The 113,874-nt window shown below is 64.6% G+C and carries 100 protein-coding genes (1 of these 100 only partly in view); 55 read left to right on the plus strand and 45 right to left on the minus strand.

Features of this window, described 5'->3' with window-relative positions; genetic code table 11:
• Positions 1-63 precede the first annotated feature (63 nt).
• From gcvP to ACODS9_RS14180, 3 genes are all read right to left on the minus strand, one after another.
• Positions 64-2,919 carry an aminomethyl-transferring glycine dehydrogenase gene (gcvP, locus tag ACODS9_RS14170; protein ID WP_401106835.1) on the minus strand — a complete coding sequence of 952 codons (2,856 nt, stop codon included), beginning with the start codon at positions 2,917-2,919 and terminating at the stop codon, positions 64-66.
• A gap of 9 nt (positions 2,920-2,928) precedes the next feature.
• Positions 2,929-3,312, minus strand: a complete 384-nt coding sequence (gene gcvH, locus ACODS9_RS14175; RefSeq protein ID WP_217868505.1) for a glycine cleavage system protein GcvH — start codon at positions 3,310-3,312, stop codon at positions 2,929-2,931.
• Between the two features lie 446 nt (positions 3,313-3,758).
• Positions 3,759-4,637, minus strand: a complete 879-nt coding sequence (locus ACODS9_RS14180) for a hypothetical protein (RefSeq protein WP_401106838.1) — start codon at positions 4,635-4,637, stop codon at positions 3,759-3,761.
• A 147-nt stretch (positions 4,638-4,784) separates the two neighbouring features.
• On the opposite strand from ACODS9_RS14180, the gene ACODS9_RS14185 reads away from it, so the two are divergent.
• The gene (locus tag ACODS9_RS14185) at positions 4,785-5,564 is read left to right on the plus strand and encodes a hypothetical protein (RefSeq protein ID WP_401106841.1); all 780 of its coding nucleotides are present in this window, start codon (positions 4,785-4,787) and stop codon (positions 5,562-5,564) included.
• 112 nt (positions 5,565-5,676) lie between these two features.
• Here ACODS9_RS14185 and ACODS9_RS14190 read toward each other — a convergent pair whose 3' ends face one another.
• The 6 genes from ACODS9_RS14190 to arcD (ACODS9_RS14215) form a co-directional block, all read right to left on the minus strand.
• On the minus strand, positions 5,677-7,185 hold the full coding sequence (locus ACODS9_RS14190; protein WP_401106844.1) for a sigma-54-dependent transcriptional regulator: 1,509 nt from the start codon (positions 7,183-7,185) through the stop codon (positions 5,677-5,679).
• A gap of 105 nt (positions 7,186-7,290) precedes the next feature.
• A complete protein-coding gene (locus ACODS9_RS14195; protein ID WP_031315061.1) occupies positions 7,291-7,659 on the minus strand; it encodes a DUF5064 family protein in 369 nt (122 codons plus the stop codon).
• A 56-nt stretch (positions 7,660-7,715) separates the two neighbouring features.
• Positions 7,716-8,645: a carbamate kinase gene (gene arcC / locus ACODS9_RS14200; protein ID WP_046854306.1), complete on the minus strand. Its 930-nt coding sequence runs from the start codon at positions 8,643-8,645 to the stop codon at positions 7,716-7,718.
• Between the two features lie 82 nt (positions 8,646-8,727).
• Positions 8,728-9,738 carry an ornithine carbamoyltransferase gene (locus ACODS9_RS14205; RefSeq protein ID WP_046854307.1) on the minus strand — a complete coding sequence of 337 codons (1,011 nt, stop codon included), beginning with the start codon at positions 9,736-9,738 and terminating at the stop codon, positions 8,728-8,730.
• A 68-nt stretch (positions 9,739-9,806) separates the two neighbouring features.
• Positions 9,807-11,063 (minus strand): arginine deiminase, encoded by a 1,257-nt coding sequence (gene arcA / locus ACODS9_RS14210; protein WP_046854308.1) that lies wholly within the window; start codon positions 11,061-11,063, stop codon positions 9,807-9,809.
• A gap of 32 nt (positions 11,064-11,095) precedes the next feature.
• On the minus strand, positions 11,096-12,523 hold the full coding sequence (gene arcD / locus ACODS9_RS14215) for an arginine-ornithine antiporter (protein ID WP_046854309.1): 1,428 nt from the start codon (positions 12,521-12,523) through the stop codon (positions 11,096-11,098).
• A 425-nt stretch (positions 12,524-12,948) separates the two neighbouring features.
• Here arcD (ACODS9_RS14215) and arcD (ACODS9_RS14220) point away from each other — a divergent pair, with 425 nt between their 5' ends.
• Positions 12,949-14,376 carry an arginine-ornithine antiporter gene (arcD, locus tag ACODS9_RS14220; protein ID WP_401106850.1) on the plus strand — a complete coding sequence of 476 codons (1,428 nt, stop codon included), beginning with the start codon at positions 12,949-12,951 and terminating at the stop codon, positions 14,374-14,376.
• A gap of 24 nt (positions 14,377-14,400) precedes the next feature.
• Here the strand turns inward: arcD (ACODS9_RS14220) and ACODS9_RS14225 are convergent, their stop codons facing one another.
• From ACODS9_RS14225 to gap, 6 genes are all read right to left on the minus strand, one after another.
• Positions 14,401-14,814 (minus strand): YbaN family protein, encoded by a 414-nt coding sequence (locus ACODS9_RS14225; RefSeq protein ID WP_401106852.1) that lies wholly within the window; start codon positions 14,812-14,814, stop codon positions 14,401-14,403.
• Between the two features lie 49 nt (positions 14,815-14,863).
• The gene (locus ACODS9_RS14230) at positions 14,864-15,469 is read right to left on the minus strand and encodes a biliverdin-producing heme oxygenase (RefSeq protein WP_038706745.1); all 606 of its coding nucleotides are present in this window, start codon (positions 15,467-15,469) and stop codon (positions 14,864-14,866) included.
• Between the two features lie 181 nt (positions 15,470-15,650).
• The gene (locus tag ACODS9_RS14235) at positions 15,651-18,239 is read right to left on the minus strand and encodes a TonB-dependent receptor (protein ID WP_401106855.1); all 2,589 of its coding nucleotides are present in this window, start codon (positions 18,237-18,239) and stop codon (positions 15,651-15,653) included.
• A 125-nt stretch (positions 18,240-18,364) separates the two neighbouring features.
• Positions 18,365-19,327, minus strand: a complete 963-nt coding sequence (locus ACODS9_RS14240) for a FecR family protein (protein WP_401106857.1) — start codon at positions 19,325-19,327, stop codon at positions 18,365-18,367.
• Positions 19,328-19,420: 93 nt separating this feature from the next.
• Positions 19,421-19,933, minus strand: a complete 513-nt coding sequence (locus tag ACODS9_RS14245) for an RNA polymerase sigma factor (protein ID WP_023632569.1) — start codon at positions 19,931-19,933, stop codon at positions 19,421-19,423.
• A gap of 190 nt (positions 19,934-20,123) precedes the next feature.
• Positions 20,124-21,125, minus strand: a complete 1,002-nt coding sequence (gene gap, locus ACODS9_RS14250; protein WP_489094102.1) for a type I glyceraldehyde-3-phosphate dehydrogenase — start codon at positions 21,123-21,125, stop codon at positions 20,124-20,126.
• Between the two features lie 265 nt (positions 21,126-21,390).
• On the opposite strand from gap, the gene edd reads away from it, so the two are divergent.
• The 16 genes from edd (at position 21,391) to ACODS9_RS14330 (ending at position 38,788) form a co-directional block, all read left to right on the plus strand.
• Positions 21,391-23,217, plus strand: a complete 1,827-nt coding sequence (edd, locus tag ACODS9_RS14255; protein ID WP_489094103.1) for a phosphogluconate dehydratase — start codon at positions 21,391-21,393, stop codon at positions 23,215-23,217.
• Positions 23,214-24,170, plus strand: coding sequence for a glucokinase (locus ACODS9_RS14260; protein ID WP_367238678.1), 957 nt, complete (start codon positions 23,214-23,216; stop codon positions 24,168-24,170). Before edd ends, ACODS9_RS14260 begins: the two co-directional genes overlap by 4 nt.
• A 95-nt stretch (positions 24,171-24,265) precedes the next feature.
• Entirely contained in the window at positions 24,266-24,961 is a 696-nt protein-coding gene (locus ACODS9_RS14265) for a response regulator (RefSeq protein ID WP_401107002.1), read from the plus strand.
• Positions 24,945-26,399 (plus strand): ATP-binding protein, encoded by a 1,455-nt coding sequence (locus ACODS9_RS14270; protein WP_489094104.1) that lies wholly within the window; start codon positions 24,945-24,947, stop codon positions 26,397-26,399. Before ACODS9_RS14265 ends, ACODS9_RS14270 begins: the two co-directional genes overlap by 17 nt.
• A gap of 255 nt (positions 26,400-26,654) precedes the next feature.
• Positions 26,655-26,906 carry a DUF4123 domain-containing protein gene (locus tag ACODS9_RS14275; RefSeq protein WP_489094134.1) on the plus strand — a complete coding sequence of 84 codons (252 nt, stop codon included), beginning with the start codon at positions 26,655-26,657 and terminating at the stop codon, positions 26,904-26,906.
• On the plus strand, positions 26,906-27,220 hold the full coding sequence (locus ACODS9_RS14280) for a hypothetical protein (protein ID WP_489094105.1): 315 nt from the start codon (positions 26,906-26,908) through the stop codon (positions 27,218-27,220). Before ACODS9_RS14275 ends, ACODS9_RS14280 begins: the two co-directional genes overlap by 1 nt.
• Positions 27,221-27,242: 22 nt before the next feature.
• Positions 27,243-27,776, plus strand: a complete 534-nt coding sequence (tli1a, locus tag ACODS9_RS14285; protein ID WP_489094135.1) for a Tli1a family immunity protein — start codon at positions 27,243-27,245, stop codon at positions 27,774-27,776.
• Positions 27,764-30,091 (plus strand): T6SS phospholipase effector Tle1-like catalytic domain-containing protein, encoded by a 2,328-nt coding sequence (locus ACODS9_RS14290; protein ID WP_489094106.1) that lies wholly within the window; start codon positions 27,764-27,766, stop codon positions 30,089-30,091. Before tli1a (ACODS9_RS14285) ends, ACODS9_RS14290 begins: the two co-directional genes overlap by 13 nt.
• A complete protein-coding gene (gene tli1a, locus ACODS9_RS14295) occupies positions 30,084-30,650 on the plus strand; it encodes a Tli1a family immunity protein (RefSeq protein ID WP_489094107.1) in 567 nt (188 codons plus the stop codon). Before ACODS9_RS14290 ends, tli1a (ACODS9_RS14295) begins: the two co-directional genes overlap by 8 nt.
• A 121-nt stretch (positions 30,651-30,771) precedes the next feature.
• Complete coding sequence (locus tag ACODS9_RS14300) at positions 30,772-31,989, plus strand: D-mannose isomerase (RefSeq protein ID WP_489094108.1); 1,218 nt, start codon at positions 30,772-30,774, stop codon at positions 31,987-31,989.
• 115 nt (positions 31,990-32,104) lie between these two features.
• On the plus strand, positions 32,105-33,391 hold the full coding sequence (locus ACODS9_RS14305) for an ABC transporter substrate-binding protein (RefSeq protein ID WP_489094109.1): 1,287 nt from the start codon (positions 32,105-32,107) through the stop codon (positions 33,389-33,391).
• A gap of 132 nt (positions 33,392-33,523) precedes the next feature.
• Positions 33,524-34,432: a carbohydrate ABC transporter permease gene (locus ACODS9_RS14310; protein ID WP_023630395.1), complete on the plus strand. Its 909-nt coding sequence runs from the start codon at positions 33,524-33,526 to the stop codon at positions 34,430-34,432.
• Positions 34,425-35,270 carry a carbohydrate ABC transporter permease gene (locus ACODS9_RS14315; RefSeq protein WP_023630394.1) on the plus strand — a complete coding sequence of 282 codons (846 nt, stop codon included), beginning with the start codon at positions 34,425-34,427 and terminating at the stop codon, positions 35,268-35,270. Before ACODS9_RS14310 ends, ACODS9_RS14315 begins: the two co-directional genes overlap by 8 nt.
• A 3-nt stretch (positions 35,271-35,273) precedes the next feature.
• Positions 35,274-36,428, plus strand: a complete 1,155-nt coding sequence (locus tag ACODS9_RS14320) for an ABC transporter ATP-binding protein (protein WP_038706737.1) — start codon at positions 35,274-35,276, stop codon at positions 36,426-36,428.
• A 13-nt stretch (positions 36,429-36,441) separates the two neighbouring features.
• A complete protein-coding gene (locus ACODS9_RS14325) occupies positions 36,442-37,815 on the plus strand; it encodes a carbohydrate porin (protein ID WP_489094110.1) in 1,374 nt (457 codons plus the stop codon).
• A 118-nt stretch (positions 37,816-37,933) separates the two neighbouring features.
• Positions 37,934-38,788 (plus strand): D-hexose-6-phosphate mutarotase, encoded by an 855-nt coding sequence (locus ACODS9_RS14330; RefSeq protein WP_046854323.1) that lies wholly within the window; start codon positions 37,934-37,936, stop codon positions 38,786-38,788.
• Here the strand turns inward: ACODS9_RS14330 and hexR are convergent.
• Positions 38,781-39,644, minus strand: a complete 864-nt coding sequence (gene hexR / locus ACODS9_RS14335; RefSeq protein ID WP_172670918.1) for a DNA-binding transcriptional regulator HexR — start codon at positions 39,642-39,644, stop codon at positions 38,781-38,783. The genes ACODS9_RS14330 and hexR overlap by 8 nt on opposite strands.
• A gap of 191 nt (positions 39,645-39,835) precedes the next feature.
• On the opposite strand from hexR, the gene zwf reads away from it, so the two are divergent.
• Genes zwf through ACODS9_RS14350 form a run of 3 tightly spaced genes read left to right on the plus strand, consistent with a single transcriptional unit; the run spans position 39,836 to position 42,697 of the window.
• Complete coding sequence (gene zwf / locus ACODS9_RS14340; RefSeq protein WP_046854324.1) at positions 39,836-41,305, plus strand: glucose-6-phosphate dehydrogenase; 1,470 nt, start codon at positions 39,836-39,838, stop codon at positions 41,303-41,305.
• Positions 41,292-42,005 (plus strand): 6-phosphogluconolactonase, encoded by a 714-nt coding sequence (pgl, locus tag ACODS9_RS14345; protein ID WP_489094111.1) that lies wholly within the window; start codon positions 41,292-41,294, stop codon positions 42,003-42,005. The genes zwf and pgl overlap by 14 nt, the downstream gene beginning before the upstream one ends.
• Before the next feature lie 17 nt (positions 42,006-42,022).
• Positions 42,023-42,697 (plus strand): bifunctional 4-hydroxy-2-oxoglutarate aldolase/2-dehydro-3-deoxy-phosphogluconate aldolase, encoded by a 675-nt coding sequence (locus ACODS9_RS14350; RefSeq protein WP_046854326.1) that lies wholly within the window; start codon positions 42,023-42,025, stop codon positions 42,695-42,697.
• Positions 42,698-42,781: 84 nt separating this feature from the next.
• Here ACODS9_RS14350 and ACODS9_RS14355 read toward each other — a convergent pair whose 3' ends face one another.
• The 10 genes from ACODS9_RS14355 to ACODS9_RS14400 all read right to left on the minus strand — a co-directional run bounded on the left by ACODS9_RS14355 (position 42,782) and on the right by ACODS9_RS14400 (position 54,581).
• On the minus strand, positions 42,782-44,014 hold the full coding sequence (locus ACODS9_RS14355; protein WP_401106879.1) for a coiled-coil domain-containing protein: 1,233 nt from the start codon (positions 44,012-44,014) through the stop codon (positions 42,782-42,784).
• 7 nt (positions 44,015-44,021) lie between these two features.
• Positions 44,022-44,372 (minus strand): DUF6384 family protein, encoded by a 351-nt coding sequence (locus ACODS9_RS14360; RefSeq protein ID WP_401106882.1) that lies wholly within the window; start codon positions 44,370-44,372, stop codon positions 44,022-44,024.
• A 10-nt stretch (positions 44,373-44,382) separates the two neighbouring features.
• Positions 44,383-45,417, minus strand: coding sequence for a DUF6384 family protein (locus ACODS9_RS14365; protein WP_401106885.1), 1,035 nt, complete (start codon positions 45,415-45,417; stop codon positions 44,383-44,385).
• A complete protein-coding gene (locus ACODS9_RS14370; protein WP_401106887.1) occupies positions 45,414-46,556 on the minus strand; it encodes a merozoite surface protein 3b in 1,143 nt (380 codons plus the stop codon). The genes ACODS9_RS14365 and ACODS9_RS14370 overlap by 4 nt, the downstream gene beginning before the upstream one ends.
• A 44-nt stretch (positions 46,557-46,600) precedes the next feature.
• Positions 46,601-47,953 (minus strand): coiled-coil domain-containing protein, encoded by a 1,353-nt coding sequence (locus tag ACODS9_RS14375; protein WP_401106890.1) that lies wholly within the window; start codon positions 47,951-47,953, stop codon positions 46,601-46,603.
• A gap of 4 nt (positions 47,954-47,957) precedes the next feature.
• Positions 47,958-49,178, minus strand: a complete 1,221-nt coding sequence (locus tag ACODS9_RS14380; RefSeq protein ID WP_401106892.1) for a DUF6384 family protein — start codon at positions 49,176-49,178, stop codon at positions 47,958-47,960.
• Positions 49,179-49,391: 213 nt separating this feature from the next.
• A complete protein-coding gene (gene leuA, locus ACODS9_RS14385; protein ID WP_046854327.1) occupies positions 49,392-51,065 on the minus strand; it encodes a 2-isopropylmalate synthase in 1,674 nt (557 codons plus the stop codon).
• A 350-nt stretch (positions 51,066-51,415) separates the two neighbouring features.
• On the minus strand, positions 51,416-52,243 hold the full coding sequence (locus tag ACODS9_RS14390; protein ID WP_046854328.1) for a M23 family metallopeptidase: 828 nt from the start codon (positions 52,241-52,243) through the stop codon (positions 51,416-51,418).
• A 3-nt stretch (positions 52,244-52,246) separates the two neighbouring features.
• Positions 52,247-53,626 (minus strand): exodeoxyribonuclease VII large subunit, encoded by a 1,380-nt coding sequence (xseA, locus tag ACODS9_RS14395; RefSeq protein WP_401106896.1) that lies wholly within the window; start codon positions 53,624-53,626, stop codon positions 52,247-52,249.
• 76 nt (positions 53,627-53,702) lie between these two features.
• Positions 53,703-54,581: a LysR family transcriptional regulator gene (locus ACODS9_RS14400; RefSeq protein ID WP_489094112.1), complete on the minus strand. Its 879-nt coding sequence runs from the start codon at positions 54,579-54,581 to the stop codon at positions 53,703-53,705.
• A 97-nt stretch (positions 54,582-54,678) separates the two neighbouring features.
• On the opposite strand from ACODS9_RS14400, the gene ACODS9_RS14405 reads away from it, so the two are divergent.
• The 4 genes from ACODS9_RS14405 to guaA all read left to right on the plus strand — a co-directional run bounded on the left by ACODS9_RS14405 (position 54,679) and on the right by guaA (position 59,253).
• The gene (locus ACODS9_RS14405) at positions 54,679-55,434 is read left to right on the plus strand and encodes a sulfite exporter TauE/SafE family protein (protein ID WP_367858029.1); all 756 of its coding nucleotides are present in this window, start codon (positions 54,679-54,681) and stop codon (positions 55,432-55,434) included.
• A 50-nt stretch (positions 55,435-55,484) separates the two neighbouring features.
• Positions 55,485-56,042: a sugar ABC transporter ATPase gene (locus tag ACODS9_RS14410; RefSeq protein ID WP_401106901.1), complete on the plus strand. Its 558-nt coding sequence runs from the start codon at positions 55,485-55,487 to the stop codon at positions 56,040-56,042.
• 86 nt (positions 56,043-56,128) lie between these two features.
• Positions 56,129-57,598 (plus strand): IMP dehydrogenase, encoded by a 1,470-nt coding sequence (guaB, locus tag ACODS9_RS14415; RefSeq protein WP_023628475.1) that lies wholly within the window; start codon positions 56,129-56,131, stop codon positions 57,596-57,598.
• A 77-nt stretch (positions 57,599-57,675) separates the two neighbouring features.
• Complete coding sequence (guaA, locus tag ACODS9_RS14420; protein ID WP_011535447.1) at positions 57,676-59,253, plus strand: glutamine-hydrolyzing GMP synthase; 1,578 nt, start codon at positions 57,676-57,678, stop codon at positions 59,251-59,253.
• A 180-nt stretch (positions 59,254-59,433) separates the two neighbouring features.
• Here the strand turns inward: guaA and ACODS9_RS14425 are convergent, their stop codons facing one another.
• From ACODS9_RS14425 to ACODS9_RS14435, 3 genes are all read right to left on the minus strand, one after another.
• Positions 59,434-61,725 (minus strand): autotransporter family protein, encoded by a 2,292-nt coding sequence (locus ACODS9_RS14425; RefSeq protein WP_401107005.1) that lies wholly within the window; start codon positions 61,723-61,725, stop codon positions 59,434-59,436.
• Positions 61,726-61,938: 213 nt separating this feature from the next.
• The gene (locus tag ACODS9_RS14430) at positions 61,939-62,727 is read right to left on the minus strand and encodes an alpha/beta hydrolase (RefSeq protein ID WP_401106904.1); all 789 of its coding nucleotides are present in this window, start codon (positions 62,725-62,727) and stop codon (positions 61,939-61,941) included.
• Between the two features lie 253 nt (positions 62,728-62,980).
• Positions 62,981-63,454 carry an OsmC family protein gene (locus tag ACODS9_RS14435; RefSeq protein WP_401106907.1) on the minus strand — a complete coding sequence of 158 codons (474 nt, stop codon included), beginning with the start codon at positions 63,452-63,454 and terminating at the stop codon, positions 62,981-62,983.
• 283 nt (positions 63,455-63,737) lie between these two features.
• On the opposite strand from ACODS9_RS14435, the gene ACODS9_RS14440 reads away from it, so the two are divergent.
• Complete coding sequence (locus ACODS9_RS14440) at positions 63,738-65,120, plus strand: multicopper oxidase family protein (RefSeq protein ID WP_367858033.1); 1,383 nt, start codon at positions 63,738-63,740, stop codon at positions 65,118-65,120.
• Positions 65,120-65,599 carry a tRNA adenosine(34) deaminase TadA gene (tadA, locus tag ACODS9_RS14445; protein ID WP_046854335.1) on the plus strand — a complete coding sequence of 160 codons (480 nt, stop codon included), beginning with the start codon at positions 65,120-65,122 and terminating at the stop codon, positions 65,597-65,599. The genes ACODS9_RS14440 and tadA overlap by 1 nt, the downstream gene beginning before the upstream one ends.
• A gap of 57 nt (positions 65,600-65,656) precedes the next feature.
• On the opposite strand, the gene mltF is transcribed toward tadA, so the two are convergent.
• Entirely contained in the window at positions 65,657-67,114 is a 1,458-nt protein-coding gene (gene mltF / locus ACODS9_RS14450) for a membrane-bound lytic murein transglycosylase MltF (protein WP_489094113.1), read from the minus strand.
• 222 nt (positions 67,115-67,336) lie between these two features.
• Here mltF and purL point away from each other — a divergent pair, with 222 nt between their 5' ends.
• Entirely contained in the window at positions 67,337-71,236 is a 3,900-nt protein-coding gene (gene purL, locus ACODS9_RS14455) for a phosphoribosylformylglycinamidine synthase (protein ID WP_489094114.1), read from the plus strand.
• Positions 71,237-71,239: 3 nt separating this feature from the next.
• Positions 71,240-71,551, plus strand: a complete 312-nt coding sequence (locus ACODS9_RS14460; protein WP_023632229.1) for a YqfO family protein — start codon at positions 71,240-71,242, stop codon at positions 71,549-71,551.
• 110 nt (positions 71,552-71,661) lie between these two features.
• Here ACODS9_RS14460 and nagE read toward each other — a convergent pair whose 3' ends face one another.
• From nagE to tatA, 8 genes are all read right to left on the minus strand, one after another.
• Positions 71,662-73,323, minus strand: coding sequence for an N-acetylglucosamine-specific PTS transporter subunit IIBC (nagE, locus tag ACODS9_RS14465; RefSeq protein WP_489094115.1), 1,662 nt, complete (start codon positions 73,321-73,323; stop codon positions 71,662-71,664).
• 12 nt (positions 73,324-73,335) lie between these two features.
• Positions 73,336-75,879, minus strand: coding sequence for a phosphoenolpyruvate--protein phosphotransferase (gene ptsP, locus ACODS9_RS14470; protein WP_489094116.1), 2,544 nt, complete (start codon positions 75,877-75,879; stop codon positions 73,336-73,338).
• 18 nt (positions 75,880-75,897) lie between these two features.
• Positions 75,898-76,920, minus strand: coding sequence for an SIS domain-containing protein (locus ACODS9_RS14475; protein WP_401106917.1), 1,023 nt, complete (start codon positions 76,918-76,920; stop codon positions 75,898-75,900).
• Positions 76,917-78,005, minus strand: a complete 1,089-nt coding sequence (gene nagA / locus ACODS9_RS14480) for an N-acetylglucosamine-6-phosphate deacetylase (RefSeq protein WP_401106919.1) — start codon at positions 78,003-78,005, stop codon at positions 76,917-76,919. Before nagA ends, ACODS9_RS14475 begins: the two co-directional genes overlap by 4 nt.
• 11 nt (positions 78,006-78,016) lie before the next feature.
• Entirely contained in the window at positions 78,017-78,748 is a 732-nt protein-coding gene (locus ACODS9_RS14485) for a GntR family transcriptional regulator (RefSeq protein WP_038706720.1), read from the minus strand.
• A gap of 333 nt (positions 78,749-79,081) precedes the next feature.
• A complete protein-coding gene (tatC, locus tag ACODS9_RS14490) occupies positions 79,082-79,816 on the minus strand; it encodes a twin-arginine translocase subunit TatC (RefSeq protein WP_489094117.1) in 735 nt (244 codons plus the stop codon).
• Complete coding sequence (tatB, locus tag ACODS9_RS14495) at positions 79,816-80,103, minus strand: Sec-independent protein translocase protein TatB (RefSeq protein WP_401106922.1); 288 nt, start codon at positions 80,101-80,103, stop codon at positions 79,816-79,818. Before tatB ends, tatC begins: the two co-directional genes overlap by 1 nt.
• The gene (gene tatA / locus ACODS9_RS14500; protein ID WP_046854345.1) at positions 80,103-80,321 is read right to left on the minus strand and encodes a twin-arginine translocase TatA/TatE family subunit; all 219 of its coding nucleotides are present in this window, start codon (positions 80,319-80,321) and stop codon (positions 80,103-80,105) included. Before tatA ends, tatB begins: the two co-directional genes overlap by 1 nt.
• Before the next feature lie 136 nt (positions 80,322-80,457).
• On the opposite strand from tatA, the gene gspK reads away from it, so the two are divergent.
• Positions 80,458-81,423, plus strand: coding sequence for a type II secretion system minor pseudopilin GspK (gene gspK / locus ACODS9_RS14505; RefSeq protein ID WP_401106924.1), 966 nt, complete (start codon positions 80,458-80,460; stop codon positions 81,421-81,423).
• 73 nt (positions 81,424-81,496) lie between these two features.
• Here gspK and ACODS9_RS14510 read toward each other — a convergent pair whose 3' ends face one another.
• Positions 81,497-83,542: a PhoX family protein gene (locus tag ACODS9_RS14510; RefSeq protein WP_367858043.1), complete on the minus strand. Its 2,046-nt coding sequence runs from the start codon at positions 83,540-83,542 to the stop codon at positions 81,497-81,499.
• A 207-nt stretch (positions 83,543-83,749) separates the two neighbouring features.
• Here ACODS9_RS14510 and ACODS9_RS14515 point away from each other — a divergent pair, with 207 nt between their 5' ends.
• The 12 genes from ACODS9_RS14515 to ACODS9_RS14570 are packed head-to-tail and all read left to right on the plus strand — an operon-like array spanning position 83,750 to position 94,367.
• Positions 83,750-85,396 (plus strand): bifunctional UDP-sugar hydrolase/5'-nucleotidase, encoded by a 1,647-nt coding sequence (locus ACODS9_RS14515; RefSeq protein WP_489094118.1) that lies wholly within the window; start codon positions 83,750-83,752, stop codon positions 85,394-85,396.
• A complete protein-coding gene (locus ACODS9_RS14520) occupies positions 85,393-85,812 on the plus strand; it encodes a pilus assembly protein PilZ (protein WP_401106928.1) in 420 nt (139 codons plus the stop codon). The genes ACODS9_RS14515 and ACODS9_RS14520 overlap by 4 nt, the downstream gene beginning before the upstream one ends.
• A gap of 3 nt (positions 85,813-85,815) precedes the next feature.
• Entirely contained in the window at positions 85,816-87,765 is a 1,950-nt protein-coding gene (gene gspD, locus ACODS9_RS14525; protein WP_489094119.1) for a type II secretion system secretin GspD, read from the plus strand.
• On the plus strand, positions 87,765-89,213 hold the full coding sequence (locus ACODS9_RS14530; protein WP_489094136.1) for a GspE/PulE family protein: 1,449 nt from the start codon (positions 87,765-87,767) through the stop codon (positions 89,211-89,213). The genes gspD and ACODS9_RS14530 overlap by 1 nt, the downstream gene beginning before the upstream one ends.
• 2 nt (positions 89,214-89,215) lie before the next feature.
• Positions 89,216-90,412: a type II secretion system inner membrane protein GspF gene (gene gspF / locus ACODS9_RS14535; protein WP_489094120.1), complete on the plus strand. Its 1,197-nt coding sequence runs from the start codon at positions 89,216-89,218 to the stop codon at positions 90,410-90,412.
• A 14-nt stretch (positions 90,413-90,426) separates the two neighbouring features.
• Complete coding sequence (gspG, locus tag ACODS9_RS14540) at positions 90,427-90,861, plus strand: type II secretion system major pseudopilin GspG (protein ID WP_217868549.1); 435 nt, start codon at positions 90,427-90,429, stop codon at positions 90,859-90,861.
• Positions 90,862-90,874: 13 nt separating this feature from the next.
• Positions 90,875-91,318 (plus strand): type II secretion system minor pseudopilin GspH, encoded by a 444-nt coding sequence (gspH, locus tag ACODS9_RS14545; RefSeq protein WP_401106934.1) that lies wholly within the window; start codon positions 90,875-90,877, stop codon positions 91,316-91,318.
• Positions 91,315-91,683, plus strand: coding sequence for a type II secretion system protein (locus ACODS9_RS14550; RefSeq protein WP_489094121.1), 369 nt, complete (start codon positions 91,315-91,317; stop codon positions 91,681-91,683). Before gspH ends, ACODS9_RS14550 begins: the two co-directional genes overlap by 4 nt.
• Complete coding sequence (locus tag ACODS9_RS14555) at positions 91,680-92,270, plus strand: prepilin-type N-terminal cleavage/methylation domain-containing protein (protein WP_489094122.1); 591 nt, start codon at positions 91,680-91,682, stop codon at positions 92,268-92,270. Before ACODS9_RS14550 ends, ACODS9_RS14555 begins: the two co-directional genes overlap by 4 nt.
• Entirely contained in the window at positions 92,267-93,328 is a 1,062-nt protein-coding gene (gspL, locus tag ACODS9_RS14560; RefSeq protein WP_401106937.1) for a type II secretion system protein GspL, read from the plus strand. Before ACODS9_RS14555 ends, gspL begins: the two co-directional genes overlap by 4 nt.
• Positions 93,325-93,711, plus strand: a complete 387-nt coding sequence (gspM, locus tag ACODS9_RS14565) for a type II secretion system protein GspM (RefSeq protein WP_401106940.1) — start codon at positions 93,325-93,327, stop codon at positions 93,709-93,711. The genes gspL and gspM overlap by 4 nt, the downstream gene beginning before the upstream one ends.
• Positions 93,708-94,367, plus strand: coding sequence for a hypothetical protein (locus ACODS9_RS14570; protein ID WP_489094123.1), 660 nt, complete (start codon positions 93,708-93,710; stop codon positions 94,365-94,367). Before gspM ends, ACODS9_RS14570 begins: the two co-directional genes overlap by 4 nt.
• Before the next feature lie 161 nt (positions 94,368-94,528).
• Here the strand turns inward: ACODS9_RS14570 and ACODS9_RS14575 are convergent, their stop codons facing one another.
• Positions 94,529-95,092, minus strand: a complete 564-nt coding sequence (locus ACODS9_RS14575; protein ID WP_046854361.1) for a L,D-transpeptidase family protein — start codon at positions 95,090-95,092, stop codon at positions 94,529-94,531.
• A 19-nt stretch (positions 95,093-95,111) separates the two neighbouring features.
• Positions 95,112-95,666, minus strand: a complete 555-nt coding sequence (locus tag ACODS9_RS14580) for an NUDIX hydrolase (RefSeq protein WP_046854362.1) — start codon at positions 95,664-95,666, stop codon at positions 95,112-95,114.
• 137 nt (positions 95,667-95,803) lie between these two features.
• Between ACODS9_RS14580 and ACODS9_RS14585 the strand changes: the two genes are divergently transcribed.
• From ACODS9_RS14585 to purT, 5 genes are all read left to right on the plus strand, one after another.
• The gene (locus ACODS9_RS14585; protein WP_217868560.1) at positions 95,804-96,403 is read left to right on the plus strand and encodes a CoA pyrophosphatase; all 600 of its coding nucleotides are present in this window, start codon (positions 95,804-95,806) and stop codon (positions 96,401-96,403) included.
• Positions 96,404-96,448: 45 nt separating this feature from the next.
• Positions 96,449-96,973, plus strand: coding sequence for a gamma carbonic anhydrase family protein (locus ACODS9_RS14590; protein WP_367858054.1), 525 nt, complete (start codon positions 96,449-96,451; stop codon positions 96,971-96,973).
• The gene (locus ACODS9_RS14595) at positions 96,966-97,160 is read left to right on the plus strand and encodes a DUF1289 domain-containing protein (protein WP_046854365.1); all 195 of its coding nucleotides are present in this window, start codon (positions 96,966-96,968) and stop codon (positions 97,158-97,160) included. Before ACODS9_RS14590 ends, ACODS9_RS14595 begins: the two co-directional genes overlap by 8 nt.
• Before the next feature lie 80 nt (positions 97,161-97,240).
• Positions 97,241-97,708 carry a 7-cyano-7-deazaguanine/7-aminomethyl-7-deazaguanine transporter gene (locus tag ACODS9_RS14600; RefSeq protein ID WP_023629807.1) on the plus strand — a complete coding sequence of 156 codons (468 nt, stop codon included), beginning with the start codon at positions 97,241-97,243 and terminating at the stop codon, positions 97,706-97,708.
• A 74-nt stretch (positions 97,709-97,782) separates the two neighbouring features.
• Positions 97,783-98,964: a formate-dependent phosphoribosylglycinamide formyltransferase gene (purT, locus tag ACODS9_RS14605; RefSeq protein WP_023629808.1), complete on the plus strand. Its 1,182-nt coding sequence runs from the start codon at positions 97,783-97,785 to the stop codon at positions 98,962-98,964.
• 78 nt (positions 98,965-99,042) lie between these two features.
• On the opposite strand, the gene ACODS9_RS14610 is transcribed toward purT, so the two are convergent.
• The 3 genes from ACODS9_RS14610 to ACODS9_RS14620 form a co-directional block, all read right to left on the minus strand.
• Positions 99,043-100,347 carry an MFS transporter gene (locus tag ACODS9_RS14610; protein WP_489094124.1) on the minus strand — a complete coding sequence of 435 codons (1,305 nt, stop codon included), beginning with the start codon at positions 100,345-100,347 and terminating at the stop codon, positions 99,043-99,045.
• A gap of 240 nt (positions 100,348-100,587) precedes the next feature.
• Positions 100,588-101,775 carry a transporter associated domain-containing protein gene (locus ACODS9_RS14615; RefSeq protein WP_489094125.1) on the minus strand — a complete coding sequence of 396 codons (1,188 nt, stop codon included), beginning with the start codon at positions 101,773-101,775 and terminating at the stop codon, positions 100,588-100,590.
• A gap of 9 nt (positions 101,776-101,784) precedes the next feature.
• Positions 101,785-102,594, minus strand: coding sequence for a cytochrome C assembly family protein (locus tag ACODS9_RS14620; protein WP_046854368.1), 810 nt, complete (start codon positions 102,592-102,594; stop codon positions 101,785-101,787).
• A 259-nt stretch (positions 102,595-102,853) separates the two neighbouring features.
• Here ACODS9_RS14620 and ffh point away from each other — a divergent pair, with 259 nt between their 5' ends.
• From ffh to ACODS9_RS14650, 6 genes are all read left to right on the plus strand, one after another.
• The gene (ffh, locus tag ACODS9_RS14625; RefSeq protein WP_023629809.1) at positions 102,854-104,230 is read left to right on the plus strand and encodes a signal recognition particle protein; all 1,377 of its coding nucleotides are present in this window, start codon (positions 102,854-102,856) and stop codon (positions 104,228-104,230) included.
• 232 nt (positions 104,231-104,462) lie between these two features.
• A complete protein-coding gene (gene rpsP, locus ACODS9_RS14630) occupies positions 104,463-104,714 on the plus strand; it encodes a 30S ribosomal protein S16 (RefSeq protein ID WP_011535318.1) in 252 nt (83 codons plus the stop codon).
• 5 nt (positions 104,715-104,719) lie between these two features.
• Positions 104,720-105,256 (plus strand): ribosome maturation factor RimM, encoded by a 537-nt coding sequence (rimM, locus tag ACODS9_RS14635; RefSeq protein ID WP_023629810.1) that lies wholly within the window; start codon positions 104,720-104,722, stop codon positions 105,254-105,256.
• 3 nt (positions 105,257-105,259) lie between these two features.
• Positions 105,260-106,012 carry a tRNA (guanosine(37)-N1)-methyltransferase TrmD gene (gene trmD, locus ACODS9_RS14640; RefSeq protein ID WP_401106958.1) on the plus strand — a complete coding sequence of 251 codons (753 nt, stop codon included), beginning with the start codon at positions 105,260-105,262 and terminating at the stop codon, positions 106,010-106,012.
• A 43-nt stretch (positions 106,013-106,055) separates the two neighbouring features.
• Positions 106,056-106,406: a 50S ribosomal protein L19 gene (rplS, locus tag ACODS9_RS14645; protein ID WP_023629812.1), complete on the plus strand. Its 351-nt coding sequence runs from the start codon at positions 106,056-106,058 to the stop codon at positions 106,404-106,406.
• 99 nt (positions 106,407-106,505) lie between these two features.
• Positions 106,506-106,913 (plus strand): acyl-CoA thioesterase, encoded by a 408-nt coding sequence (locus ACODS9_RS14650; RefSeq protein WP_023629813.1) that lies wholly within the window; start codon positions 106,506-106,508, stop codon positions 106,911-106,913.
• Positions 106,914-106,931: 18 nt separating this feature from the next.
• Here the strand turns inward: ACODS9_RS14650 and ACODS9_RS14655 are convergent, their stop codons facing one another.
• Positions 106,932-108,752: a cation:proton antiporter gene (locus tag ACODS9_RS14655; protein ID WP_401106961.1), complete on the minus strand. Its 1,821-nt coding sequence runs from the start codon at positions 108,750-108,752 to the stop codon at positions 106,932-106,934.
• Positions 108,753-108,820: 68 nt separating this feature from the next.
• Between ACODS9_RS14655 and xerD the strand changes: the two genes are divergently transcribed.
• Together xerD and ACODS9_RS14665 are read left to right on the plus strand one after the other, a co-directional pair.
• Positions 108,821-109,717: a site-specific tyrosine recombinase XerD gene (gene xerD, locus ACODS9_RS14660; protein WP_401106964.1), complete on the plus strand. Its 897-nt coding sequence runs from the start codon at positions 108,821-108,823 to the stop codon at positions 109,715-109,717.
• A gap of 105 nt (positions 109,718-109,822) precedes the next feature.
• A protein-coding gene (locus tag ACODS9_RS14665; RefSeq protein ID WP_489094126.1) for an RHS repeat-associated core domain-containing protein crosses the window boundary here: on the plus strand, positions 109,823-113,874 show its 5' portion. The gene runs 325 nt beyond the window's last position; only the first 4,052 of its 4,377 coding nucleotides appear in the window; its start codon is at positions 109,823-109,825; its stop codon lies beyond the right edge, outside the window.

Below are 113,874 nucleotides of genomic sequence, written 5' to 3' on the forward strand. Positions count from 1 at the left end.
GCTTAGCGCTGAACCTGTGGGAGCCGGCTTGCCGGCGATGGGGCGCGCAGCGGCCCCACCCGATCAGACGTCCTGGTAGCTCTCGATCGACGGGCAGGCGCAGACCAGGTTGCGGTCGCCGAACACGTTGTCGACCCGGCCGACCGGTGGCCAGTACTTGCCTTCCACCAGGCTCGGCAGCGGGTACACCGCCTGCTCGCGGCTGTAGCCGTGGGTCCACTCGCCGGCCAGCTCCGCCGCGGTGTGCGGGGCGTTCTTCAGCGGGTTGTCGTCCTTGTCCAGGCTGCCGTTCTCGACCGCGCGAATCTCTTCGCGGATCTGGATCATGGCGTTGCAGAAGCGATCCAGTTCCTCTTTCGACTCGCTTTCGGTCGGTTCGATCATCAGCGTGCCGGCCACCGGGAAGGACATGGTCGGGGCGTGGAAGCCGAAGTCGATCAGGCGCTTGGCGACGTCGTCGACGCTGATGCCGCTGGTGTCCTTGAGTGGGCGCAGGTCGAGGATGCACTCGTGCGCCACCAAGCCGTTGCCGCCGGTGTACAGCACAGGATAGTGCTCTTCCAGGCGACGGGCGATGTAGTTGGCGTTGAGGATCGCCATCTGCGAGGCACGCTTGAGGCCCGCGCCACCCATCATGCGAATGTACATCCAGGTGATCGGCAGAATGCTGGCACTGCCGAACGGTGCCGCGCATACCGCGCCCTGGGTGTTTTCCAGCTGGGCATGGCCCGGCAGGAATGGCGCCAGGTGCGACTTGACGCCGATCGGGCCGACGCCCGGGCCGCCGCCGCCGTGGGGGATGCAGAAGGTCTTGTGCAGGTTCAGGTGCGAGACGTCGCCGCCGAATTTGCCCGGGGCGCACAGGCCGACCATGGCGTTCATGTTGGCGCCGTCGATGTACACCTGGCCGCCGTTGTCGTGGATGATCGCGCAGATCTCGCCGATGGCTTCCTCGAACACGCCGTGGGTGGACGGGTAGGTGATCATGATCGCCGCCAGGCGCTCGCGGTGCTCGATGGCCTTGGCGCGCAGGTCGTCGATGTCGACGTTGCCGCGCGCGTCGCAGGCGGTCACCACCACGCGCATGCCGGCCATGTGCGCGGTGGCCGGGTTGGTACCGTGGGCCGAGGACGGGATCAGGCAGATGTCACGGTGGCTGTCGCCACGGCTGCGGTGGTAGGCGCGGATCGCCAGCAGGCCTGCGTACTCGCCTTGGGAACCGGCGTTGGGCTGCAGCGACACGGCGTCATAGCCGGTGGCGGCGCAGAGCATGGCTTCCAGCTCGCTGGTCATCTGCAGGTAGCCCTGGCTTTGCGCGGCCGGGGCGAACGGGTGCAGGTTGCCGAACTCGGCCCAGGTCACCGGGATCATTTCACTGGCGGCGTTGAGCTTCATGGTGCACGAGCCCAGCGGGATCATGGTGCGGTCCAGGGCCAGGTCCTTGTCGGCCAGGCGGCGCAGGTAGCGCATCAGCTCGGTTTCGCTGTGGTAGCGGTTGAACACCGGGTGCTCGAGGATGGCCGACTGGCGCAGCAGGCCAGCCGGCAGGCGCACGGCGACGGTGTTGGCCAGGGCAGCGAAGTCAGGGCTGGCCTGGCCGTCGGCGAACAGCTGCCACAGGGCCTCGACATCGGCCTGGGTGCTGGTTTCGTCCAGCGACAGGCCCAGCTGGGCGGCGTCGACCTGGCGCAGGTTGATGCCCTGGGCGCGGGCCTTGTCGTGCAGCGCGCCGGTGCTGGCACCGGTGGCCAGGGTCAGGGTGTCGAAGAAATCGCCGGTGACCACCTTGATGCCCAGCTTGGTCAGGCCGGTAGCGAGGATCGCGGTCAGCGCATGGGTGCGCTCGGCAATGCGCTTGAGGCCGGCAGGGCCGTGGTACACGGCGTACATACTGGCGATGTTGGCCAGCAGCACCTGGGCGGTGCAGATGTTGCTGGTGGCCTTCTCGCGGCGGATGTGCTGCTCGCGGGTCTGCATGGCCAGGCGCAGGGCCGGCTTGCCGAAGCGGTCGATCGATACCCCGACCAGGCGGCCCGGCATGTCGCGCTTGAAGGCGTCGCGGGTGGCGAAGTAGGCCGCGTGCGGGCCGCCGAAGCCCAGCGGCACGCCGAAGCGCTGGGCGCTGCCGATGGCTACGTCGGCGTCGAACTCACCGGGTGGGGTGAGCAGGGTCAGGGCCAGCAGGTCGGCGGCCACGGCCACCAGGGCGCCTGCGCCGTGGAAGCGCTGCACCACCTCGCGGTAGTCGAACACGTCACCGTTGCTGGCCGGGTACTGCAGCAGGGCGCCAAAGAAGGCGCTGACGTCGCCCAGTTCGCGCTCGTCGCCCACCACCACCTCGATGCCCAGCGGTTCGGCGCGGGTGCGCAGCACGTCGAGGGTCTGCGGGTGGCAGTGCACGGAGGCGAAGAAGGCATGGCTGGCCTTGTTCTTCGACAGGCGCTTGCAGAAGGTCATGGCTTCTGCGGCGGCGGTGGCCTCGTCGAGCAGGGAGGCGTTGGCGATCGGCAGGCCGGTGAGGTCGCTGATCAGGGTCTGGAAGTTCAGCAGCGCTTCCAGGCGGCCCTGGGAAATCTCCGGCTGGTACGGGGTGTAGGCGGTGTACCAGGCCGGGTTCTCCAGCAGGTTGCGCAGGATCGGCGCCGGGGTGTGGGTGTTGTAGTAGCCCTGGCCGATGTAGCTCTTGAACAGCTGGTTCTTGCCGGCGATGGCTTTCAATGCGGCGAGGGCATCGGCCTCGCTCTGCCCGTCGTGGCTGCCGAGCACGCTGGTGCCCTTGATGCTGTCGGGGATGACGGCGGCAGTCATCGCGTCCAGCGAGTCGAAGCCCAGGGTCGTGAGCATGGCCTGCTCGTCAGCGGCGCGTGGGCCGATGTGGCGGGCGATGAATTCGTTGGCGGTGCCGAGGTTGATGGTCATGGTGATTCCTCAGGCGTCGTCGTTGGCTTTGAGCAGGCGATCGTAGGCATCCTGGTCGAGCAGGGCATGCACTTCGCTCATGTCGGCAGGCTTGAAGCGGAAGAACCAGCCTTCGCCCAGCGGGTCTTCGTTGACCAGCTCTGGGCTGTCGTTGAGATCTTCGTTGACCGCGACCACTTCACCGGTCAGTGGCATGTACACGCCGCTGGCGGCCTTGACCGACTCCACGGTGGAGGCTTCGGCGCCCTTGTCGTACTGCTGCAGCTCCGGCAGTTGCACATAGACCACATCACCCAAGGCGTTCTGGGCGTAGGCGGTGATGCCCACGGTGACGCTGCCATCGGCTTCGACGCGCAGCCATTCGTGATCTTCGGTGAAACGCAACTCGCTCATGGGAATTCCTCGGGAAGCAGGGGCGTTGGGCGCGGTAGGCTCCGCGCTCTTAAGGTTGGAATTCCCTTAGCAATAATGCGGCCAGCCATTAAAACTTCTTAAAAATCATATAGTTAAAGTTTAAATATGATTTCTTGAATGTCTGGTTGGAATGATATCGATACAGGAGGGGAGGTATTCAAAAGCGTTGTGGGATCAAACCCTTGCGCAGACGCACCCAAACAGATGTGTAACAAAATCGATACGATGTATTGAATTCGCTACGACAATGCTGAAGGGGTGCATCCCTGAGCGGTTCATGGGCCTTTGGACGGATGGGTGTGCCAACCGGGGTTCACCGCCCCAGGCCCGAAAGGCTGGCGACGGTGAAAGCCTCCAGAAACCGGTGGATGCTGCGAAGCCCGAGTGAGCAGCGTCACACCGCTAAGGCCATGCCTTGCCCCTCTTTAGCCCAAGGGGGCAGACTTGATCTGATCGTCTATCCAAGGCTTGATCTGCTGGTTAACGTCATCCTCGACGTCCTCCCACATCGACTTCAACATCTGCAAGCGATAGGACACTACGCTGCAGGTGAAGGAGTCGTAGTGGTTGCTGACAAACAGTGAACGCCAGTTGTTTTCGGTGTGGTTCATGTACACGAAAGCATAGGCATAGGCGACGTTGCCATTGACATCGCCGATGGCTGGGCTGTTGGTCAGTTCGCTCTTGCTTTCGTTGGTGCATTTCTGGGCCCAGAAGAACGTCCCGACGCTGTTGACATCCGTGCCGCCGCTGCCATCGCTGAATGTTTTGCTAAGCGCGGTGACCTGTGCCGCAGCCTCTGAGCCCGCGACCACGCTCATGACATTGGCGATGATTTGCGCCATGTTGATCTCACCGCTGTGGGTCTGGTTGTGACAGGTGTCATTGATGACCAAGTCGATGTTGATCCACGGGCAGTGGTTCTGCACGACATAGGCAATCACATTCCACCATTCCTTGGTGTTCCTGACATCCGGATTGGCAACCTTCTCATCGGACCAGCCGAGTTCCTTCTTGGCGTGGCCGATGGCTGCATGGTTGATGAACAGAATGCTCCGGGCGAACATTTTCTGCTGCTTCTTGGTGAGTTTGCTGGAACTCACGTAATGATCGTTTATCGCTGTTACTGTATCGGGCGTGTCTTGATCGGCCGCTACTGCAGCCGCCGCTGCAGGTGCAATGGTTGCCCTGGACTGCAAGTTGCTGCGCGCGGCATTCATTTTTTTGAAATCTTTCTTAAGACTGTCTGGCAGAATCAACCCACCATTGGCAATGTATTCGGGAACCCAAATTCCATTTTTCATGTGTGCATGCTCCTGACTGTAGATTGGGCAATAGATGTCGCCCGCGACAGAGTGTAGCAGTAGAAGTGAGAAGGCGAGTTCTTGCGCGGCATGCCGGAAAAAGTCGGTCTACGCTAGCGAAACAGGTTTACGCAAAGGAGTGCGTTCATGAGCAGTACATTGTTTACCGGGAGTACTGTATTTACCTACACTTCTACTTCAGCATTAAGCCCTCAGGAACTTGAGGTTCTTTCAGTGTTTCTCTCGGGTGTCTCAAAGCTTGAAAAGGCGGCGGCACCGATTTTTGTGCAGCTGAGCCCGGATCTTCCGCCGGAAATCGCCTGGGAATACAGCTATTCGTTCGCGCTCGAGTCCTGCTTCAGAGGGGGGGATACCTCTGTCATTCCCCAGCAACAATACCTGGCCGACTGCTCGGGCGTACAGCTGATCTTCAGCAGTGACAATATTTACGAGAAGGCACTTGAAATTGTCGGCCGCTTGGCCTTTGATTTTGCCGGCGAACAGCTCATGCAAATCAACGATTATGCAAACAGGGACACGGTGGTGAGTAGCCTGTTCGATATACTCAGTTTGTGGGAGAACAATTGGCTGGCACCGGTTCAGGGGATGAAACTGTTCAGTATGGGGCCATCAGGGCGGCGAATGATTTCTTCCTCCAGTTACGGTATGTGGAATAGCCAGATTGCTACGGCGTTGACACTTTTCTCATTTCAGACGGGTGTGGTCGTCCGAGCATTGGATGTCTTCAGACCTTTACAACTTGAAGCGGTCATGGCGTTAAGCTACAGGACGGTGGAGTTCTTGAGCCCCGTTCTGGAGTTTGGTTGGAGTATCCAGACACCTAGCGCCTCTTATTACATGGAAAATTTCAAACAAGCATTTGGCTGTGACCCGGAACAAGAGATCAACAGTGCACCGCTTGCTTGAGGCGCGGTGGAACAGATGCTTGATCGTGAAGTGCGACAGGCGGTCTCACTGGTGGTAGCGGTTTTCTTGGCGCGGTAGTCGGCAAAGCGAGACGGAAGGATCCCCTCCAAGGTCAGGCCTTGCCGGGGATCCCGTATTTGCGCAGTCTCTGGGCGATCGCCGTGTGCGAAGTCTGCAAACGGCCGGCCAGCTGCCGGGTCGAAGGGTAGCTGGCATACAGTCGCTGCAGTAGCTCGCGCTCGAAATCCCCCACTGCCTGTTCCAGGCTGGCCACTTCGCCATCCTGCCCCCGCGCCACCGAGGTGCCGGCGATGTCCAGGTCGCCGATATCCACCACGTTACTTTCGCAAATGGCCGCGGCGCGGAAGATAACGTTCTGCAACTGACGCACGTTGCCCGGCCAGGGGTTGGCCAGCAGCGCCGGGTGGGTGGCCGGTGCGAGCCGGCAGGGCGGGCGCTGGATCTGGGTACAGGCCTGCTGCATGAAAAAATGCGCCAGCGACAGGATGTCCTGGCCGCGCTCGCGCAGGGGCGGCACCTGCAGATTGAGCACGTTGAGGCGGTAGAACAGGTCTTCACGGAAAGTGCCCTCGGCGACCATGCGCTCGAGGTCGCGGTGGGTGGCGCTGATGATGCGCACATCCACCTTCACCTCGCGGTCGCCGCCGACGCGGCGGAAGCTGCCGTCGCTGAGGAAACGCAGCAGTTTGGCCTGCAGGTACGGCGACATCTCGCCGATCTCGTCGAGGAACACCGTGCCCTGGTTGGCCAGCTCCATCAGCCCGGGCTTGCCGCCGCGCTGCGCGCCGGTGAAGGCGCCCGGGGCGTAGCCGAACAGCTCGCTCTCGGCCAGGCTCTCGGGCAGTGCTGCGCAGTTGAGGGCGAGGAACGGCGCGGCATGGCGGCTGCTGATGGCGTGGCAGGCGCGGGCCACCAGCTCTTTGCCGGTGCCGGTTTCGCCATGCACCAGCAGCGGCGCGTCAAGGGCCGCCACGCGCAGGGCGCGGGCCTTGAGGGTGCGAATCGCCGGGGAATCGCCGAGCATGGCGTCGAAGCCTTCGGCGTGGTCGTGGTGCAGGGCCGACAGGCGCTCGCCCATGCGGTTCGGCGGGTACAGCGTCAGCAGGCCGCCGGCATGGGTGATCGGCGTGGCGTCGAGCAGCAGGCTCTGGCCGTTCAACTGCATTTCGCGCATGGGCAGGTGGAAGTTATTGTCCAGCAGGGCCTGCAGCAGGTCGGGGTCGCCGAACAGCTCGCCCACCGAACGCCCGGCGGACTCACGCCCGCACAGGGCGATCAGCGCCGGGTTGGCCAGCAGCACCTTGCCCGCGCTGTCCACCGCCAGCACCGGGTCGCTCATGGCGGCGAGCAGGGCGTCGAGCTGCAGGTGCCGGCGTTGGCCGGGGAGGATGTCGACCACTTCCACCGATTGCACGCCGCGTACCTCGAACAGCGCGTCGTGCAGCTCTTCGAGCACGGCGGGGCTCAGGGTCGGGGCGTCGATGTAGACGTTCGGCGGGACCATCTCCACGGCATCGAGGTTGAGGTTGCGGGCGCCGAGCAGGGCCAGGACTTCCTGGGTGATGCCGACGCGGTCGATGAAGCTGACGTGGATGCGCATGGGGAGATCGGGGCAGTGGCCAAGCGAGTGCGCCAGTATGCCTTGCCAGGCGGGTTAAACCCAATCGCGGGGCAAGCCCGCTGCCACGAAGCCCCGCGATTGCACTCAGCCCAGATGCTCAGGCTTGATCGAATCGCCCGATTTCACATCGAGCTTCTGGCGAATGTCTTCGAACATGTAGTCGTAGAGCTTGTGCGGCGAACCGAGACTCTCGAATTTCTTCGGCGCTGGCAGGTACGACTGGGCCTTGCGGCTCAACTGCATCAGAAAGCTGGGCAGCACCTGGTCCTTGGCCAGGAAGAACTTCTCATCGACGGCCTTGCCCTCGATGTGGCCATGCATGCGGAACTGGATGCCGCGGCCTTCGCTGGGATCCGACACGGCCTCGTAGTCGATGCACAGGTCGTAGCTGTGGTCGTTGGTGTTCAGCGCAGTGCGCTCGATATGCACGTGACCGGGTTGATACTGGGCCATGGCGAGGTCCTCCGGAAGGTTGAAAACGGCCGGTGCCAGGCACCGGCCAACTGCGTTCAACGGTAGCTGATTCCCGGCTTGGCGGTGGAAACGCGGGTACCGGCGGTGCCTTTGACGATGTCCTCGATGTTTTCCAGCGAGCTGATTACCGCGACCTTGCCGGTATGCCGGGCGAAATCGCAGGCGGCCTGCACCTTCGGCCCCATGGAGCCGGCGGCAAAGCCCAGCTTCTCGAGCTCGTCGGGGTGCGCCTGGGCGATGGCTTTTTGTGTCGGCTTGCCGAAATCGATGTACGCAGCGTCGACGTCGGTGGCGATGATCAGCAGGTCGGCATCCAGCTGTTCGGCCAGCAGCGCCGAGCACAGGTCCTTGTCGATCACCGCCTCGATACCCTTGAGCTTGCGGTTTTCGTCGTACATGGTAGGGATGCCGCCGCCGCCGGCGCAGATCACGATGCTGCTTTTTTCCAGCAGCCATTTGATCGGGCGGATCTCGAAGATGCGCTTGGGTTTCGGGCTGGCCACGACCCGGCGGTACTTGTCGCCGTCTGGCTTGACCACCCAGCCTTTTTCCTTGGCCAGGCGCTCGGCTTCGTCCTTGGCGTACACGGGGCCGATGAACTTGGTCGGGTCCTTGAACGCCGGGTCGTTGGCGTCCACTTCAACCTGGGTGAGCAGCGTGGCGAACGGCACCTCGAAGTCCAGCAGATTGCCCAGTTCCTGTTCGATCATGTAGCCGATCATGCCTTCGGTTTCAGCGCCAAGCACGTCCAGCGGATAGGCTTCATCTGGCTTGTACGACAGCCCCTGCAGCGACAGCAGGCCGACCTGCGGCCCATTGCCGTGGGCGATGACCAGTTCGTTGCCGGGATGGATTTTGGCGATCTGTTCGGTGGCGGTGCGGATATTGGCGCGCTGGTTGTCGGCGGTCATCGGCTCGCCGCGGCGCAGCAGGGCGTTGCCGCCCAATGCAACAACGATACGCATGGGGAATGTCCTTCAGAAAGACTATGGGGCGGACCCGTGGGAGCGGCGCACCGCCGCTCCCACAAAAGCCCTTGGTCGGGGGTTACAGATCAGCCAGGGTCGACACCAGGATCGCCTTGATCGTGTGCATGCGGTTTTCCGCCTGCTCGAAGGCGATGCATGCCGGCGACTCGAACACGTCATCGGTCACTTCGATGCCGTTGGCCAGGTGCGGGTACTGTTCGGCGATCTGCTTGCCGACCTTGGTGTCGGAGTTGTGGAACGCCGGCAGGCAGTGCATGAACTTGGTGCGCGGGTTGCCGGTGGACTTCATCAGCTCCTTGTTCACCTGGTAAGGCAGCAGTTGCTGGATACGCTCGCCCCAGGCCTCGACCGGCTCACCCATCGATACCCAGACGTCGGTGTGGACGAAGTCCACGCCCTTGACCGCGGCTTTCGGGTCTTCGGTCAGGGTGATGCGCGCGCCGCTTTCTTCTGCGTACTTCTTGCAACGCTCGACCAGGTCGTCATGCGGCCACAGCGCCTTGGGCGCGGCGATGCGCACGTCCATGCCGAGCTTGGCGCCGATCAGCAGCAGCGAGTTGCCCATGTTGTTGCGGGCATCGCCCAGGTAGGCGTAGCTGATGTCGTGCAGCGGCTTGTCGCTGTTCTCGCGCATGGTCAGCACGTCGGCGATCATCTGGGTCGGGTGGTACTCGTCGGTCAGGCCGTTGAACACCGGCACGCCGGCGAACTTGGCCAGTTCCTCGACGATCTCCTGCTTGAAGCCGCGATACTCGATGGCGTCGTACATGCGCCCGAGCACGCGGGCGGTGTCCTTCATGCTTTCCTTGTGGCCGATCTGCGAGGAGTTGGGGTCAATGTAGGTGACGTTGGCGCCCTGGTCGTAGGCGGCGACTTCGAAGGCGCAGCGGGTGCGGGTCGAGGTCTTCTCGAAGATCAGGGCGATGTTGTTGCCCTTCAGGTGCTGCTGCTCGGTGCCGGTGTACTTGGCGCGCTTGAGGTCGCGGGACAGGTCCAGCAGGTAACGCAGCTCGCGGGTGGTGTGATGTTCGAGGCTGAGCAGGTTACGGTTGTGGATGTTGAACGCCATGATGATTCTCCTTGAGTTCGGTAATCCCCCGGCCGCCGCTGGGTGAGCACGGCCGGGGTGATGGACGTTTAGTAGTCGATAGGGTCACGCACGATCGGGCAGGTCATGCAGTGACCGCCGCCGCGGCCCCGGCCCAGTTCGCCGGCGCTGATGGTGATGACTTCGACCCCGGCCTTGCGCAGCAGGGTGTTGGTGTAGGTGTTGCGGTCGTAGCCGATGACCACGCCGGGCTCCACGGCCACCACGTTGTTGCCGTCATCCCACTGTTCGCGCTCGGCGGCGAAGCTGTTGCCGCCGGTCTCGACCACGCGCAGTTTCTTGAGGTTGAGCGATTCGGCCACCACTTCGATAAACGATTTGTTCTCGCGACGCACGTCCATGCCGTAAGGCTTGCTGCTATCCGGACGGATCACGAACGGCACGATTTCCTTGACCACTTCGGGGAAGACGGTGACCAGGTCGCGGTCGCAGAAGCTGAACACGGTGTCCAGGTGCATGGCGGCGCGGGATTTCGGCAGCCCGGCGACCACCACCTTCTCTACCGCGCCCTTGGCGAACAGCGATTGCGCCAGTTGGCCGATCGCCTGGCGCGAGCTGCGCTCACCCATGCCGATCAGCACGACACCATTGCCGATCGGCATCACATCGCCACCTTCAAGGGTGGCCTTGCCATGGTCCTTGTCCGGGTCGCCGTACCAGACTTCGAAGTCGGCATTGGTGAACTCTGGGTGGAACTTGTAGATGGCGCTGGTCAGCAGCGTTTCCTGGCGTCGCGCCGGCCAGTACATCGGGTTGAGGGTGACGCCACCATAGATCCAGCAAGTGGTGTCACGGGTGAACTGGGTATTGGGCAGCGGATCGAGCAGGAAACTGGAGTGGCCGAGGTAGTCGCGGTACATCTTGATCACGCTCGCGCCTTCGCTGTCTGGCAGGTCTTCGCCTGCCACGCCGCCGATCAGATACTCGGCCAGCTTGCGTGGCTCGAGGCCTTCGAGCCAGCTGCGCACTTCGTTCTTCAGGCCGATGCCAACCGTGTCGTCGGTGAGCTTGCGGTCGAGGATCCATTTGAGCGCTTCGGGGTTCTGCACGGTCTCGGTCAGCAGGTTGTGCATTTCCAGCACTTCGATTCCGCGTTCACGCATCTTGGTGACGAAGTCGAAGTGGTCACGCTTGGCCTGGTTGACCCAGATGACATCGTCGAACAGCAGCTCGTCGCAGTTGCTCGGGGTCAGCCGCTGGTGCGCCAGGCCCGGGCTGCAGACCATCACTTTGCGCAGCTTGCCGGCTTCGGAATGAACGCCGTATTTCTGTTTCTCAGTGGACATGGTGAATCCTCCTGTAATGCGAAGACATGGGTTCAGAGCGTCAGGAAGCCGTCATACAAGCCGTAGGCAGCCACCAGGGCGCCCGCGACCACGGCGGCGAAGATCAGTTTTTCCACGCTGGTGAAGATCGGCTGGCCGACCTCGCGCTTGGCCTTGGCGAATAGGATCGCGCCGGGGGCATAGAGCAGGGCCGAGAGCAGCAAGTACTTGACGCCACCGGCGTACAGCAGCCAGATCGCGTAGAGCAGGGCGATGCCGCCGATGATCAGGTCTTTCTTGCGTTCGGCCAGGGCCTGTTCGTAGGTTTCGTTGCGCCAGGCGAGCAGGAAGGCATAGGCCGCCGACCACAGGTAAGGCACCAGGATCATCGAGGTGGCGAGGTAGATCAGCGACAGGTAGGTGCTGTTGGAGAACAGGGTGATGACCAGGAAGATCTGCACCATGGCGTTGGTCAGCCACAGGGCGTTGGCCGGCACATGGTTGGCGTTCTCGCGGCGCAGGAACTCCGGCATGGTGTGGTCCTTGGCGGCGGCGAACATGATCTCGGCGCACAGCAGTACCCACGACAGCAGCGCCCCCAGCAGCGAGATGATCAGGCCGACGCTGATCAGCACCGCGCCCCAGTGGCCCACCACATGTTCAAGCACGGCGGCCATCGACGGGTTCTGCAGCTTGGCCAGCTCGGGTTGGGTCATCACGCCCAGCGACAGCACGTTGACCAGCACCAGGAACAGCAGCACGGTGACGAAGCCGATGACCGTGGCCTTGCCGACGTCGGAGCGTTTTTCCGCGCGGGACGAGAAGATACTCGCGCCCTCGATGCCGATGAACACCCACACGGTGACCAGCATCATGTTGCGCACCTGGTTCATCACGCTGCCCAGCTCTGGCGTGCCAAGGGCCCAGATATCCGCGGTGAAGATGTCGAGCCTGAAGGCGAACAGGCAGATCAGGGCGAACAGGGCCAGCGGCACGACCTTGGCCACGGTGGTGACCAGGTTGATGAACGCCGCTTCCTTGATGCCACGCAGTACCAGGAAGTGCACGGCCCAGAGCAGGACCGAGGCACCGATCACCGCCGCCGGGGTATTGCCCTCGCCGAAGATCGGGAAGAAGTATCCCAGGGTGCTGAACAGCAGCACGAAGTAGCCGACGTTGCCCAGCCAGGCACTGATCCAGTAGCCCCAGGCCGAGGAGAAGCCCATGTAGTCGCCGAAACCGGCCTTGGCATAGGCGTACACACCACCGTCAAGGTCAGGTTTGCGGTTGGCCAGGGTCTGGAACACGAAGGCGAGGGTGAGCATGCCCACCGCGGTGATGGCCCAGCCGATCAGCACGGCGCCGACACCGGCGCTGGCGGCCATGTTTTGCGGTAACGAGAAGATCCCGCCGCCGATCATCGAGCCCACTACAAGTGCAACAAGCGCACCCAGTTTTAGTTTTCCGGGAGAATCAGACATTTATCGACTCCGTACCAGGAGAAAGTTGACCTCAGAATAAATCTGACGCCTGGATCATTCGCTGACTTAGATCAGTTCATGCCCGCATGAAGGTAAGAAAAATCCTTCATGCGTCTCCTGGAGGATGCCGACAGCTTCGGCGCAGGCCTTGTGCGCTGGCACCTCCATGTCCTTCTGGAGCAAACGCTCCGTTTTGCCTGCGAACCATGAAGTTAGTCTCTTTTAGGGTTTTCGCAAATTTTTCACAGTAAATAGCGACGTATTTAGGTGAGGGGTGAGAGACTTCGCAACTGTCATTTTTATCAGTTGTGCGCTATAGACAGTCCGGTTATGAGTGCTATAGCTTTAATGGCTCGATTCAATAAGAAACTTGTAACATTTATGTTGGTTAATACGTTTACGCGCCTGCGCGCACGAGGAGCCCCATGAGCGAACCGGGACAGAAGCTGCGCCTGGGCGCATTGATCGCATTGGTGGTCGGCTCGATGATCGGCGGCGGGATCTTCTCGTTGCCGCAGAACATGGCGGCGCGAGCCGATGTCGGTGCCGTGCTGATTGGTTGGGGCATCACCGCCGTGGGCATGCTGGCGCTGGCCTTCGTGTTCCAGACCTTGGCCAACCGCAAGCCCGAGCTGGACTCGGGGGTGTATGCCTATGCCAAGGCCGGTTTCGGCGACTACATGGGCTTTTCTTCGGCCTGGGGCTACTGGATCAGTGCCTGGCTGGGCAACGTCGGCTACTTCGTGCTGCTGTTCAGTACCCTCGGCTTCTACTTCCCGGTGTTCGGCCAGGGCAACACGCCAGTGGCCATCGGCTGCGCCTCGGTGCTGCTGTGGGCGGTGCACTTCCTGGTGCTGCGCGGCATCAAGGAGGCGGCGTTCATCAACCAGGTGACCACCGTGGCCAAGGTGGTGCCGTTGCTGATGTTCATCGTCATCGCCGCGTTCGCCTTTCGCGCCGATATCTTCACCCGCGACATCTGGGGGCTGAGCAATCCGCAGTTTGGCAACGTGCTGGAGCAGGTACGCAACATGATGCTGGTGACAGTGTTCGTGTTCATCGGCATCGAGGGGGCGAGCGTCTATTCGGGGCGGGCGCTGCACCGTTCGGACGTGGGCAAGGCCACGGTGATCGGCTTTCTCGGCGTGCTGGCGCTGCTGGTGCTGGTCAACGTGTTGTCGCTGGGGGTGATGACCCAGCCGGAGCTGGCCGGCCTGCAGAATCCCTCTCTGGCCTCGGTGCTGGAGCATATCGTCGGGCCCTGGGGCGCGTTGCTGATCAGCATCGGCCTGGCAGTGTCGCTGATCGGGGCGTTGCTGTCGTGGGCGCTGTTGTGTGCCGAGATCCTCTTCGCCACCGCCCGTGACAAGACCATGCCGCGCTTCCTGGCGCGGGAAAACGCCAACCAGGTGCCGGCCAACGCGCTGTGGTTGACCAATGTGATGATCCAGGGCTTCTTGCTGATCACCCTGTTCTCGGCCGGTACCTACACCAGCCTGATCTACCTGGCGTCGTCGATGATCCTGGTGCCGTACTTCTGGTCGGCCGCCTATGCGGTGTTGCTGACAGTGCGTGGCGAGAGTTACCAGGGGCAGGCGGGGCTGCGGCGCAAGGACATGCTGGTCGCAGTGATCGCGCTGTTGTACGCGGTGTGGTTGCTGTATGCCGGTGGGCTCAAGTACATCCTGCTGTCGGCGTTGCTCTATGCGCCGGGAGTGATCCTGTTCGCCCGGGCCAAACGCGAGCAGGGGCAGGTGCTGTTCACCACATGGGAGAAGCTGATTTTCGCGGCGGTGCTGGTGGGCGCCGGGTTGGCGGCGTATGCGCTGTATTCGGGGTTGCTTAGCCTCTGACTGCTCATGTCGGGCGCGATTGAATCAATTTTGCAGTTCGACGCTGCCTTGAGGGGTGGGCCGTTCCGGGCGCGACCAGATCCACAGGTTGCCGAGCGCCATGCCGCCGATGGCGAGGAAGACGGGCCAGTGGTGCTCAAGGACGATCAGCATGAGGCTCGCGCACAACAGCATGCTGATGGTCGCGCTGACCTTGGCGCGGCGCTGGATCACCTTGCCGTTGCGCCAGTTGAACAGGATCGGGCCGAACAGCCGGTGGTTCTCAAGCCACGCGGACAGCCGCGGCGAGCTGCGGGTGGCGGCCCAGGCGGCGAGGAGGACGAACTCGGTGGTGGGCAGCCCCGGAATGACGATGGCCACCAGGCCAATCCCCAGGCTGACGTAGGCCAGGATCGCGTAGAGCAGGCGGGACAGTTTCGAGCGGGCGATTCGGGTCATGGTCTCACTGCAACGGTGCGGCCGCCCGCAGGCGGCCGGGTAAAGCGTGTCAGGCCAGCGCCGCGTCGGCGGCATAGGCATGCTTGAGCAGCTCGGTGAAGCGCTCGAAGGCGGCAACCGCGCCACGTTCGGCGGCGGCGTCTTCCTCGGGCGACAGGTCCAGGCTGTCGAGAATGCGGGTGAACTGTTTCCAGCCTTCGGCGCGACCGCCGGCCGGTTCGCCCAGGTGACGGGCACCGAAGGTTTCGGACAGTTCCAGGGCCACGGCGCGCTTGATCAGGAACGCGGCGCCCAGTTTGGAGCCTTCGGAGACGAAGATCCAGCCCAGGGCTTCGCCCAGGCTTGGCTTGCCCAGGGCGCCGGCGAAGGGCGCGGGCACTTCGGTGTCGAGGTCGGCCAGGTCGAGGCGGGCCTGCTCGGCGCGGCAGCGCTCGGCCAGGTCGGGGACGATGGCGATCAGTTGCGGGTCGGTGTACAGCGCCTGCAGCTCGGACTGGAACAGGTACTGTGCGACCACGAAGCGGGCGAAGCTCTCGCGGCTGTCGAACGGCTTGTGCGACTTGACCAGGGCGTCCAGCTCGGTGTGCGGGGCGTGGGTGACCTGGTTCAGGCGCTGGGAGCGCAGGTTGGCGCGTTCGGTGGAAGGGGCGGTCATGGGGGCATCCTTGGAAAATTGGGCGTCTAGTGACAAGACGAAACAGAAGACGCGGAACAGTAAAAAAACCTCACCTGCGAAGTGAAATCATTCGCACGGGGCTCGATGCAGCGCCGGGCAAGCCCGCTCCCACGGGCGAGATGGGGGAACGGGTTTGCCCGGCGATGGCGATCTCAACCCGTCAGATGTCCCACACCAGGTTGATGGCGAAGTTGCGGCCCGGCATGGTCAGGCGATCGAGATTGGCCGGCTGGGTCACTCCCGCTTCGCCAAGCGCGTCGTAGCCACGTACGTCATCCCACTGCCAGTACTTCTTGTCGGTCAGGTTGTAGAGGCCTGCGTTGACGGTGATGTCGTCCGTCACCTTGTAGTAGCCGGTGAGGTCCAGCACGCCGTAGCCAGGCGTGCGGAACTGCTTGCTGGCGCCATCGGGGGCGAAGAAGGTGGAGTCGTCGACGCGGTCCTTGCGCTTGACCAGGGTCCAGCTCAGCAGCCCCCCATAGTTCTGTTGCTCGTAGCCCAGGCCGAGGACCGCGGTCAGCGGGTTGACGCTGTTCAGTGGCTGACCGTTGTCATCGTTGCGACCGCGGGCATAGGCCAGCGAGCCTTGGGTGTACAGGCCCTGGGCAGCGCCGAAGTGGTCGAGGTTGAGGCGGCCCTTGAACTCCGCGCCCTTGATGGTGGCGTGCTTGATGTTGTTGGCCTGGAAGGTCGAACCCAGGTTGGCCGACTGCACGGCGTCTTCGTTGATGAAGTCGCGGTACTTGTTGTAGAACACCGCGACATCGAAGTTACCGGCCTCGAAGTTGCCGCGCAGGCCGGTTTCGTAGCTCTTGCTCTTCTCCGGCTCGAGGTCCGGGTTGGGTTGGACGCTGTAGCCCAGGGTCGGGTTGTCGAAGCGGCCGAACATGGCCTTGGCGGTCGGAGTACGGAAACCCTCGGCGTATTGGCCGTACCAGGTGTAGTTGTCGTTGAAGGCATAGGTCACGCCGAACTTCGGCGAAACGCGGTGCCACTTCTTGTCTGCGTCGTCGATGGCCCCCGGCGCCGCACCGTTGCCCTGGACCCCGCGCAGGAACTCGCTGGTCATCTTCGGTTCCATGCGGGTGTAGTCGTACCGCGCGCCCGGCAGGAAGGTCCAGTTGTTCCAGCGGATTTCGTCCTGGGCAAACAGGCTGTAGGTGTTGACCGTCGGGTCGGGGAAGTCGCTGACCCGTACCTGGCCGTCGCCGGGGCTGTTCTGGCCGATCGCCGTACAGCTGCCGCCGACGTTGAGGCAGGTGCCGGTACCGCTGCGTGAACCGGTGATCTTTTCATGCTTGAGCGTCGTGCCGTAGGTCAGCAGGTGGTCGGTGGCACCCAGGCTGAAAGCCTTGTCCAGCTGGGCATCGAATACCCACTGGCGGTCCTTGTAGGTGGTCTGGCGATCGCGGAACACCTGGCGGCCACTGGCGAAATACAGCTCGTCGGTGCGTTGGTCGGTCTTGGCGATCTGGTAGTTCAGGCTCCACTTCACGTGGTCGGCGACCAGGCTTTCGAGGCCGAACTCATGGTTGATGCCAAAGCGCTCACGGGTAACGGTGTCGTCGCCCTGGCGCATCCGATACATGTTCGAGGCGCCGCGGCCCGGAATGAAGGGGCCTCCGACAGCGCTGAGGATGTTCTGGTCGCGGTCGTCCTTGTAGTGCTCGTAGGTGAAGCCTAAGCGGGCATCGTCGGCGTAGTTCCAGCCAAGCTTGGCCAGGACGTTGGTGGTGCGCACGTCCTCCGGGTTGGCTTCGCTGCGGTTCAGGCCGGTGCCGCCGTGCTCGCCATACGATTCGGTTTCATGACCGTTGCGTTGGCTCAGGTGCAGCAGGCCATCGAAATCGCCCTGGCGACCGGCGACGGTGGCCGAGGTCAGCCAGCTTTCGTCGGCCGAGCTGTAGCCGGTCTTCAGACGGGCGCCGACATCCTTGCCCGGCTTGATGATGTCCTCGGGATCGAGGGTGTAGTAACTCACCGCGCCGCCGATGGCGTTGCTGCCGTACAGCACCGAGGCCGGGCCGCGGAGAATCTCGACGCGCTTGACGATTTCCGGGTCGACATAGTTGCGCTGGGTCTGGGCGTAGGGGCCATAGAAGAAACTGTCGGGGATCGACACGCCGTCGACCTGGGTCAGGATACGTTCACCGTCGATTCCGCGAATGTTATAGCCATTCAGGCCGCTGCGCTGGCCGACGCCACCGACTGAAACACCCGGCTCATAGCGCACCAGTTCCTTGATGTCGTTGACGTTCTGCCGGTCCAGTTGCTCGCGGGTCTGCACGCTGACGGTGCTCGGCACCTGGCTGACGTCCTGGGCGCTGCGGGTGGCGCTGACGGTCACCTGCTGCAGGGCGATGGCGTTGCCGGCAGCCTGGCGTTCCAGCACCACGTTGCCGTTGCCGATCTTGCGGTAGCCCAGGCCGGTGCCGCGTAGCAGGCGCTGCAGCGCCGCTTCCGGGGCCAGCGAGCCCTGTACGCCCGGCGAGGCCACGCCGTCGGCCAGCTCGGCACTGAAGCCGACCTGCCAGCCGGTGACCTGGCTGAAGGCATTGATGGCCTCGACCAGCGGTTGCTGGGCGATGGCGAAGCGGTAGTCGCCCATGCGCGGGCTGCTCGCCTGGGCCGGTTCCACGGCCAGCGCGGGCAGGCTGCAGGCGCCGCTGGCGAGCAGGGCCAAGGTCAACAGGGACAATTGCCCGCGGCGGCGGGAAGAAGAGGACGGGCGGGTTTGACCTGTGGGCATCGAAAGCGCTCCCTGTCGCGCGTGAGTCATAGACAGTGTTTGTTCTCGTTTTCGAACGAGAATCAATCGTATTGGCTATAACGAGACGGGCGAGGCAGGATGATCGCGTAAAAAAACTCGCAAGGTCAGTTGAGGATTACCACGGCTGGGTATTCATGCAGTTGCGCCGAGGTGATGTGGGCCAGGGCGCGCAGCGTTTCCAGCGGTTGGTCGAGGCGGTAGTTGCCGGTGACCGCGACCTGCTCCAGGTGCGTGTTGCGGTTGATTATCCAGCCCGGGTAGTAGCGGCGGACCTCGGCGAGCACCTGGCTCAGCGGGCAGTTCTCGAACACCAGGCGGCCTTCGATCCAGGCCAGGTCCTTGCTCATGTCGGGGCGCTGGCGCTGGCCGAAGCCCTTGGGGCCGACGCTGATGCTGTCGCCGGCGCTCAGGCGGATGCGCTGGTCGCTCGCGGCCTGCAGGTCGACATCGCCGCGCTGCACCCGCACCTGGGCCTCGCCATCGAGGTAGCGCACGGCGAAATCGGTGTCGCGCACGCTGGCGCGCAGTGGGCCGGCCTGGACTTCAAGCGGCGGCTGGCTGGCGTTGGACACCTGGAAATACGCCTCGCCCTGCAACAGGCGGGCAACCTTGCGGCCTTCTCGCTCGTCGCTGGCAAAGGCCGAATTGGTGTTGAGCAGCACCTTGGCGCCGTGGTCCAGCTCCAGGCGCTGGCGCTCGCCGACCACGGTCAGGTGGTCGGCCTGCAGGCGCACCGGCAGGTTGCCGAACGTGAACAGCCCGACCAGCAGCACCGCGGCGGTGGCCAGCGGTTTCCAGTGGCTGCGCAGGCGCCCGGCAAGCGAGCGCTTGCGCCTTTGCTGCAGTTGCCCGGCCACCTGGCGCAGCGATGCGCCGTTCCACATCGCCTCGGCTTCGACATAGGCTTCGGCGTTTTCCGGTTCGGCGCCCAGCCAGTGCTCGAAAGCGCGGGTGTCGTCTTCGCTGGCGCATTGCAGGCGGATCAACCAGTCCAGCGCCTCTTCGCGGGCACGGGCGCGGGCATCAGGCTCGGCGGGTGACGGGCGAGGGGTGGGGTGGTCGGTCACGGGGGATCCTTGCATCGGGCATTTTTTGCGCATGATCAGTGCAGACCTTGCCCATGGCAAGGGCTTTGCGCTGACCAGCGGCGAGCGGTCACGTCACTGGTGACGATCGGCCACGCCCATGCAGATGGCCATGATCAGTTTCAGCTCCTTCTGCACGGTGCTGGCCGAGACGCTCAACTGCTCGGCGATTTCCAGGTAGCTGGCGCCGTGCAGGCGGCTGAGGATGAAGATGCGCTGCTGGCGTTCGCTCAACTGGCCGAGGCTGACGCTCAGGTGCTTGAGCAGTTGCTCGGCGTGGGCGGCGTCCTCGCTGCTGGCGGCAGGCGCCGCGACGTTATGCAGGACTTGCTCGGGCACGTCGTCCACCAGTGTGCGCGCCTGCACCCGGCGCGTGCGCAGGTGGTCCAGGGCAAGGTTGCGGGCGGTCTGGAACACGAAAGGTTCCAGGTGCTCGATCGGGCGCTCGCCCAGGGCTCGGGTGACCCGCAGGTAGGTTTCCTGCAACAGGTCCTCGGCGGTGCTGGGATTGCCCACCATGCGCTGCAGCGTGCGCAGCAAAGTGAGACGCTGGGTGAGGAACACTGAGTTGAACCGGGACTGACTCACGGGGGAACCTGGGCGCTTTGGGGTGAATGATAATGCTTATCATCAATGGCCAAGGTCAAGCCTGGAAATGTCATGAATGAGTAAAGCTTTGTGGCCGCAGCCTTTTGTGGGATCGGGCTTGTCCCGCGAATAGTCATCGCGGGGCAAGCCCGATCCCACAAGACCCTCCTCTGACGGCCTTGCCCCTGTCTCAGCGCGCGTTGAACAACGCCAGGCAGTTGTCCAGCATGCGGTTGGAGAAGCCCCATTCGTTGTCGTACCAGGCCAATACCTTGAGCATCCGTCCGTTGGCGCGGGTGTGGTTGGCATCGAAGATCGACGACAGCGGGTTGTGGTTGAAGTCGCACGACACCAGCGGCAGGGCGTTATAGCCCAGCACTCGGGAATGGCGGCTGGCCTCGAGGAACAGCTGGTTGACTTCCTCGGCGCTGGTTTCGCGCTGCAGGTTGACGGTGAGGTCGACCAGCGACACGTTGATAACCGGCACCCGCACGGCCATGCCGGTGAGCTTGCCGGCCAGTTCCGGCAGTACCAGGCCGACGGCCTCGGCGGCGCCGGTCTTGCTCGGGATCATCGACTGGGTGGCCGAGCGGGCGCGGTACGGATCGCCGTGGTAGACGTCGGTGAGCACCTGGTCGTTGGTGTAGGCGTGGATGGTGGTCATCAGGCCTTGCTCGATGCCGAACTCGCGGTGCAGCACCTGGGCAATCGGCGCCAGGCAGTTGGTGGTGCACGAGGCGTTGGAGATGATCTGGTGCGAGGCGCGCAGCACATCGTGGTTGACCCCGTACACCACGGTGGCGTCGACACCCTTGGCCGGCGCGCTGACGATCACCTTGCCGGCCCCGGCGCTCAGGTGCGCGGCGGCCTTGGCGCGTTCGGTGAACAGCCCGGTGCATTCGAATACCACGTCGATGGCCAAGGTTTTCCAGGGCAGTTCGACAGGGTTGCGGATGGCGCTGACGGCGATGCGGTCGCCATTGACGGTGAGGCTTTCGTGGTCGGCCTCGACAGTGGCATCGAAGGTGCCGTGGACGCTGTCGTACTTGAGCAGGTGGGCATTCATCGCGCTGTCGCCCAGGTCGTTGATGGCGACGACCTGCAGGTCCTGGCGGTAGCCCTGCGTGTACAGTGCGCGCAGGACGTTGCGTCCGATACGGCCGAATCCGTTGATGGCGATGCGTAGGGTCATGGTATTACCTCTGGCAGTCGGGTGAAGCCTGTGGCACAAAGGACAGCTTCACTGAAACGGTTTTGTTGTTGGAATTACAAGATTATTCACCGAGAGATAGAAAACAAGCCTTTTTGCTGGCAGTATTTTGTTTAAACATACAACGAGTGGTTGGGTTGTCTCCTTCTCGAGCGGTGCTGGCGCCTTTTCCTAGAGACTAGGTCGCAATCGTTTGGAGGGAAAATGCCCCAGTAAGCCGCCCCACAGTTAGCCTGGAGTCCAGTACATGCATCCGCGCATCCTTGAGGTCACCGAACGGCTGATCGCCCGCAGCCGCCGTACCCGTGAACGCTACCTTGAGCTGATCCGTGGGGCGGCCAGTGACGGACCCATGCGCGCCCAGTTGCAGTGCGCCAACTTCGCCCATGGCGTGGCCGGCTGCGGTGGGGACGACAAGCAGACCCTGCGGCTGATGAACGCGGCCAACGTGGCCATCGTCTCGGCCTACAACGACATGCTCTCGGCGCACCAGCCGTACCAGCACTTCCCCGAACAGATCAAACAGGCGCTGCGCGAAGTCGGTTCGGTCGGCCAGTTCGCCGGCGGCGTGCCGGCCATGTGCGACGGCGTCACCCAGGGCGAGCCGGGCATGGAGCTGGCCATCGCCAGTCGTGAAGTGATCGCCATGTCCACCGCCATCGCCCTGTCGCACAACATGTTCGATGGCGCGCTGATGCTGGGCATCTGCGACAAGATCGTCCCCGGGCTGATGATGGGCGCCTTGCGTTTCGGCCATCTGCCGACGATCTTCGTGCCGGGCGGGCCGATGGTCTCGGGCATCTCCAACAAGGAAAAGGCCGATGTGCGCCAGCGCTACGCCGAGGGCAAGGCGACCCGCGAGCAGTTGCTCGAATCGGAAATGAAGAGCTACCACGGCCCCGGCACCTGCACTTTCTACGGCACCGCCAACACCAACCAGCTGGTGATGGAGGTCATGGGCCTGCACCTGCCGGGCGCCTCGTTCGTCAACCCCTACACGCCGCTGCGCGATGCCCTCACCGCCGAGGCCGCGCGCCAGGTCACGCGCATGACCAAGGCCAGTGGCAGCTTCATGCCCATTGGCGAGATCGTCGACGAAAAGGCGCTGGTCAACTCGATCGTCGCCCTGCACGCCACCGGCGGCTCGACCAACCACACCCTGCATATTCCGGCCATCGCCCAGGCCGCCGGCATCCAGCTGACCTGGCAGGACATGGCCGACCTGTCCGATGTGGTGCCGACGCTGTCCCACGTCTATCCCAACGGCAAGGCCGACATCAACCACTTCCAGGCCTCCGGCGGCATGGCCTTCCTCATTCGCGAGCTGCTCGACGCGGGCCTGCTGCACGAGGACGTCAACACCGTGGCCGGGCATGGCCTGCGCCGCTACACCCAGGAGCCGTTCCTCGAGGATGGCCGCCTGGTCTGGCGCGAGGGGCCGCAGCACAGCCTCGACGAAAGCATCCTGCGCCCGGTGGCGCGGCCGTTCTCCGCCGAGGGCGGTTTGCGGGTGATGGAAGGCAACCTTGGCCGTGGCGTGATGAAGGTCTCCGCCGTGGCGCCCGAGCACCGGGTGGTCGAGGCGCCTGCCCGGGTGTTTCACGACCAGCAGTCGCTGGCCGATGCGTTCAAGGCCGGCGAGCTGGAGCGGGACTTCGTCGCCGTGGTGCGTTTCCAGGGGCCGCGCTGCAACGGCATGCCCGAGCTGCACAAGCTGACGCCGTTCCTCGGCGTGCTGCAGGATCGCGGCTTCAAGGTGGCGCTGGTCACCGACGGGCGCATGTCCGGTGCTTCGGGCAAGATCCCGGCGGCCATCCACGTCTGCCCGGAGGCTTTTGATGGTGGCCCGCTGGCGCGGGTGCGCGATGGTGATATCGTGCGCGTCGATGGTGCCGAAGGCACGCTGCGGATCATGGTCTCGGCCGAGGAACTGGCCGATCGTGAACTGCCTGCGCCACCCAAGGGTAACGACCTGGGCTGCGGGCGTGAGCTGTTCGGCTTCATGCGTGTGGCGTTCAGTTCCGCCGAGCAAGGCGCGAGCGCCTTCACCTCGGCTCTGGAGAACCTCGAATGAAGGCCTTGCTGGTCGGCGACATCGGTGGCACCAACGCGCGTTTCGCCGTGTGGCGCGACAATGAACTGCAGGCGGTCCAGGTGCTGGCCACCGCCGACTACACCAGCCCCGAACAGGCCATCGAGGCCTACCTGGCCGACCAGGGTATCGCCCGTGGCGGCCTGGCGGCGGTGTGCCTGGCGGTCGCAGGCCCCGTGGACGGCGACGAATTCCGCTTTACCAACAACCACTGGCGCCTGAGCCGCAGCGCGTTCTGCCAGACGCTGCAGGTCGATCGCCTGTTGCTGATCAACGATTTTTCCGCGATGGCGCTGGGCATGACCCGCCTGCGCGCAGGCGAATTTCGTGAAGTCTGCGCAGGCCTCGCCGATCCATCGCGCCCGGCGCTGGTGATCGGGCCCGGCACTGGCCTCGGCGTGGGCAGCTTGCTGCGCCACGGTGAGCACTGGCTGGCGCTGCCGGGGGAGGGCGGGCATGTCGACCTGCCGGTGGGCAATGCCCGCGAAGCGGCGATTCATCAGGAAATCCATCGGCAGATCGGCCATGTCAGTGCCGAGACCGTGCTCAGTGGCGGTGGGCTGGTGCGCTTGTACCAGGCCATCTGTGCGCTCGATGGTGCTGCGCCGACGCACAAGACCCCGGCGCAGATCACCGACGCGGCGCTGGCCAACGAGCCACGGGCACTGGCGGTGGTCGAGCAGTTCTGCCGGTTCCTCGGCCGGGTGGCGGGCAACAATGTGCTCACCCTCGGGGCGCGGGGTGGCGTCTACATTGTCGGTGGCGTGATTCCACGTTTCGCCGAATTGTTCCTGCGCAGCGGCTTTGCCGCGAGCTTCGCCGACAAGGGCTGCATGAGCGGGTATTTCGCCGGGGTGCCGGTATGGCTGGTGACGGCGGAGTTTTCCGGGTTGTTGGGGGCCGGAGTGGCTTTGCAGCAAGCGCTGGACCTCTAATAGCCGGGGCCGCAAAGCGGTCCCCACAGCAGGCATCAAGATCTGCGTTTACAAAAGGACTGACCATTGTGACCACTGCCGGCAAATCGATCCTGATGGTCGACGACGACCAGGACATCCGCGAACTGCTGCAGACCTACCTCGCCCGCTGCGGCCTGCAGGTGCACGCCGAACCTGACGGCCAGGGCTTTCGCCGCGCCCTGGACGCCAATCCCTACGACCTGGTGATCCTCGACGTGATGCTACCCGACGAAGACGGCTTCAGCCTGTGCCGCTGGGTTCGCCAGCACCCGCGCCAGGCGCGAGTGCCGATCATCATGCTCACCGCCAGCTCCGACGAAGCCGACCGGGTCATCGGCCTGGAGCTGGGCGCCGACGACTACCTCGGCAAGCCCTTCAGCCCGCGTGAGTTGCAGGCGCGGATCAAGGCCTTGTTGCGCCGTGCCGATTTCGGCCAGGCGGTGCCGGCCAGTGCGGTTCTGGCCTTCGATGACTGGCGCCTGGACACGATCAGCCACCGTCTGTTCCACCGCGACGGCGAAGAGGTGATCCTCTCCGGCGCCGACTTCGCCCTGCTCAAACTGTTTCTCGATCACCCGCAGCAGATCCTCGACCGCGACACCATCGGCAACGCCACCCGTGGTCGCGAGCCGATGCCGCTGGACCGTATCGTCGACATGGCGGTCAGCCGCCTACGCCAGCGCCTGCGCGACACGGAAAAACCACCCCGGCTGATCCGCACCGTGCGCGGCAGCGGCTACCTGCTGGCGGCCAATGTCTGCCCGGCCTGACGAGCGTCGCTGGCGCCTGCTGCCGCGCTCGCTGCTGGGGCGCATGCTGCTGCTTACCTTGCTGGTGGTGTTGCTGGCCCAGGGCCTGTCCAGCGTGATCTGGGTCGCGCAGCTGCGCGCCAGCCAGCTGCAGGGCTTGCGCGCCAGCGCCAGCAGCCTCGCGCATTCGATGAGTGCCAGTGTCAGTTACTTCCGCTCGCTGCCGGTGGCGTACCGGCCCATGGTGCTGGACCAGTTGCGCAGCATGGGCGGCACGCGCTTCTTCGTCTCGCTCAACGTCAAGCCGCTGGAAATGCCGGTGTTGCCGATCACCCCGCGCAAACAGGCGGTGATCGACGTGTTCCAGGAGGTGCTGCACGAGCGCCTTGGCCAGCAGATGGAGATCTCCGTGGAATTCGTCAGCCCCGACGATCTGCGCATCTTCAACAGCGGCCTGAAACTCGATGAGCTGCCCCGCTCCTGGGCGCACTATTCGCTCACCCTCGAGCCGCTCAACCCGCCGGTGCTGGTGACCCAGATCCGCCTCGGCGAGGGCGAGTGGCTGTACATCGCCTCGCTGCTGCCCGAGCCCTACACCAGCCTCGAGGCCGAACGCCTGCCGCGTCAGCAGATCGGTTTCATTGCCCTGACTACCGTGCTGTTGCTGCTGTTCATCGGCCTGCTGGTGCACTGGCAAAGCCGGCCGCTCAAACGCCTGGCACGGGCTGCGCGGGAAATGTCGCTGGGCGCCGACGTGGCCCCGGTGGCCGAAGGCGGCGGTAGCGAAGTGGTCGAAGTGGGGCGGGCGTTCAACAGCATGCGCGAGCGGATCAGCCGCTACCTGACCGAGCGTTCCCAGCTGTTCAGCGCCATTTCCCATGACCTGCGCACACCGATCACGCGCCTGCGCCTGCGTGTTGAGCTGCTCGAGGACGAAAAGCTGCAGGCCAGGTTCAGCCGCGACCTCGATGAGCTGGAGTTGCTGGTCAAGGGCGCGCTGCAATGCGTGAAGGACACCGATATCCACGAGAACATCGAGCCGATCGATCTCAACCAGGTGCTGGAGATGCTGGCCGAGCCTTATCTAGGCGATGGGCGTATCACCGTGGAGGGGCAGGCATTGGCACCGTACCCTGGCAAATCGCTGGCCTTGCGCCGCTGCATCGGCAACCTGATCGACAACGCCATCAAGTACGGCGAGCGCGCGCAGCTGCGCATCATCGATACCGCCGAGAGCTTCGTGCTGCAGGTGGACGACCAGGGGCCGGGGGTGCCGGAGCAGCGCCTGGAGCAAGTGTTCGAGTCGCACTTCCGCCTGGCCGGGCAGCAGCAGGGGTATGGGCTGGGGCTGGGCATCGCGCGCAACATCGCCCATAGCCATGGCGGCGAGGTGAGCCTGTTGAACCTGCGCGAAGGTGGATTGCGGGTGACCTTGTACCTGCCGCGGACTGTCGATTGAGTGTTGTTCAAAACCAGGTAGCAGACTCGATTGGGGTGGGAGTTTCCGACGCTGGCACGATCTCTGTGGACGTGGCCTTGTTTCGCGATGAGCTGCGCTCCTCATTCAAGTTGCGGGAAACGAACACCGACGTCCGGTGGTTCTTGTGGGACGTTTCTGAAGCATTTGTAAGGCGTTGATTTTAGCTTGCTGGACCATGGTCTATGCGCCAGCGTGACGCTCCTTGGAAGTCTGTCCGGCCCATTGACTAGGTCAGTGCGGCCTGCACATGAACGAGCAAGGAGTCAGCGATGCACCGATTCAACATCATGCCCGAATCACCTTCCTGGCCGTGCGCAATTGCTGGCGCTGGTCTCGCACTGGCCGTTCAAGTCCCTTGGCGAACACTTAGAGGGCGGCCTCGAAGCGCGCCACGGCGGCGTCACCGGGCTGCTGCGCTACTACGACCTTCGCTTGTTCGGGCTGCTTTTCAGCCATGTGCTGCACCCCGAGCAGCAGCAGGCCTGATGAGCCCCGCCGTGCTCTGGAACTGGCTCGACCGCGATGGGCAGGCGTGTTTTTTGCCGGGTGCGGCCGTAGTGCCTGGTGAACCGCTGCGGTTCGAACCGGTGACGCTGAGCGACTGCCCGCTCGACATTCTGTCGTGTGCCAGTGATGTCACTCAGTCGATGAAGGCCTTGAGCGCGGCCTGTCCCGTTGGGTGGAGCGCCGAACAGCGGTTTCAGGCCAGTTACCACGCCATGCTCGAAGCAACAAACGCGGGTAGGTGGCAGGAAGCAAAACGTGTGGCCTTTGCCTTGGAGCGGCTGCGAGATGCGTGATCGATTTTATTTCCGCCGCTGTATGGGTGGCGCAATTGACCAGTGGCCTCGGTGTGCGCGTGTGGCTCTCTTGCTGGTTGGGCTGAGCGGATTGCTCGCGGTGCAGGATGGATGGGGCAGCACTATTGAGGCTGTCAACCATACGCATTGGGCCATAGATCGCTTCAGCGTGGATGGACGATCAGGGGCCGATAGCATCGGGCCGTATCAGGGGGGAGGCGGGGGGTGTTGCTTTGTCGCCCCTGAGCATTGGAATCCAGGCATGACGGTGCGTGTGGATTGGCAAACAGGGGTTGGAAGTTCAAAGGGGTTCCCGGGCTTTGGCGATTGGCAGAAGTTCCTGCTGTGGGAAAAGCAAGTCAAATCTCAGCGCCGCCAACACAGCAAAGTCGTCCCCGTAACCGACTACACCGGCCAAGACGTGTGCGGTATCACTGTGCACTTCCTCCCTTGCGACGACATCCAGGTCACCACCTCCTGCCACGCCTTCGGCAGCCCCGAATACCCGATCAAGACGCCTCTGAAATTGCCGGAGCCGCATTCATGTCCAAAATGAAAGCCCCTGTCTGGTACCCCCCGCAGTTCCCGCTGCAAGGGCGTCTGCCACAAACCGCTGCCGAGATTGGGCGCAACCAGCGGCTTCAGGAAAAACTGGAGCGTGACTATCAGGATGCCTTGAGTGTGGCCGCCGGTGCACGGCAGCAGCCACCTTGCTGCAGGACCTTGCATATCAGCCTGTTCTTCGACGGCACCGGCAATAACCTGAACAACGACTTGTATGAGTCGGCAGTTGCGCACCCGACCAATATCGCCCGGCTGTTCCGCGCCACCATCGGTGCCGGTCACGCCGGTGGCACAGGGCATCGCGGCACGGTCAGCGATCTGACCGACGCTGACGGCATTGGCTACGGCCAGTTCTACAAGTACTACATGCCAGGCGTCGGCACGCCGTTCCCCGAAGTGGGTGATCTGGACTACAGCAGTGACGGACTGGCCTTTGCCCGCCGGGGTGAAGAGCGGATCAACTGGGCGCTGTTGATGATCATCGACGCCCTGCGGCGGGCGCTGAAACTGCCGCGCCGAGACAACGCAGCGTTGCAGGCTGCCGTCGAGTCAATGGGCACCTGGCGCGGCACCGAATGGATCAAGGGCCGGATCAATCGCGCGAATGTATTGCGTAAAGAACTCAAGGCGCTCGAAGGGCCCTTGCGCATCGCCCTCAACCCGCCGCTTGGGCACTCGAAATTGCTTGGCGTGCGTCTGTGGGTGTTCGGTTTTTCGCGAGGGGCGGCCGCCGCTCGGGCCTTCGTCAACTGGCTGAATCATCTGCTGGCTCCGCAAGAATCCACGCCTACCTTGCTGGCCGGTGAAGCGAAACTGCCGATCAGCGTGGCGTATCTGGGGTTGCTGGATACGGTGGTCTCGGTCGGAGTGGCGGATATTTCACCGGGGGCCAACGGGCATATGGGCTGGGGCGATGGCAGTCAGGAGTTGCCACGCGGGAAGCTGATCGAGCGATGTCTGCATCTGGTGGCCAGTCATGAGCAGCGGTTGAGTTTTCCGCTGGACTCTATTCGGCGGGAGGATGGGACATATCCGCATAACAGCGTTGAGGTGATTTATCCGGGAATGCATAGCGATCAGGGCGGGGGGTATCCGCCGGGGGATCAGGGGAAGGGTGTAGGTCGAAACGATAGTTTGCTTCTTTCGCAAATTGCACTAAACGACTTGTACTCAGATGCATTCTCCTATGGGGCCCCTTTTAAAGTTCCTTCTGCGATTCTCTCCGTTCGGGCTCAGGATGACTCTTGGCGAACAATGTCTGCTGATGTTGTGAAAGGGTTTCTGGCTGCGCCGGAGTTGGTGGCGCGGTTTAACGCTTGGCGCCTAGTGACATTGGGATTGGCACCGGCTCACGAGCCAACTGAAATTTATGATGTTCTGCCATCAAGTTCCACTTTGGAAGATGCCCTGCGCAACCAAATGAACTGGCTAACCGCCTGGCGCATTGACCGCTATGCCTTCGGAACCCTGAAAGACACTGCGTTCTACCACCACGCGACCGACGAACACGCCACTACCGAAGCCCGACAAAAGGCCGAAGCCGAGCGCAATGCCAAACAGGCCGAAATCGAGAAACGCCGGGAACTACAAGCGTTCTTCGAACATCGCGGCGCCGAGAAAAAGCCACTGGAGCCCGGCGTCAAGGACTTCGATCCCGACAAGTCGAAAACTCAGCTGCGCGAAGCGGCCGAAGAGTTTGGCCGACACTACCGCGACGCCAACAGTGACCCTTATCTGGCCTTCGTCAAGAACATCACCCTTCTGCGTTGGGTCTCCCTCCCGGCGCTTGTTGCGCACTGGAATCTCAAAGACAAGCTCGCCGAGCACCAGCGCATGAAAGAGGGTGGGCAAGGTAAAGTCAGCCAGCTCTTCCCGCCGCCTCGCGGGCGAACCAACCACATTTCGGAAACGGAGCGCGGCCCTGTCGACGAAAGCCTCAATCAAACGCAGCCCACCGGCCTGCTGCGAGCGTTGTTTGACGATCAGGTACACGACTCCCGCGCCTGGTTCCTCCATGCGCTGCTCAATCAGCAATACGTTGGCCAGAACGTTGCCGTAGGGCGTGAACCCTGGGGCAGCTACTTCACCGAACGGATGGTGTTCTTCAGCGAGGCCAACCGTCGCGACGTGACGTTGGTACCCGTGCCTGGCGAGCACGGCGGGCCGGAAACCAAAGTTGCCGCGGCGGGTAATGGCACCACCTCACTGCCACTGACAAGCGAACAACTTCGGGCGCAGATCGCAGAACGGATGGCTGCGATCTGGAGTGCGCCTGGCGGCCAGGCTCAAGGAGAGCAGGATGCTTGATAAGCCATTTCGACTAGCGGTCAAGAAAAGCCCCCGACTTCCTGCAGTCACGCAACGGTGCGTTTGGCTTGCCGTATTGTTTGCAGTGGCCTCCCCATGGTCCGCATCTGTCGCCCAAGCCAGCACCATCGAAGGAATCAACCATACCCACTGGGCGATCAATCGCTTCAGTGTGGACGGGCGCTCAGGGATTGATGCTATTGGTGCGTACCAGGGCGGTGGTGGCGGCTGTTGCTACATTGCGCCGAAGCGCTGGATGCCGGGTATGACGGTGAGGGTAGATTGGGAAACTGGTGTATGGAGCTCCGACGACTTTCCAGGCTCCGCTGATTGGGACAAAGTCTTGCAGTGGGTAGAGAAAGTCGATTCCCAGCGCCGCCAACACAGCAAAGTCGTCCCCGTAACCGACTACACCGGCCAAGACGTGTGCGGTATCACGGTGCACTTCCTACCTTGCGACGACATCCAGGTCACCACCTCCTGCCACGCCTTCGGCAGCCCCGAATACCCGATCAAGACGCCTCTGAAATTGCCGGAGCCTCAGTCATGTCCACAGTGAGTACTAGTTGTACACACCTCACAGTTTCGTCACCAACTGGTGACAATCCAGCCAGCCTTCGTGACATCCCGCGCAGGACCGCTGGCTAGAATCGGCTGACAACAACAAGGAAGGTGCACCCATGGCCATCAGCTGGCTCGACTCCGCGACACACCATGCCTGGCTCGACGCCGAGGCCCTGCGCCTGCTCGCCTTCGCCAGGGCTTCGCGCCTGCCACAGGGGTTCGGCAACCTCGATGACGAAGGCCGCCTGCCCCGTTGCGCCCTGGCCGAAACCATGAATACCGCGCGCATGACCCACAGCTTTGCCCTGGCGCATATCCAGGGCGTTCCCGGTTGTCGCGAACTGGTCGAGCATGGCGTCGATGCCCTGCAAGGCCCGTTGCGCGACCAGGAACATGACGGCTGGTACGCGCAGCCCGAAGGTCATGGCGACACCGGCAAGGCCGCCTACTTGCACGCCTTTGTCGCCCTTGCCGCCAGCTCGGCGGTGGTGGCGGGCATCAGCCAGGCGTCGGCGTTGCTGGAGGCGGTGACCCAGGTCATCGAGCAGCGCTTCTGGTGCGAAGAGGAGGGCGCCCTGCGCGAGTCGTTCTCCCGCGACTGGCTGCACGCGGAGGCCTACCGGGGCGCCAACAGCAACATGCACGGCGTCGAAGCCTTCCTCGCCCTGGCCGACGTGACCGGCGAAACACAGTGGTTGCTGCGCGCCCAACGGATTGTCGAGCGCTTGATCCTGACCCGCGCCGCTGCCGACGGTATGCGCGTCACGGAGCATTTCGATGCGCAGTGGCAGGCGCTCCCCGACTACAACCGCGAAAACCCCGCCGATGGCTTCCGTCCCTACGGGACCACGCCCGGCCACGCCTTCGAATGGGCGCGCCTGGTGCTGCACCTGGAGGCGGCCCTGCAAAGGGCGCAACTGCCTGCGCCCGAGTCCTTGCTGCCCGCCGCCCGGGGCCTGTTCGACAGCGCCTGTCGCCACGCCTGGCAGGCAGACGGCGCGCCGGGGCTGGTCTACACCCTGGACTGGCACAACCGCCCGGTGGTGCGCGAGCGCCTGCACTGGGTGCATGCCGAGGCCTGTGCCACTGCCGCGGCGCTGTTGCGACGTACCGGTGAAGCCCAGTTCGAACACTGGTACCGCTGCTTCTGGGACTTCATCGCCAGCCACTTCATCGACCGCGCCCACGGCGGCTGGCACCACGAACTCGACCCGGCCCTGCTGCCCAGTGCGCGCATCTGGGGCGGCAAGCCCGACCTCTACCATGCCTACCAGGCCCTGCTGCTGCCACGCCTGCCGCTGGCGCCGAGCCTGGCCACGGCCCTGGCTTTGTAACCAGACGATGACATTCGCGCATCCGTTCGTTACCTGACGCCGGGCGCGACCTCCCTACACTCCATGCCATGCAAGCGACAGTCTTGCCTCGCATAACAACAAGAAAGGTAATCTCATGCATCCGACGCTTCGTCTCGCCGCCGCGATCTCCTTCGCCTCCCTGTTCTCCCTCAGTGCCCAGGCCGCCGACTCCAAAGGCAGCGTGGAAGTCGTCCATTGGTGGACCTCCGGCGGCGAGAAGGCCGCGGTCGACGTGCTCAAGGCGCAGGTCGAGAAGGACGGGTTCACGTGTAAGGACGGCGCGGTGGGTGGGGGCGGTGGCCCCACCGCCATGACCGTGCTCAAGAGCCGCGCCGTGGCTGGCAACCCGCCCGGGGTCGCGCAGATCAAGGGCCCGGATATCCAGGACTGGGCCGCCACCGGGTTGCTCGATCCCGACGTGCTCAAGGACGTGGCCAAGGACGAGAAGTGGGACGGCCTGCTCGACAAGAAGGTCGCCGACACCGTGAAGTACGACGGCGACTACGTGGCCGTGCCGGTGAACATCCACCGTATCAACTGGCTGTGGATCAACCCGGAAGTGTTCAAGAAGGCCGGTATCGACAAGGCCCCAACTACTCTCGATGAATTCTACGCCGCCGCCGACAAGCTCAAGGCTGCTGGCTTCATCCCACTGGCCCACGGTGGCCAGCCGTGGCAGGACAGCACCGTGTTCGAGAATGTGGTGCTCTCGGTGATGGGCGTCGAGGGCTACAAGAAGGCCCTGGTCGAGCTGGACGAAAAGGCCCTGACCGGCCCCGAGATGGTCAAGGCGCTCACCGAGCTTAAGAAGGTAGCCACCTACATGGACCCGGACGGCAAGGGCCAGGACTGGAACCTTGAAGCGGCCAAGGTCATCAACGGCAAGGCCGGCATGCAGATCATGGGCGACTGGGCCAAGAGCGAATGGACCCTGGCGAAGAAGACCGCCGGCGAGGACTACCAGTGCGTGGCCTTCCCGGGCACCGACCAGGCGTTCCTCTACAACATCGACTCGCTGGTGGTGTTCAAGCAGAAGGACAAGGGTACCGCGGCAGGCCAGCAGGACATCGCCCGCAAGGTTCTGGGCGAGGACTTCCAGAAGGTCTTCAGCATCAACAAGGGCTCGATCCCGGTGCGTAACGACATGCTCGCCGACATGGGCAAGTACGGCTTCGACAGTTGTGCCCAGACGGCAGCCAAAGACTTCCTGGCCGACGCCAAGTCCGGCGGCCTGCAACCGAGCATGGCGCACAACATGGCCACCACCCTGGCGGTACAGGGGGCGTTCTTCGATGTGGTGACCAACTACATCAACGATCCCAAGGCCGATCCGGCCGATGCGGCGAAGAAGCTGGCCGCAGCCGTCAACGCCGCCAAGTAAGGCTCTGACGGCCCTATCACCGGCAAGCCGGCTCCCACAGGTACAGCGATCAGCCTGAGCACACCTACCTGTGGGAGCTGGCTTGCCAGCGATGAGGCCCATGCAGGCAATCTCGCATCGGGAACCCAGATCATGACTACAGCAACCGCCCGCCTGCGGGCCTCACCCCTGGACGCGCTGCAGCGCTGGCTGCCGAAACTGGTGCTGGCGCCGAGCATGTTCATCGTCCTGGTGGGCTTCTACGGCTACATCCTGTGGACCTTCGTCCTCTCGTTCACCACCTCGACTTTCCTGCCCACCTACAAGTGGGCAGGCCTGGCGCAGTACGCCCGGCTGTTCGACAACGACCGCTGGTGGGTGGCGAGCAAGAACCTGCTGCTGTTCGGCGGGCTGTTCATCGGCATCACCCTGGCCATCGGCGTGTTCCTTGCGGTGCTGCTCGACCAGCGCATCCGCCGCGAAGGCTTCATCCGCACCATCTACCTGTACCCCATGGCGCTTTCGATGATCGTTACCGGTACCGCCTGGAAGTGGCTGCTCAACCCCGGCATGGGCCTGGACAAGCTGCTGCGTGACTGGGGCTGGGAAGGCTTTCGCCTGGACTGGCTGATCGACCCCGACCGGGTGGTCTATTGCCTGGTGATCGCGGCTGTGTGGCAGGCCTCGGGCTTCATCATGGCGATGTTCCTCGCCGGCCTGCGCGGCGTCGACCAGTCGATCATCCGCGCCGCCCAGCTCGATGGCGCCAGCCTGCCGCGCATCTACTGGACCGTGGTCCTGCCCAGCCTGCGCCCGGTGTTCTTCAGCTCGCTGATGATCCTCGCGCACATCGCGATCAAGAGCTTCGACCTGGTGGCGGCGATGACTGCGGGCGGGCCGGGCTACTCCTCGGACCTGCCGGCGATGTTCATGTATTCGTTCACCTTCAGCCGTGGCCAGATGGGCATGGGCTCGGCCAGCGCCATCCTCATGCTGGGCGCGATCCTGGCGATTATCGTCCCCTACCTGTACTCCGAACTGCGGGGCAAACGCCATGACTAGTCCTGTCGACAAACCCGCGCTGAACCTCAGCCGCATCGCCATCCACGCGGTGCTGCTGCTGGCGGTGCTGCTGTACCTGGTGCCGCTGGTGGTCATGCTGCTGACCAGCTTCAAGACCCCCGAGGACATCGGCAGCGGCAACCTGCTGAGCTGGCCGGCGGCGTTCACCGGCATTGGCTGGGCCAAGGCCTGGGCCACGGTCAACGGCTACTTCCTCAACTCGATCCTGATCACCGTGCCGGCGGTGCTGATCTCCACGGCCATCGGCGCGCTCAACGGCTATGTGCTGTCGATGTGGCGCTTCCGTGGCTCGCAACTGTTCTTCGGCCTGCTGCTGTTCGGCTGCTTCCTGCCGTTCCAGACCGTGCTGCTGCCGGCCTCGTTCACCCTTGGCAAGCTGGGCCTGGCCAGCACCACCAGCGGCCTGGTGCTGGTGCATGTGGTGTACGGCCTGGCCTTCACCACATTGTTCTTCCGCAACTACTACGTGAGCATCCCCGAGGCGCTGGTCAAGGCCGCGCGCCTGGACGGCGCCGGGTTCTTCACCATCTTCGGGCGGATCATCCTGCCGATGTCGACACCGATCATCATGGTCTGCCTGATCTGGCAGTTCACCCAGATCTGGAACGACTTCCTGTTCGGCGTGGTGTTCTCCAGCGGCGACTCGCAACCGATCACCGTGGCCCTGAACAACCTGGTCAACACCAGCACCGGGGCCAAGGAATACAACGTCGACATGGCCGCGGCGATGATCGCCGGGCTGCCGACGCTGCTGGTCTACGTGATTGCGGGCAAGTATTTCGTGCGCGGGCTGACCGCCGGCGCGGTCAAGGGGTAAGTCATGGCAACACTCGAACTACGCAATGTGCACAAGACCTATGGCGCGGGCCTGCCGGACACGCTCAAGGACATCCAGCTGGCGATCAAGGACGGCGAGTTCCTGATCCTGGTCGGGCCCTCGGGCTGCGGCAAGTCGACGCTGATGAACTGCATCGCCGGCCTGGAAAGCATCAGCGGCGGGGCGATCCTCATCGACGACGAGGATGTCAGCGGCATGAGCCCCAAGGATCGCGACATCGCCATGGTGTTCCAGTCCTACGCGCTGTACCCGACCATGAACGTGCGCGACAACATCGCCTTTGGCCTGAAGATCCGCAAGATGTCCCAGGCCGCCATCGACGAGGAGGTGGCGCGGGTCGCCAAGCTGCTGCAGATCGAGCACCTGCTGGGGCGCAAGCCCGGGCAGCTGTCCGGCGGCCAGCAGCAGCGCGTGGCCATGGGCCGGGCGCTGGCGCGGCGGCCGAAGATCTACCTGTTCGATGAACCGCTGTCGAACCTCGACGCCAAGCTGCGGGTGGAGATGCGCACCGAGATCAAGTTGATGCACCAGCGCCTGAAGACCACCACGGTGTATGTCACCCATGACCAGATCGAGGCCATGACCCTGGGCGACAAGGTGGCGGTGATGAAGGACGGCATCATCCAGCAGTTCGGCACCCCGCAGCAGATCTACAACGACCCGGCCAACCTGTTCGTCGCCAGCTTCATCGGCTCGCCGCCGATGAACTTCATCCCTGTGCGCCTGATGAAGCAGGACGGGCGGGTGCTGGCGCTGCTCGACAGTGGCCAGGCGCGCTGCGAGCTGCCGCTGGGCGTGGCGGCGGATGAGTTGGAAGGGCGCGAGATCATTCTCGGCGTGCGCCCTGAACAAATCTCGCTGGGCGCCGCGGAGGGCAACGGCATGCCTGCGATCCGCGCCGAAGTGCAGGTTACCGAGCCCACTGGCCCGGACCTGCTGGTGTTCGTCACCCTCAACCAGACCAAGGTCTGCTGCCGCCTGGCGCCGGATGTGGCGTGCCGGGTCGGCGACAGCCTCAACCTGCAGTTCGACCCGGCGCGGGTGCTGCTGTTCGACGCCGGCAGCGGCGAACGCCTCGACCTCGCCGCCAGTGGCACTGCCATCAAGGACAACGTGACTCGCTTCAAGGGCCGTTGAATCGTCTAGAACAATGCATAACAAGAAAAGAGGACGCAAAGGGATGGAACATCGCAAACGCATCAAGACCCTGGGATCGCTCGCCTTGCTGGCGCTGGTCGGCAGCAGCGGGGCTCAGGCCGCCGAGGCTTTCTCGTCGGAATCGAAATGGATGACCGGCGACTGGGGCGGCACCCGCACCGAGCTGCTGGAGAAGGGCTACGACTTCACCCTCGACTACGTTGGCGAAGTGGCCGGCAACCTGCACGGTGGCTACAACGACGACAAGACCGCGCGCTACAGCGACCAGTTCGCCCTGGGCGCGCACCTGGACCTGGAGAAGATCTTCGGCTGGAAGGACACCGAGTTCAAGCTGGCGATCACCGAGCGTAGTGGCCGCAACCTGTCCAACGACCGCATCAGCGACCCGCGTGCCGGGCAGTTCAGTTCGGTGCAGGAGGTCTGGGGGCGCGGCCAGACCTGGCGCCTGACGCAGATGTGGGTCAAGCAGAAGTACTTCGACGGCGCCCTGGACGTGAAATTCGGCCGCTTCGGCGAGGGCGAGGACTTCAACAGCTTCCCCTGCGACTTCCAGAACCTGGCCTTCTGCGGCTCGCAGGTGGGCAACTGGGTCGGCGGCATCTGGTACAACTGGCCGGTCAGCCAGTGGGCGCTGCGGGTCAAGTACAACATCACCCCGGAATTCTTCGTCCAGGTCGGCGCCTACGAGCAGAACCCGTCGAACCTGGAGACCGGCAACGGCTTCAAGCTCAGCGGCAGCGGCACCAAGGGCGCGATCCTGCCAGTGGAAGCGGTATGGTCGCCGAAGGTCAACGGCCTGCCGGGCGAGTATCGCCTGGGCTACTACTACAGCACCGCCAAGGCCGACGACGTGTACGACGACATCAACGGCAACCCGCAGGCGCTGACGGGCGCGGCGTTCAAGTCGCACTCCAGCAAGCACGGCTGGTGGGTGGTGGCGCAGCAGCAGGTCACCGCCCATGCCGGTGACGTCAACCGCGGCCTGAGCCTGTTCGCCAACTTCACCGTGCACGACAAGGCCACCAACGTGGTCGACAACTACCAGCAAGTCGGCCTGGTCTACAAGGGCGCCTTCGATGCCCGGCCCAAGGATGACATCGGCTTCGGCATCGCCCGCATCCACGTCAATGACGATGTGAAGAAGCGCGCCGAGCTGCTCAATGCCCAGTCCGGCATCAACGACTACGACAACCCGGGCTTCGCGCCGCTGCAGCGCACCGAGTACAACGCCGAGCTCTACTACGGCTTCCACGTCACCAACTGGCTGACCGTGCGGCCCAACCTGCAGTACATCAAGAGCCCGGGTGGTGTGGACGAAGTGGACAACGCGCTGGTCGCGGGGTTGAAGATTCAGTCGTCATTCTGAGAAAAATTGTTGTAAATTTACGCCATCCATCTCGACCTCCCGCTAACCACTGGCCAGCAGTGGTTAGCGGGCACGGGGCGAGACAGCGCTATCTCGAACAACAAAAGAGCTCGGAACCATGCCTGAACATCCGCTACATCGCTTCTTCACCTCGCAACGGCCGAGGCCGACCTTCGAGTGGGAGCGTTACCAGCAGCGCGATGTGCTGATCATCGACCACCCTCGCTGCCAGGCGGTGTTCAGCCGCCAGGGCGGGCAGCTCCTGCACTTTCAACCCGCTGGTGAGAAACCCTGGTTGTGGTGCGCCGAGCAGTGGCCGCAGGTGGGGGCCATCCGCGGAGGCGTGCCGGTGTGCTGGCCCTGGTATGGCCGCCATCCCAGCGAGGACCTGTGGCCGGCCCATGGCTGGGCGCGCCTGCTGGACTGGAAGCTGGTGGACAGCCGCGAGGACGAGGAGGGGGTGACCCTGAAATGGCGCCTGGACCTGTGCGACTGGCAGGTCGACCTGCATGCCCGGCTCGGGGCGAGCATGGAACTGAGCCTGAGCACCGAGCACCAGGACAGCGAACCGTGCCAGCTGAGCCATGCGCTGCTGGCCTACTGGCGGATCAGCGACGTGTCGAAGATAGCGCTATCCGGGCTGGAGGACATCGATGGCTACGATCGCCTCAATCGCCAGGCCTGCCGCGAAGACGGCGCGCTGACCCTCAAGGGCGGTTGCCAGCGGGTCTACCCCGGCACGCCGCGGGTGCAGCTGCAGGACCCGGCATGGCAGCGCGAACTGTGCATCGACACCGGCGACAGTGACGACACCGTGGTCTGGCACCCTGGCAACCGGCCGTTGATGGGCGTGAGCGGGCGCGAGTGCCAAGGCTTCGTCTGCGTGGAGGCGGCCAGCGGCAGTGGCGAGGGCCTGAGCCTGGCGCCGGGCGAGCGGGCGCACCTGCGCTTGCAGGCGCACCGGCTCAGTTGAGGTCGTCGTCCTCGATCGGGTAGCGGCTGGCGTTGAGGCTTTCCTTGATCTTGCGCAGGTGCGGCTGGAAGTCCACGCCACGGCGCAGGGTCATGCCGGTGGCGAGCACGTCGAGCACGGTGAGCTGGATGATCCGCGAGGTCATCGGCATGTAGATGTCGGTGTCCTCCGGCAACGGGATATGCAGGCTCAGGCTGCAGGCCTGGGCCAGGGGCGAGCCGGCGGCGGTGAGGCCGAGCACCGAGGCGCCGTTTTCCCGGGCCAGGCGCGCCACCTCGACCAGCTCGCGGGTGCGCCCGGTGTAGGAAATGATCACGAACAGGTCGCCGGTGTGGGCCACCGAAGCCAGCATGCGCTGCATCAGCACATCGGCGTGGGCCGACACGGCGAGGTTGAAACGGAAAAACTTGTGCTGCGCATCGAGGGCCACAGGGGCCGAGGCGCCGAGGCCGAAGAAGTGGATCTGCCGGGCCTGGATCATCATGTCCACGGCGCGGCTGACCTGCTGCGGGTCGAGCGCCTGGCAGGCACTGTCGAGCGAGGCAATGGCACTGCCGAAGATCTTCTGGGTGTAGGCGGCCGGATCGTCGTCGGCCTCCACCGCGCGGCTGACATAGGCGGCGCCGCTGGCCAGGCTCTGCGCCAGTTGCAGCTTGAGCTCGGGGTAGCCGCTGACGCCGAACGAGCGGCAGAAGCGGTTGACCGTCGGTTCGCTGACACTGGCCGCCTGGGCCAGGGCGGCGATGCTGAAGCGGGTGGCTTGTTGCGGGTTGAGCAGGATGACTTCGGCGACCTTGCGTTCGGCCTTGTTCAGCTCGTCGAGGCGGCCCTGGATCTGTTCCAGGAGGTTTCGCACGCGGTCCATGGTGTGTCCTTGGGTCGGGAAGCAGGCTTTTTGCGCTGGTGTGTATCCTACTGTCGGTAAGATTGTCACACCACTTGTCTGTAATGGCTGTATTGGATGTTGTGGTTTTTACTACATTAACCCTTGAAAAGCAGGGTTGAAACCGGTATTCCTAGTCCAACATTTATAAAAGAACCAACATCATGGCCGCGATCAGTGTCGAACCCTGCACCTTCGCCCTCTTTGGCGCCCTCGGCGACCTGGCATTGCGCAAGCTGTTCCCCGCGCTCTACCAGCTCGACCGCGCCGACCTCCTGCACCCCGACACGCGCCTGTTGGCCCTGGCCCGCGAGCCGGGCAGCGTGCAGGAACACCTGAACAACATCGAAGCCCATCTGCGCCGCCACGTGCCTGAGGCCGAGATCGATGCCGCTTCCCTGGGGCGCTTCCTGGCGCGCCTGAATTACCTGCACCTGGACTTCGTCGAGCCCGAGGGCTACCAGGCCTTGGCCGAACAGGCACCGAGCGGGCAGCCGCTGATCGCCTACTTCGCCACGGCGGCGGCGGTCTACGGCGCGATCTGCGAGAACCTCGACAAGGCCGGCCTGGCGTCGCGTACCCGGGTGGTGCTGGAAAAGCCCATCGGCCACGACCTGGAGTCGTCGCGCCGGGTCAACGACGCCGTGGCGCGGTTCTTCCCCGAGAGCCGGGTCTACCGTATCGACCACTACCTGGGCAAGGAGACGGTGCAGAACCTGATCGCCCTGCGCTTCGCCAACAGCCTGTTCGAAACCCAGTGGAACCAGAATTCCATCTCCCATGTGGAGATCACCGTCGCGGAGAAAGTCGGCATCGAGGGCCGCTGGGGCTACTTCGACAAGGCCGGCCAGCTGCGCGACATGATCCAGAACCACCTGTTGCAGCTGCTTTGCCTGATCGCCATGGATCCGCCCAGCGACCTCTCGGCCGACAGCATCCGCGACGAGAAGGTCAAGGTACTCAAGGCCCTGGCACCGATCACCGGAGAAGGTCTGAGCACCCATGTGGTGCGTGGCCAGTACATCGCCGGTTTCAGTGACGGCAAGCCAGTGCCGGGTTACCTCGAAGAGGACAACGCCAACGCCCAGAGCGACACCGAGACCTTCGTCGCCCTGCGCGCCGATATCCGTAACTGGCGCTGGTCGGGCGTGCCGTTCTACCTGCGCACCGGCAAGCGCATGCCGCAGAAGCTGTCGCAGATCGTCATCCATTTCAAGGAAACCCCGCACTACATCTTCGCTCCGGAACAGCGTTTGCAGATCGGCAACAAGCTGATCATTCGCCTGCAGCCGGACGAGGGTATTTCGCTGCGGGTGATGACCAAGGAGCAGGGCCTGGACAAGGGCATGCAACTGCGCAGCGGCCCGCTGCAGCTGAATTTCTCCGACACCTGGCGCAGCGCGCGGATCCCGGATGCCTACGAGCGGTTGCTGCTGGAAGTGATGCGCGGCAACCAGAACCTGTTCGTGCGCAAGGACGAGATCGAATACGCCTGGAAATGGTGCGACCAGCTGATTGCCGGCTGGAAGCACACCGGCGACGCGCCCAAGCCCTATGCGGCCGGTTCCTGGGGGCCGATGAGCTCGATTGCATTGATTACACGTGATGGGAGGGCCTGGTATGGCGATATCTGAACTGCAACTGCCGGCGACCGTGAAGGTTCATCAGCTGGCCGATCCGAAAACCCTGGCGGCAACCCAGGCCCATGATGTGGCCGAGCGCCTGCGCCAGGCGATCGCCAGCAAGGGGCAGGCCTGCCTGGTGCTGTCTGGCGGGCGTAGCCCGGTGCCGTTTCTCGAGAAGCTGGCCGGCGAGGCGCTGGACTGGTCCCGGGTCACCGTGAGCCTGGCCGACGAGCGCTGGGTGCCGGTGGCGCACGACGACAGCAATGCCGGCCTGCTGGCCCGCCATCTGTTCAAGGGGCCGGCGGCCAAGGCCCGTTTCATCGGGCTCTACCAACCCGCCGCCAGCCTCGAAGCCGCTGCCGAGCAGACCGACCAGGTGCTGGCCGACCTGCCACCGATCGATGTGCTGGTGCTGGGCATGGGCGACGATGGCCATACAGCCTCGCTGTTCCCGGCCAGCCCCAACCTGCGCCAGGGCCTGGCCAAGGTCGGTGAGCGCCGCTGCCTGCCGATGCTGGCGCCCAGCGTGCCGCACCAGCGCCTGAGCATGACCCGCGCACTGCTGGCCACTGCCGGCCTGACCCTGTTGTCGGTACAGGGCGCGGGCAAGCTCGCCACCCTGCGCACCGCGCTGGCGGCAGAAGACCCAACCGAAATGCCGATTCGCGCCTTTCTTCACGACCCCCTGGACATCTACTGGTGCCCATGAGCCAAGGATCCATTGTCATGACCACCCTCGAACGCCCACAGCCTTTGCTCTCGATGGCCGACAAAGCCGCGCGGATCGACGCGATCTGCAACAAGGCGCGCATCCTGCCGGTAATCACCATCGCCCGTGAGGAAGACATCCTGCCCCTGGCCGATGCCCTGGCCGCCGGCGGCATCCGCACCCTGGAAGTGACCCTGCGCTCGCAGCACGGCCTGAAGGCCATCCAGGTGCTGCGCGAGCAGCGTCCGGAGCTGTGCGTCGGCGCCGGCACCGTGCTCGACCGCGGCATGTTCGCGGCCGTCGAGGCGGCGGGCGCGCAGTTCGTCGTTACCCCGGGCATCACCCAGGACATTCTCGAAGCGGGCGTGGACAGTGATATTCCGCTGTTGCCGGGCATCAGCACGCCGTCGGAAATCATGATGGGCTACGCCCTGGGCTACCGCCGCTTCAAGTTATTCCCGGCCGAGATCAGTGGCGGCGTGGCGGCGATCAAGGCATTCGGCGGCCCGTTCGGCGACATTCGCTTCTGCCCTACCGGCGGGGTCAACCCGGCCAACGTGCGCAACTACATGGCCCTGCCCAATGTGATGTGCGTGGGCGGCACCTGGATGCTCGACAGCAGCTGGATCAAGAACGGTGACTGGGCGCGGATCGAGGCGTGCAGCGCCGAGGCGATGGCGTTGCTGGACTGACAGATTTCGTTGTGTGCTACACGGCTTGTGGGGCGCTTGGTCGGCGCCCCTTTTTTTTGCCTGAGTCATTTAGGCCGATAATTGTCAGCCGCTGCCAGGCCGGCTGGGGTCGTTCAGTGTCCGTGCGCTGGTAAGCAGGGTCTTGATCGCCTGCAGGTCCATCTCGCCTCGCTGGTAGGCCTCGATGAACTGCCTGATCGGACGAGGGATGATGTAGCGGCTGTTGCGATCTTGGTAAAAGTCGTTGCGCAAGGCGCGATCCAGTGCCAGCGCGCGCTCATGGTCGAAGCTCGTGCGGTCACGCACCTGCAGCAGCCTGGTGCTGGCCTCCTGCTGTGCAAGCAGGCGTGGGTGCAAGTCCTGTAGCTCACTCACCAACGCGTCATCGGCCCCATCCGGTGTGGCGGCGGCATGCTGCATGAGTTGCGCAAGCGGGCGGGTCTTGAGTTTCGCAGTGAGCTGCTCGCGGATACGTTGCAGGTTGCGATCCAGCCCCTGGCTGAAGACGCTCAACTGCAGGTGCCAGGCATCGACTTCGGCCTTCGCCTCGGACAGTTCGTGGTCGAGAGCATCGTCCTGTGCCCAGAGCGCCGGCAAGCCCAGCCTATGGTACGCCTCGTCCAGAAGCGCCTGGTGTTCACGTCCCATTTGCTCCCTGTCGCGCATGCGCTGTTCCCTTTGTGCTTCATTGCGGTCGAGCATTGCCTGGAGCATCTGTTCGTTGGCCTGGTTTACCTGGAAATTCACCTTGCGGGCGAGGAAGTCATCGAGCCAGGTACGCAGCAAGCGAGGTCTGTAGCGCTCGGTTGCGTAGTCGCGTAATACCAGAGCGCGGAATATCGGGTTGTTCCAGTACGCTACCAGCTTTGCCCTGCACTCGTCGCGGATCTCCACATAAGCCAGTTCGGCCTGCGGCTCGTTGTCCAGCGATCGGCGAATGTGCGCAGTCAGGCTCAGGTATGCCGGGTCTTTCTCAAGTTGAGTACGTGCCTGGGTTTCAAGTGTGCCGATGCGTGTCTGTAGGTGGCGCTGAATCTCGAGGCGCGCCTCGATCAGCCGTTGCAGGCGATCGATGTGGTCGTGCAGCTCGGCTTGTGCGCTTTCGCGTTCGGCCAGCAGTTGTCGGGTCTCAGGATCAAGCTCTGGGCCGTGTTCCAGTTGGAAACTGGCAAGTTCATTGAGTTTCTCGGCCATCAGGCACTCAAGCCTGACCTCGCGAGCAATTGCCTCACGCAAGTCTTCTTCGGCTTCACGCTGCGCCAGCAGGGTGCTACGGGTGTAGCTGTCGATCGCGATGAACAGGGTATCGGGTGTCATGGCTTGGTCATATCCAACCAGCAAGCAGTGCCCAGCTCAGGGCGCCGACAGCCAGTACGGCCGCAGTTGGCGGGATCAGCAGCGAAGGCGACAGGGCCAGGCGCACCAGCAAGCGCTCCCACCTGCTCAACGGCGGCACTTCGAAGACCAGGCGTTGGGCGAAGAATGCCCGTACGCCCTGTTCGATGTGCGCCTGTTCATGATGGATACCGTTGCGCTGGTAATAGCTGCGTATGCGTTCGCTTACTTCGCTGCGCTGCTTCGGCAGATCCAGGTGCTCCTGCAGTGCGAGTTCCTGGTGGCGCAATTCGTCGACCAGGGCCATGGCCCCCATCTGTTCGGAAAGTGAGACGGTCATTGGTGGGTCATCAGAAGCTGGCGGAAACGATGGACTGGTTGGTGTCGGCCGGATTGTCGAAGCTGCTACCGGCGAAGACGCGATTGTCGAAGTGCCGGCTCAGGTTGTAGGCATCCTTGCGGCCGATGACCGGGTAATCGACGCGGCCCTTGGCCTGCTTGGCCTGCTGGGCTTTCAGGTACTGCGCGTGGGTGACCTGCACACCGAGGAAGTCGGCGAGGGCGATCGCGCCGGTGTGGCCGTTGGCGAGCGGCATCGTCACCACCTTGCCCTGCGGGTCGCGTGCCTGAAACACCAGGAACCATGCCTTGCCGTCCTCGCTGCCTGGCTGGCACGCCGAGGTCTTGCGGCAGCGTTCGTAACCGGATATCTGTCCGGCGCCGTCGGGGATGCGCAGTTGCAGCTGCGCTTCGGTGTAGTCGGTGTACACCTGCAACTCGCGCAAGGCCTGAATAGCCTTGGCCGGCCCATGGTTGGCCACCAGCGCGCCGGTGGACCGGGCGAACGGCAGCAGCTTGGCGCGCACGTCTTCCGGTAGCGGCATGCCGTCCAAGCGGGCCATCAACTGAGTGTACTGGTCCAGGCGTGCCTGGTGCGCCGCTCGGTCCGCTTCCCTTGTCCAGGCTGGCGCCGGCACGCCCAGGCCCTTGTTGGCGGGGGCGCTGACCTCGGTCGGTCGGGTGGGCGCTACAGGTTGGCGCAGATTCGCCGTCAGCAAGGCACCGCCCAGCAAGGCGACCGACGCCAGCCCGCCCCAGGCCAGCAGCCTGCGACGCAGGAGCATCCCGGCCAGCAACCTGTGGGGCCAGGGTAGTTGCGGCGCCTCGAACACCAGGCGGCGGGCGAAGAACGCGCGTACCCCTTGCTCGATCAGGCTGTCATCGCAAGCGATGCCTTGGCGCTGGTAGTAGCCACGAATGCGTTCGACGATTTCCGCGCGCCGCCGTGGCAGGTCGAGATGCTCCTGCACCTGGCGCTGCTGCAGGCGCAGCTCGTCGACGAGGGCCATGGCCCCCATCTGTTCGCTGAGCGAGCCTTTGCTCATTGAGCGGCTTTGCTCAGCAAGGCGGCGAAGGCGCGCTTGGCGTCTTCGACTGCGGTGGAGATTTCCAGCGCGGCCTTGCTCGACTCGGCACGGTAGGTTTCGGTGAGGCCTTTCATGTCATTCTGGAAATCCAGGGTGGCCTGGGCCAGGGCGCGCACCGATTCGACGCGCAGGGTCGAGCCATAGCTGGCTTTCATCGCCGCCCCCAGTTGCTGGTTGCCCAGCTCGCCCAGGGCTTCCAGACCCTTGTTGATACCGGAGGTGGTGGCGTTGAGGGTATGGGTGGCCTCGGCCATGCCCTGGTTGGCTGTGAACGAAACCGCAAGGCTGGTGAGCACGATTTCGTTGGTGGCGAAGAACGACACCATTCGCTGGTACTGACGCTCCTTGACCACATGCACCTGGCTGATGCGGGCGAAAACCATCTCGGCGGTGTTGTAGCCAACCCGTAGGTCGTCAGCGATATCCTTGACGATCTGGTAGCTTTTGTCTTCGTTCTGCAGGGCTCGCACCGCTTCGTCACGCACCAGCTCCAGTGCCGCGATGCGGGCGGGCGCTTCGCTTGCGGCCGCAGCCACGGTAGCGTTGGCGGTGTCCAGGGCACTGCTGCACTCTTGCAGGGACTGCCCTGCGATGATCAGTACTTGCTGAGCATCGACCTCGGCAGTCTTCATGGCCAGGCGGAAGTCCATGTACGCTTCCAGGATCAGGCTTTCGCGAGTGATCTGATCGCTCGCGGCCGCGCAAACGTCCAGGTAGTGCTTGCGGATGTCCTCGAAGCGGCTCGGGATCGAGCCCCGCAGCATGCGCATCCAGGCCAGTTTGAGGCGTTCGAGGGTATCCAGGCGACCATCGTCCATCCATGTGGCCATGGCAGCCGCATCTTCACGAATTGACGTGAAGCTGTCGGTGATATCCATGTAGCGGTGAGAGATATCCATCCCGGCGATCTGCTCGCGTACGGTCTGGTTGAACAGCGACGCCTGCTGCAGTACCGCGGCGATGCCGGTGACACGCAGGTTGTCGTAGTGCGCGACCTTGTCCAACAGGGTCAGTACTGGCGCTGGCTGGGGCGCCTGGCCGAAGGCGATGCCGATTTTGCGCAGGCCGTCAAGGGCGCGTTCGAGGTATTGGCTCATGGTGATCCTTGCCTGAGTGGATATCTGCAATTGAGTTGCGCTATTCAGAAACTGTTGGTGGTGCGGAACCCACCACCGCCGGAACTGCTGGAGGTGCTGAAACCGCTTCCACCGAAACTGCCTGACGTGGAGAAGCTGCTGCCATGGGAGCTGGTCGAGTTGCTCCGGTCGTCATCCGGAAGCTGTGGCGACACGAACTGCCGACCTTCATCAAGCAAGCGCTGCACGTCGGACTGTTCCAGCTGGCCTCGCATGTAGTCGCCGAGTATTTGTTCGATGGGCTGCTGCAGCTGGTACACATGGCTTTGATCGCGGTAATGGGCATCGCGCAGCGCGTACTCCAGAGTTTTGGCCCGGTCATAGCGTTGGCGCTGGTTGTCACTCTGGTCGCGCAGGCTCCTCAGAGGTTGCTGAATCTCCCGTAGCCGCGCGTGCAGCAACTGCAGGTCGCCTACCAGGATGTCGTCGTCCGGGCTAGGTGTCCTGGCTGCCTCGATGATCAGCTCGGCCAAGGGGCGTGCCCTGAGCCTGTCGGTGATGCTCTGGCGAATCTGCAACAGATGGGGATCGCGTTGCTGATTGAAGTCGGCCAGTTGAGCATGCAGCGAGCTGGCGTCGGCCTTGGCCTCGCTCAACAACACTTCCAGCTCCTGTTCCTCGGCCTGCAAGGCCTGCATACCAGCTGCTTCTCGGGCTTTTTCCAGATGCTGCTGGTGTTGCGCCTGCAATTGCTGCCGCGCCTGGGCGAGGCTCTGGCGCTGGGTCTCGTTGCGCGTGTACATGGCCAGCAAGGTCTGTTCGTTGGCGTAGTTGACGTTAAAGTCGACCTTACGCGCCAGGTAGTCGTCCAGTGCACGCTGGAAGGGGTAAGGCCGGTATTGTTCGGTCCCATAGCTACACGCCTTGAGAAAACGGTAGAGCGGGTTGCTCTTGTAACCCTCCAGTTTGTTGGCGCACTCGTTGCGGATTTCCTCGTAATCCGTATCGGACTGCTGTTCGGCTTGCCGGGCCGCATTCAGTTGTTCCAGCAATTGGGCGAAAGCAGGATCCTCGTCGAGCAGACGCTGGGCCTGGGCATCGAGTTGGCCGAGATCACTGCGCACTTGCTGACGTTTATCCAGTTGGGCGGCTATCAACTGCTCGACTCGTTCGAGCGCCTGGATAAGGTTGGCTCGGGCGTACTCGCGCTGTTCGAACAACAGCCGCGTATGCACGTCTTGATCGGGGTCGATATTCAGCTGCAGGGTGGCAATTTGGCCTAGCTTCGAGGTGATCTGGTCTTCCAGCCGGGCTTCTTGGTCAAGCTGGGTATACAGCGCTTGCTCAGCTTCACGTCTGCTCTGTTCGGCTTGGCGCGAGTTGTGTTCGAGCGCATTGACAAGGGCGATCGGTGTCATGGCATTACCATTCCAGAATCATGTCAGGGGTAGCGTTGGTGCTCTGGCTGAAGTGTATGCTCAGGCTGTTCACCGGTTTTCTGCCGATCAGGCGTTGGCTAATATGGCCATCTTCGAGCTTGTCCTGCCGGACCCGCAGATATTCGTCGTAACTGACGCGGACACCGAAACGATTGGCCCAACGGGTCTTGCCGGTCTCCACGCTGGTCACCGGCGCCCACGTCTGCTTACCGGCAGCGTCGAAGGGTTCGACGATCAGATACCAGCTTTTGCCTCGGGTGCTGTTCGGGCTGCAGCCGGCGTTTTCGTAGCAGCGCTCCACGCCCGATTTGATGTCGGGGCGATCGATCAGCTCGATGGTCAGGGGTTCTGCGGCGTAAATCAGGTAGTCCTTCACTGCTTCGAGGGTGGAGTCGGCCTTTTCCAGTTGCAGCTTGGAGATGTTTTCACCGGCACGATTGAGCCAGTCAGCCAGCTGCTCATGATCGGCCTTGGGCAGCGGCATGGCATTCAGGCGATCCTGCAGTTGCTGCTGCCGGTCGAGGCTGATGTAGACGTGCTCCACGCGGTTGAGTCGTTTTCTGGCCTTTGCCAGGTTGTTTTGCGCGCCGGCCAATACGAAGTACGCTTGTTCGATTCGAGCATTGAAGGGGGCGCGGTTGTCGCGGGTGATCGGATCGGGTCGTACGACATTCAATGTTTGGCTGGGGCTGGGCAGCAGACGCTCGACCTTGACGAGCAGATCCGCCACCACTGGAACCGGTTGGCGTGCCTGACGCGCCTTCGATTGCTCCAAACGCTGGCGCTGCGCAGCTAAATCCATCTGCAACAGCTGGGCGTCGATGGCCAATTGGTCGGCGCTCAGGCCCGCTCGAATGTTGAGTCCACTTTCCACTAGAAACAGTGTGCCCAGGCCCAAGGCTATCAGCAGCACGCTGTAGGCCACGCCTTTTAGCAGCGGTCGGTAGGCCATGGCCAGACGAGTCAGCAGGCGTTGTGTAAAGCCCAGTGCAGGGGCTTGGAATTCAAGGCGTCGTGCGAAGAATTGACGTACGCCTTCCTCGACCGTTGTTTCGTCGAAGGCGATGCCATGGCTCTGATAGTAAGTGCGAATGCCTTCGGCCACTTCGGCCCGGCGCCGAGGCAAGTCAAGGTGCTCCTGGATGGCCATTTCGCGATGACGCAGTTGGTCAACCAGCCCCATGGCGCCAATCCGTTCACTCATTGGGATGCTCATCGATTGCATTCCAGCGGGCGGTGGCGTCGTACGCGCGCCAGGCAATAGCTCATGGTGCTCCTTGCATGAGTGGGGGAGGGCTCGCGCAGTATACCCATGAATGAAGGCTAAATGATGGCCTGCTTTCTGCAGCCTCTTGATCTCATCCAGCGCGCACAAAAAAGCCCGCATCTCTGCGGGCTCTTCTGGTCGATCAGCGCATCAAGCCGCTTTGGCCTGCTGCTGGCTCAGCGAGCGGTTCAGTGCGCTGAACAGCGCCTTGAAGCTGGCGGTGGTGATGTTCTCGTCGATGCCCACGCCGTGCACCGGACGCCCGCCGGCCACGCGCAGCTCGATGTAGGCCGCGGCCTTGGCATTGGTGCCGGCGCCTATGGCGTGTTCGTTGTAATCCATGATCTCCACGGCGATCGGCAGGCCGGCCACCAGTGCTTCGAGGGCGCCGTTGCCCTTTCCGTGCCAGTGCAGGGTGGTTTCGCCTTCACCGGAGACTTCCACTTGCACGTGGCTGCTGCCGTTCTCTTCCTGCAGACGGTGGCTGACCAGGGCATATGGCGCGTTGGCCTGGAGGTACTCCTTCTGCAGCAGCTTGTAGATCTGCTCGGCGGTCATTTCCAGGCCGAGACGGTCGGTCTCGCCCTGTACCACCTGGCTGAACTCTATCTGCATGCGGCGCGGCAGGCTGATGCCATATTCCTGCTCGAGCAGGTAGGTGATGCCGCCCTTGCCCGACTGACTGTTGACGCGGATCACCGCCTCGTAGCTGCGGCCGATGTCGGCCGGATCGATCGGCAGGTATGGCACTTCCCACAGCTCGCCGTCCTGCTGCTTGGCGAAGCCCTTGCGAATGGCGTCCTGGTGCGAGCCGGAGAAGGCGGTGTGCACCAGGTCGCCGACGTACGGGTGACGTGGGTGCACCGGCAGCTGGTTGCACTCCTCGACGACCTTGCGCACGCCGTCGATATCGGAGAAGTCCAGCTGCGGGTCGATGCCCTGGGTGTAGAGGTTCAGTGCCAGGGTCACCAGGTCGACGTTGCCGGTACGCTCGCCGTTGCCGAACAGGCAGCCTTCGGCACGGTCGGCGCCAGCCATCAGGCCCAGCTCGGTGGCGGCGATGCCGGTGCCACGGTCGTTGTGGGTGTGCAGGCTGATGATCACGCTGTCACGGCGGTTGACGTTACGGCAGAACCACTCGATCTGGTCGGCGTAGACGTTCGGCGTGGCGACTTCGACGGTGGCCGGCAGGTTGAGGATGATCTTGTGCTCGGGGGTCGGGTTCCACACCTCGATCACCGCGTCGCACACCTCTTTGGCGAACTCCAGTTCGGTGGCGCTGAAGGTCTCGGGCGAGTACTGGAAGGTCCACTGGGTTCCCGGCTGCTGCGCCGCGTACTTGACGAACAGCTTGGCGGCATTGACCGCGATGTCCTTGACGCCCTGCTTGTCCTGGTTGAAGACGATGCGGCGGAACGACGGGCAGGTGGCGTTGTACAGGTGAACGATGGCCTTCTTGGCGCCGCGCAGGGATTCGAAGGTGCGCGCGATCAGGTCTTCACGGGCCTGGGTGAGCACCTGGATGGTGGTGTCGTCCGGGATGTGGCCGTCTTCGATCAGGGTGCGCACGAAGTCGAAGTCGGTCTGCGATGCGGACGGGAACGACGCTTCGATTTCCTTCACGCCTACTTGCACCAGGGTCTTCCAGAAGCGCAGCTTCTTCTCGGCATCCATCGGCTCGATCAGCGACTGGTTGCCATCACGCAGGTCGGAACTGCACCAGATCGGCGCCTGGGTGATGGTCTTCGACGGCCAGGTACGGTCAGGCAGGTCGATGGTCGGGAAGGCGCGGTACTTCTTCGATGGATCTTTGAGCATGGTCATGGAAGCAATCCTTTTATGTGCGGCCGTGATCGGGCCTGCCGAACGTGTACGAGATGAAAAGGCGAGGCGACGCGATTCACCCTGGTAGTCGGGCGCTGACCAGGCAGAGGCTGCGGTGTTGTTGGAGGAGGGTGCTGAAGATGTTCATATGCTCAACCCTAACCAGTGGGTTTGGGTATGGCAAGCATTGCGGGAAAATTGAGATAAATGCTTAAAAAAACGAATTTACTGAGTTTTTATGGCTTTTAATTTTGGCTTGTTGAGATTTTATTGCTTTAAGTTTTTTCATTGCGCAAATCGCGGGGCCAGTGTTGGCTGCGTGGGGGCGGGCTTGCCCCGCGATTGCTATTTCAGGGCTGGAACGCGCCGATGAAGATCGCCGGATCCACCCGCGCATCGTTGAGGCTGACGTTCCAGTGCATGTGCGGCCCGGTGGCCCGGCCAGTCGAACCTACGCGGCCCACCACCTCGCCACGGCGCAGCGCCTGGCCCGGCTTCACGTCGATCTTCGACATGTGGCAGAACATGCTGATGAAGCCTTGCCCATGGTCGACGAATACCGTGCGGCCATTGAAGAAGTAGTCGCCCACCAGGATCACCTTGCCATTGGCCGGGGTCTTGATCGGCGTGCCGGCGGGCACGGCGAAGTCCAGGCCGGCATGCGGGTTGCGCTCCTCGCCATTGAAGAAGCGGCGCACGCCGAACTTGCTCGACAGCGGGCCGTTGACCGGCTTGTCGAGGATCAGGTTGCTCGGAAGCACAGGGCTGAAACTGCGGTAGGCCTTGATCTGCTCGGCCAGTTCGCGGTCGATGCGCTTGAGGTCCTGCGGCTCAGGGTTGACCTGGCGCTTGTTCTTCAAGGTGATGTGCTGCTCGGGGTACTTCTTGCTGCCGACACTGAAAGGAATGTTGCGCCCACCCTGGGTCAGCACGGCGCTGCCGGGCTTCTGCGTCAGCGGAATGCCGACGATGGCCAGCCAGTTGTCCTGCTCCCTGACCACCAATACCGGTTTGCCATCGAAGCGCGCGGTCGGGGCGCTGGCGCCCGGGCCCAGGTCGACCACCGCCACGCCGCCGGGCACGGGCTTGTTGAGGGCGCGGGTGATGTAGCTGGCGTGGGCGGCCGTGACCGGCAGCAGCAGGGCGAGGGCAAGCAGGGGCGCGAACAGGCGTGGCATGTGTCAGTCCAGTAGCGAGAGGGTGACCGGGGTCTGGTGGTTGTCCTCGACCCGTACCTTGAGCTCGCCTTCGTTGAGGCGGGCGGTCAGGCGTTGGCCGTTGTGGGTTTGCGCGGCGCTGCGGATGGCCTGGCCGCGCTCATCCAGGAGGATGCTGTAGCCGCGGGCGAGGGTAGCCAGCGGGCTGACCACTTGCAGGGTCTGCAGCTGTGCCTGGAAGCGCTGGCGGCGGTCCTTGAGCACGTCGCGCATGGCCCGCGGCAGGCGCTCGGCGAGGCTGTCCAGGCGCTGCTTGAGCAGTTTCAGGTTGCGTCCCGGATGTTGCGCGGCCAGGCGCGTGTCGAGGCGGCCGAGGCGTTGCTGGCGCTGGTTCATGTCGAGCATGAAGGCGCGGCGCAGGCGCATGTCCAGGTCGTCCAGGCGCTGGGCCTGCTGGCGCAGGCGCTCGCCGGGGTGGCGCAGGCGTCGGGCCAGCCCGTCGAGGCGCAGGCGGTCGTGGGCCAGGCGGTTCTGCATGCGCAGCAGCAGGCGCCGTTGCAGACCGTCGAGGCGCTGCTGCAGGCCGCTGCTGTCGGGAGCGAGCAGCTCGGCGGCGGCGGACGGCGTGGGGGCGCGCACATCGGCGACGAAATCGCTGATCGACACGTCGGTCTCATGGCCCACGGCGCTGACGATGGGCGTGACGCAGGCGGCCACGGCGCGGGCCACGGCCTCTTCGTTGAAGCACCAGAGGTCTTCCAGCGAGCCACCGCCACGGGCCAGGATCAGCGCGTCGAAGCCTTGCCGATCGGCCATCTGCAGGGCGCGGACGATCTGGTTGATCGCCTCGCGGCCCTGCACCGCGGTGGGGATCAGGTTCAACTCGACCTGCGGCGCACGACGGCCGAACACACTGATGATGTCGCGGATCACCGCGCCGGTGGGCGAGGTGATGATGCCGATGCGTTGCGGGTGCGCTGGCAGCGGCTTCTTGCGTTCGGTGCTGAACAGCCCCTCGGCGCCGAGCTTTTCCTTCAGCGCCTCGAACGCCAGGCGCAGAGCACCGTCGCCGGCCGGCTCGACCGTATCGAGGATCAGCTGGTAGTCGCCACGCCCTTCGAACAGCGAGACCTTGCCGCGCACCCGTACCGCCAGGCCGTCGCGCAGGGCCTGGCGCACCCGGGCCGCGTTCTGCCGGAACAGCGCGCAGCGGATCTGCGCGCCGCTGTCCTTGAGGGTGAAGTACATGTGGCCGGAGGCCGGGCGGGCGAGGTTGGAAATCTCGCCTTCCACCCAGACGCTGCGGAACACGTCCTCGAGCAGCACGCGGGCGCGGCCGTTGAGCTGGCTGACGGTGAGGACCTCGCGGTCCAGGCCGAGTCGTTCGAAAGGGTCTCTGATCATGGCGGGCATCATAAATGAGCGAAGGCCTGGTTGTCTGTGCCGGCCTCTATCGCGGGCTTGCCCCGCGATGAGGCCTTCAGCCTTGCATGATCGCCACGAACTGGCGCACCAGTTCCCCGGCATCCCGCCGGCAAGCCAGCGCCACGGTACTTTGGCACGCCTCGTCCAGCGGCACGAAATGCACCGCCGGCGGGGCGATCTCGCGCATGCTCGCCGGCAACAACGCCACCCCGAACCCGGCCTGGATCAGTTGCAGTTGCGTGGTCTTGCGCGATACCACCTGTGCTGCCTGCGGAAAGAACCCCGCATTCATGCACAGCGACGCCGACAGGTAGCTCAGGCCGCCACGCTGGCGATGGGGGATGGAAATGAAGCGTTCCTCGCGCAGTTGGTCCAGTCGAACACTGCTTGCCGTGGCCAGTGGGTGGCCCGTCGCCACTGCCAGCAGCAGGGGTTCGTCGAACAGCGCATGCAGCTCCACGCCTTCATGCTGGCGTAGCACCGGCAGACGTAGCAGGCCGACTTCCAGGCGGCCTTCGGCGATGTCCTCCAGTTGCGCCTCCGACGATTGCTGAGCGATCTCCAGGGAAACGCCGGGGTTGTCCTCGAGGTAGCCGCCGAGGCGCTGCAGCAAATGGCCGGTCAGCGGCACGGTACTGGAGTGGTTCAGTCGCAGGCTGCCGCGCAGGCCCTGGCCGATTTCCCGGGCCAGGCGCTCGGCCTTGTCCAGATCGGCCAGCAGGTGGCGGGCGCGCTCGAGAAAGGCCAGCCCGGCGACGGTCAGCCGTGGCTGGCGGGCAGTGCGTTCGAACAGGACGGTGCCCAGGTGAAGCTCAAGCTCCTTGATCTGCCGGCTGAGGGCCGACTGGGCAATGTACAGCCGCTCGGCGGCGGCACTGAAACTGCCGGCCTCGGCGATTTCGACGAAGTAGCGCAGCTGGCGGATCGAAGTCATGTCATGCCTTTTCGAGATGGCTAATGGCAAAAAGGCATATTAGTCGGCATGGCTCGTCACTGGCTAACCTTCAGTTGTCTTCAAGGGAACTGCCGCGATGCTCGCTCAACTGTCGTTTTCCACGTTCGACTGGCTGCCCATCCTGCTGGGAGTGGGGGTGGCCTATATCGTCTTCGGTATTGCCGGTTTCGGCACCGCGCTGGTCGCCGGCCCCGTGCTGATCCATTTCATGCCGTTGTCACGGATCATTCCGCTGCTGGTGCTGCTGGATTTCGTCGCAGCCTTCGGCAACCTGCTGCCGTCGCGACGCGATGTGGTGCGCGGCGAGTTGCTGCGCCTGCTGCCGTTCATGGCCGTGGGTTGCACCCTCGGCGTGGTGTTCCTGCTGCGGCTCAAGTCCGATGTATTGCTGTTGCTGATGGGCATCTTCGTGACCGCCTATGCGGTCTATGGCCTGGCGGTCAAGGTACGCCCGGCTAGCCTGTCGGGCGCCTGGGCGGTGCCCATGGGCACGGTGGGCGGATTGTTCGGCGCCTTGTTCGGCAGTGGTGGATTCCTCTACGCGATCTACCTCAGTGCCCGTCTGGAGGCCAAGGAACAGGTGCGCGCGACCCAGGTCGCGCTGATCAGCTGCAGCACGGTAGTGCGCCTGTCGCTGTTCCTGATCGCCGGGGTGTATGCCGATACCAGCCTGCTGCTGCTCGCCGCCTGCCTGCTGCCGGTGATGTTCGTCGGCACCTGGCTGGGGCGACGGCTGACCTTGAAACTGTCCCGCGAGGCCTTCATACGCCTGGTCACCTGGTTGGTCCTGGCCAGCGGCCTGGCGCTGATCGGCCGCTACCTGAGCGCCTGAGCAGGCGCTAGAATTGCGCCATTACCGCAGTCCGCAGGCCCGCCTCACCCATGAATACCCAGAGCATCATCGTCCCCAAACTGTCCACCGTGCCCGTCCATGAGGCCCGCTCTCGTGCCATCCTGCGCTGGTTGGTGCGCGAAAAAATCGTTGAGGAACAGTTGAGCACCTGTGGGCGCACCGGCAACCGCATGGGCCATGCCCTGGCGGAGGGGGCGCGCAAGGTGGCCCTGCATCCCGAGAAGTTGCCGTTCGGCGAGCAGGTCAACGGCCTGGAGGTGATGCTCAAGCGCTGCATCTACACCCCCACCGACGATTTTCTCGAAGAAGCCGGTTGCCCGGAGTGCCGGCGCGAGGTCGGCGAGCCGCTGTTCGAGAGCCTGGAGGAGTGGATGCCGGGGGTGAGTGACAACTTCACCTGCCCGCTGTGCGGCTTCGAAGACGATATCAATGGCTTTCTCTATTTGCAGCCGTGTGCCTTTTCCAACCTGGGGTTCATCTTCAATAACTGGGGCGAGGCCGGGTTTACCCATGCCTTCCTCGACAGCTTCGCCGACTGGCTGGACCAGCCGGTGGCGGTGGTGCAGGTAAAACTGCCGCAAGGCTGACCGAAGGCCCTTATTTTGCATTGAGCGGCGCGCCATGGATGGGTATAATGGCGCGCTTCCATTTTTCCCTCCCGGGAGCCCCCGCGATGCTGCGTATCAGCCAAGAAGCCCTGACCTTCGACGATATCCTCCTTGTACCTGGCTACTCCGAGGTACTGCCCAATGAAGTCAGTCTCAAGACCCGTTTGACTCGTGGCATCGAGCTGAACATTCCCCTGGTCTCCGCCGCCATGGATACCGTGACCGAAGCGCGCCTGGCCATCGCCATGGCCCAGGAAGGCGGCATCGGCATCATCCACAAGAACATGACCATCGAGCAGCAGGCCGGCGAAGTACGCAAGGTCAAGAAGTTCGAGGCTGGCGTGGTCAAGGACCCGATCACCATCGACGCCGACGCCACTGTGCGCGACCTGTTCGACCTGACCCGCCTGAACAACATCTCCGGTGTTCCGGTGCTGGAAAACGGTGATCTGGTCGGCATCGTCACCTCCCGCGACGTGCGCTTCGAAACCCGCCTGGACGCCAAGGTCCGCGACGTGATGACCCCCAAAGAGCGTCTGGTCACCGTCCGCGAAGGCGCCGACAAGAACGAAGTCCGCGAGCTGCTGCACAAGCACCGCCTGGAAAAAGTCCTGATCGTCGACGACAAGTTCGCCCTCAAGGGCATGATGACCGTCAAGGACATCGAGAAAGCCAAGGCCTACCCGCTGGCCAGCAAGGACGACCAGGGTCGTCTGCGCGTCGGCGCCGCGGTCGGCACCGGCAAGGACACCGGCGAGCGTGTTGCCGCCCTGGTAGCCGCCGGCGTTGACGTGGTTGTCGTCGACACCGCCCACGGTCACTCCAAAGGCGTGATCGACCGCGTTCGCTGGGTCAAAGAGACCTACCCGCAAGTGCAGGTGATCGGCGGCAATATCGCTACTGGCGCTGCCGCCAAGGCCCTGGCCGAAGCTGGCGCCGACGCGGTCAAGGTCGGTATCGGCCCAGGCTCGATCTGCACCACCCGTATCGTCGCCGGTGTCGGCGTGCCGCAGATCAGCGCCATCGCCAACGTCGCCGCCGCACTGGAAGGCACTGGCGTGCCACTGATCGCCGACGGCGGCATCCGTTTCTCGGGTGACCTGTCCAAGGCCATCGTCGCCGGTGCTTCCTGCGTGATGATGGGTTCGATGTTCGCCGGTACCGAAGAAGCGCCGGGCGAAGTCGAACTGTTCCAGGGCCGCTCCTACAAGGCCTACCGCGGCATGGGCTCGCTGGGTGCCATGGCACAGGCGCAAGGCTCGTCCGACCGTTACTTCCAGGACTCCTCGGCCGGCGCCGAGAAGCTGGTGCCGGAAGGTATCGAAGGCCGCGTGCCGTACAAAGGCGCCCTGGCCGCGATCATCCACCAGCTGATGGGCGGCCTGCGTTCGTCCATGGGCTACACCGGCAGCGCGACCATCGAAGAGATGCGTACCAAGCCGGAGTTCGTGCGCATCACCGGTGCCGGCATGGCCGAGTCCCACGTGCATGACGTGCAGATCACCAAAGAAGCCCCTAACTACCGCGTAGGCTGAGGCTTCCAGCAATTACCGAACGGGGCTGTCATACACAGCCCCGCGTCGTTTCCGATTTCCACTGACGAGATTGAGTCATGGCCCTCGACATTCACGCTCACCGTATCCTGATCCTCGATTTCGGTTCCCAGTACACCCAGCTGATCGCCCGCCGCGTGCGCGAGATCGGTGTGTATTGCGAGCTGCACCCGTTCGACATGGACGATGAAGCGATCCGCGAATTCAACCCGCGCGGCATCATCCTGGCCGGTGGCCCCGAGTCGGTCCACGAAGCCAACAGCCCGCGCGCGCCGCAGGCCGTGTTCGACCTGAAGGTCCCGGTGCTGGGCATCTGCTACGGCATGCAGACCATGGCCGAGCAGATGGGCGGCAAGGTCGAAGGTTCCGACCTGCGCGAGTTCGGCTACGCTCGCGTCGACGTGGTCGGCAAGAGCCGCCTGCTCGACGGCATCGAAGACCATGTCGACGATGACGGCGTGCTGGGCCTGGACGTGTGGATGAGCCACGGCGACAAGGTCACCCAGATGCCAGGCAACTTCAGCGTGCTGGCCAGCACCCCGAGCTGCCCGATCGCCGGCATGTACGACGATGCCCTGGGCTACTACGGCGTGCAGTTCCACCCGGAAGTGACCCACACCAAGCAAGGCGGTCGCATCCTGTCGCGCTTCGTCCAGGACATCTGCGGCTGTGAAGCCCTGTGGACCGCCTCGAACATCGTCGAGGACGCCATCGCCCAGGTACGTGCTCAGGTCGGTTCGGCCAACGTCCTGCTGGGCCTGTCCGGCGGCGTCGACTCGTCCGTGGTTGCCGCGCTGCTGCACCGCGCCATCGGCGACCAGCTGACCTGCGTGTTCGTCGACAACGGCCTGCTGCGCCTGCACGAAGGCGACCAGGTGATGGCCATGTTCAAGGAGAACATGGGCGTCAAGGTGATCCGTGCCGATGCCGAGAAGCAGTTCCTCGACAACCTGGAAGGCGAAGCGGACCCTGAGAAGAAGCGCAAGATCATCGGCCGCACCTTCATCGACGTGTTCGATGCCGAGGCCAGCAAGCTGGAGAACATCCAGTTCCTCGCCCAGGGCACCATCTACCCCGACGTGATCGAGTCGGCCGGCGCCAAGAGCGGCAAGGCCCACGTGATCAAGTCGCACCACAACGTCGGCGGCCTGCCGGAGGAAATGAACCTCAAGCTGGTCGAGCCACTGCGTGAACTGTTCAAGGACGAAGTGCGCAAGATCGGCCTGGAGCTGGGCCTGCCGTACGACATGGTCTACCGCCACCCGTTCCCGGGCCCGGGCCTGGGCGTGCGCATCCTCGGTGAAGTGAAGAAGGAATACGCCGACATCCTGCGTCGCGCCGACCACATCTTCATCGAAGAACTGCGCAAGGCCGACTGGTACCACAAGACCAGCCAGGCGTTCGTGGTGTTCCAGCCGGTCAAGTCGGTCGGCGTCGTTGGCGACGGCCGTCGCTACGCCTGGGTCGTGGCCCTGCGTGCCGTCGAGACCGTGGACTTCATGACCGCGCGCTGGGCGCACCTGCCGTACGAGCTGCTGGAAACCGTCAGCGGCCGTATCATCAACGAAATCGACGGCATCTCTCGCGTCACCTACGACGTGTCGAGCAAGCCGCCGGCCACTATCGAGTGGGAATGATCCCGCGTCCGGCGTAGACCGGAAGCGAGTGGCAGGAAACACCCCAAAAGCCCGCGTAACTGCGGGCTTTTGGCATTCAGTCGGGCAGGTGAAATAGCCAGGCGCTTGTGGGCTTCACCCTCGGTCCCAAACAACAAAACCCGCCAATGCGGGTTTTGTTGTTTGGAGCGCAGGCGTTGGTCAGAAGTCGTAACGCACGTTGGCAGTGAAGGTGTCGGCGTTGAAACCACTGCTGGCCAGGTAGTTGTACATCCCTCCCACGCTCCAGGCGCCTACCCGGTAGTTGGCACCCAGTCCCAGCTCGTAGCTGTCGCGCGCGGGGGTGGCGCCTTGGGTGGTGAAGGGGGTACCGCCGAGCACGAAGGTCGAGGTGGTGCTGGCCTTGTCGCCGATGAAATCGTGCCAGGCCATCAGCTTGGCTTCCGGCTCCAGGCTGCCCACGCCGACGTCAAAAGCGGCCGCCAGACGGGCGCCCAGGCCCATTTCGCCGATTTCATAGCGCTGGCTGCCAACGTTGAGGGCGGCTGAGCTGCCTTTTTCACGGTACGAATCAATCGAGACCTTGGCATAACGCGCACCGACCTGTGGCTCCAGCAGCCAATGCTTGTCTAGCCGGAACGTGTAGCCTGCAAGTGCTTTGACGCCGAAGATTGCACTGTCGTAATCGGCCTTGGCGCGGGTACCGGCGATGTAGCGTCTGGACTCGTTGTCGTTCCAGCCGTAGGTCAGCGAGGTGTCGACAAAGAAGTTGTCGCGGGCCCAGTTGCCGTACAGCGTCAGTGCATGGCCGTTGACGTCGGTCTTGTTGCCAAGGTCCGACTTGACGTCGCTGGTCAGGTAGCTGTACGCCAGGCCCACGGTGGTATTGGGGTTGAGCTTGCCGTCGGCACCCAAGGCGATGCCTTGGGTGTTGGCGTCAAAGCCGCCGATACCGTGGCGACTATCCTGGTTGGCATCGCTGGACAGCGCTTGCAGCCATACCCCTTGTTCTGCCAGGACGTCGCCCGACGACAGGCCGCTGCGTGCTTTGCTGGCGCGGTGCTCGATGGCACCTGCGACCAGGTTTTGGCTGTTGGTGGCGGCGTTGATGACCCCACGGCTGACGTCCGGGGCCAAGGTTTCGGCCAGTTTCGCCAGATCTTCGGGGTTGCCGGCGTTGGCAAAGTGCTGGAATACCGGGTCGCTTTCGTCCATCTGGCCCAGGACTGTGTTCTTGAGCGGCTGGATGGCGTTCACCGCATTGCGCGAACCATGGGCGCCCAGCAGGTCTTGCGTTACTGCCTCATCACTGCGGGTCGCAACCGTTGCTTTTACATCCTGGCCTTCAATGCCAAAGCTTTTCACTTCAAGCAGCGCCGAGGATGAAACCACGGAGAGGTTCTGTGGATCTTCCCACGTGCCGGAGTTGATGAGGGTGTAGCGGTTGCCCTGGGCCGAGGTGCGGAAATCGTCGGAGCGAGCCTGCAATTCGACCTGGCTGCCTGGAGAGAAGTAGGTATCGCCGGTGACTGTCAGGATCGGCGTGTTGGGCAGTGTGTTGTTATCCAGCAGCAGGCGCAAGCGAGCAGTTTCGCTATCCAGGTCGAGGTTGCCGACGATCGTGGTCTGTGGGCGAAGCAGCGTCAGGCGACCACCGTCGATATCGACGTAACCGGCACGAATGGTCGAGCCGTCGAATTGTGCATCCCCTTGCACCAGTACCCCACTCAAGCCCAGCAGGTCACCCTTGACCTGGCCACCCTCCCAGTAGAAATAAGAAGGGGAGGCATGGTCATCCGCCAGAATTGCCGCGGTGCCGCCTTCGATCAGGCCACCGGTCTGCCTGATGGAGAAGATGCTGAAGCCGGCGGAGGGGTCGAGGTTGACCAAGTGGATACCGACGCCCTCGGCGGAGATAGTCCCGCTGTTGTTGATATCACTCTTGAAAGGGTCGCCTGTATTTTTACCGGTGAAACTGGCGTTTTCTATCTCGATACCTGCAGAGCCGACGCCGCTGGCAGTGATGGTGCCCGAGTTATTGATGCGAGCCTGGGCCGAGGTGATCATCATGCCATTGGCATCTTCGCCTGTTACCCTGATGTTGCCGTTGTTGTTGACTTCACCGGCGATTTTCGCCAGATACAGGTCCAGCCCCATCGCAGTGGTGCCGCTCACCGTAATGTCACCCTGGTTGACCAGACTGCCAGCGACGGTGGAGTTGAGGGTCATCGAGATGCCGGATGGGACGTCACTGGGGGTTGCGGCCGTCAGGTTGATCTTGCCCTGATTGATCAAGCTGCCCGCCAGCGTCACATTGGTCAGCGTCACACCTGCGTTTTGCGACGTTCCGGTAAAGGTGGCGTTATTGAAACCACCGCCGGAGCTGATGTATGCCCCTGTGCCCAGGTCGTGGTTGAGGTCGGGTGCGGCATGGACTGTGGCAGCCGTGACGGACAGCGCCAACAACGAGCGGCGCAGGTGGGAGATGTTCAAGACCGTATCCTTACAGGGTAGAAACTGACAGGGGGCAACGCGCGCGTCAGCGTCTGTTTTCGGCATCCCTGTCAGCTTGTCAGTGAAGTGCTGTTTCAAGCGCGCCGAATCTACACGATGCGGGTAAGGATATTCATCATGAAAACAACTAATGGCGAAAAAAAACATAAATGCGCCGTTTCAGTTGTTTTCCCAAGCCGTGGCCGTCCTGGTTCAAGGATGTTCATGCGCCAATGGAGTCTTGACCCATCGGCTCCATGCCGCTTCCCAGCCACTATCGTGGCTCGCTTCAGGGACATGAATACACTGGGATAATGGTGAGCCAAGTGCCTGTTGATACCGGGCAGCCAAATCACCCGGAATGATCGAGTCAGCGTCTCCAATGAAATGACGCTGAGGTAACAAGGCGAGTCGATCACGGTAGTCCAGCGGTTCCAAGGATCCGTGGAGTGGCGACAGTCCTTTCATCGTCGCCCACATGCGCGGGCTGAGATTGCCGGCCAGGGTTTGCACCTGGGTAATATCATTGCGCTGCGCCGCTAACAATAATGCCAGCGCGGCGCCACCCGAATACCCCACGAGTTCGAATTCACTGTTGCCATATCGTTGTTTTAGTTGGTCTAGCGCCTGGTTGAGGCGGTCGATCACTTCCTGAGCGTAGCGTCGATGGGTCCAGAGTGCGGTCTGACACGCTGCAGCCATGACGAACTGGCAGGGGCGTGCGAGATACGCGTTCGGCGTAGGATCGTTGACCGCCAGCCGTGGCACCAGCAGATTGTGCGGGCTCGGATCCAGGCTGGGTTGAGTGGCCGTCGACCAGGAATGCCCATCGCCTTCCAGGTAGACACGCAGGCGAGTCATTTTTTCTGCGGTGCGCGGCGCAAGGATGAGGAGAGGGAAGTCTTGTCCCGACAGGACCTCCCATTGTCGGTCGTGTTCTTGAGCCAGTTGTTGCAGTGCCTCGCGCGGCGATTGGCAGGCGATGAGAAGTGCGCTGATCATCAGCACACACGCCATAGGGAAGCGGGCCACTGTCCGACGACTGGAGAAATCTCTACTCAAGATATGTTGCAACAAGCTTTGGCAGTGGCGGTATCGACAGGTTGTTTAGCCGTCATGGTACTTCCATGAAGTTGGATGATTTTGTTTATGTTGCGGCCAATGTTTGATGGGTAAAACTGTCTGGCCGATAACAAAGGAGGAGTGAACTGAGCCACAAGAGCGCCGCAAGACGCCCTTGTCGTATCCGGAGGGCTCAGGCCTCGCGCTGGATAACCGCTTCGCAACGAACCGGGAAGTTCACCGAGTTGGCGATGAAGCATTCGTGATGGGCTTCTTCATGCAGATGCATGGCCAGTCGCGTGTCCGACTCGCGGGCAACGACGACCTGCGGACGCAACAAGACCTCAATGAAACGCCCCTTGTGCTCGGCGTTGCCCTCGACCATGCGCCCCTCGGGGTGGTCGATGTACGCCAGGACCTGCACGTTGTTCACCGCGCACAGGTGCAGGTACCAGAGCTTGTGGCAGGCTGATAGGGAGGCCAGCAGCATGTCCTCGGGGTTCCAGCGCCCGGGATCGCCACGGAAGGCCGGGTCGGCCGAACCGTGCAGCGCCGGTTTGCCCGGTGCCTGGACATCGAAGTCGCGTTGGTAGGCGGTGTAGCTGGAGGTGCCGGAGCCGGTGTTGCCAGTCCAGTTCACGGTGACGGCGTACTTATGTTCCTTCATGTGTTCCCCGTTCGGTTGTCTGGCTGGCGTGAATGCACCAGCCAGTGGACTGTCCCTGTTCCAGGTTCCAACTGCAATAGCGCTCTATGCAGAGATTGGGCGTGATATAGCGCAGCTGTGGGGATTCACTCGCGAAGCAGGCGTACCGCCCCGTCGCTACGGCAGCGAACAGCCCTGCGACAAGACTTCACTTAATATTTCGCAAATGCAGGTGTATCGTATTCGCCCTTCATCGCCAGCCCCGCTGGCAGCTTGATCGCGCAGAAACGAGGTACCCGCACCGATGTCCTTCACCCGTCGACAAATGCTCAAGGGCCTGACCGGCCTTGTAGTGGTAGGCCTGGGCGCCGGTGGCGCGGCGCGTTACTGGCTGGGCAAGGTCGAGGACGACAACGCCGGGCACGACTACGAGCTGATCGCCGCACCGCTGGATGTCGAGCTGGTGCCGGGCTTCAAGACCGAGGCCTGGGCCTTCGGCCCGTCGGCGCCGGGCACTGAGTTGCGGGTGCGCCAGGGTACCTGGTTGCGGGTGCGTTTCATCAACCGCCTGCCGGTGGAAACCACCATCCACTGGCATGGCATCCGCCTGCCGCTGGAAATGGACGGCGTGCCGTACGTGTCGCAATTGCCGGTCAAGCCCGGCGAATATTTCGACTACAAGTTCCGTGTGCCGGATGCCGGTAGCTATTGGTACCACCCCCACGTGAGCAGCTCCGAGGAACTGGGGCGCGGGCTGGTTGGCCCGCTGATCGTAGAAGAGCGCGAACCGACCGGGTTCAAGCACGAACGCACGCTGAGCCTGAAGAACTGGCACGTGGACGAGCAGGGCGCCTGGCTGCCGTTCAGCATCCCCCGCGAGGCGGCGCGCAACGGCACTGCCGGGCGGCTGATCACCATCAATGGCCAGGCCGAGTCGGTCACCGAGCTGCCGGCCGGGCAGGTGGTACGGGTGCGTCTGTTGAACCTGGACAATACCTGGACCTACCGCCTGAACCTCAAGGGCAACTGCGAGGCGATGATCTACGCCCTCGATGGCAACCCGATCACCCCGCGCCCGCTGGACGAGGAGTACTGGCTTGGCCCCGGCATGCGCATCTGCCTGGCGATCCGCATACCCGAGGCGGGCGAGGAGGTCTCGTTGCGTGACGGCTTCGTGCGCCTGGGCACCTTGCGCTCGGTGGCCAGCAGCGACGCTCCCGGCGACTGGCCCAAGGCGCTGCCGCCGAACCCGGTTGCCGAGCCGGACCTGGAGAATGCCGAGAAGCTCAACTTCAATTTCGAATGGGTCGGCAAGGTTTCGGTGAATACCGAGAACGGCAAGCCGCCGAGTCTGTGGCAGATCAACGGCCAGGCCTGGGACATCACCGACAAGACTTGCGCCGACCGGCCCATCGCCACGCTGCAGAAGGGCAAGAGCTATATCCTCGAGCTGAAGAACATGACCCAGTACCAGCACCCGATCCACTTGCACGGCATGAGTTTCAAGGTGATCGCCTCCAATCGGCGCAAGATCGTCGAGCCGTGGTTCACCGACACTTACCTGCTGGGCAAGAACGAGCGGGCGCAGGTGGCGCTGGTGGCGGATAACCCAGGCACCTGGATGTTCCATTGCCATGTCATCGACCACATGGAAACCGGCCTGATGGCCGCGATCGCGGTGGTCTGATGCGCCCGCAGATCATCGATCGCAGCCGCGATCAGGAATTCATGCGCCTGGCCCTGGAACTGGCGGCCCAGGGCGCGGCCTTGGGCGAGGTGCCGGTGGGCGCGGTGCTGGTGCAGCACGGCCAGGTGCTCGGCCAGGGCTTCAACCGGCCGATCCTCGACAGCGACCCCAGCGCCCATGCCGAGATGGTGGCGATCCGCGCTGCGGCCAAGTCCGCCAGCAACTACCGCCTGCCGGGCAGCACCCTGTACGTGACGCTGGAGCCGTGCAGCATGTGCGCGGGGCTGATCGTCCATTCGCGGGTGGCACGGGTGGTCTACGGCGCGCTGGAGCCCAAGGCGGGGATCGTGCAGAGCCAGGGGCAGTTCTTCACCCAGGGCTTTCTCAACCATCGGGTGATGTACGAGGGGGGAGTGCTGGCCGAGGAATGCGGCGCGATCCTCAGCGAGTTTTTCAAGGCTCGGCGGGCCAAAGGTTAACCTGCAGCCACATTATCGCGGGGCAAGCCCGCTCCCACGCTTTGGCAGCGGATGCCATCACATCGGCGCCGCTTGCTCCGCTGGCTTGTCCTTGTTCACCGCAGGCACATGCAGGTTGCCCTCGGCCACCTGGCCTTCGAGCTGCGGTTGCGTGACCCAGGTGAGGATGTCGTAGTAGCGGCGGATGTTGGCGACGAAATGCACCGGCTCACCGCCCCGGGCATAACCGTACTTGGTCTTGCTGTACCACTGCTTCTGCGACAGGCGCGGCAGCATCTTCTTCACGTCCAGCCACTTGTTCGGGTTCAGGCCTTCGCGCTTGGCCAGGGTGCGGGCGTCTTCCAGGTGGCCGCTGCCGACGTTGTAGGCCGCCAGGGCGAACCAGGTGCGGTCCGGCTCCTTGATGCTGTCGTCGAGCTGGTCCTTGACCAGCATGAAGTACTTGGCGCCGCCCTGGATGCTCTGCCTGGGGTCCAGGCGGTTGGACACGCCCATGGCCTGGGCGGTGCGCTGGGTCAGCATCATCAGGCCGCGCACACCGGTCTTGGAGGTGACTTCCGGCTGCCACATAGATTCCTGGTAGCCGATCGCGGCCAGCAGCCGCCAGTCCACCTGTTCGACCTTGGAGCTGGTCTTGAAGTGTTTCTCGTACTTGGGCAGGCGTTGCTGCAGGTGCTGGGCGAAGGTGTAGGCACCGACGTAGCCCAGCACATCGACATGGCCGTAGTAACGGTCCTTCAGGCGTTGAAGCGTGCCGTTCTTCTGCGACTTGTCGAGAAACTCGTTGATCTCGTTGAGCAGGCTGTTGTCTTCGCCGGCGGCCACCGCCCAGCGCTGGTCACGGGTGTCGCCCAGGTCGAAGGCCACGCGCACGTTGGGGAAGTAGACCTGGTTCATGGCCAGCTCGTTGGAGTCGACCAGGGTTAGGTCGATCTGGCCTTCGTCGACCATGCGCAGCAGGTCGACCACTTCGACGGCGTCGGATTCTTCGTATTCCAGCCCCGGATTCTGCTTTTTCAGCTCGGCCAGCTGGTCGGCGTGGCTGCTGCCCTTGAGCACCATGATCTTTTTGCCCACCAGGCCCTTGGCATTGGTCGGGCGCGAGCGGCCGTTGCGGTAGATGACCTGCGGGGTCACCTCGAGATACGGGTGGGAGAACTTCGCCTGGCTGGCGCGGCGCTCGCTGCTGACCAGGCCGGCGGCGGCCAGTACCGGGCCGGAGGGTTTGCCCAGTTGGTCGAACAATTGGTCGAGGTTGTCGGCGGTCTCGATCTCGAGCTTCACCCCCAGGTCGTCGGCGAAGCGCTTGACCAGTTCGTACTCGAAACCGGTTTCGCCGTTGCGGTCCTGGAAGTAGGTGGCCGGGCTGTTGCGGGTAATCACGCGCAATACGCCATCCTCCTTGACGCGCTCGAGGGTGCTGGGTTTTTCAACGCAGGCACCGAGCATCAGGAAGAGTCCGGTTGCGAAGAGCCATTTGGCGCAACGCTGGCGCAAAGCAGTGTGGGCGAACATAGGGTGCAGTATACGCAAAGGACTGCCGGCGCCATATCTCGACAATAGGTGGCTTGTCTGGTAGCAGGCGCTGTGACGGGCGTGGCGCAACGGGCGATTTTTTGACCCCGGAGTCCGGTTCCACCGCCCGGCAGCATTGGCTTAGAGCGGGTGCCGAAAGCCTGCGAATTAGGCTAGAATGCACGGCCTCTAAGCACACCCCTTCCTGAGGCTGTCCCGACGATGTTGATCCTGCGCGGCGCTCCTGCCCTTTCTGCCTTTCGCCACGGTAAATTACTCGAGCAACTGAGCCAGAAAGTCCCCGCTGTTACTGGTTTGTATGCCGAATTCGCCCACTTCGCCGACGTCGACGGCGAGCTGACCGCCGACCAGCAGCAGGTGCTGGGCCGTCTGCTCAAGTACGGCCCGAGCGTGCCGGTACAGGAGCCGAGCGGCCGCCTGTTCCTGGTCGTGCCGCGCCTGGGCACCATCTCGCCCTGGGCATCCAAGGCCAGCGACATCGCCCACAACTGCGGCCTGCAGTCGATCCAGCGCCTGGAGCGCGGCATCGCCTACTACGTCGCCGGCAACATCAATGACGCCGACGCCCAGGCCATCGCCGCCGAGCTGCACGACCGCATGACCCAGCGCGTGCTGGGCAAGCTGGAAGACGCCGCCGACCTGTTCAGCCACGCCCAGCCCAAGCCGATGACCTCGGTCGACATCCTGGCCGGTGGCCGCGCCGCCCTGGCCCAGGCCAACATCGACCTGGGCCTGGCCCTGGCCGAAGACGAGATCGACTACCTGGTCGCCGCCTTCCAGAACCTTGCGCGCAACCCGAACGACATCGAACTGATGATGTTCGCCCAGGCCAACTCCGAGCACTGCCGCCACAAGATCTTCAACGCCAGCTGGGACATCGACGGCCAGGCGCAAGAGAAGAGCCTGTTCGGCATGATCAAGAACACCTACCAGATGCACAGCGAAGGCGTGCTGTCGGCCTACAAGGACAACGCCTCGGTGATCGTCGGTTCGGTGGCCGGGCGCTTCTTCCCGAACCCTGAGACCCGCCAGTACGGCGCGGTGCAGGAGCCGGTACACATCCTGATGAAGGTCGAGACGCACAACCACCCGACCGCCATCGCCCCGTTCTCCGGCGCCTCCACCGGCTCCGGCGGCGAAATCCGCGACGAAGGCGCCACCGGCCGTGGTGCCAAGCCCAAGGCCGGCCTGACCGGTTTCACCGTTTCCAACCTGCGCATCCCCGGTTTCGAGCAGCCTTGGGAAAAGCCGTACGGCAAGCCCGAGCGCATCGTCGACGCCCTCGACATCATGATCGAAGGCCCGCTGGGCGGCGCCGCGTTCAACAACGAATTCGGTCGCCCGGCCCTGACCGGCTACTTCCGTACCTTCGAGCAGGGCATCAACACCCCGCACGGCGAGGAAGTCCGTGGCTACCACAAGCCGATCATGCTGGCCGGCGGCATGGGCAACATCCGTGAAGACCACGTGCAGAAGGGCGAGATCACCGTCGGCGCCAAGCTGATCGTGCTTGGCGGCCCGGCCATGCTGATCGGCCTGGGCGGCGGCGCCGCTTCGTCGGTTGCCACCGGCGCCAGCTCCGCCGACCTGGACTTCGCCTCGGTGCAGCGCGAGAACCCGGAAATGGAACGCCGTTGCCAGGAAGTCATCGACCGCTGCTGGCAGCTGGGTGACAAGAACCCCATCGCCTTCATCCACGACGTCGGCGCTGGCGGCATTTCCAACGCCTTCCCCGAGCTGGTCAACGACGGTGGCCGTGGTGGCCGCTTCGAACTGCGCAACGTGCCCAACGACGAGCCGGGCATGGCCCCGCACGAGATCTGGAGCAACGAGTCGCAGGAGCGCTACGTGCTGGCGGTCAGCGCCGAGGACTTCGAGCGCTTCCAGGCCATCTGCGAGCGCGAGCGTTGCCCGTTCGCGGTGGTCGGCGAGGCCACCGAAGAGCCGCACCTGACCGTCACCGACAGCCACTTCGACAACACCCCGGTGGACATGCCGCTGGACGTGCTGCTGGGCAAGCCGCCGCGCATGCACCGTTCGGTCACTCGCGAAGCGGAGCTGGGCGATGAGTTCGACCCGAGCACGCTGGACCTCACCGACTCGGTCGAGCGCGTGCTGCGTCACCCGGCCGTGGCCAGCAAGAGCTTCCTGATCACCATCGGCGACCGCACCATCACCGGCCTCGTGGCCCGCGACCAGATGGTCGGCCCGTGGCAGGTTCCGGTGGCCGACTGCGCCGTTACCGCCACCAGCTTCGACGTCTACACCGGCGAAGCCATGGCCATGGGTGAACGTACCCCGCTGGCCCTGCTCGACGCCCCGGCGTCCGGGCGCATGGCGATCGGTGAGACCCTGACCAACCTGGCCGCCTCGCGCATCGAGAAGCTGTCCGACATCAAGCTGTCGGCCAACTGGATGTCCGCCGCCGGCCACCCGGGCGAAGACGCCCGCCTGTACGACACCGTCAAGGCCGTCGGCATGGAGCTGTGCCCGGAGCTGGGCATCACCATCCCGGTGGGTAAAGACTCGATGTCGATGAAGACCCAGTGGAGCGAAGCCGGCGAGCAGAAGAGCGTCACCTCGCCGATGTCGCTGATCATCACCGGCTTCGCCCCGGTCACCGACATCCGCAAGACCCTGACCCCGCAACTGCGCATGGACAAGGGCGAGACCGACCTGATCCTGATCGACCTGGGCCGTGGCAAGAACCGCATGGGCGCCTCGATCCTGGCGCAGACCCACGGCAAGCTGGCCGCCCAGGCGCCGGACGTCGACGACGCCGAAGACCTCAAGGCGTTCTTCGCCGTTATCCAGGGCCTGAACGAAGACGGCCACCTGCTGGCCTACCACGACCGTTCCGACGGTGGCCTGCTGACCACCGTGCTGGAAATGGCCTTCGCCGGCCACTGTGGCCTGGAGCTGGAACTGGGCAACCTGACCAGCAAACGCGAGAAAGTCGCGGCCATCCTCTTCAACGAAGAGCTGGGCGCGGTGATCCAGGTCCGTCAGGACGCCACGCCGGATGTGCTGGCGCAGTTCAGCGCCGCAGGCCTGGGCGAGGATTGCGTCGCGGTGATCGGCCAGCCGATCAACAACGGTGAAGTGCTGATCAAGTTCGAAGGCGAAGAGCTGTTCAAGGGCGACCGTCGCCTGCTGCAGCGCCAGTGGGCCGAGACCAGCTACCAGGTCCAGCGCCTGCGTGACAACGCCGACTGCGCCGACCAGGAGTTCGACGCGCTGCTCGAGGAAGACAACCCAGGCCTGTCGGTCAAGCTCGGCTACGACGTCAACGAAGACATCGCCGCGCCGTACATCAAGAAAGGCGTGCGCCCGCAAGTGGCGATCCTGCGCGAGCAGGGCGTCAACGGCCAGGTCGAGATGGCCGCGGCCTTCGACCGCGCCGGCTTTGCCGCCGTCGACGTGCACATGAGCGACATCCTGTCTGGTCGTGTCGATTTCGAAGCCTTCAAGGGCCTGGTGGCCTGCGGCGGCTTCTCCTACGGCGACGTGCTCGGTGCCGGTGAGGGCTGGGCCAAGTCTGCACTGTTCAACGCCCGTGCCCGCGATGCCTTCCAGGCCTTCTTCGAGCGTGCCGACAGCTTCGCCCTGGGCGTGTGCAACGGTTGCCAGATGATGTCCAACCTGCACGAGCTGATCCCGGGCACCGAGTACTGGCCGCACTTCGTGCGCAACCGCTCGGAGCAGTTCGAAGCCCGTGTGGCCATGGTCGAGGTGCAGAAGTCCAACTCGATCTTCCTGCAGGGCATGGCCGGTTCGCGCATGCCGATCGCCATCGCCCACGGCGAAGGCCATGCCGAATTCGCCAGCGAAGAGGCACTGCTGGAAGCCGACCTGTCCGGTTGCGTGGCCCTGCGCTACGTCGACAACCACGGCAAGGTCACCGAAGCCTACCCGGCCAACCCGAACGGCTCGCCGCGCGGGATCACCGGCCTGACCAGCCGCGACGGCCGCGTGACCATCATGATGCCGCACCCGGAGCGTATGTTCCGCGCCGTGCAGAACTCCTGGCGCCCGGATGAGTGGCAGGAAGACGCAGCCCTGATGCGCATGTTCCGCAACGCGCGGGTCTGGGTGAACTAAGGCGTGTACAAGCTCGCCTTCTTTGTCCCCGACAGCCATGTCGAAGTGGTCAAGGCCGCCGTGTTCGCCGCTGGAGGCGGGCGCATTGGCGACTATGACCACTGCGCCTGGCAGACCCTCGGCCAGGGCCAGTTCCGCCCGTTGCACGGCAGCCAGCCGTACCTCGGGCAGACCGGTCAGGTCGAGGTGGTCGAGGAATGGAAGGTGGAGCTGGTGGTGGCTGATGCGCTGATCGCCCAGGTGGTCGCTGCGCTCAAGCAGAGCCACCCGTATGAAACACCGGCCTATGAGGTCTGGCCGCTGGCCGATTTCTAAGGCAGCATCGAATTACATCGCGGGGCAAGTCGCATCAGCGCACCGCCGCACTCACGAAGCAAATTCGTGGGAGCGGCGGTGCGCTGATGCGACTTGCCCCGCGATGCTTTTCAGCCTTGCAAGGCGGCGCCCAGCGCAGGCGCCTTGCCACCCACCAGCAGATGCCACACGCCGCCCGCCTGCGGACTCACTCCCAGGCATCCCAAGGCGGCCAGGTGATCCTGTTCTACCTTGCTCTCATCCCTGACTTGCACCCGCACCCGGCTCGAGGCCACGCACTGCGCTTCCAGCAGATTGTCGCGCCCGCCCAGGGCCTGCAGCCATTCATCCACGACGACCGTCTCGGTGACCACGGCGGCCTTCTCGGCCACCGGTGCCGTCACCCGCGCATGGGGTAGCTCACCACGGATCTCATCGGCCAGCGCATCGGCCATCGGCCCCACCACCACTTGGAGGCTGCCGCCGCTGCCAGGCCGTACCACCGCCATGGCGCCGAGGGCTTTCAAGGCCTGGTCCTGGGCCAGGCCGCGATCGGCCAGTACCAGGCGCAGGCGCGTGGTGCAGGCGTCCACCCCTTGCAGGTTGGCCGCGCCGCCCAGTGCGTCGATATAGCGCCGGGCCCTGGGCACCTCCGCCCCGGCCGCCGCTTCGTTGCCGGGCTGCTCCTCGCGCCCTGGTGTCTTGAGGTCGAAGCGGCGGATACAGAAGTCGAACACGAAGTAGTAGACCACCGCATACAGCAGGCCTACAGGGAACACCAGCCAACCGTTGCTGGAGCGCCCCCAGCCCAGGGCCATGTCGATGGCGCCGCCGGAGAAGGTGAAGCCCAGGCGGATGCCGAGCAGGTCGCAGACCGCCATGGACACTCCGGTGAGCAGCGCGTGGATCAGGTACAGCAGCGGCGCGAGGAACATGAAGGCGAACTCGATCGGCTCGGTCACCCCGGTCAGCGCCGAGGTCAGCGCCATCGACAGCAGCACGCCACCGATCAGCTTGCGCCGGGCCGGCAGGGCGTGGCGATACATGGCCAGGCACGCGGCGGGCAGGCCGAAGATCATCACCGGGAACATGCCGGCCATGAACTGCCCGGCGTTCGGGTCGCCGGCGAAGAAGCGCGCCAGGTCGCCGGTGACCACCTGGCCGCTGGCCGCCTGGAAGCTGCCGAAGACGAACCACACCAGGTTGTTGAGGATGTGGTGCAGGCCGGTGATGATCAGCAGGCGGTTGAGCACGCCGAAGAAGAACGCGCCGATACTGCCGCTCTCCAGCATCAGTTGGCCGAGGCTGTTGATGCCGTCCTGGATCGGCGGCCAGACCAGGCCGAACAGCAGCCCGAGGAACACCGCCGACACCCCGGTGGCAATCGGCACGAAGCGCCGGCCGCCGAAGAACGCCAGGTAGTCCGGCAACTGGATGTCCTTGAAGCGGTTGTACAGGCCACCGCCGAGCAGACCACAGATGATCCCGGCGAGCATACCCATGTCGATCTTCGGGTCGATCACCTTCAGCGTCGCCACCAGCACCAGATAGCCGATGGCCCCGGCCAGGCCGGCGGTGCCGTTGTTGTCGCGGGCGAAGCCCACGGCGATGCCGACGGCGAAGATCAGCGCCAGGTTGGCGAAGATCGCTTGCCCTGCATCATGCACCAGGGCGATGTCGAGCAGGTCGGTGTCGCCCAGGCGCAGCAGCAGGCCGGCGATGGGCAGGATGGCGATGGGTAGCATCAAGGCGCGGCCGAGCCGTTGCAGGCCCTGGATGAAGTGCTGGTACATGGTGCGCTCCGATTATTGTTGTAGGGCCGCGGCGGCGGCCGGTTGGGCGAGGGGCTGGGCGGTGAAGTCGCGGCAGGCCTGGCGCACCGCGGCGGCGCTGGACAAGCCCAGCAGGCCTTGGCTGAAGCGGCGGCAGGCGGCGGCATCGAGCTGGCGCACCTGCGCCTTGATCTCGCCGATCTGCGGCGCGCTGACCGACAGCTCGGCCACCCCCAGCCCTATCAGCACCGGCGTGGCCAGCGGGTCGGAGGCCAGCGCACCGCACACGCCGACCCAGCGCCCGTGCTTCGCCGCGCCCTGGCAGGTCAGCTCGATCAGGCGCAGCAAGGCGGGGTGCAAGGCATCCACCCGCGCAGCCAGCCCGGCGTGGTCGCGGTCCATGGCCAGGGTGTATTGGGACAGGTCGTTGGTGCCGATGGAGAAGAAATCGGCATGTTCGGCCAGGCGCTCGGCGAGCAGCGCCGCGGCGGGCACCTCGATCATCACCCCCAGCTCGGCGCGTTGCCCGATGCCCAGCTCGCCGGCCAGCCGGTCCAGGCGCTGGCGGATGGCGATCAGCTCGTCGACTTCGGTCACCATCGGCAACATGATCCGGCAACGCTGTTGCGGGCTGACTTGCAGCAACGCGCGCAACTGCTGGTCGAGCAGTTCCGGGCGCACCTGGCCCAGGCGGATGCCGCGCAGGCCCAGCACCGGGTTGGCCTCGGCCGGCAGGGGCAGGTAGTCGAGCTGCTTGTCGCCGCCTACATCGATGGTACGGATGATCACCGGGCGTTCGGCCATGGCATCGAGCACGGCCTGGTAGGCGCTGCGCTGCTCGGTCTCGTCCGGCGCGGTGGGGCGGTCGATGAACAGGAACTCGCTGCGCAGCAGGCCAATGCCGTCAGCACCTTGGGCCAAGGCCTCGGCGGCCTCCTCGGCACTGGCGACATTGGCGGCAACCTCGATCACTTGGCCATCGCGGGTGCGAGCGCTCTGCTGGGCGGCGGCCTGCTGGCGTTGGCGGGTTTCGCGGCGCTGCTGCACATGCTGATGCACCTCGGCCAGGCGCTGCGCATCAGCCTCGGTTTCCAGGCGGCCTTGGTCAGCGTCCAGCACCAGCGGCGTGCCAGCGGGCAGCTCCAGCAGCGCTTCGCCCACGGCCACCAGGCACGGCAGGCCGCGGGCGCGGGCAAGGATGGCGACGTGCGAGGTGGCGCCGCCGGCGGCCATGCACAGCCCGGCGACCTCGTGGCGGGCCAGTAGCAGCAGGTCGGAGGGCGTCAGTTCATGGGCGACGACAATGGCCGAGGGCGGCAGGCGCAGTTGCCGGGTTTCACCAAGCAAGGCCCGCAGAACGCGCTGTTGCAGGTCGTACAGGTCGTTGGCGCGCTCGGCCAGCAACGGGTTGCCCAGGCTGCGCAGGATCTGGCACTGGGTATCGATGGCACGGCTCCAGGCATGGCTGGCGGCGACGCCGTTGGCGATATGCTGGCGGGCGTCGCCGAGCAGGGCTGGATCGTCGAGCAAGGCCAGGTGGGCCTCGAGGATCGCGGCCGCGTCCTCCTGGCCGCGCGGCAGGTGGCGCCAGTCGCGGTCGATGGCGTGGCGCACTTCGGCCAAGGCTGTGTTCAACGCCTGGTGCTGTGCGGCGGGGTCGTTGTCGCCGTTGTCGGGCGGCAGGCTGACCCCGTCCAGCCGGGCCAGCGGCCCTTGAGCCAGGCCGGGGGCGGCGCAGACACCGGTTAGCATGCCGGGCCCGACAGCGGGCTTGGGCATGGCGGTGCCGGTCGGCGCGTGCGTGGCATGGCGCTCACCGACCGAGGCTGTCTGCACGGCGGCGATCAACGTCTGCAGCGCGGCCTGGCTGTCCGGCCCGGTGCAGATCAGTTCGACTTCGGCGCCTTCGCCAACGCCCAGGCCCATGACCGCCACCAGGCTGTCGAGGTCGGCCTCGCGCTCGGCGAAGCGCAGCACGGCATGGCTCTGGAAACCTTGCGCAGTCTGGCGCAGCAAGGCGGCGGGGCGGGCGTGCAGGCCGCCGTGATGAGCGACCCGGGCGTGACCGCGCGCGCTTTCATGGCTGACCGGCCGGGCATTCGCTTCGCGGCCCGTGGCCTCGACCTCCAGCAGCGCCGCGCCGAGCTGCGCATTGCCTGCTTCCAGTCGCCTCAGGCCAAAGCCTGGACCATTGCTGATCAGCATCACGGTGACCAGGCTGACACAGTGCTGCGCCACCAGGTCCATGTCGAAGCGCACCAGCGGCTGGCCTTGGCTGACCTGATCGCCCAGCGCCACCAATGGCGAGAAGCCACGGCCCTGCAGTTGCACGGTGTCGACACCGATATGCAGGAGGATTTCCGCACCGTTGGCTGCGCGCAGGGTCAGCGCGTGGCCGGTGCGGGCCAGTTGCACCACCTCGCCGGCACACGGTGCGTGCAGCACATCGTTGAGTGGGTCGATGGCGACGCCGTCACCGAGGGTGGCGCTGCTGAACACCGGGTCCGGCACCTGCTCCAGCGGCACCAGCGGCCCGGCGAGCGGGGCATGGAGGATGATCTTGTTATTGTCGGGCATGCGCTGTTCCTCGCGGCTTCACTGCGTGCAGGTCACTTTGCTCAGGTGGCGCGGCTGGTCGGGGTCGAGGCCACGGGCCTCGGCCAGGGCCGCGGCCATGACGTAGAAGCTCTGGATCGCCAACAGCGGGTCCAGGGCCGGGTGTTCGGCGCAGCTCAGGGTGAGGTCGCGCCCGGTGATATCGGCGGGCGCCGCCAGCAGCACATGGGCGCCGCGCTGGCGCATGTCGGCGGCCAGTTGCAGCAGGCCGGCCTGCTCGACGCCGCGCGGGGCGAACACCAGCAGCGGGTACTGGGCGTCGATCAGCGCCATGGGGCCGTGGCGCACTTCGGCGCTGCTGAAGGCCTCGGCCTGGATCACCGAGGTTTCCTTGAGCTTGAGCGCCGCTTCCTGGGCGATGGCAAAGCCGGCGCCACGGCCGATCACCATCAGCCGTTCGGCATCGCGCAAGGTGTCGAGGGCCGGGCTCCAGTCCTGGGCGGCGGCCTCGCGCAATTGCGCGGGCAGGGCAAGGCCGGCTGCCAGCAGGGCGCGATCCTGGCCCCAATGGGCGACCAGGCGGGCGCTGGCGCTCAGGGTGGCGACGAAGCTCTTGGTCGCCGCCACTGACAGCTCGGGGCCGGCGCCCAGCGGCAGGTGGTGCTGGCAGGCCTGTTCCAGCGGCGAGCCCTCGGCATTGACCAGCGATACGGTGGTCGCACCGCACTGATTCAGGCGACGCAGGCTGTCGACCAGGTCCGGGCTCTGGCCCGACTGCGAGAAGCCCAGCGCCACCTGGCCGCGTACCCGCAGCGGCGCCTGCTGCAAGGTCACCACCGACATCGGCAGCGAGGCCACCGGCAGACCGAGTTGCTGCATGGCGACATAGGCGAAGTAACTGGCGGCGTGGTCCGAACTGCCCCGGGCCACGGTCAGCGCCACCTGCGGGTCGAGCCGACGCAGCTGTTCGCTCAGGGTTTCCAGGCGCGGGTCCAGCGCCTGGTTCTGTCGTTCGACGACATCGGCGCAGCTGCGGGCTTCTTCGAGCATCCTTGAACTCATGCGGTTTCTCCTTCGACCATCACGGCGGTCAGGTTCAGTTGGCGATCGAGCAGCACCGCGTCGGCCCAGGCGCCCGGTTGCAGGCGGCCACGGTCGGCGATGCCGAGGTAATCGGCGGGGTAGCGGGACAGGCGCGCGGAGGCCTCGGCCAGGGGCAGGCCGATCTTCACCAGGTTGCGCAGGGCCTGGTCCATGGTCAGGGTGCTGCCGGCCAGGGTGCCGTCAGGCAGGCGCACGCCGCCCAGGCACTTGGTCACGGTGTGGCTGCCCAGGCGGTATTCGCCGTCGGGCATGCCGGCGGCGGCGGTGGAGTCGGTGACGCAGTACAGGCACGGGATCGCGCGCAAGGCCACCTTGATCGCCCCGGGGTGCACGTGCAGCAGGTCCGGGATCAGTTCGGCGTAGCGGGCGTGGGCCAGGGCCGCGCCAACGATGCCCGGCTCGCGGTGGTGCAGCGGGCTCATGGCGTTGTACAGATGGGTGAAGCTGCTGGCGCCGGCCTCCAGGGCCGCCACGCCTTCCTCGTAGCTACCCAAGGTGTGGCCGATCTGCAGGCGGATGCCGCGCTGGCTCAAGGCCTGGATCAGCGGCAGGTGCCCGGCGATTTCCGGGGCGATGGTGATGACCTTGATCGGTGCCAGGGCCAGGTACTCCTCGACCTCGTCGAGCAGCGCCTGGTGGGCGAAGTTCGGCTGTGCGCCGAGCTTGCCGGGGTTGATATACGGGCCTTCCAGATGCACGCCGAGAATGCGCGCGCCCTGGCGCGGCTGTTTGAGGTGCGCGCCCAGTTCGGCCAGTACGCGGGCCAGTTCCTCGCGTGGCGCGGTCATGGTGGTGGCCAGCAACGAAGTGGTGCCGAAGCGCCGATGGGTGCGGGCGATGGTGGCGAAGGCCTCACCGCCCTGCATGATGTCGCTGCCGCCGCCGCCATGCACGTGCAGGTCGATGAAACCGGGCAACAGGTAGGGCAGGTCGTTGGCCAGCGGGTCGCACGGCGTGCCCTCGATGGCCTGTATGCGGCCGTTTTCGAGGTGCAGTTGTCCGCGCACCCAGCCGTCGGGGGTGAGGATGTTGGCGATGTCCATGGAGGCTCCGGTCAGCGTCGCAGTTCGGCGACGAAGTCGTAGTAGTCGTTGCGGCAGTAGGTGTCGGTCAGCTCGATGGCGGTGTTGTCGTCGAGGTAGCCGATCCGGGTCATCAGCAGCATGGCGGTGCCGGGGGCGATGCCCACCTGGGCGGCCAGTTCGTCGCTGGCGTTGATCGCGCGGATATGTTGCAGGGCGCGGACCACCGGGCGGCCGAGTTGGTCGAGGTGCTGGTACAGCGAATCACCGATGGCCTGTGGGTCACCAAGCAGGCGGGCGGGCAGGGTGCTGACCTCCACCGCCATGACGATGTCGTCGGCCTTGCGCAGGCGCTTGAGGTGGGCCACCTGGTCAGTGGGCGACAGGCCGAGACGGATCAGTTCGTCGCTGCTCGGCGTGCCGATGCTGCGCTCCAGCCACTGCGAACTGGGCACGAAGCCTTTCATGCGCAGCATTTCGCTGAAGCTCGACAGGCGTGACAGGGGTTGTTCGAGGCGTGGCGTGATGAAGGTGCCGGAGCCCTGGATGCGCTGGATCAGGCCTTGTTCGAGCAGGACTTCCAGGGCCTTGCGCGCGGTGACCCGGGAGATGTCCAGGGTTTCGCTGAGGGTGCGCTCCGAGGGCAGCGCCTGGTCGGCAGTCCACTGGCCGGCGTGGATGGCCTGCTCCAGGTTGCGCGCCAGTTGCAGGTAGAGCGGGGTGGCGCTGGTGTCGTCGGGGCGCAGGGCGGTTAGAGGACGCATGGGCGGTGTCCGGTATTGTTGTTTGGTGGAAAATTAATACCACTTTAATACCAGGTCAATACCACTGGTCTGATGAGTTTGGTGGTAATGGGGAGGGTGGGGGGCAAGGGGGATGGCGATTGGGATGTGTTTGCAGGAAGGATTTACCCCGATAGAGATGTGTTTGCAGAGGGGATGTATGCCGATAGAGCTGTGGCGCCTATGAGATCGAGCGCCGCCCGCGCGGCGCTCGATCTCATAGGCGCAACACCCCTTTCGGCGAACGCTCTTGACCTCCCACAATTCTCTGTCAGGCGTTTCCGAACTTGAAATCAAAGGGCCCTTACTAGAGGTTCACTCCGTCCGCCGCACCAACCCACACGCCAGCAACCCCACCTCGAACAGTACCCACATCGGCACCGCCAGCATGGTCTGGGAAAACACATCCGGCGGCGTCAGGATCATCCCCACCACGAAGCAGCCGACGATCACATAAGGCCGGCTGCGCCGCAGCGTGGCCACGTCGGTCAGCCCCGCCCAGACCACGATGAAGGTCGCCACCGGGATCTCGAAGGCCAGGCCAAACGCCAAAAACAGCGCCAGGATGAAGTCCAGGTACAGGCCGATGTCGGTCATCATCGCCACCCCGTCCGGGGTCACGCTGGCGAAGAAACCGAACATCATCGGGAACACCAGGAAGAACGCGAACGCCATGCCGCCATAGAACAGCACGATGCTCGACACCAGCAGGGGCAGGGCGATACGCCGTTCGCGGCGGTACAGCCCCGGGGCGATGAAGCCCCAGGCCTGGTGCAGCAGCAGCGGCATGGCGACGAACAGCGCGCACATCGTCGTCAGCTTGAACGGCGCAAGAAACGGCGAGGTGACGCTGGTGGCGATCATGCTGGCGCCTTCAGGGAGGTAACGGCGCAGCGGTTCGGAAATGTGCGTGTACAGCGTCTGGGCAAAGGGGAACAGCCCGCAGAACACCAGCGCGATCACCAGCAGGCAGCGCACCAGGCGCTTGCGCAGGTCGCGCAGATGATCGGTCAGCGGCATGCGCGCCGCCTGGTCGAGAGCGAGGGACATCAAGCGCTCTCCTTGGCGTGGGCGACTGGTGTCGGGTCATTGGCCGGCGTCGCGTCAAGCTGGATGCCTTGGCGCAGCTCCTGCTCCAGGCGCTGCAACGGCGCGGCATCCAGGGCGGGCATGTCGATCTCCCGTTCCATCTGCGCCTTCAACGCATTCAGTGCCCGACGGGCCTGGCCCAGCCCACGGCCCAGGGTCCGCGCCGCCACCGGCAGGCGCTCGGGGCCGAGCACCAGCAGGGCGACGATGCCCACCAACAGCAGTTCGGTGAAGCCGATCTCGAACATCAGGCCTGACGATCCGTTTGCGTCTGCTGCACCGGCTGATTGTTCAGCACCTGCGGCTGTTGCTCGACAGTGTTGTCGGCAGTGCCGCCCATGGATTTGCGAAAGCCCTGGATCGCCTCGCCCACATCACCGCCCAGCCCCTTGAGACGCTTGGTGCCGAACAGCAGGAAGACGATCAACAGCACGATCACCAATTGCCAGATTCCGATGCCACCCATGTAAGACCACTCCTGTCAGGTCAAAGAAAAAGGAAGGCCAATCCTGCCCTGCGCAGATGACGGGCACATGACTGCCATCTGCCTGCAACAACCGGCGTGTTGACTGGCGCTTTTCAGCAGCCACGGGAAGACAGGGATGGGGCGCAGGCGACAACGGGGCGCAGCACTGTTGATGGTGCTGGTGGTGCTGGCGATGCTGGCGGCGGGGCTGGCCTGGCTGGTGGAGGATGGCCGGCGCCAGGTGGACGCGGTGCGCCTGCTGCACCAGCGGGTGCAGGTGCGGGCCATGGAGCAGGCGGGACTGGCCTATGCCTCCCAGGCCCTGCGCGATCCGGCATGGCGCGCCAGCCCGCTGTTCTGGCAGGCCCTGCGTGGGCAGCCGCTGGCCTATGACTTTGGCGCCGGCAAGGCGCAGTTGCGGGTGATCGACCAGCACAGCTGCTTCAACGTCAACGCCCTGCTGGGGGAGGATGGCCCACGGGCCGAGCGCCAGTTGCGCCAGCTGTTGGGTGATGACATGGCCGCCGAACGGCTGGTCGATGCCCTGGCCGACTGGCTGGATGCAGACAGCGATGCCCGCCTGCAAGGCGCCGAGAGCGCCCAGTACCTGCGCCAGCAACCACCGCGACTGGCGGCCAACCAGCCCATGCTCGACACCAGTGAACTCAACCTGCTGCTGGAGCCGGACAGTGGTCGGCAAGGCCGCTATCGAATGCTTTGCGCGCTGCCGTCGACCAGCGGCTGGCGGCTCAATGCCAATGCCCTGGGGTTGGAGCACCTGCCGTTGCTGGAGGCGATGTACGAAGGACGGTTCTCCCGTTCGATGCTCAGCCGCGTGATCAGTGGCCGCCCGGCGGCCGGGTATGTCGATGCCGCGGCCTTGCGCCAGGCGCTGGGGGCGGTGGATGACGAGACCTTCGCCCGGCTAAGCGAAGGGTTGCTGCTCAACAGCGGCCATTTCGTCCTGCAGCTGTCGTTCGAGGAAGAGGGGCGCACGCTGCGCAGCCAGTTCCAGATCGAGGCGCTGGGCGTGGTGCAATGGCATGCGCGGGTGCCGGCGCAGCAGGTGCGGGTCAGGGGCAGGGAGGCGGTGGCCTGGTAGAACAAAATCGCGGGACAAGCCGCATCGGCGCACCGATGCGACTTGTCCCGCGATTGAGGTGAAAGCTGATCGATCAGGCCGTGCCGATCTCCCCGCCATCGTTACGCTGGATCACCACCGTCGAAGCCCGTGGCCGCACCGGGGTGCCGGCCGGCGTGACGTCGGTGGCCTTGTCGGTGCTCGGCCAGTTGTCCGGGTGCTGGATGTTGACGAACATGGTCTTGTTGTCCGGGGTGAAGGCGATCCCCGTCACCTCGCAGCCATTCGGCCCGACGAAGAAGCGGCGCAGGTCCACCTGGTTGGTGGCGTTGACCGGGACCTGCTTGCCGTTGGCGTCCACCAGGTCGGTGGGGATCACTGCCAGCACCTGGTCGTTGGTGTAGCTGGTCAGGGTGGCCTCGCCGTTGTCGGTCTCGAACCACAGTACGCCGCGGCTATCGAAGCTCATGCCGTCGGGGCTGGCGAACTGGTTCAGTTCGGTCAGGCCCGAGCGGTTGATGTCCGGCGCACCGGCGGCGTTGGCGCCGAACACGAAGATGTCCCAGGTGAAGGTCTTGTGATCGTCGCTGTCGTGCCAGCGGATGATGTGGCCGTGGCGGTTCGGCCCGCGTGGGTTGGCCGCGTCGACCTTGGCCGCGGTGCGCGCGCTGTTGTTTGTGAGGGTCAGGTAGACGTCGCCGTTGAGCGGGTTGACGGCGGTCCACTCAGGGCGGTCCATGGGCGTGGCGCCCACGGCGTCGGCAGCGCCACGGGTGTTGAGGATGATGCCCGGCAGGTCGCCGAACTGCGCGCCCAGGGTGCTGCCGGCGGTGGTCGGGGTGGCCACGTCGAGCAGCAGCCACGCGCCGGTGCCGTTGGCATCGAAGCGGGCGACATACAGCTTGCCCTTGTCCATGTACTTGGCGCCGGTGGCCAGGCGGTCGGCCGGATTGGCGTCGGCCGGGTCCCACAGGGCGTCGGAGACGAACTTGTACAGGTACTCGTTGTTGGAGTCGTCGCCGGTGTACCAGACCAGCGGCTTACCGGCCACCGGCAGGCCTGGGCAGCAGCCTTCATGGCGGAAGCGGCCCAGGGCGGTGCGCTTCACCGCCAGGGTGTTGTTGGTGTACGGGTCGATCTCGACGATGTAGCCATAGGTGCTGGCTTCGTTGCGGAAGTCGTCGGTGGCGCTGGCGCCGCTGGGGGTGATGTTGAAGCGGGCGAATTCGCCGGCCACTTCGCTGGCATCACCAGCCGCGGTTTCCCACTTGTACTGGCCGCTGCTCGACGAGACGCCGATACGCACCTGGTCGGCCGGGCGCACACCCTTGTTGACGAAGATGCCGGGCCAGTTCTCCTCGCAGGTCAGGTAGGTGCCCCACGGGGTGTAGCCGTTGCCGCAGTTGTTGTTGGTGCCGCGGCACTGGGTGCCGGTGGGCGAGAACTTGGTCTTGACGTGGTCGGTGCCGCGCATCGGGCCGGCGATATCCATCAGCGAGACGGTGGTGAAGCGGCGGTTGAGCGGGTCGTTGTCGACCACCTGCCAGCGCCCGGCGACCTTGCTGATGCGCACCACGCCGGCGCCGTGGGCGTTGATCTCCTTGCGCACTTCTTCGACCGGGCGCTTGCCGGCGACGGTGGTGGGGCCGGCCGGATGCAGGGCGGCGGTGTCGATGTATTCGAAGTTGATCGCCAGCAGGCCATCGCTGGAGCTGCCGTTTATGGGGAAGAAGTGCATGCCGTCATGGTGCATGCCCATGGCGTTGGCCTGGTCGGTGGAGGTGTTGCTGCCGTCGGCCTTCCATGGGTTGGCGGTGGCGTTCAGCGGCGTGCCCCAAGGGGCCAGCACGTAGGCGCTGTAGCCGGCGGCGACCACGCAGGCGTCGGTGCGCGAGCCGGCGATGGAGTTGAAGCCCAGCTTGAGTTTGGGCTTTTCCGGCTGCGGTGCTGGATCGTCGTGATCCGAGCCGCCGCCGCTGTCGAAGCAACCGGTCAGGCCGGCACCGGCGATCATGGCGATGGCCGCGCCGAGGCTGCCGCGCACCACGGAGCGACGGCTCAGGTAGGTGTCCATGACACTGGCCATCGGCAGGTTGCCGCTCTGGTTGCGGTCCAGGTTATCGCCGGTATCTCGACTCATCAGGGTGTCCTTTTTTTGGCTGAGTTGAAGGAAACCGCGACTGTAGAGGGCAAGTATGATGATTGATTGTCAGATTTGTTAAAGAGCCTTTAAAACTCACCGCTATTACTAAAGCGTTAACCTGCGCTGTTTTGGAATTAACGTCGGTTTTCTGCCATCAAACTGTCACGCAAGCGCCGCAATATCCGGAGCCCTATGTGAACAGGGATGGCGGAGTCGATGGCGAGCAGGCGCGAAGTGATCAGCTGGATGGGTGTCGGTGCCCTGGCACCGTTGCTCGGCGCCTGCTCGGCCCTGCCCATGCCTCGTGGCGCTGGCGACCGCGCGCTGGACCTGCTGTATGTCGCCGATACCCTCGATGCCCGCCAGCCGGGCCAGGCCGTGGTGCCGGCCACGCGCCTTGGCCCGGTCAGCCACCTGGGGCGAGCCCCGTGGATGAGCGGGCCGAATGCGAGTGCCGGGCAGCCTGAGCTGGCGCCGTTGCTCGATGCTGGCCTTGCCGGCCAGGCCCAGACTGGAGGCTATGCAGTATTGGCCGCGCTGCTCGAACAGCTGCGGCGCGAGGCTGGCAGCGAACAGTGCCTGACCCTGGAGAACGGCCAGTGCTGGAACGGCAGCGGCCTGGCCTACCTCACCCAAGGCGAAAGTGGTGTGCAGGGCAGCCAACTGCTGGGCAGCGAGGTGCGGGTCAGCAGCGATGAGCGTGTGCTGTGGCCGCAGCGCAGTGCCGGGCTCTATCGCCAGTCCTCCTCTATTACCCTCGGTGCCGGTCTGGCTGATGCCCAGGCCAAGGCCCTGGGCGTCAAGGGGCTGCAGGTGTTCCAGCGTGGTGGTGTGCGCATTGCCGTGGTCGGCGTCACCGACCCTTATGCGCAGGATCAGAAAGCCTCCCTCAAACAGTGGTACCAAGCCTTGCAACCGAGCTTCCAGCAAGCCCGGCGCGAGGCCGACCTGGTGGTGGCGCTGGCAGATGTCGGCACTGGCCCCGGCTTGTGGTTGGCCGAGCGCATACCCGAGGTGGATGTACTGCTGTGCGCCCGTGGCCAGGACCTGTGGCCGGCGCCGGTACAGGCCACCCAGAGCAGCGGCCGCCGAGTACCGGTGCTGTTCGCCGGTTGCCGGGGCAGTGGCGCGTTTCGCCTGCGCTGCCGCCAGGCAGGCGGCCAATGGCAGTTCGAGGCGCGGTTCTTCCCGGCCTTCGAGCACAGCCTCGCCCCCCAGGCCCAGGCCCGCGCCAACCAGTTGCGCGGCGAGTTGCAACGCCAGCGCAGCGGCCATGCCGCCTGGCTCGACCAGCCGCTGGCGCGTGCGCCTGAAACATTGTGGCGCCGCGATACCCGTGGCGGCAGCTGGGACCGCCTGCTGCACCAGGCCCTGGCCGACGACTCGAGCATGCCGGTGCTGCTGCCCGGTCTGCGTTACGACTACCCTCTGCAAGCCGGTGAAGCGATCACCCGCGAGCATCTGATCAGCCTGACTGGCGGCTATCCCGCCCCGGTGGTCGAGGCCCCGGCGCGCCAGGTCGAGCAGGTGCTGGAAAACGCCGCCGAGCAACTGTTCGGCGACCCGTTGCTGCTGGACAACAGCCAGGACCTGCCGCGCTGGCAAAGCCAGGACTGGCAGGTCAGCTACAGCCCCAACGGCAAGCGCATCATCGGCCTGCAACCCGTCGAGGGCCTGTGCCGCACCTTTGGCCTGCACTTCGATGCCCAGGCCGGCGCACCCTTGTGGCAGACCCTCGAAGCCTGGCTGACCCGCCAGGCGCCGGGCTGGGCCCTGGCCCCCTTGCAACTGCCGGCCGTGCGCTATGTGCAGGGCCACCCCGGCTGGCACCCGCACCAGGTGGCCGCGTGACTTCGCGGATTTTCAGCTTCGCCCTGCTGACCCTGGCCGGCTGGCTGGCGGCGCAGTGCGTGCTGCTGCTCAGCCGCCAACCGCAACCGGCCAATGCGTCAGTGCCTACGCTGGCACCGTTACCAGGCTTGCTGGTCGAGCATTGGCAAACGCCGGTGGACGACGGCCGCATTCCACTGACCCGGCTGCCCCTGGCCTATCTGGGCGGGCTCAAGGCCCAGCCGCTGTCGGCCAGCGTGGTGGTACTGCGCCATGGCCAGCAGGTGCGCACCCTCGGCCGTGGCCAGCGCCTGGCGCCGGGCATCGTGCTGCAGGACATCGACGCCGATGGCCTGATCTTCGACAACAACGGGCGGCGCGAGCGCCTGCCCTGGCCACCACGCCCCGCCGTGACCGGCTTCAAGCGCCAAGGATGAATGATGATCGCAAGGTACTGTCTGGCCGGGCTGTTGATGCTCGGCATGTCCCTGGCCCGGGCCGAAGAGGCCGAAGTCTTCGCTGACGACGGCACGCCGCTGTACGAGGTGAACTTCGTCGACACCGAGCTGGGTGAGTTCATCGACAGCGTGTCGCGCATCACCGGCACCACCTTTATCGTCGACCCCCGGGTGCAGGGCAAGGTCACCGTGCGCACGGTCGATCGCCACGACGCCGACGCCATCTACGACATCTTCCTCGCCCAGCTGCGCGCCCAGGGCTTCGCTGCGGTGGACCTGCCCAACGGCAGCGTGAAGATCGTGCCCGACCAGGCCGCGCGCCTGGAGCCGGTGCCGGTGGAAACCGCGGGCAAGAAGGCCGAAGGCAGCGACGGCGTGGCCACCCGCGTGTTCAATGTGCGCAACGCCGCCAGCGAGCAGATGCTCGGCATTCTCAAGCCGCTGATCGACCCACGGGTCGGGGTGATCACCCCGTATCCGGCGGCCAACCTGCTGGTGGTCACCGACTGGCGCAGTAACCTGGAGCGCATCGACAGCCTGCTGCGCCAGCTCGACCAGGTCAGCGACGAGCCGTTGCAGGTGATGCCGCTCAAGCACGCCAGCGCTGCCGACACTGCTGGCCTGGTGACCCGCCTGCTGGCCCGCGAACAGGGCGTCGACAGCGCCCAGGTGGTCGCCGACCCGCGCAGCAATGCGTTGCTGGTGCGTGGCAGCGCCGACAGCCGGGAGCGGGTGCGGGCGCTGCTGGTGCAACTCGACCGGCCCAGCGACAGCCTGCGCAGCAGCAACACGCAGGTCATTTATCTGCGCCACGCCAATGCCGCCGAGGTGGTCAAGGTGCTGCGCGGCCTGAGCCAGGCTGGCACGGTGCCGGCGGCGGAAGGCGAGGGCAAGGATGCGCCCGTGCCGGCGGCCAGCGACTCGGGCATTCGCCTGGAGTACGAGGAAGGCACCAACGCCGTGGTGATGGTTGGCCCCGACAGCGAGCTGGCCGCCTACCGCAGCATCGTCGAGCAACTGGACATTCGCCGGGCGCAGGTGGTGGTCGAGGCGATCATCGCCGAGGTTTCCGACAGCAGCGCCCAGGAACTGGGCGTGCAGTGGCTGTTCGCTGACGAGAAGTTCGGTGCTGGTATCGTCAACTTCGGCGGCAACGGGGTAAACATCGCCAGCATCGCCGGGGCCGCCAGCAGCGGCGACAACGAGAAACTCGGCAAGCTGCTGTCGGCCACCACCGGCGCCACCGCCGGTATCGGCCATATCGGTGGTGGCTTCAACTTCGCCATGCTGGTCAACGCACTCAAGGGCAAGAGCGGTTTCAACCTGCTGTCGACGCCGACCCTGCTGACCCTGGACAACGCCGAGGCGTCGATCCTGGTGGGCCAGGAGGTGCCGTTCGTCACCGGCTCCGTTACCCAGAACAACGCCAATCCCTACCAGACCATCGAGCGCAAGGAAGTCGGGGTGAAGCTGCGCATCAAGCCGCAGATCAGCATCGACGACAGCGTGCGCCTGGACATCGTCCAGGAGGTGTCGTCGATCGCCGACTCCAGCGCCGCCAGCGACGTGATTACCAACAAGCGCGAGATCAAGACCAAGGTCATGGTCGAGGACAACGGCCTGGTGATCCTCGGCGGGCTGATCAGCGACGAAATGGCCACCAGTAACCAGCGCGTGCCGCTGCTCGGTGATATTCCCTACCTGGGCCGGCTGTTCCGCTCCGACGCCAGCAAGAATACCAAGCAGAACCTGATGGTGTTCATCCGCCCGCGCATCCTGCGTGACGGCGAGAGCCTGGCCGGGATCAGCCAGCAGAAGTACCAGAGCCTGCAGCAGAACACTCCGCTCAAGCTGCCTGCCCTGGCTGAAGGCCTGCCGTTGCTGCAGGTGTTCCCCTCCAGCCGGGCACGCCTTGAAGGCGGTGACTGGTGATGCTGTCCTATCGCCTGGCGCGGCAGAGCGGGGTGGCTATGGCACCGGCTGAAAACGGCTGGCAGTTGTGGCTGCGCGGCGACGCCGACAGTGACCAGTTGCAGGAATTGCTGCGTGTGCATGGCCAGCCGGTGGGCGTCGAGCAGCTCGACAGCGCGAGCTTCGACGAGCGCCTCGGCCAGCTTTACCAGGCCGGCGAGGCGGCGAACCAGGCCCTGATCGAAGGCATCGGCGAGCAGGTCGACCTGGACAGCCTGATGAGCGAGATGCCGCGCATCGAGGACCTGCTGGAGAGCGATGACGAAGCCCCGGTGATCCGCCTGATCAACGGCCTGTTCGGCCAGGCCCTGCGCCTGCGCGCCTCTGACATCCATATCGAGACCTTCGAGCAGAGCCTGGTGGTGCGCCTGCGCATCGACGGCCACCTGCGCGAGGTGCTGCGTCCGCCACGGGCGTTGTCGGCGATGCTGGTGTCGCGGATCAAGGTCATGGCGCGGCTCGATATCGCCGAGAAGCGCCAGCCCCAGGATGGCCGCATTACCCTGCGCGCCGCCGGGCGCGAGGTGGATGTGCGTGTCTCGACCTTGCCCGGCATCCATGGCGAGCGGGTGGTGATGCGCGTGCTCGACAAGCAGGCCAGCCTGCTGGCGCTGGACAACCTGGGCATGCCTGCCGCAGTGCTGCGTGGCTTGCGCGGTTGCCTGGCGCGGCCCAATGGCATCGTGCTGTCCACCGGCCCCACCGGTTCGGGCAAGACCACCACGCTGTACGCCAGCCTCAACAGCCTGAATGACGGCAGCCGCAATATCCTCACCGTCGAGGACCCGGTCGAGTACGCCATCGCCGGCATCGGCCAGACCGCCATCAACCCGCGTGCCGGGCTGACTTTCGCCAGTGGCTTGCGCGCCATCCTGCGCCAGGACCCGGACGTGATCATGCTGGGCGAGATCCGCGACCAGGAGACCGCGCAGATCGCCGTGCAGGCCAGTCTCACCGGACACCTGGTGCTGTCGACCCTGCACACCAACAGCGCCGTGGGCGCGGTGACCCGCCTGCGCGACATGGGCATCGAGCCGTTCCTGATTGCCTCGTGCCTGCGTGGCGTGCTGGCCCAGCGCCTGGTGCGGCGCCTGTGCACCTGCGCGGTGGCGCAGCCGCTGCAAGGCGCCGAGCGTGAACTGTGGCCAGAGTTGGGCAGCCTGCGCGAAAGCTTTCACCCGGTTGGCTGCGAGCACTGCCAGGGCAGCGGCTATGTCGGTCGGCTGGGGCTGTACGAATTCATCGAGCTGGACGCCGGGCTGGTTGCCTTGCTCTACGACGGTGAGAGCGAACTGGCCATGCAGGCCTACCTGGATGGCCGCCGGCAGAGCCTGGTGGCTGAGGCCCGCGATTGCCTGGCCCGTGGCGAGACCAGCCTGGCCGAAGTGCTGCGCGTGGTGCAGGGCTGAGCATGCCGACCTATCGCTACCAGGCCGTGGATCTTGCCGGCAAGGCGCACAAGGCCAGCGTGCAGGCCGACAGCGAGCGCCATGCGCGCCAATTGCTGCGCGAGCAGGGGCTGTTCACCCGGCACTTGCAACGCCACGACAGCGCCCAGCCACGTCGTCAGCGCCTGACCCGCGCCCAACTGTGCGAGCTGACCCGCCAATTGGCGACCTTGGTTGGCGCTGGCATCCCCCTGGTCGATGCCCTGGCCACACTGGAGCGGCAACTGCGCCAGCCGGCCTTGCACGCGGTGCTGGTGGCCTTGCGCGGTTCCCTCGCCGAGGGCCAGGGGCTGGCGCGTAGCCTGGCGCGACAGGGCGCGCCGTTCACTGGTTTGTATTGCGCGCTGGTCGAGTCCGGCGAGCGCTCCGGGCGCCTTGGCCAGGTGCTGAGCCGTCTGGCCGACCATCTCGAACAGGTCCAGCGCCAGCGCCACAAGGCACGCACCGCGCTGATCTACCCGGCGGTGCTGATGGGCGTGTCGCTGGCCGTGGTGGTCGGCCTGATGACCTTCGTGGTGCCCAAGCTCACCGAGCAGTTCGCCCACTCCGGGCAGAGCCTGCCTTTGATCACGTCGCTACTGATCGGCTTGAGCCAGGGGCTGGTGCAGGCCGGCCCCTATCTGCTGGCACTGGCGATCCTGGCCACGCTGTTGGGCGGCTGGCTGCTACGCAAGCCGCACTGGTGCCTGCGCCGCGACGACCTGCTGCTGCGCCTGCCGCGTAGCGGTGCGCTGCTGCAAGTGCTGGAGAGCGCACGCCTGGCGCGCAGCCTGGCGATCCTCTGCGGCAGCGGCGTGGCCCTGCTCGAAGCCTTGCAGGTGGCCACCGAGACGGTTGGCAACCGGCGCATCCGCGCAGCCATGGAGCAGGTGCGCCAGCAGGTGCAGGGCGGCACCAGCCTGCACCGGGCGCTGGACAACGCCGGGGAATTTCCGCCGCTGCTGGTGAACATGGTTGGCAGCGGCGAGGCCAGCGGCACCCTGGCCGACATGCTCGAACGGGTGGCCGACGACCAGGAGCGCGGCTTCGCCCGCCAGGTGGACACCGCCATGGCGCTGTTTGAACCGCTGATGATCCTGGTGATGGGCGCCGTGGTGCTGTTCATCGTGCTGGCGGTGCTGCTGCCGATCATGCAGCTCAACCAGGGATTGCAACTGTGACAAGGAGAACTTCGATGCAGCAACGACGTAACCGCCAGCGGGGCTTCACGCTGATGGAAATCATGGTGGTGATCTTCATCATCGGGCTGCTGATCGCCGTGGTCGCGCCCAGCGTGCTGGGCAACCAGGACAAGGCCATGAAGCAGAAAGTCATGGCCGACCTCGCGACCCTGGAACAGGCGCTGGACATGTACCGCCTGGACAACCTGCGCTTCCCCAGCACCGAACAGGGCCTGGCGGCGCTGGCGAAGAAGCCGACCCAGGAGCCGCTGCCGCGCAGTTGGCGCAGTGACGGCTATATCCGCCGCCTGCCGGAAGACCCATGGGGCACCCCGTACCAGTACCGCATGCCCGGCGAGCACGGCCGGGTTGATGTCTATTCGCTGGGCGCCGATGGCGTGCCGGGTGGCGAAGGGCTGGATGCCGACCTGGGCAACTGGGCGCTTTAAGTTGATCAAGCCTATGGCTCACTCCCTCCAGCGCGGTTTCAGCCTGCTCGAATTGCTGGTGGTGCTGGCCATTGCCGCCTTGATGACCAGCCTGGCCGTGGCCTGGCTCGACAGCGGCAGAAGCAGCATCGACCAGACGCTCGATCGCCTGGCCTGGGCCACCGTGGCCCAGGCCGACCTGGCGCGCCATGCCGGGCAGTTGCGTGGGCTGCGCTGGAACGGTCAACGCCCCGAGTTCGTCCGTCGGCAAGGCGAGCACTGGCAGGTGGAAAGCGTGGCACTGGGTGATTGGCCCAAGGGCTTGCGGCCGGACTGGCCCGTCAGCCAGGCGCCAGCGCTGCTGTTCACCCCCGATGGCTGGTCACGTCCGGGCACTGTGCGCTGGCGCTGGGCCGAGGGCGGTCAGCGCTGGGACTGGGACCGCGGCGGGCAGTTGCGCGTGAGCGCGATGCCATGAAGCACCGGCAACGCGGCTTCACCCTGTTGGAGGTGAGCGTGGCCCTGGGCATCGCCGCCGTCCTCGCGGTGATCACCAGCCAGGTCCTGCGCCAACGCCTGGCGGTGCAGGACACCGTGCAGCAGCATCGCCTGGGCCTGCTGTGCGCCCGTGAGGTGCAGGCACGTTTCGTGGTCGAGCAGTATTGGCCGGCGACCAACCAGGACAACGGCGTGCTGGTGCAGGGCGGGCAGGCCTGTCATTGGCAGTTGCAGTTGCGCCGCACCGGTGTGCGCGACCTGCGCCGTGGCGAACTGCTGTTGCATGCCGATCGTGACCAGCGCCTGCCGCTGGGGCAGTTCACTGTGTTTCTGGAGCGGCCATGAAACGGCGCCAGGCGGGCATGACCCTGATCGAACTGCTGGTGGCCCTGGCCCTCACGGCCTTGCTCGGGGTGATGCTGTCGGCGCTGGTCAACGGCTGGCTGAAGGTGCGCGAGCGGCTCGATGAACAGGTGAGCGAAACCGGCGTAGTGGATTTTTGCCTGGCCTTGGAGCGGCGCTTCGACAGCCCGGTGCTGCGCCGCCTGTACGAGCAGCGTTTGCCGTTGGCGGCGCGCTGGCTCGACTGGCAGCCCGACCGCCAGCAACTGCTGTGGGTGGCCGCCGCCGCCTGGCCGCAGGCCGAAGGGGGATCGCGCCTGCAGCGCCAGCGCCTGCGCTTCGAGCCGCGTGAACAACGGCTGCTGCTGGAAACCTCGGCCGACCTGTATGCCGCCGCGGCACCGGTTTGGGTGCTACGTGAACGGCTGGAGCGGGTCAGCGTGATGAATGTTCTCTACCACCAGGCCGGCCGTTGGCTGGCCTGGCCTTCCGATCAACCGGCGCACCCCGGTAGGGGCGTGCGCGTGGAGCTAGTGCGTGATGGAGCACCTTATACCTGTACCTTCGTTCTGCCCTGGGGGCGCGCATGAAGCTTGAATGGCGCCGGCGGGCGCCGGCACAACCCTGGCTGCTGCTGCGCCCCGGTGAGGTCTGGGATTGGCTGTTGGTCAGCCAAGGCCGTCCACTGCGCCAGGGGCAGGGCGAACCTCCGGCGGGGCTCGGGGCGCGGGTTGCCCTGATCGTCCCCGGTGAACATTGCAGTCATTTCCAGCTGCCCGCGCCGCCTGGGCTGAAACGCGAGGAATGGCCCTTGCTGCTCGAGGATCGCTTGCTGCAGGGCGACGATGATGTGCTGTGTGCTTGTATCGGGCGCCATGCAGGGCAGTTGCGCCTGCTGGTGGTGGCGCGGGGCAGGCTCGACGAATGGCGGGAGCAGTGCGCCGGCTGGGGGCTGACCGTGGAACGTTGCTGGGCCGAGTTCCAGTTGTTGCCCGATTGTGCAGCAGAAGCGGCTTGGCATTGGCGCCGAGGAGCGATGAGCCTGTACAAGGGCCAGACCCACTGGCTGGCCTGGCCGCAGGGCCTTGGCCAGCCTCCCGCGCTCGCCTGGCTGCCTGGCGAGGTCGAGGGCATCGACGGCGACTGGCCCGATGTGCTGGCCCCGCTCGATGGCTTGCCTGGCTTGTTCGAAGCCCGTCGCCCCCGCCAAGGCCTGCGCCTGGCAAAAGGGCAGACGCGCCTGGCAATCGCCTGCCTGGCGTTGGTGTTGGCGTGGAGCGGGCTGTGGAGCGCGCAACAGTGGCGCCAGGCCCAGCTCTATCGTGCCCAGGTGCAGGCCGTGACCGGCATCCAGCCGACGCCTCGCCAGGCTGCGCGGGTGTTGACGCAACTGCAGGACGAGGCGCGTGAAAGCCAGGTGCGCCTGCGCCAACTCGAGGTGTTGCAGGCGCAGGTCCATGGGTGGTTGAACGATCATCCCGGCTGGCACCTGCAAGTGGTGCGCTTTGATGGTCAGCGTTGGTACCTTGAGCTGGTCGGAGAGGGGACAGTGGCACCCTGGCAGGAGATGGCCACGGCAGCCGGCGTGCAGGTCCAGGTGGAAGACGAAGCACGCCGCGTGGTGTTCGACCTGGGGAGCGCCGCATGAGCCGTGAGTGGATGCGACAGCATCGGCTATCGCTGGCCTGGGGTGTCGTCGCGCTGTTGCTGGTGTTGCTGGCGCTACGTGAGGGCGTGGCCTTCTGGCAGGAACAGCGGCAATGGCAGGCACTGGCCGAATCGCTCGCGGCACAGCCAGGCCAGCCTGCGCTGACTCTCGAAGCGTTGCACCAATCGGCCCAGGCCCGGCATATCGAATTGGCCGAGGTGCAGTCCGAGGATCAAGGCTGGCTGCTGCGCGGCAAGGTGGTTGATGCGCAAGCCCTGCAGGGCTGGTTGCAGGCCCTGCGCGATGACGGCGCGCAGCCGTTGCAATGGGGGCTGGAGCGAGATACCGAGGGGCTGCGTTTCACTGTGCGGCTTCGACCATGAGGCGGCGGGCGTACCTTTGGCTGGGCCTGGTGTTCTGCCTGACCCTGGTGGCCGAACTGCCGGCGCGTTGGCTGGTGGCGGGGTTCGGGTTACCGGCGGAGGGGGTGAACGGCAGCCTGTGGCAAGGGCAGTTTGCCCGGCTGGGACCGGTGGGGCCCGTGCAATGGACATGGCGTCCATGGCAGCGCGAGCTACAGGTGCGCCTGGGCTTCCAGGGGCAGGGCTGGCAAGGCCGCCTGAGCGGTTGGCCGTGGCGTTGGCAGGCCGACCTCCAGGCACTGGGCGCACAGCCAAGCGTCTTCGGTGACTATCGGCTGGCCGGGCAATGGCAGGGCAGCATCAAGCTGCAAGGCTCGGGGCAACATTGTCGGGCCGCCGCAGGCAGCATCACCGTCGCCGACCTGGCTTTGAACACGCCTTGGTCGCTGGTGCTGGGGCAGGGCTCGCTGGCAATGGACTGCCGTCAGGGCTGGCGGTTGAGCGCTGGCCTGGTTCGCCAAGGCCAGCACCAGATGAGCCTGGAGGCCGACCTGGCGGCCCGGCAAGCGCAGGTCGATTTCGTGTTGCAGCCCGATGCGGGTTTGACGCCGGTGCTGCGCGGCGTGCAATGGCTGGGTCCTGAGGACAGGGTCGGGCAGCGCTGGCTCAGGTGGTAGCCCGCATGCCGGTCAGAGGGCGAGGGACCATTGCGCGACCCAGAAGCCTTGCTCCAGCGAGTTGCGCGGGCGATCGCTGGTAAGCAATGCGCGTTGGTAGTCCAGGTGCTGCAAGGCTAGTGCATGCATGGCGGGCCCGGCCCGGTCCACGCGGTGAGCGCTCAGGGGCGGATTTCGATCAGCGTGCCATCCTTCACCATGCTCCACACCTCGCGCATGTCATCGTTGCGCATGGCGATGCAGCCCTCGGTCCAGTCCAGGGTATGGAAGTACCACTCGGGGTACTCCTCGTTGATCGGCGTGCCGTGGATCATGATCATGCTGCCAGCGGCAACGCCTTCGCTGCGAGCCTTGGCGGCATCGGTGATATTCGGGTAGGAGATGTGCATGGCCAGGTTGTAGCGGTCGCTGACTTTGCGCCAATCCAGCCAGTACAGGCCTTCCGGGGTTTTCTTGTCGCCTTCGCGGGCCTTGGCCCCCTTGGGTTGCTTGCCCAGGGAGATGCGGTAGGTCTTGAGCGGTTCGCCACGGCTGATCAGTTGCAGCCGGCGCTCGGACTTGATCACCAGCACCTTGTCGATCAGCCGCTCCTGCTGGACGCCGGTAGTGGCGGGCTGGACCGGCGACGGCGCGGCCGACGGCGTCTTGCGGATGATGGTCTCGGTGAAGGCGGCTTGCGACACCGAGGCGACACTGAAACAGAGGAGGGCAAGCAGCCAGCGCATGAAACCGTATCCCTGAAAACTAGGTGGTGGACGACGTGACGTTCATCGGCGGCAGGTATTCATGGCCAATCGGATAGTGCTGCCTGACGCGGTCGCGATAATAGCATTCTAGTGTGCGTGTGACGGTGCGGAAAGCCAGCTCGCGCCAGGGGATCTCGTGTTCTTCGAACAAGCGTACCTCGAGGCTCTCGATACCCACGGCGAAGTCCAGATCGGCCAGTTCGGCGCGGAAGAACACGTGCACCTGGTTGATGTGCGGCAGGTCGAACAATTGGTACAGGCTGGTTTCGCCGACCCGCGCGCATGCCTCCTCGACGGTTTCGCGACGGGCGGCGGCATCGAGGGTCTCGCCGTTTTCCATGAAACCGGCGGGCAGCGTCCAGAATCCTCGGCGCGGTTCTATCGCCCGGCGGCACAGCAGCACCTGGGAGCCCCAGGTTGGCAGCACCCCGGCGACGATATTGGGGTTCTGGTAGTGGATCGTCTGGCAATGATCGCAGACATACCGCAGGCGGCTGTCGCCTTCGGGGATCCGCTGGGTGACCGGTTGGCCGCACGCGCTGCAGAATTTCATGCTTTCATTCATTCCAGTGGGGTCGGGCTATCTTGGCGCGCCCGGCCCGCTTACCGCAAGCGGCCTGCGGGCGGGGCTTGGGTGCCTCGCGGCTTTGGTGCATCATGCAGGGCAGGCCTTGGACACGAGAGTGCGTAATGCTGGACGAGCTTCTTCGCCGAATGAGCAACCATACCCCCGCGTCACCGGAGACGGATCGCCGTTTCCCCGAAGCGGCGGTGCTGCTGCCCATTACCCGCAGCGAGGAGCCGGAGCTGGTGCTGACCCTGCGCGCCAAGGGCCTGTCCACCCACGGCGGTGAAGTCGCCTTCCCGGGCGGGCGGCGCGACCCGGAGGACCCAGACCTGGTGTTCACGGCCCTGCGCGAAGCCGAGGAGGAAATCGGCCTGCCACCCGGGCTGGTCGAGGTCATCGGCCCGCTCAGCCCGCTGATCTCGCTGCATGGCCTGAAGGTGACGCCGTTCGTCGGTTTGATCCCGGACTATGTCGAGTATCGTGCCAACGATGCGGAAATCGCCGCCGTGTTCAGTGTGCCGCTGGAGTTCTTCCGCCAGGACCCCCGCGAGCACACCCACCGCATCGACTACCAGGGCCGCAGCTGGTACGTGCCCAGCTACCGCTACGGCGACTACAAGATCTGGGGGCTCTCGGCGATCATGATCGTCGAACTGGTCAACCTGCTGTTCGACGCTGGCATCAGCCTGCACCAGCCCCCCGAGCGTTTCATCGAAAATTGAGCGGGGCACACCCCGCCACTGGCGTTCAACCGTGAGGAGCGACACATGAAATACCGCCTGGGCGACCTGCGCGTCGAAACCCATCCCGAGAGCTGGGCCGCGCCCACTGCCACGCTGATCGGCAAGGTGCGTCTGCAGGCCCGGGCCAGCGTATGGTTCGGCGCGGTACTGCGCGGCGACAACGAGCTGATCGACATCGGCGAGGACAGCAATGTCCAGGACGGCACGGTGATGCACACCGACATGGGCTCGCCGCTGACCCTTGGTCGCGGGGTGACCATCGGCCACAACGCCATGTTGCATGGCTGCACGGTCGGCGACTACAGCCTGGTTGGCATCAACGCGGTGATCCTCAACGGGGCGCGTATCGGCAAGCACTGCATCATCGGCGCCAACGCCTTGATCCCCGAGGGCAAGGAAATCCCCGATGGCTCGCTGGTGATGGGCTCGCCGGGCAAGGTGGTGCGCGAGTTGACCGAGCAGCAGAAACGCATGCTCGAGGCCAGCGCCGCCCATTATGTACACAATGCCCAGCGCTATGCCCGTGATCTGGTGAGCGACGATGAGTGACGAGCGGCCCGTGGCCTCGCCCTGTGTCAATGTCTGCGCGCTGGACGAGCAGGATATCTGCACCGGGTGCCAGCGCACGGTGAGCGAGATCACGCGCTGGGGGCGCATGGACAATGCCGAGCGGCGCGTGGTGTTGCAGCGCTGCCATGAGCGGGCGGTGGCGGCGGGGCTGATCATCGGTCTGTAGAGCCGATGCCCGTGGCGCGGGCTTGTCCCGCGATGGTGCCGGCGCTAATCTGTGCGGCTGGCCCTCCGAAAACGCAGACCATGTTCTATCTCATCGCCTACATCAGCAGCGTGGTGCTGATCAACTTCGCCTTCTCCAGTGCGCCGCACCTGGACGTGATCTGGTCCGCCTGGGGCGGGTTGGTGTTCATCCTGCGCGACATGGTGCAGACCCGCTACGGCCATGGCGCGTTGCTGGCCATGCTGGTGGCGCTGGTGCTGTCCTATATCACCTCCGAGCCTGCCATCGCCCTGGCCAGCGCTACCGCGTTCTTCGTCTCCGAGCTGATCGACTGGCTGGTGTTCAGCGTTACCCGGCGCCCCCTGCGCGACCGCCTGTGGCTGAGCTCGGCGCTGAGCATCCCGGTGGACACCTTCATCTTCTTCGGCATGATCGGTGCCTTGACGCCTGCGGTGATCGGCACGGCGATGGCATCGAAGTTCGCCGGGGTCACGGCGGTGTGGTTGATTATGGCCTGGCGGGCACGGCGCGCGGTGGCCACATCCTGATGTAGAATACCGGTCCATTTTTCAGCGGGCGGCAGCCAGCGTGGCGCGGCCCCGGACGCCTTCGAGGACCTGAAATGACCCGTATCGGAACCCCACTGTCGCCCACCGCGACCCGTGTACTGCTGTGCGGCTGCGGCGAGCTGGGCAAGGAAGTGGTGATCGAGCTGCAGCGCCTGGGCGTCGAAGTGATCGCCGTGGACCGCTACGCCAATGCGCCGGCGATGCAGGTCGCGCACCGCAGCCATGTGATCAACATGCTCGACGGCGTGGCCCTGCGCGCAGTGATCGAGGCGGAAAAACCGCACTACATCGTTCCCGAGATCGAAGCCATTGCCACCGCCACGCTGGTCGAGCTGGAAAGCGAAGGTTTCAATGTCGTCCCCACCGCCCGCGCCACCCAGCTGACCATGAACCGCGAAGGCATTCGCCGCCTGGCTGCCGAAGAGCTCGACCTGCCGACCTCGCCGTACCATTTCGCCGACACCTTCGAGGATTACAGCAAGGCGGTGGCCGACCTGGGCTACCCCTGCGTGGTCAAGCCGGTGATGAGCTCGTCCGGCAAGGGCCAGAGCCTGCTGCGCGGCGCCGATGACCTGCAGAAAGCCTGGGACTACGCCCAGGAAGGCGGCCGTGCCGGCAAGGGGCGGGTGATCATCGAAGGCTTCATCGACTTCGAATACGAAATCACCCTGCTGACCGTACGCCATGTCGGTGGCACGACCTTCCTCGCGCCGGTCGGCCATCGCCAGGAGAAAGGCGACTACCAGGAGTCGTGGCAGCCCCAGGCCATGAGCCCGAAGGCATTGGCAGAGTCGCAGCGCGTGGCCCAGGCGGTCACCGACGCGCTGGGCGGCCGTGGCCTGTTCGGTGTGGAACTGTTCGTCAAGGGCGACCAGGTGTGGTTCAGCGAAGTGTCGCCACGCCCGCACGACACGGGCCTTGTGACCCTGATTTCCCAGGACCTGTCGCAGTTCGCCCTGCACGCGCGGGCCATCCTCGGCCTGCCGATCCCGGTGGTGCGCCAGTTCGGCCCGTCGGCGTCGGCGGTGATCCTGCCTGAAGGCCAGTCGCAGCAGACCAGCTTCGCCAACCTGGGCGCGGCCCTGAGCGAGCCGGATACCGCCATCCGCCTGTTCGGCAAGCCGGAGATCAATGGTACCCGGCGCATGGGCGTGTGCCTGGCGCGTGACGAATCGGTCGAGGCGGCACGAGCCAAGGCGACCCGGGCTTCGCAGGCGGTCAAGGTCGAGTTCTGATCTGAAACGATCGCGGGGCAAGCCCGTTCCCACGCCAGTATCAGTCTGGCGTGGGAACGGGCTTGCCCCGCGATTGATTCAAAGCTCGGTATTACGCGTCTCTTTCAGACACAGCACGGCAATCAGGCTGATCAGCGCCGCCGCCGACACATAACCTCCCACCCAGCTCAAGCCCCCCATGCTCACCAGCTTCTGGGCAAAGAACGGTGCCGCCGAGGCGCCGACGATGCCGCCCAGGTTGTAGGCCGCCGAGGCGCCGGTGTAGCGCACATGGGTCGGGAACAGCTCCGGCAGCAACGCGCCCATCGGGGCGAAGGTCACCCCCATCAGGAACAGCTCGAGGCTCAGGAACAACGCCACCCCGGTGGTCGAGCCCGAGGTCAGCAGTGGTTCCATGGCAAAGCCCGAGGCGATGGCCAGCAGCGCGCCGGCGATCAACACCGGCTTGCGCCCGTAACGGTCGCTCAACCAGGCCGACAGGGGCGTGGCCAGGGCCATGAACACCACGGCGAAGCACAGCAGGCCGAGGAAGGTTTCGCGGCTGTAGCCCAGCGTGGATACGCCATAGCTCAACGAGAACACCGTGGAGATGTAGAACAGCGCGTAGCACACCACCATCGCCGCTGCCCCCAGCAGGGTCGGCAGCCAGTACTGGGAAAACAGCTCGATCACCGGCATCTTGACCCGCTCCTGGCGGGCCACGGCCTTGGCGAACACCGGGCTTTCCTCGAGTTTCAGGCGCACATAGAGCCCGACCAGCACCAGTGCGGCGCTGAGCAGGAACGGAATGCGCCAGCCCCACTCGCGGAACTGCTCGTCGCTGAGGACCAGGGCCAGGGTGAGGAACAGGCCGTTGGCGGCAAGGAAGCCGATCGACGGGCCCAACTGCGGGAACATGCCGAACCAGGCGCGCTTGCCCTCAGGGGCATTTTCGGTGGCCAGCAGTGCCGCGCCGCCCCATTCACCGCCCAGCCCCAGGCCCTGGCCGAAGCGCAGCACACAGAGAATGATCGGTGCCCATACGCCGATGCTGTCATACCCGGGCAACACGCCGATCAGGGTGGTCGAGACGCCCATCAGCAGCAGCGAGGCGACCAGCGTCGACTTGCGCCCGATGCGGTCGCCGAAGTGGCCGAACAGCGCTGACCCCAGTGGCCGGGCGAGGAAGGCGATACCGAAAGTAAGGAAGGCCGCCAGCATTTGCGCGGTGCCAGAACCGGACGGGAAGAACACCGGCCCGATCACCAGCGCGGCGGCGGTGGCGTAGACGTAGAAATCGTAGAACTCGATGGCGGTGCCGATGAAGCTGGCGGTGGCCACCCGGGCAGGCGAGTTGACCGGGGCAGCCGAGGCAGGTTCGGCGTAGGTGCTGCTGGTAGTCATGCGAAGGTCCCTGACAGTCATGCTCCATGGGGCACGGCCCATGTGGCGGGCACACGGGAGCCGGAGCGTATTGTTGTTGGTCGCCGACTGACGATAGCCCAGGGGATAGGCGGTGAGCGGTGGCTGCTCGGGGTGCTGAGCAGGGCCGCGGGGCGTGTCAGTGGGGCGGACTGGCCGTCGAGCGCCGGGTGCGGGTAGCGGGCGGGACGGCAGGGCTGGGTAAGCGTGAGCCGAGTATAACTATCGAGCCAGTGTCCAGACCAGTACCTTGCTCGCGCAATTATCCTCGGTTTCTAGGATTTCCAGCCGATATCTGCCAATTTTCAGGCATACAGCGCTTTCTGGAATGCTTTCAAGCGCTTCGGTGACCAGGCCGTTCAGGGTTTTCGGCCCGCCATCACAGGGCAGGTGCCAGCCCAGGGTACGGTTGATCTCGCGCAGCGAAGCCGTCCCTTCGATGACGAAGCGGCCATCGGGCTGAGGGTGGACATGCGGGTTGTCCAGGCTCTGCTCGTCCTCGAACTCGCCGACGATCTCTTCGAGAATGTCTTCCAGGGTAACGATGCCCAGGACCTCGCCATACTCGTCCACCACCACGCCCATGCGCCGCTGCTGCTTGTGGAAGTTCAGCAGTTGCATCTGCAGCGGTGTGCTTTCGGGCACGAAGTAGGGTTCGTAGCAGGCCGCCTGGAGCTTCTCCGGGGTGAGTTCTGCCCGTGGCAGCAGGTGGCTGATCAGCTTGGTGTTGAGGACAGCTTCGACCTGGTTGATGTCGTTGTGGTAGACCGGCAGGCGCGTGTGACGGCTGATGATCAGTTGCTCGATGATCTGCTCGATGGGATCGTCGAGGTTGATGCCGTCTACTTCGTTGCGCGGTACCAGGATGTCGTTGACGGTGATCTTGTCCAGCGCCTGCAGGCCCTCCAGCAGGCCGTGCTGGCTGGTCTCGGCAGGTTCGTCTGCGTCGAATGCGTCGCCTTGCTGCGGGTGCAGTGCCACCGCGGTGGGTTGCACGCGAAACGGGCGCAGGATCAGTTTGGCGCATCCGTCGAGCAGGCAGCCCAGCGGCTGCAGCAGCGCCAGCGGCAATTTCAGCAGGTTGCCGCCCAGGTCCAGGAAGGCTTGCGGGTTGCGGCGTGCCAGGCGGCGCGGCAGGTAGTCGGCGAGTACCAGCAGGGCGAAGCTGGCGCCAAGGCCGGCCAGCCAGAAACCGTGTTCACCGCTGTAGCGCTGGCCAATCAGGCAGGCCAGGCCCAGTACCAGCAACTTGCCCAGGCTGGCGCCGAGCACCAGGCCCTGGGCGGGCAGGGTCGGGGCGCCGTGGCCATTGAGCTGCTGGCGGGCGCAATCTACCGCGGTGAACAGTGCCGACCACAGCAGGGCCAGTGCGATGATGCCGAGCAGCGGGGCGTACGGCAGAGTGTCCATGGGCGGCCGTCAGATGTGCAGGATGAATTCGCGGACCAGCTTGCTGCCGAAGTAGGCCAGCATCAGCAGGCAGAAGCCAGCCAGGGTCCAGCGGATCGCCTTGTGACCACGCCAGCCGAGGCGGGTGCGGCCCCACAGCAGCACGCTGAAGACAATCCAGGCGACACAGGCCAGCAGCGTCTTGTGCACCAGGTGCTGGGCGAACAGGTTGTCGAGGAACAGCCAGCCGGATATCAGCGACAGCGACAGCAGCCCCCAGCCGGCCCAGAGGAAGCCGAACAGCAGGCTTTCCATGGTCTGCAGCGGCGGGAAGTTGCGGATCAGCCCGGACGGGTGCTTGTGCTTGAGCTGGTGGTCCTGCAGCAACAGCAGCAGGGCCTGGAACACGGCGATGGTGAACAGGCCGTAGGCCAGGATCGACAAGAGGATATGGGCGAGGATGCCCGGCTCTTCGTTGATCAGCGGCACCGTGCCGGGTGGCGCGAACTGGGCCAGCAGCGCGGTCACCGCGCCGAGCGGGAACAGCAGCACCAGCAGGTTCTCCACGGGAATGCTCAGGCACGCGAGCAGGGTCAGGCCGATCACCGCCACGGCGATCAGGCTGGCGGCGCTGAAGAAGTCGAGGCTCAGGCCCAGGGGCGTGATCAGCTGGAAGAACAGGGCACCGCCCTGGGCGACGACCGCCAGGGTGCCGAGCAGGCCAAGCAGCCGTTTGTCGGCACGGGCGCCACGGGCCAGGCCGGTGGCCTGGTAGACGGTCGCGGCCAGATAAAGGAAGGCGGCGAGCAGGTTGGGGATGAGGCTGGGTGAAGAGAACATAAGTCCTGGCGTGCAAGCCCTAAAGGGACGGAGTTTGGCATAGAACGCAGCAGGCAAGGAAGACTGCGTATCAATCGCGGGGCAAGCCCGCTCCCACGAATTAGCCTGGCACGAGCTGCCTGTTTGGCCGGTGGTCCAGCGCGAGGTGTGCGTCTATCCCAGTCTCCGCTATAATCGCCGCCTTGTTGTGCCCAGTGCGTGTGCATTTCCACCTGGGCGCCTGAAAAACCTCGGCTTCACTGGGCCTGAAAGGATCACCATGTTCGAAAACCTGACCGACCGCCTGTCACAGACGCTGCGCCATGTCACCGGCAAGGCCAAGCTGACCGAAGACAACATCAAGGACACGCTGCGCGAAGTGCGCATGGCCCTGCTCGAGGCCGACGTCGCCCTGCCGGTGGTCAAGGATTTCGTCAACAGCATCAAGGAGCGTGCGGTCGGCACCGAAGTGTCGCGCAGCCTGACCCCGGGCCAGGCGTTTGTGAAGATCGTCCAGGCCGAGCTGGAAAGCCTGATGGGCGCGGCCAACGAAGAGCTGACCCTCAACGCCGCCCCGCCGGCCGTGGTGCTGATGGCCGGTCTGCAAGGTGCGGGTAAGACCACCACCGCCGGCAAGCTGGCGCGTCATCTGAAAGAGCGCAAGAAGAAGAGCGTGATGGTGGTGTCGGCCGACGTCTACCGTCCGGCGGCGATCAAGCAGCTCGAGACGCTGGCCAATGATATCGGCGTGACCTTCTTCCCGTCCGACATCAGCCAGAAGCCGGTGGCCATCGCCGAAGCGGCAATCCGCGAAGCCAAGCTCAAGTTCATCGACGTGGTGATCGTCGATACCGCGGGTCGTCTGCACGTCGACGCCGACATGATGGACGAGATCAAGGCCCTGCACGCCGCGGTCAAGCCGATCGAAACCCTGTTCGTGGTCGACGCCATGACCGGCCAGGACGCCGCCAACACGGCCAAGGCCTTCGGCGATGCGCTGCCGCTGACCGGCGTGGTGCTGACCAAGGTCGACGGTGACGCCCGTGGCGGTGCCGCCCTGTCGGTGCGCGCCATTACCGGCAAGCCGATCAAGTTCATCGGCATGGGCGAGAAGACCGAAGCCCTCGAACCGTTCCACCCCGACCGGATCGCTTCGCGCATCCTCGGCATGGGTGACGTGCTCAGCCTGATCGAGCAGGCCGAGCAGAACATCGACAAGGAAAAGGCCGACAAGCTGGCCAAGAAGTTGAAGAAGGGCAAGGGCTTCGACCTCGAAGACTTCCGCGATCAACTGCAACAGATGAAGAACATGGGCGGCCTTGGTGGCCTCATGGACAAACTGCCGAGCATCGGTGGCGTCAACCTGTCGCAGATGGGCAATGCCCAGGGCGCGGCCGAGAAGCAGTTCAAGCAGATGGAAGCGATCATCAATTCCATGACCCCTGCCGAACGTCGCGACCCTGACCTGATCAGCGGTTCGCGCAAGCGCCGCATCGCCCTCGGTTCCGGCACCCAGGTGCAGGACATCGGCCGGCTGATCAAGCAGCACAAGCAGATGCAGAAGATGATGAAGAAATTCTCCGCCAAGGGCGGCATGGCCAAGATGATGCGCGGCCTCGGCGGGATGCTGCCGGGTGGCGGCATGCCCAAGATGTAAGCGAATCCGGGCGGCTGTCTTTATATGAAGACAGCCGCCCAGCCCCCGCTTCGGCGGGAACAGCGCCGCCAAATGGCGGCTTAACCGGCAGATCTGAACGGTGGGTCAAGCGCTCGCCGAAAAAGGCATTTGCAAATGTCCGTGTATTCCCCGAGAATATGCGGCCTTTTGGGCACCCGTGTGCCCATTGGGCATTCAGTTTTGCAGCACCGACTATAGGAACGATGTTCACATGGTAACCATTCGTCTGGCCCGTGGCGGCTCGAAAAAGCGCCCATTCTACCACCTGACCGTGACCAACTCGCGTAACGCCCGTGACGGCCGTTTCGTTGAGCGCGTTGGCTTCTTCAACCCGATCGCATCGGGCGCCGAAGTCAAGCTGTCGGTCAACCAAGAGCGCGTCACCTACTGGCTGAGCCAGGGCGCACAGCCGTCTGAGCGCGTTGCTCAGCTGCTGAAGGAAGCTGCCAAGGCTGCAGCCTGAGCAGTATGAACGCGACGCCAGAAAAGGCTGATGACCTCATCGTCGTTGGCAAGATTTTTTCGGTTCACGGCGTTCGCGGCGAGGTGAAGGTGTATTCCTTTACCGATCCGATTGAAAACCTGTTGGATTATCCGCGCTGGACGCTTCGGCACGAAGGCAAGGTAAAGCAGGTCGAGCTGGTCAGCGGTCGTGGCTCCCAAAAGGGCCTGGTCGTGAAATTGAAAGGCCTCGAGGATCGTGACGAAGCCCGTCTTCTGAGCGGTTACGAGATCTGCATTGCGCGGAGCCTTTTGCCCAACCTGGCAGCCGACGAGTACTACTGGTACCAGTTGGAAGGCCTGAAGGTCATCAATCAGGACGAACAGTTGTTCGGCACGATCGATCACCTGTTGGAGACCGGTGCGAACGATGTAATGGTGGTCAAGCCTTGCACAGGCAGCCTGGATGATCGCGAGCGTCTGTTGCCCTATACGGAGCAATGCGTGCTGGCAATCGACCTGCAGGCCGGTGTGATGCGAGTCGAATGGGACGCGGATTTCTAGACGATGGGTAGCCTTCGCGTAGAAGTCATCACGTTGTTCCCCGAGATGTTTTCGGCCATCACGGAGTACGGCATTACCAGCCGTGCGGTGAAACAGGGGTTGTTGCAAGTGACCTGCTGGAACCCGCGGGACTACACCACAGATCGCCACCACACCGTGGATGATCGGCCGTTTGGCGGTGGTCCGGGCATGGTGATGAAGATCAAGCCTCTGGAAGACGCCCTGGTTAGCGCCAGGCAGGCGACCGGAGCTGCGGCAAAGGTGATCTACCTTTCGCCACAAGGCCGCAAGCTGAACCAGCAGGCGGTCAAAGGCTTGGCCGAACAGGAATCGTTGATCCTGATCGCCGGCCGTTATGAAGGCATCGACGAGCGCTTTATCGAGGCTCATGTCGATGAGGAGTGGTCGATTGGCGACTATGTGCTTTCCGGTGGCGAGCTGCCGGCCATGGTACTGATCGATGCGGTTACGCGGCTGCTGCCCGGAGCTTTAGGGCATGTGGACTCGGCGGAGGAAGATTCTTTCACCGACGGTCTGCTGGATTGCCCGCATTACACCCGACCCGAGGTGTATGCGGATCAGCGTGTACCCGACGTGTTGCTTAGTGGCAACCATGCACATATCCGGCGATGGCGGATGAAGCAGTCCCTTGGTAGGACCTTCGAACGACGCGCCGATCTTCTGGAAAGTCGCTCGCTTTCTGGAGAAGAGAAGAAGCTGCTCGAGGAATACCTCCGCGAGCGGGACGATAGTTAAACGTATCGATGGTGGATCGCGTTATCCATCTTAGGAGCACAGCATGACCAACAAGATCATCCAGCAGCTCGAAGCCGAGCAGATGAGCAAAGAGATCCCGACCTTCGCACCAGGCGACACCATTGTCGTCCAGGTCAAAGTGAAGGAAGGCGACCGCTCGCGTCTGCAGGCGTTCGAAGGCGTCGTTATCGCCAAGCGTAACCGCGGTCTGAACAGCGCCTTCACCGTGCGCAAGATCTCCAGCGGCGTTGGCGTAGAGCGTACCTTCCAGACCTACAGCCCGCAGATCGACAGCCTGGCCGTGAAACGTCGTGGTGACGTGCGTAAAGCCAAGCTGTACTACCTGCGTGACCTGTCCGGTAAAGCAGCTCGCATCAAGGAAAAACTGTCCTGAGTGCAGTTTGTCCGGTGGCCTAGGCCCCCGTGCGAGAAAAAGCAGCCTTCGGGCTGCTTTTTTGCGTCTTGAATCTTGCCTTTGCGATGTGACTCCGAGATGACAACCCGAGACCAGGAAATCCAGCGCCGCACCGAACTGTCGGTGACCCGCGTGACCAAGGCGGTGTTCCCCAACACCACCAACCACCACAACACCCTGTTCGGCGGCACGGCGCTGGCGTGGATGGACGAAGTGTCGTTCATCGCCGCCACCCGTTTCTGCCGGCTGCCGCTGGTGACCGTGTCCACCGACCGCATCGATTTCAAGCACCCGATTCCGGCAGGCTCGATCGTCGAGCTGGTGGGGACGGTGATCAAGGTCGGCAACACCAGCCTGCAGGTGCAGGTGGATGTGTTCGTCGAGAACATGTACCTCGATGGGCGCGAGCGGGCGATCCATGGCGTGTTCAGCTTCGTCGCCATCGATGAGGACAAGCGCCCGGTGCCGGTGCTGCCTTTGGCCTGATTGCCGATCCCGTATGATTCAATGCGCCACAGGCTGCTCGGTCAGCTCCGGCTCCACCAGCGCCACCAGTGTCCACCCCGGCTGTGGCTTGAGCGGGTTGTCCGGGCTGGCCACATGTACCCAGCCTTGCCCGTCGCGGGCGAACAGCAGCGTCGCCCGTGGGCCATGCAACTGCTGGTAGTCGCCCCAGCCGAAGGCCTCGGTCAGCGTGGTGCTGTACAGCTCGGCACCCTGATGCAGCAGTTTGGCCAGCTGCCCATAGGTCATCGCGCTCGACCCGAGCAATTGCCCGCGATGCTCCTCGCTGGCCCGATGCTTGTCGCTGCGCTGTTTCTCCAGGCCGCTGGCCAGCACGAAAAGCCGGGCGTGGCCGAAGTCATGACGAAAGCGTGCACAGGCCAGGGCATTGAGTTCGCCTGCCGGTGACAGCCCCAGCAGATGGCCCAGCCCGACCAGGTCGAGGTGAGCGTCGGCATGCTGCGACGCAGGGTTGCCGAAGTAGGTCGGCAAGTTGTCCATGCGAGCGGCGCGGATGTTCTCCCAGCTCGAATCGGTCAGCAGCACCCGGCAGCCCAGTTGTTGCAGGGCCTTGGCGATGGCACGTGCGGGCGGGTTGGCGCCGACCAGGAGAAACCCGCTCGGTGCCGGTTCCGCCACCTTCAGCAGGCGCGCCAAGGGGCGTGCGGTGGCGCTTTGCAGGACCACGGTGCCGATGATCACGGCAAAGGTCAGTGGCACCAGTAGCAGTGCGCCCTCATGCCCGGCCTGGTCCAGGCGAATGGCGAAGATGGCCGAAACCGCCGCGGCGACGATGCCCCGCGGCGCGATCCAGGCCAGCAGCGCACGTTCCCGCCAACTCAGCGGCGAGCCCAGGGTCGACAGCAACACGTTCAGCGGCCTGGCCAGCAACTGGATCACCAGCAGCAGTGCCAGCACCGCTGGGCCCAAGGCGAGCAGGGCCTGCAGGTCGAGCCGCGCCGCCAGAAGGATGAACAGGCCGGAGATCAGCAGCACGCTGAGGTTCTCCTTGAAGTGCAGGATCTGCCGCACATCCACGCCGGGCATGTTGGCCAGCCACATGCCCATGACCGTCACCGCCAACAGGCCCGACTCATGGACGATCTGGTTGGCGGCGATGAAGATGCCCAGCACTGCGGCCAGCGACGCCAGGTTGTGCAGATACTCCGGCAGCCATTGCTCGCGCATGATCTGCCCGAGCAGCCAGCCTCCGGCGACGCCGAGCGCGCTGCCGCAGAAAATCACCCCGGCGAAGGTCGCCAGGCTGTGGCTCAGGCCTTCGCCGGCGGCGCTGGCGATGATGAAGCTGTAGACCACCACCGCCAGCAGCGCGCCGATCGGGTCGATGACGATGCCTTCCCAGCGCAGGATATTGGCGATCGTCGCCTTCGGTCGCACCACCCGCAGCATGGGGATGATCACCGTGGGGCCGGTGACCAGGGTCAAGGTGCCGAACAGGATCGCCAGGGGCCAGTCGAAGCCCAGCAGCCAGTGGGTGGCCAGGGCGATCACCAGCCAGGTGCTCAGCGCGCCGACGGTGACCAGGCGATGCACCACGCTGCCGATTTCGCGCCATTGCGACAGGTGCAGGGTGAGGCTGCCTTCGAACAGGATCAACGCCACCGCCAGCGATACCAGTGGCATCAGTAACGGGCCGAACAATGCCTGCGGTTGCAGCCAGCCCAGCACCGGCCCGGCGAGGATGCCGCACAGCAGTAGGAACAGGATCGCCGGCAGTTTCAGGCGCCAGGCCAGCCATTGGCAGAGCAGGGCGGCCGCGCCAATGCCACCGACGCTCAAAAGAATCTGCTGTTCGTTCATGCGGGCTCCCTCTGCATGCCATGTTGTGAAAGACTAAGCGTCATTTCGTCGTTTGCCACCGAGTTTTCATGCCTGCACTGGACCACCCGCTGATCGACCAGTTCCTCGATGCCTTGTGGCTGGAAAAGGGGCTTTCCGACAACACCCGCGCGTCCTACCGCAGTGACCTGGCCTTGTTCAACGGCTGGTTGCAGGAAAAGCACGTGCTGTTGCCCGATGCCGGCCGCGAACTGATCCTCGATCACCTGGCCTGGCGCTTCGACCAAGGCTACAAGCCTCGTTCCACCGCGCGCTTCCTGTCCGGGGTGCGCGGCTTTTTCCGTTACCTGCTGCGCGAGCGGTTGATTGCCGTCGATCCGACCTTGCAGGTGGACATGCCGCAGCTGGGCCGGCCACTGCCCAAGTCGCTGTCGGAGGCCGATGTCGAAGCCTTGCTGCAGGCGCCGGATCGCGGTGAGGCGATTGGCCAGCGCGATCGGGCCATGCTCGAAGTGCTGTATGCCTGCGGTTTGCGGGTGACCGAGCTGGTCAGCCTGACCCTGGACCAGGTAAACCTGCGCCAGGGCGTGCTGCGGGTCATGGGCAAGGGCAGCAAGGAGCGCCTGGTGCCGATGGGCGAGGAGGCGGTGGTGTGGATCGAGCGCTACCTGCGCGATGGTCGCGCCGAGCTGCTGGGCGGGCGCCCCAGCGATGTTCTGTTCCCCAGCCAGCGCGGCGAGCAGATGACCCGCCAGACCTTCTGGCACCGCATCAAGCACCACGCGCGGGTGGCCGGCATCGACAAGCCGCTGTCGCCGCACACCCTGCGCCACGCCTTTGCCACGCACTTGCTCAACCATGGCGCCGACCTGCGCGTGGTGCAGATGCTGCTGGGCCACAGCGACCTATCCACCACGCAGATCTACACCCATGTGGCCAAGGCCAGGCTGCAGGAACTACACGCTTTGCATCACCCTCGGGGTTGACGCTCGGGCGATCATCCAGCAGATTCCGATACCTCAAGCGCTCGATATGGAAATCAAGCATGACCAGGTTCAAGTGCCCTGCAGCCATGCCGTTGCCGGTCAATAATGTCTGACGCCCTGTGGGCCGCCCGCGAGGGTGATGCGCTGATGCACACCTCGATGATGGCCGACATCGTCAGTGGCGTGCTGGAAGTGGCCGCCAACGTCGCCATCGGCATGCTGGCCACTGCGGCGGTCACCGCGGCGTTGGGCCTGACCGTGGTCACCGGCGGCCTCGGCTGCTTCGTGCTCGGCGCGGTGGTGGGCATCGTGGTCGGCGTGGTCATGAGCAAGACCGGGGCCGACAAGGGCTTGAGCAGTTTATGCGAGGGCATCGGCAACTGCCTGTTCCCGCCCTCGGTGCAAGCCAACATCCTCACCGGCTCGAAGAATACCCACACCAATGGCAAACCGGCCGCACGCGCAGCCGGCGTCATCGTTGCCGCCGCTGCGCCCGCCGGCAGCGACGCGGCTCAGCCGCCGGCCGAGGAGGAGGAAGAAAGCTTCCTCGACATGGCCAAGGGCTTTTTCTCGCAGATGTGGCGGCCTACGGTCGCCAGCCCGGCGTCGAACACCGAGCCTGCCGACGACGACAAGATCCTCTGCAGCAAGCATCCGCCGATGCCGCCGCAGTACCTGGCCGAAGGCTCGAGCAAGGTCACCATCAACGGTCACCCGGCCTGTCGCAGCGGCGATCGCAGCACCTGCGAGGCGGTGATCGTCGACGCCGGGCTGGTCTCCGATAATGTGCGCATCGGCGGCGACTCGATCGTGGTCCGCGAGATTCGCAGCGGCAAGACCCCGGGCATCGGCCTGGCGATTACCGCCTTGATGATGCTGCGCGGGCGCGGCGGCAAGTTCTACAGCAAGTTCGGCTGCATGCTGATTGGCGGCATCGGCAGCGCCGTGACCAGCCAGGTTACCGGCGCGATCACCAGCGCCATCGCCGGCTCACCCAACCCGGTCCACAGCTCCACTGGCGCCAAACTGTTGAGCGGCGAAGCCGAGCTTGATTTCAGCCTTCCGGGCTTGATCCCGTTGGACTGGCAGCGCTACTACAACAGCCGGGATGAACGCCGCGACGGCCTGTTCGGTGCTGGCTGGAGCGTCGATTACGAAGTCTTCGTCGCTATCGAAGCGCATCCTGAAGGCGGCGAGCACCTGCTGTTCACCGACGAACAGGCACGGGTCGTCGACATGGGCCATATCCCTCGTGGTGATGCCGTGTTCAGCGCCGGCGAAGGCCTCAGCGTGCGTCGCGCGCACAATGGCGAGCTGCTGATCGAAAGCGTCGACGGTCTCTATCGCCTGTTCCAGCCCACCCCGAACAATCCGCAGCGCCTGCGCCTGGCGCAACTGGGGGATCGCAACGACAACCGCCTCTACCTGGATTACGACACCAACGGCCGCTTGCTCAGGCTGCGCGATACCTTAGATTTGGTCCAGGTGCAGTTGGTTTACAGCAGCCAATGGCCAGCCCGGGTCAGCCATATCGAGCGATGGTACAGCGACGAGTCGAACGAGCTGCTGGTCAGCTATGCCTATGACAGCAATGGCGACTTGGCCGAAGTCCGCGACGCCAGCGGCCAGGTGCAACGGCGCTTTGCCTATGACCAGGGCCGGCGCATGGTCGAACACCAACTGCCCAGCGGCCTGCGCTGCTTCTATGAATGGACTCTTGCTGCAGACGACTGGCGCGTGTCCCGGCACTGGACCGACGACGGTGACGAGTACCGTTTCGACTACGACATCGAAGCCGGCATCACCCGGGTCACCGACGGTTTGCAGCGGGTCAGCACACGCTATTGGAACACGCAGTACCAGATCACCCAGTATGCCGACGCCCTCGGCCACACCTGGCGTTTCGAGTGGAACGACGAACGCCAGCTGCTGGCCGCCACCGACCCGCAGGGCGGGCAATGGCAGTATCTGTACGATGAGTCCGGCAACCTCTGCGAAAGCATCGACCCACTGGGTCGTAGCGAGGCGACCCAGTGGCTGGAACACTGGTCGCTGCCCCGGGTACAGACCGACAAGGCCGGCAAGCGCTGGAGCTATCGCTACGACCAGCGCGGCAACTGCAGCAGCGAAACCGACCCGCTGGGCCGCACCACCCGCTACCGCCATGACGAACGCGGCCAGGTGGTGGAGATCATCGATGCGGCGGGCAAGCACAAGCACCTGCGTTGGAACGAATTGGGCCTGCTGATCGAGCAGGTCGATTGTTCGGGGTACCCGACCCGCTTCAGCTATGACCGGCGCGGGCATCTGCAGGCGGTCACCGATGCCCTCGGCGAACGTACCGAGTACCAGTACGATGCCCAGGGCCGATTGCTCGGCTCGCAATTGCCCGATGGGCGCAGTGAGCACTATCAGCTTGATCGCAACGGCCAGCTCAACAGCTATACCGACCCTGGCGGGCACTCCACCGAGTACCGCTACAACCGGCGTGGCCAGGTGCAGCAGCGGATCGATCCGCATGGTCGGCGGGTGCAGTTCAGTTACGACGCCTACGGGCGGCTACTGGCGCTGACCAATGAAAATAACGAAAGCTACAGGTTCAGCTGGGACCTAATTGACCGCCTGACTGAGCAGCAGGATCTGGACGGCAGCGCCAGCCGCTATCACTACGACCGGCTGGATAACCTCAGTTGCCTTGAGTACCTCCCCGCCCCCCAAGGCGATGCTGAAGCGATCATTCATCAATTGCACCGGGATGCCGTCGGGCGCTTGATCAAAAAACGCACCGACGATGGTGAAACCCAGTACAGCTACGATCCCCTTGATCAACTGACGGCAATCAGCTTCACCGACAAGGCAGGCAACAGCGAGCAACTGGCGTTCGCTTACGATGCCCTTGGCCAATTGCTGGAAGAGCACAGCGCCAACGGAGTGCTGCAGCATCACTACGACGAACTCGGCAACCTGATCCAGACCCAGTTGCCCGACGGCCGCTGGCTCAACCGCCTGTACTACGGCAGCGGCCATCTGCACCAGCTCAACCTCGACGGCAAGGTGATCAGCGATTTCGAACGCGACCGCCTGCACCGTGAAGTGCTGCGCACCCAGGGCCGGGTCAGCACCCGCAGCGAGTACGACCGCAGCGGTCGTTTGCGCTCACGCCTGCGCCGCCCCAACCACCAGCCGCCGCAACTGCCGGCTACGGTACAGCAACGCTTCGATTTCGACTCGGCAGACAACCTGATCGGCCGTTTCAACCAGCAGCCCGGCAGCCAGCACCAGCAATTGCTGCACTACGATGCCAGCGGCCGGATCATGGCCAGCCAGGACGCTGGCCAGGGCGAGAGCGAAACCTTCGCCTACGACGCCGCCGCCAACCTGCTCGATGGGCCGCAAGCCGGCATCGGCCTGGTGCGCCATAACCGCTTGCTCACCTACCAGGACAAACGCTACCGCTACGACGGCTTCGGCCGCCTGATCGAGAAACGCAGCAGCCGACGTGGCATCCAGCACTTCAGCTACGACGCCGAGCACCGCCTGATCCAGGTGCGCAGCCAGCACGGTGGGCGCGAACGGATACTGAACATGCGCTACGACCCGCTCGGGCGGCGTGTCGAGAAAAGCGAATATGACGATCAGGGCAATCTGCTCGACCAGACCCGCTTCGCCTGGAATGGCCTGCGCTTGTTACAGGAGCATCGCTACAGCCAGACCAGCCTTTACCTGTATGTCGAAGACAGCCACGAACCCTTGGCGCGGGTTGACGGTGCGGGGCAGCACCAGCAGGTGCGCTACTACCATAACGATCTCAATGGCCTGCCCGAACAGTTGACGGATGACAGTGGCGAGGCGGTCTGGCAGGCGCGCTATCAGGTCTGGGGCAATACCCTGCAGGAGGTGCGTGAGGCGCATTTCATCGAAGAGCAGAACCTCAGGTTTCAGGGCCAGTACCTGGACCGTGAGACGGGTCTGCACTACAACACGTTCCGGTTTTATGATCCGGATGTCGGGCGGTTCACGCAGCCGGATCCGATAGGATTGCTGGGTGGCACGAATCTTTATCAGTATGCGCCGAATCCGAACGGGTGGGTTGATCCGCTTGGATTATCTCCTGTTAGTCCTAAAACGATTTTATTCTCACAAGACAGTATTAATGG

The sequence above is a fragment of the Pseudomonas sp. FG36 genome, assembly GCF_057809275.1.

Bases quoted from the DNA above. Each gene is read 5' to 3' on its own strand.
- nagA (WP_401106919.1), bottom strand. From the start codon at position 78,005: ATGGACATCGCCAACATCCTCACCCCCGACGGCTGGGTGCGCGGACAA.
- ACODS9_RS14360 (WP_401106882.1), bottom strand. From the start codon at position 44,372: ATGACCGTCTCACTTTCCGAACAGATGGGGGCCATGGCCCTGGTCGAC.
- ACODS9_RS14265 (WP_401107002.1), top strand. From the start codon at position 24,266: ATGGTCGACGACGACCAGGACATCCGCGAACTGCTGCAGACCTACCTC.
- arcC (WP_046854306.1), bottom strand. From the start codon at position 8,645: ATGCGTATCGTTGTTGCATTGGGCGGCAACGCCCTGCTGCGCCGCGGC.
- ACODS9_RS14310 (WP_023630395.1), top strand. From the start codon at position 33,524: ATGACTACAGCAACCGCCCGCCTGCGGGCCTCACCCCTGGACGCGCTG.
- ACODS9_RS14280 (WP_489094105.1), top strand. From the start codon at position 26,906: ATGAGCCCCGCCGTGCTCTGGAACTGGCTCGACCGCGATGGGCAGGCG.
- gspH (WP_401106934.1), top strand. From the start codon at position 90,875: ATGGCTCACTCCCTCCAGCGCGGTTTCAGCCTGCTCGAATTGCTGGTG.
- ACODS9_RS14570 (WP_489094123.1), top strand. From the start codon at position 93,708: ATGAGGCGGCGGGCGTACCTTTGGCTGGGCCTGGTGTTCTGCCTGACC.
- xerD (WP_401106964.1), top strand. From the start codon at position 108,821: ATGCCTGCACTGGACCACCCGCTGATCGACCAGTTCCTCGATGCCTTG.
- ACODS9_RS14350 (WP_046854326.1), top strand. From the start codon at position 42,023: ATGACCACCCTCGAACGCCCACAGCCTTTGCTCTCGATGGCCGACAAA.
- gap (WP_489094102.1), bottom strand. From the start codon at position 21,125: ATGACCCTACGCATCGCCATCAACGGATTCGGCCGTATCGGACGCAAC.
- ACODS9_RS14530 (WP_489094136.1), top strand. From the start codon at position 87,765: ATGCTGTCCTATCGCCTGGCGCGGCAGAGCGGGGTGGCTATGGCACCG.
- arcD (WP_401106850.1), top strand. From the start codon at position 12,949: ATGAGCGAACCGGGACAGAAGCTGCGCCTGGGCGCATTGATCGCATTG.
- ACODS9_RS14290 (WP_489094106.1), top strand. From the start codon at position 27,764: ATGTCCAAAATGAAAGCCCCTGTCTGGTACCCCCCGCAGTTCCCGCTG.
- zwf (WP_046854324.1), top strand. From the start codon at position 39,836: ATGGCCGCGATCAGTGTCGAACCCTGCACCTTCGCCCTCTTTGGCGCC.
- ACODS9_RS14325 (WP_489094110.1), top strand. From the start codon at position 36,442: ATGCATAACAAGAAAAGAGGACGCAAAGGGATGGAACATCGCAAACGC.
- rimM (WP_023629810.1), top strand. From the start codon at position 104,720: ATGAACGCGACGCCAGAAAAGGCTGATGACCTCATCGTCGTTGGCAAG.
- ACODS9_RS14555 (WP_489094122.1), top strand. From the start codon at position 91,680: ATGAAACGGCGCCAGGCGGGCATGACCCTGATCGAACTGCTGGTGGCC.
- ACODS9_RS14270 (WP_489094104.1), top strand. From the start codon at position 24,945: ATGTCTGCCCGGCCTGACGAGCGTCGCTGGCGCCTGCTGCCGCGCTCG.
- ACODS9_RS14320 (WP_038706737.1), top strand. From the start codon at position 35,274: ATGGCAACACTCGAACTACGCAATGTGCACAAGACCTATGGCGCGGGC.
- purL (WP_489094114.1), top strand. From the start codon at position 67,337: ATGTTGATCCTGCGCGGCGCTCCTGCCCTTTCTGCCTTTCGCCACGGT.
- gspL (WP_401106937.1), top strand. From the start codon at position 92,267: ATGAAGCTTGAATGGCGCCGGCGGGCGCCGGCACAACCCTGGCTGCTG.
- gcvP (WP_401106835.1), bottom strand. From the start codon at position 2,919: ATGACCATCAACCTCGGCACCGCCAACGAATTCATCGCCCGCCACATC.
- ACODS9_RS14380 (WP_401106892.1), bottom strand. From the start codon at position 49,178: ATGAGTGAACGGATTGGCGCCATGGGGCTGGTTGACCAACTGCGTCAT.
- tatA (WP_046854345.1), bottom strand. From the start codon at position 80,321: ATGGGTGGCATCGGAATCTGGCAATTGGTGATCGTGCTGTTGATCGTC.
- tadA (WP_046854335.1), top strand. From the start codon at position 65,120: ATGCGCCCGCAGATCATCGATCGCAGCCGCGATCAGGAATTCATGCGC.
- ACODS9_RS14235 (WP_401106855.1), bottom strand. From the start codon at position 18,239: ATGCCCACAGGTCAAACCCGCCCGTCCTCTTCTTCCCGCCGCCGCGGG.
- tatC (WP_489094117.1), bottom strand. From the start codon at position 79,816: ATGTCCCTCGCTCTCGACCAGGCGGCGCGCATGCCGCTGACCGATCAT.
- ACODS9_RS14510 (WP_367858043.1), bottom strand. From the start codon at position 83,542: ATGAGTCGAGATACCGGCGATAACCTGGACCGCAACCAGAGCGGCAAC.
- ACODS9_RS14580 (WP_046854362.1), bottom strand. From the start codon at position 95,666: ATGAAATTCTGCAGCGCGTGCGGCCAACCGGTCACCCAGCGGATCCCC.
- ACODS9_RS14305 (WP_489094109.1), top strand. From the start codon at position 32,105: ATGCATCCGACGCTTCGTCTCGCCGCCGCGATCTCCTTCGCCTCCCTG.
- ACODS9_RS14180 (WP_401106838.1), bottom strand. From the start codon at position 4,637: ATGAAAAATGGAATTTGGGTTCCCGAATACATTGCCAATGGTGGGTTG.
- ACODS9_RS14315 (WP_023630394.1), top strand. From the start codon at position 34,425: ATGACTAGTCCTGTCGACAAACCCGCGCTGAACCTCAGCCGCATCGCC.
- ACODS9_RS14355 (WP_401106879.1), bottom strand. From the start codon at position 44,014: ATGACACCCGATACCCTGTTCATCGCGATCGACAGCTACACCCGTAGC.
- pgl (WP_489094111.1), top strand. From the start codon at position 41,292: ATGGCGATATCTGAACTGCAACTGCCGGCGACCGTGAAGGTTCATCAG.
- ACODS9_RS14620 (WP_046854368.1), bottom strand. From the start codon at position 102,594: ATGTTCTCTTCACCCAGCCTCATCCCCAACCTGCTCGCCGCCTTCCTT.
- ACODS9_RS14435 (WP_401106907.1), bottom strand. From the start codon at position 63,454: ATGAAGGAACATAAGTACGCCGTCACCGTGAACTGGACTGGCAACACC.
- ACODS9_RS14400 (WP_489094112.1), bottom strand. From the start codon at position 54,581: ATGACTTCGATCCGCCAGCTGCGCTACTTCGTCGAAATCGCCGAGGCC.
- gcvH (WP_217868505.1), bottom strand. From the start codon at position 3,312: ATGAGCGAGTTGCGTTTCACCGAAGATCACGAATGGCTGCGCGTCGAA.
- ACODS9_RS14655 (WP_401106961.1), bottom strand. From the start codon at position 108,752: ATGAACGAACAGCAGATTCTTTTGAGCGTCGGTGGCATTGGCGCGGCC.
- ACODS9_RS14230 (WP_038706745.1), bottom strand. From the start codon at position 15,469: ATGACCGCCCCTTCCACCGAACGCGCCAACCTGCGCTCCCAGCGCCTG.
- guaA (WP_011535447.1), top strand. From the start codon at position 57,676: ATGGCCCTCGACATTCACGCTCACCGTATCCTGATCCTCGATTTCGGT.
- leuA (WP_046854327.1), bottom strand. From the start codon at position 51,065: ATGACCATGCTCAAAGATCCATCGAAGAAGTACCGCGCCTTCCCGACC.
- rplS (WP_023629812.1), top strand. From the start codon at position 106,056: ATGACCAACAAGATCATCCAGCAGCTCGAAGCCGAGCAGATGAGCAAA.
- ACODS9_RS14575 (WP_046854361.1), bottom strand. From the start codon at position 95,092: ATGCGCTGGCTGCTTGCCCTCCTCTGTTTCAGTGTCGCCTCGGTGTCG.
- ACODS9_RS14300 (WP_489094108.1), top strand. From the start codon at position 30,772: ATGGCCATCAGCTGGCTCGACTCCGCGACACACCATGCCTGGCTCGAC.
- ACODS9_RS14590 (WP_367858054.1), top strand. From the start codon at position 96,449: ATGAAATACCGCCTGGGCGACCTGCGCGTCGAAACCCATCCCGAGAGC.
- gspG (WP_217868549.1), top strand. From the start codon at position 90,427: ATGCAGCAACGACGTAACCGCCAGCGGGGCTTCACGCTGATGGAAATC.
- ACODS9_RS14185 (WP_401106841.1), top strand. From the start codon at position 4,785: ATGAGCAGTACATTGTTTACCGGGAGTACTGTATTTACCTACACTTCT.
- gspD (WP_489094119.1), top strand. From the start codon at position 85,816: ATGATCGCAAGGTACTGTCTGGCCGGGCTGTTGATGCTCGGCATGTCC.
- ACODS9_RS14610 (WP_489094124.1), bottom strand. From the start codon at position 100,347: ATGACTACCAGCAGCACCTACGCCGAACCTGCCTCGGCTGCCCCGGTC.
- ACODS9_RS14225 (WP_401106852.1), bottom strand. From the start codon at position 14,814: ATGACCCGAATCGCCCGCTCGAAACTGTCCCGCCTGCTCTACGCGATC.
- ACODS9_RS14410 (WP_401106901.1), top strand. From the start codon at position 55,485: ATGAATACCCAGAGCATCATCGTCCCCAAACTGTCCACCGTGCCCGTC.
- ACODS9_RS14370 (WP_401106887.1), bottom strand. From the start codon at position 46,556: ATGAGCCAATACCTCGAACGCGCCCTTGACGGCCTGCGCAAAATCGGC.
- ACODS9_RS14485 (WP_038706720.1), bottom strand. From the start codon at position 78,748: ATGCGTCCTCTAACCGCCCTGCGCCCCGACGACACCAGCGCCACCCCG.
- ACODS9_RS14615 (WP_489094125.1), bottom strand. From the start codon at position 101,775: ATGGACACTCTGCCGTACGCCCCGCTGCTCGGCATCATCGCACTGGCC.
- ACODS9_RS14405 (WP_367858029.1), top strand. From the start codon at position 54,679: ATGCTCGCTCAACTGTCGTTTTCCACGTTCGACTGGCTGCCCATCCTG.
- tatB (WP_401106922.1), bottom strand. From the start codon at position 80,103: ATGTTCGAGATCGGCTTCACCGAACTGCTGTTGGTGGGCATCGTCGCC.
- ACODS9_RS14205 (WP_046854307.1), bottom strand. From the start codon at position 9,738: ATGGCGTTCAACATCCACAACCGTAACCTGCTCAGCCTCGAACATCAC.
- ACODS9_RS14440 (WP_367858033.1), top strand. From the start codon at position 63,738: ATGTCCTTCACCCGTCGACAAATGCTCAAGGGCCTGACCGGCCTTGTA.
- ACODS9_RS14430 (WP_401106904.1), bottom strand. From the start codon at position 62,727: ATGATCAGCGCACTTCTCATCGCCTGCCAATCGCCGCGCGAGGCACTG.
- xseA (WP_401106896.1), bottom strand. From the start codon at position 53,626: ATGATCAGAGACCCTTTCGAACGACTCGGCCTGGACCGCGAGGTCCTC.
- tli1a (WP_489094135.1), top strand. From the start codon at position 27,243: ATGGGTGGCGCAATTGACCAGTGGCCTCGGTGTGCGCGTGTGGCTCTC.
- ACODS9_RS14375 (WP_401106890.1), bottom strand. From the start codon at position 47,953: ATGACACCGATCGCCCTTGTCAATGCGCTCGAACACAACTCGCGCCAA.
- ACODS9_RS14260 (WP_367238678.1), top strand. From the start codon at position 23,214: ATGAAGGCCTTGCTGGTCGGCGACATCGGTGGCACCAACGCGCGTTTC.
- ACODS9_RS14475 (WP_401106917.1), bottom strand. From the start codon at position 76,920: ATGAGTTCAAGGATGCTCGAAGAAGCCCGCAGCTGCGCCGATGTCGTC.
- rpsP (WP_011535318.1), top strand. From the start codon at position 104,463: ATGGTAACCATTCGTCTGGCCCGTGGCGGCTCGAAAAAGCGCCCATTC.
- ACODS9_RS14330 (WP_046854323.1), top strand. From the start codon at position 37,934: ATGCCTGAACATCCGCTACATCGCTTCTTCACCTCGCAACGGCCGAGG.
- arcA (WP_046854308.1), bottom strand. From the start codon at position 11,063: ATGTCCACTGAGAAACAGAAATACGGCGTTCATTCCGAAGCCGGCAAG.
- gspF (WP_489094120.1), top strand. From the start codon at position 89,216: ATGCCGACCTATCGCTACCAGGCCGTGGATCTTGCCGGCAAGGCGCAC.
- nagE (WP_489094115.1), bottom strand. From the start codon at position 73,323: ATGTACCAGCACTTCATCCAGGGCCTGCAACGGCTCGGCCGCGCCTTG.
- ffh (WP_023629809.1), top strand. From the start codon at position 102,854: ATGTTCGAAAACCTGACCGACCGCCTGTCACAGACGCTGCGCCATGTC.
- edd (WP_489094103.1), top strand. From the start codon at position 21,391: ATGCATCCGCGCATCCTTGAGGTCACCGAACGGCTGATCGCCCGCAGC.
- ACODS9_RS14190 (WP_401106844.1), bottom strand. From the start codon at position 7,185: ATGCGCATCCACGTCAGCTTCATCGACCGCGTCGGCATCACCCAGGAA.
- mltF (WP_489094113.1), bottom strand. From the start codon at position 67,114: ATGTTCGCCCACACTGCTTTGCGCCAGCGTTGCGCCAAATGGCTCTTC.
- trmD (WP_401106958.1), top strand. From the start codon at position 105,260: ATGGGTAGCCTTCGCGTAGAAGTCATCACGTTGTTCCCCGAGATGTTT.
- arcD (WP_046854309.1), bottom strand. From the start codon at position 12,523: ATGTCTGATTCTCCCGGAAAACTAAAACTGGGTGCGCTTGTTGCACTT.
- guaB (WP_023628475.1), top strand. From the start codon at position 56,129: ATGCTGCGTATCAGCCAAGAAGCCCTGACCTTCGACGATATCCTCCTT.
- ACODS9_RS14595 (WP_046854365.1), top strand. From the start codon at position 96,966: ATGAGTGACGAGCGGCCCGTGGCCTCGCCCTGTGTCAATGTCTGCGCG.
- ACODS9_RS14600 (WP_023629807.1), top strand. From the start codon at position 97,241: ATGTTCTATCTCATCGCCTACATCAGCAGCGTGGTGCTGATCAACTTC.
- ACODS9_RS14515 (WP_489094118.1), top strand. From the start codon at position 83,750: ATGGCGGAGTCGATGGCGAGCAGGCGCGAAGTGATCAGCTGGATGGGT.
- ACODS9_RS14365 (WP_401106885.1), bottom strand. From the start codon at position 45,417: ATGAGCAAAGGCTCGCTCAGCGAACAGATGGGGGCCATGGCCCTCGTC.
- gspK (WP_401106924.1), top strand. From the start codon at position 80,458: ATGGGGCGCAGGCGACAACGGGGCGCAGCACTGTTGATGGTGCTGGTG.
- ACODS9_RS14390 (WP_046854328.1), bottom strand. From the start codon at position 52,243: ATGCCACGCCTGTTCGCGCCCCTGCTTGCCCTCGCCCTGCTGCTGCCG.
- ACODS9_RS14195 (WP_031315061.1), bottom strand. From the start codon at position 7,659: ATGGCCCAGTATCAACCCGGTCACGTGCATATCGAGCGCACTGCGCTG.
- purT (WP_023629808.1), top strand. From the start codon at position 97,783: ATGACCCGTATCGGAACCCCACTGTCGCCCACCGCGACCCGTGTACTG.
- tli1a (WP_489094107.1), top strand. From the start codon at position 30,084: ATGCTTGATAAGCCATTTCGACTAGCGGTCAAGAAAAGCCCCCGACTT.
- ACODS9_RS14585 (WP_217868560.1), top strand. From the start codon at position 95,804: ATGCTGGACGAGCTTCTTCGCCGAATGAGCAACCATACCCCCGCGTCA.
- ptsP (WP_489094116.1), bottom strand. From the start codon at position 75,879: ATGCCCGACAATAACAAGATCATCCTCCATGCCCCGCTCGCCGGGCCG.
- ACODS9_RS14650 (WP_023629813.1), top strand. From the start codon at position 106,506: ATGACAACCCGAGACCAGGAAATCCAGCGCCGCACCGAACTGTCGGTG.
- gspM (WP_401106940.1), top strand. From the start codon at position 93,325: ATGAGCCGTGAGTGGATGCGACAGCATCGGCTATCGCTGGCCTGGGGT.
- ACODS9_RS14550 (WP_489094121.1), top strand. From the start codon at position 91,315: ATGAAGCACCGGCAACGCGGCTTCACCCTGTTGGAGGTGAGCGTGGCC.